Genomic DNA, 109,520 nt, shown 5'->3' on the forward strand with positions numbered 1-109,520 from the left:
GCCCGACGTGGTTCGTCGCGGGGAACAACGAGGACCTCGACGTGATCGACGCGCTCCGGGCGGGCGAGACGCCGCCGGGGGTTCGCAACGCCCGCCTGCTCGCCGGGACGGCCGCGGAGGTCTGCGGCCTCCGCGTCGCCGGGCTCTCGGGCAACTACGCACCGACGAAGTACGACCTGCCGAGGAGCGAACTCGTCGAGGACCGCCGGCGGCACTTCACCCGCGAGGACGTGGAGCGGGTCGCCGCCCTCGAAGACGTGGACGTGCTCCTGACCCACGAAGCGCCGCGGGGGCTCCTCTCCTACGGCTACGACCCCGGCTGCGAGCACGTCGATCGCCTGCTCGAGGCGACCGCCCCCGACCTCTGTCTCGTCGGGCACCACCACCGCCACCGCGAGGCGGAGATACGGGGGGCGCGCGTCGTCAGCCTCGCGCCCGTCTGGGAGCGCTACTACGTCCTCGACCCCGACGATCTGACGCTCGAAGCGCGCGAGACGCCCGCGTGAGGCTCGCGTGAGGCTCACGTCGGAGTACGTCCGACGGCCGAACGGCCGGACGAAGGGTCGCGACGGGCGCGACCGACAGTATAACCGGCTCCGCCGGCTATCGTCGTCGATGGTCAACGCGTTCTGGCTCGACCGCGACCTCGACCGGGCGGCCGCGTGGCTCGTCGACGCGCACGTGACCAGCAGCGTCTTCGAGTGCTCGATGGCGCTCACCACCGCGGTTCAGCTGAACGGGTACCCCCGCGACGACAACCTCTACTTCACGCACGCGAGCCACCCGCTCGTGCGCTGGGCGGCCGACGCGCGCGGGAACTGGCGCTACCTCCGCGCCTACGTCGCGGCGGCCCACGAGGAGTGGCGCTACCGCTGGGATCACGGACCCGAGGAGCGCCACGCCTGCTGGGCGACGGTCGAGTCGCTCGACGCCGAGGCCGTCCGCGCGCTCGACTGGCCGAGCGCGGACGCGAGCGACCCGCCGCAGTTGACCGGCGGGTGGACGGCGGACGACTACGTCGACGCCTACCGGTACTACTACGCCAACGAGAAGCGCCACCTGTTCGGGTGGTCGAAGGACCGCTCGGAGCCGCCGTGGATCGCGGAGTACACCGTCGATCCGGCGGACGGCGATCGCGACTACCCGAGCAGATAGCGCAACCGCGGGTAGCGCCGGACGAGCGACGACGACTCCAGGTAGCCGTCGAGGCCCGCGACGCGACCCGCGCCGAGCGCCGCCAGCCCGAACAGGACGAGGGCGTACACGACGTGCTGGTCGATCAGGATCGCGTGCTCGAGCGGCAGGCTACTCGCCCAGAACAGCAGCATCATCGTCGACGCCCAGAACGCGTTCCAGCGAACGAGCGCGCCGAGGACGAGCCCCAGCCCCGTCAGCGTCAGCCCCCACTGGACCAGGACGTCGACGAGGGGCATCCCCGCGAGGAGGGGCCAGAGCGCCACGAACGGGTTCCCGGGCGGGACGGCGTGTTCGAGATAGCCGGCCGCGGACCAGCTCGGGTCCAGGAGCTTCGTGACGCCGGAGTAGAAGAAGACCCACCCCAGGGCGATCCGAAGCGAGACGACGGCGTACGGGGCGAGGGGTCCGAGCCCCTCGGCGGTCGCTCCGTCGGTGAACCCCTCGGCGTCGCGGTACTCGTTCGACACGCGAATCACCGCACCCCGCGGTCGGCCGCGTCGTTCGTTCCGCTCGATTCGTCGTCGGTACTCGGTTCAGTGCGTGCGCTATCGGTTCCGTTCATGTCGTGTCTCACTCTCCGACCCCCGGACCGGCACCGGGGGTTCGAACGTCCCTTGTGCGGGCCGGTTTCTTACGTTCTCGGCGCGGAACGGACTCGGACTGCGACACGTGTCCGGCGGTTCCGGCCACGTCTCGCGGTCCCGGACGCGTCCGCCGGAGCGAGACGTACAGCGGAACGGTACAGTTCTCGTAACCCCCAATTACGCTTATTCCCGCCGGGTACAGAGGCCAGTCGAAAATGGACGGAACAGAGGAACGAACGGGTCCGTGGGGGGGCGTCGATGTCGGGGAGCGGACCGTGGGGGCGGGGGCCCGCGGCCCGGCCGACGGGCCGACGGATCCGACCGATCCGGGGGAGGCGATCGACACCGTGGCGCGGCGGTTCGACTTCCTCACGACGCTCACCGACGGCCCGAAACACAGGCCGGTCCTCCAGCACGAACTCGACGTCTCTCGCTCGACGGCGTACAAGGGCATCCGCGAGTTGGAGGAGCTGCGGCTCGTTGAACGGACGGATCAGGGGTACCGCCTCAGCCTCCTGGGGAAGCTGCTCCTCGCCCAGTACGACCAGTTCCGGGCGAACGTGGAGACCGTCTGTGCGAAGGGACCGCTGCTGGCGGAGCTATCGGCCGACTGCGGCGTGACCGTGGAGGTGTTGCGGGACGCGGAGGTCGTCTACGCCGAGAAACACGCCCCCCACCACCCGTTTCACGTCCTCGAGACGATGGTCGAGGAGGCGACGGCCCTCCGGGGGATGACGCCGGTGGTGCGCCACGGCTACGTCGAACTCTTCTACGAGCAGTTCGTCGCGGACACGCTCGAGACCGACCTGATCCTCGGCAGGCCCGTCGTCCAGTGGCTGGCGGAGTATCAGTGCGAGCCGTTCGTCGCCGCGCTCGAGACGGGGAACCTGGTCGTTCGGGAGATCGAGGAGTGGGTGCCGTTCGGGTTGATCCTCTCGGACGAGCCGACGACGCAGGTCGGGGCGTTCGTCCACGACGACAGGGGCGGCCTCCGGGGTGCCGTGGTGAACGACACCGACGACGCGCTCGCCTGGGGTGAACGGATCTGGGAACGCTACCGCGACCGCTCGACGGTCGTCACGACGGAGGTGATCGAGGCCGATGACCGCTGAGGACCCGACGGTCCTGGTCGTCGAGGATAACGAGCAACTCGCCGACATGTACGCCGAGTGGCTCGCCGAGACGACCACGGTGGTGACCGCGTACAGCGGGCGGGAGGCGCTCGCGCTGCTGACCGACCGAATCGACATCGTACTGCTCGACCGGCTCATGCCGGGGCTCTCGGGCGACGAGGTCCTCGGGAGGATACGCGAGCGCGGACTCGACTGCCGCGTCGCGCTGGTGACCGCGGTCGAACCCGACGTGGACATCGTCGAGATGGAGTTCGACGACTACCTGACGAAGCCGGTTCGGAAGCGCGACCTCTATCACCTGGTCGAGGCGCTGCTCACGCGCAGCGCGTACACGGAGCCCGTTCGAAAGGAACGCGCGCTCGCCGAGAAGCGCGCGCTCCTCGAGGAGGGACTGTCGGAGGATGAACTGCGGGCGAGCGCGGAGTACGACGACCTGCTCGGTGCCCTCGATTCCCTGCGGGAGGGGCCGCGCGACTCGGCTCCCCGGTGGCGCGCCGCGGAGCGCGGTGCGACCGTGTTCCGCCGCCTCTCGCACCACCTCCGGCGGGAGGAGGGCGATGAGTGATCGGACGCGGCCGCTCTCCGTCGACCGCGTCGGTCCGGCGGTCATCAGCGGGATCGGACTGATCCTCGCCGTCGTCGAACTGGAGCACGTCGTGAAGATGGACACGCCCCTCGGGGTCGTCCTCGAAGCGGGGTTCCCGCTCGCGCTGGCGTGCGCGCTCACGTACGCCGGCGTGTGGCTCGGTCGGAATCGCTTCGGGCGCGAGGAGACGCTGCGCGTCATCGCCTGGTTCGCGGTCGGAACGGTGGGTATGCTGCTCGTGACGGCCTGGGTGATCGTCCACCAGCTGATCCGCGGCGTCCCGTTCCACCACACGGCCTTCGTCCTCACGAACACCGCGATCGTCGGCGGCATCGGGGGGTTCGTGGTCGGCGCGTACGACGCCCGGAGCGAGCGACGACGACGCGCGCTCGCGGACGAGCGGCGCAACCTGGCGCGCGAGCGCGAGCGGACGGCGTTCCTGAACCACCTCCTCCGACACAACGTGCTCAACGCGATGAACGTCGTCCTCGGGCGGGCCGACTCGCTCTCCTCCCACGTCGACGACGACGGCCGCGACCACCTCGGCTCCATCACCCGCTGTAGCGAGGACGTCGTCACGCTCGTCCAGAACGTGAGCACGATCACGCGCGTCGTCTCGGAGGAGCGCGAGACGGCCCTCGAATCCGTCGACCTGTCCGAGACGCTCGAGCGGGGAGTCGAGAACCTCAGGCTCGCGTACGACGAGGCCGAGGTCGTCGCGCGCGTCCCGCCCGGAATCGAGGTCTGGGCCGACGGACTGCTCTCGGAGGTGTTCGAGAACCTCCTCCTGAACGCCGTCCAGCACAACGACGACTCCCCCCGGGTGACGGTGACGGCGTCGGTGGCCGAGGACGGCGGATCGGCCGTCGTCTCGATCGCGGACGACGGGCCCGGGATCCCCGACGACGCGAAGCGGAAGCTCTTTCGCGCCTCGCACGCCGAACTCTCCCGCTCCGGTCACGGCGTCGGTCTCGTCATCACTCGCGTCCTCGTGAGACGGTACGGCGGCGACATCCGGGTCGAGGACAACGAACCGACCGGCACCGTCTTCCACGTCGAACTGCGGACGACGCCGCCGACGCCGACGGCGCGCGACGGGGGAATCGCGGCGTCGCCGGAGGCGTAACCACCCGATCGAACCACGGCGTGGCCCCCGCCGTCCGTCCCGTTCTCGACGATCCACGGATACCGACGGCTGAACCGGCGAGTCCGGTTACGCGCGCGAGCCACCGACCCCCAGGTCCAGCGTTCCGGACGCGTCCGACGACGCCGGACGCGTCTCGACTCCCGAGACGGGCGTCGACGTGACGGATCGATCCGCGGCCCGAAACGGCGTTTCGGCGGCGAACGAGCGTGTTTTCGGGTAAATTGAACGCCCCGGGTCGCCCAGTACTCACCCACATGATACCCACACGAACGACGACGACGCTCGGCGGCGAGCGGCGGTCGAAGGCGGTTCGGTCCGGTCGCGCCGGTCGCGCTCACGAAAAGTCGACCGACGACGGGGAGGTGACTCGACGGTGACGCTACTGGTCGCGCTGCTCCGCGGCGTGCTGGTGACGGCGTTACTGCTGCTGATCGGTACGCCGCCGGCCTTCGCGCTCGTCGTCTTTCCCGAACTCGACCGGCGGGGGCTCGACGCGACGCGCGCGAGTCGGTTCGCCCGTCGGACGGTCGCGTGGACGGTCGCCGCCGCGCTCTGCTCCGCTATCGGACTGGCGGTCCTCCGCGCGGGCGGCGTCGGAGCGCTCGGCGGGTGGGCGGTCGGCACCGTCGAGGGGAGGGCCTGGCTCGTCCTCGCGGGAGGCGGATCCTGTCTCGCGGCGGCCACCGCGGTTCGATCCGTCAGGCCCGCGAATCTCTCGCGTGGGCGGTGGCTCGGCGTCGTGCTCGCCGGCGGGTCGGTCATGTTGCTCGCGTTCTGCCGGACGCGGTACTCGACGGCCGTCGACAGCGCCGCGCTGGCGATCGGCGTGAAGTTCTGGCACATGGCCGGCGCGGCCGCCTGGGTCGGGGGGCTCGCCGTGCTGGCGGCGCTGCCGCGATACCTCCCGGACGAGACCGGGACGGAGCCGGCGCGCGTGGCCGCCGCGCTGGTCCGCCGGTTCTCGATGGTCGCGGTCGCGGCGGTCACCGTCGCCTTCGTCACCGGCGTGATCATCGTCACCTGGCACGTCCCCTCGCTCGCGGCGCTGGCGACGACGCCGTACGGCCTCGCGCTCGCGCTCAAGGTCCTGCTCGTGTTCGCCGCGGCGGGTCTCGGCGGGTTCAACCGCCTCGTCGTCCACCAGCGCCTCCGGCGGGCCGGCGGCGACGCGCCGGCGGTTCCGGGGTTGCTGGTGCTCGGGCGTTCCGAGGGCGGCCCGGCGGACGCGGTCGCGTCGCTCGTCCGGGCGATCCGTCTCGAACTCGCGGTCCTGCTCGCCGTCGTCGCACTCTCCGTCGCGCTGACCTCGGCGCTGACGCCGTCGCACGCGGTCGCCGACCTTCCATCCACGTCCGGCGTCGCGGTCGACGCACGGCGAGCCGCCGGCGCGACCGTCGACGCCGCGTTCCGGTCGGCCCTCGAGTTCGGCGCGATCGGCGTCGCCCTGCTCGGTTCGCTGACGCTCGGGTACGAACTCGGGGAGTTCTCCGTTCGCCGACGATAACGGTGCAGGAAGCCGTAGGGGGGTTACGGCGGGCAGACGTCGGAGCGCGTCACGTCCCCTCCTCGCCGTTCTCGTCGTCGCCCTCGACGCCCTCCTCTCTCCTCTCCCTCCTCGCCCTCCTCGCCCTCCTCGCCCCCGACGCGTTCGGTCTGTTCGACCGCGTCGACGTCCTGCGTACTCCCGCCGTACTGGTTCTGTTCCTCTTCCTCCTCCCGCTCCGACTCCTCGCCCCGATCGGTGTCGGTCATGCGTCGTCGCCTTGCGTCGGCACCCGCTTAACGAACCGACCTGCAATTGCCGACGGTATCCGACGCCCTCGCTACTCCCCGTCGGACCCACTCGCGCTGGTGACGTACACCGCGGGCCGTCGGACGACGAACTCGTCGACGAACGCGGCGACCACCGCACCGGCCTGCAGGAGGAAGTACGGCCAGAGGAGGAGCGGCGCGACGTACTCCGATCGCTCGTGTCGGCGGCCGTCGCGGGCGTCGACGGCGAGCACGAGGTACGACGCGACGAGCGGAGTGGCGAGGACGAAACCCCCCGCGACGAGCGCGGCGAGGCCGAACGGCCGGCCGCCGGGGGTGAGACCCCACGCGACCGCCGCGAGCGGCGAGGCGAGCGCCAGGATCGGGAACGCGAGGAGCGCGCCGAGCGTCGCGGCGAAGTCCGCGCGGGCGAGGGACGAGGGCGGTCCGAAGAGGAGGTTCGCCCCGAGATACCGCCGGGCGACCTGCATGCCGCCGCGCGCCCACCGCTTGCGCTGGTGCCACCACGCCGCGATCGCGGCGGGGTTGGTCTCGTGGGTGACGATCCCCGGGTCGACGCGGATCTCGCCGCCGGCGCGCTGGAGGCGGTAGGCCATGTCGAGGTCCTCGAGGAGTATCGACTCGTCGAACGTCCCTTCGCGCGCGAGCGCGTCGGCGCGGAAGAACGCCTGACCGCCGGTGAAGAGGGCGAACCCGCCGAGGAGGTCGCGGGCGTAGAACTCCGCCCGCTCCGCGACGGCGCGCTCGACGGTGGCGCAGAGCGCCACCATCGACGCGTCGGGGTTCGTCCCGAAGCACCGACCCTTGACGCAGGCGACGTCGTCGTCCCGGAACCACCGAACCGCCCGGCGGAGCGCCCCCGGTTCGGGGCGCTGGTCCGCGTCGAGGACGGCGACGATCTCCCCCGACGCGCTCGCGAGCGCGTGGTTTGTCGCGCTCGCCTTCCCGCCCGGCGGTCGGTCGCGCTCGACGGCCACGACCCGCGGGTCGCGGTCGGCCGCCGCCTCGGCGACGGCGGCCGTCCCGTCGGTCGAGGCCGACTCGTAGCCGACGAGGATCTCCAGTCTGTCGTCGGGATAGTCGAGGGCGGCGCAGGCGTCGACGGTCGCGGGGAGGACCTCGGCCTCGTTGTACGCGGTCACGACGACGGTCGCTGCGGGCAGCGGCGGCTCCGGGGCGGTGGGCGGCGAGCGGCGGACGAAGGCGACGACCGCCGACGCCGTCGCCCGCACGGCCAGCACGACGCCGAACGCGACGAGCGCGGCCGACGCGACCCGAGCGTACGCGGGAACGACGATCCCGGGGGCGACGAGCGCGGTGGAGAGCGCCGCCGCGGCGAGGGCGGAGCCGACGCTCCGCCGGGAGAACGACGACTCGTCGGGCAGTCGTACCTCCACCCGCGACGCGACGGTCGCCGGTGGCAAAAACGGCGGGTCGGCGTACTCGACGGCCGGTCGTCGTGCGACAGTACCCACACCCCCGGAGAGTTGCCCGCGCCTCCCGTTTCGCCGCGATCCCGCGGCGAGGCCAGACCTTTACGCGTTCGGGCCGAACCCGTCGGCGTGCGAGTCGCCGTCGCCGGAACGTTCGGTCCGCTCCACGACGGACACAGGGCGCTCCTTCGAGCGGCGCTCGAACGGGGCGACGAGGGGGTCGTCGTGGGGATCACGAGCGACGCGTTCGCCGCCGCGTCGCGCCGCGACGACCCGCGTCCGATCCCGCCGTACGAGGAACGCGAGCACCGAGTGCGGGCGGAGATCGACGCCCTCGACGAGTGGAACCGCGATGTGGAGGTTCGAACGGTGACCGACGAGTACGGGTTCGCGGACGACGACCCCTCGCTCGACGCGCTGGTCGTCTCGCCCGAGACCGACGACGAGGTGGCGGAACTCGACCGCCGGCGGGCGGAGCGGGGGATGGACCCGCTCCGCCCGATCGTCGTTCCGGACGTGCTCGCGGCGGACGGCGAGCGGATCTCCTCGACGCGGATCGCCCGCGGGGAGATCGACGAACACGGGAACCTGCTGGAGTGACGAGGCGGTCCCCGATCGCGGCGAACGGTCCCGTGCGGCCGCCGAGCCGCCCGGTCGGACCGCCCGTTCCCGGTCGCCCCCCGAACGATCGCGAGGCGTGAGAGACCGCCGCCCTGTCATCCGCCCCCGCGCTTATCGTAGTCCGGACGGAAGGAACCGTATGGAACTCCGCGAGCCGACCCCGGACGACGCGGACCGTGTGCGAGAGGTCGTGCGGAGCGCGATGACGACGTCCTACGCGCTCAGCCCGGAACAGATCGAGACGATCGTCGAGGCGCAGTTCGGCGACGATCGTCCGACGCGGGACTTCGAGGGCTCCGACGCGGCCGTCATCGTCGCGGAGAGCGAGGTGAACGGCGGTCCGAGCACGATCGCGGGCGTCGTCGTCGGCGAACTCGACGGGGACGAGGGCGAAGTCCGGTGGCTGTTCGTCGACCCGGAGCACCGCGGCGCGGGGATCGGCACGGAGCTGTTCGAGACGATGGTCGGGGCGCTGCGCGACCAGGGCGCAGAGCGGGTGCGGGCGAGCACGCTCGAGGCGAACATGGAGGGCCACGGGTTCTTCGAGCGGTTCGAGTACGAGCGGCTCGGCGTCCGACAGGCCGAGTTCGGCGACGAGTCCCTCGAGGAGTACGTGTACGTCGAACCGTCGGCCGACGAGGAGACGGAAGCGGAAGCGGAAGCGGAGGCGGAAGCAGGGATAGACAGGAAGACGAAGGCGGAAGCGGACGGGGAGACGGGGACGGCGACGGAAGCGGACGCCGATGGAGAGACGGACGCGGACGAAGCCGAAGCCGAAGTCGACCTCCCGGGGACCGAACGCCGCGACGGCGTCCCGACCGCGACGACCGACGACGGCCGGCAGGTGTACGTCGACCGCGACGACGAGCTATCGGGCGAGGAGGCACCGTTCTTCGCGGCGTACCTCGACGAGGAGTTCACGGAGCGGTACGGCTACTACTGCGCGTACTGCGGCTCGCTCGACGTCACGGAGGACACGATGGGACGCGTCGAGTGCGACGAGTGCGGCAACACCCACGCGGCCCGCTCCGGCGAGGCGTACGACGACTCGTACCTCTGAGTCGGCCGTTCGCGGCCCCTCGCTACTCCGGGGACGGCGTCGGCAGGTCCGGGAGGCCGGCCTCGATCTCGGCTCGCCGGCTCTCCAGCCACTCGGGCAGCACCAGCCGTTCGCCCAGTTCGTCGACGTCCTCGTCGACCGCGTATCCCGGCGACTCCGTGGCGAACTCGAAGAGCACGCCGCCGTGCTCGCGGACGTAGACCGACTGGAACCACTTCCGGTCGATCACCTCCGTCGGCCTGAGCCCCCGCTCGAACAGGGCGTCGCGCCACGCCGGCTGGTCGGCCGCCGTCGTCCGGAACGCCACGTGGTGGACGGTGCCCGCGCCGGGCTGGCCGCGGGGTGCCTGGGGATCTTCGAGGAGGTCCACGACGTACCCCAGGTCGCCCGCGGCCTCGTAGCGCCGCCGGTCGCGCTCCGCGTCCGTCTCCCGATACCCCATCGTCCGCAGGAGGTCCGCGGTCGGTCCGGCGCTCTCGAGCGAGAGCGTCACGCCGAAGAAGCCGCGGATGGCGTGCTCGTCCGGAACGGGACCGTCCGGCGGGTCGCCGTCGGGCGCGTCCGGGCGAGCCACCAGTTCCATCGGGATCCCGTCGGGGTCGCGGAAGGCGAGGGCGGTGTCGCCGAAGCGCTCGCGGGGATCGTCGGCGTCGACGCCGCGCTCCGCGAACCGATCCCGCCAGAAGTCGATCGATCTCTCGGGGATCAGGAACGCGACCTCGCTCACCTGCCCGGTGCCCACGCGGCCGGGGCGGGCGTTCGGGTAGGGGAAGAACGTCATGCTCGTGCCGGGGGTCCCGCGCCGGTCGCCGTAGAACAGGTGGTACACCGACACGTCGTCCTGGTTCACGCTCCGCTTGACCAGGCGAAGCCCCAGCGTCCCCGTGTAGAATTCGAGGTTCCGTCCGGGGTCGCTCCCGACGGCCGTGACGTGGTGGATTCCGGGTACGTCTGCCGGCATGTGCGCCGGTAGGCGTTCGCACGGCATACGGCTGTTGCCTGTCTACCGACGGGCGACCGCCGGGGCCGAAGGGCGTCGGATCGGCGGAGCGCCCGGCGGTGTGGCCGTCGTCAGTCCTCGCCGGACTCGGTGAGGCTCCGGGCGTCGGCGGGCGTCCCGGCGGCCGGGGCGTCGAAGAGCGGGCTCTGCTCGCCGGGGGCGAACGTGTTGAGCAGCAGCGCCGTCAGCGCGGTCACGATGACCGGCTCCCCGAAGAAGGTCCGGGCGGCCCGCGGCAGTTCCTGGAGCGCTTCGGGTCGCGCGGCGACGCCGAGACCGAGGCCGAGGGCGACGGCGACGACGACCATGTTCCGGCGGTCGAGGTCGACGTGCAGGAAGAGCAGGCGCGCGCCGCTCGCGGCCACCATGCCGGCCATCAGCACGACCGCGCCGCCGAAGACGGCGCTCGGGATCGTCGCGACCGCCGCGCCCACCTTCGGGCTGAGTCCCAGCACGGTAAGGACGACGCCGGCGACGCCGACGACGTGGCGGCTCATCACGCCGGTGAAGTTGACGATGCCCACGTTCTGCGAGAACGACGTGACGGGGAACGCGCCGAACGCCGCGCCGATCGAACTCAGGAGGCCGTCGGTGAACAGCCCGCCGCGGAACTCCTCACCGGTGGGGTTCCGTCCCTCGGCGGCCGTGACGCCCGACATGTCGCCGACGGTCTCCATCGCGGACACCAGAAACAGGAACGCGAACGTGACGACGGCGACCGGTTCGAACTCGAATCCGAACGCGCCCGGCCGCGGGACGGCGAACGGGGCGGCCGACGCCACCGGACCGAAGTCGACGAGGCCGAGCGCGACGGCGGCCACGTAGCCGACGCCGATGCCGGCGAGCACGCTCAGCAGTCTCGCGACGCCGGTCGTGAACAGGTTGAGGACGACCGCGACGGACAGGACCAGCAGGGCGAGGCCGATGTTGTGCACCGCGCCGTAGTCCGCCGCGCCGACGCCGCCGGCCGCGTAGTCGACGCCGACCGGGACGAGGTAGAGCCCGATCACGATCACGACCAGCCCCGTCACGAGCGGCGGGAAGAACGGCCGGATGCGGTCGAACTGCCAGCCGATCACCCCCTCGACGACGAACCCGGTGACGAGTATCGCGCCGAAGACCGCTCCGAGCCCGTAGTCGACGCCGATGCTCGTCGCCGCCCCGACGAACGTGAAGCTCGTCCCCATCACGATCGGGAGCCGCGCCCCGATCGGGCCGACGGTGTACGCCTGGACGACCGTCGCCAGCCCCGAGAACAGGAGCACCATCTGGACGACGTACGCCGTGTCCGCCGCGCCGAGGCCGACCGCGCCCGCGACGATGAACGCCACCGCGGTCGCCGGAACGATCATCACCGCGACGTGCTGCACCCCGAGCAGGATCGACTTCGGCCACGGCGGCCGGTCGTCGAGTTCGTACTCGAGTTCGATCTCCCCGTCAGCGTCGGTCGACATGTATGGCGGTAGGTGCGATCCCCGACGGATAATCCTTCCGTGATCGAGCGCATATCTACCTCATCGAGGGGCGAATATGAGCACGTTCGTGTATTCTCCGTGAGGGAGGACGGAAGAGCGAGACGGAGAAACGAGACGGAAGAGCGACGTGGGAGAGACGGAAGAGCGACGTGGGGGACAGAGGAACGAGACGGACGATCGACGTGGGCGCGGGGTCGGCGTCGGCGGTCGCCCGGGGGTCGATCAGTGGATCGTGACCTCGCCGTCCTCGACGGTGACGTCGACGAGGCTCGTCGCCTCGTGGTCGGTGTCGTCGAGGGCCGACTCGCCCACCTTCCGGATCACGACCACGATGTCGACGATCTCCGCGCCGATGCCGTCGAGCGCGTCGCAGATGGCCGCGAGCGTCCCGCCGGTCGACAGCAGGTCGTCGACGATCAGCACGCGGTCGCCCGCCTCGACGTCGTTGATGTACATCTCCGACTCCGAGTAGCCGGTCGTCTGGTGGAGCGCCACCTCGCCGTCGAGGCCGTAGGATCGCTTGCGGATGACCACGAGCGGGACGTCCGTCTGGAGCGAGAGCGCCGTCGCGATGTGGATGCCCATCGCCTCCGGCGCGACGATCTTGTCGACGTCGAGGTCCGCCGCTCGCGTGACGCCGACGACCACCTCGCGCAACAGCTCGGGGTCGAGCATCGGCACGCCGTTGCTTATCGGGTGGACGAGGTACTCGTAGCCGTCCTTGTCGACGATCGGCGCGTCGTGCAACGACTCGTGGAGCCGGTTCATGCCGCTCGTTTTCGGAAACAGGGGAAAAACGGTTCGTTCTCCGGCAGCGCGGTCGGGCGTCGCCACGCGCTCGCCGTCCCAACGAGGGGTAGACGAACCCGAAAGTTACCCCCGTGGGTCGGTAAGCGGTCCCCCGGCGCGAGGGGGCCCGGCGTCTCGCTGAACGGTGTGAAGCGAGGCTCGGGAGACGCCAGGCGTCTCCCGGCGTGAACGCCGGAGAGGACGTCAGAGGAACCGAGTTCGCACGGCCGTCACGGATCGCGTCCAGTCGTCCTCGAGAAGCGGGAGGGCGGCCGCTATATCGCGCCGATGCTCTCGCATCCAGTCTTCCTCCTCGTCCATCTCGAGTTCCCACTCCTCGAGCGATTCGATGCCGAAGTCCTCCGCCGAGTATCGATCCCCGTCGACGGTCACGGTCCCGTGCAGTTCGTCGCACTCGGCGCACTTCGTCGACGAGACGACGAAGTAGCGCTCGAGACGCTCCACGACCGACTCGTCGACGTCGGCGACCTCCTCCGCGACCACTCCGGCCGACTCACACCCGTAACAGAGCGTCGTCCGCCCTCCGAGCGGCTTTCCACAGTTCAGACACGTTCCACCCATACCCCCGGTGGTGCCCCATCGGTCAAAAACGTTCACGCGGTCGGAGTCGAGGCGTCGAGGCGTCGAGCGGACCCGTCGCCGTCTTCATTTTCGTCCCCGTCTTCGTCTTCGTCTTCGTCTTCGTCGGTGCCCCTGTCCGGTCGACGGCACGGGTGAGCCGTGCGAGGCGAGCGGATCGGAGCGCGATTTCGGTCGGTGCGCGTGCCAAAACTGACTTGCCTCCGTCGCCCCGTGGTTTCGAACGAGCACTGCATGTATGTCGGTTGTCTTCGTCGGGGCGAATCCACCGGAGAACAGCGCGTCGCGTACGACTGGTGTCGAGGGACGTTCCCCGACGCGGCGACGGTGTCCTTCGACGCCGTCGCGTCGGGCGACGTCGACCTCGGCGCGTTCGACGCGCTCTGGTGGCACCGGGACGCCCCGCTCGACGACGCCGACTGGCTCGCCGACTGCGCGGAGGCGTTCCGGACCGCCGCCGACGAGGGGACCGGACTCCTCCTCTCGCTGCACGCCCTCTCCGCCGTCGAGGCGCTCGGTATCGACGCCGTCGCGCCCGACGCGACCGGGACCGACGACGTCGCGGAGCCGGCGGGACTGCTCTGCAAGACCGTCCACGCCGACCACCCGCTGTTCGCGGGCTTCGAGACCCTCCGCGTCCACACGCGAGGGGCCGGCGTCGCCCAGCCGTTCGCCCGCTACGAGGTCGTGCTCCCCGAGCGGGGCGAGACGCTCGCCTGCGGCCTCCGCGGCGACGAGGAGTGCTACCCGCACAAGACCGTCGTCGGGTGGGACTGGGGGGCGGGCGCGGTCGTGGGCGCGGGCGACGCCCTCGCCTTCGCCGAGCCGACCGACGAGGCGTGCGACCGCGCCCGCCGCCGGTTCGTCGAGGACGCCCTCCGGACGCTCGCCGACCGCCCCGAGACCGTCACCGACCGTCCCGCGACCGGCGAGGAGCTGCGCGCCCTCCGCGCGGCCGTCGAGGACCACAACCGACCGCGGTATCACGTCACGTCCCCCGCGAACTGGCTGAACGACCCGAACGGGCTCGTCCACTGGAACGGCCGCTACCACGTCTTCTACCAGTACAACCCCGCCGGACCGTTCCACGGGACGATCCACTGGGGGCACGCGGTGAGCGACGACCTCGTCCGCTGGGAGGACGAACCGGTCGCGCTCTCGCCGGATCCGGACGGACCGGACCGCGACGGCTGCTGGTCGGGGTGTACGGTCGTCCACGACGGGACCCCCACGTTCGTCTACACCGGCGGCCGCGGGGGGATTCAGCTCCCCTGTCTGGCGACGGCCGAGGACCCCGACCTCCGCCGGTGGCGGAAGGACCCGGACAACCCGGTCATCGAGGAGGCACCGGTCGAACTCGACGTGCTGAACTCCGACCACTGGCACGCGGAGTTCCGCGATCACTGCGTCTGGAGGGACGGGGAGTTCTGGTACCAGCTCATCGGCTCCGGCATCACAGACGTGGGCGGGACCGTCCTCCGCTACCGCTCGGCCGACCTCCGCGAGTGGACGTACCTCGGTCCCGTCCTGACCGGTACGTGGGAGGGTGCCGGCGCGATGTGGGAGTGCCCGGAACTGCTCGACCTGGGCGAGCGGGAACTGCTCCACGTCTCCAACTACGCTGACGTCTGGTACTTCCTCGGCGAACTCGACGACGGCCGCTTCCACGTCGACTCGCGGGGGAAGCTCGACTACGGCGACTTCTACGCGCCGCAGTCGCTGACCGACGAAACCGGTCGCGAACTCACCTTCGGGTGGCTCCCCGAGGCCCGCTCGGAGCGGGCGCAGTGGGACGCCGGCTGGTCGGGGGCCCTCTCGCTCCCCCGCGAACTGTCGCTCGCCGAGGACGGGGGGCTCCGCCAGCGTCCCGCGCCCGAGGTGACCGACCTGCGCCGCTCTCACGCCGCACTGACGGACCTCGTCGTCGACGGCGAGACGCCGCTCGACGCCTCCGGGACGGCGCTCGAACTCGCGCTGACGGTGCGCGTCGAGGACGCCGAGGCGTTCTCCCTCGTCGTCCGCGAGTCCGACGACGGGACGGAACGGACGCCCCTCCGCTACGCCGACGGCGAACTCGTGATCGATCGCTCGTCCGCGAGTCTCGACCCCGAGACGGCGAGCGACGACCAGCGGATGCCGGTCGGGACGCCCGACGGGACGCTCTCGCTGCGGGTGTTCGTCGACGGCTCCGTGATCGAGGCGTTCGCCAACGACCGGCGGTGTCTCACGAGTCGAGTCTACCCGACGCGAGCCGACAGCGACGGCGTCTCGCTCCGCGCCGAGGGCGGCGAGGCGGTCGTCGAGCGACTCGACGTCTGGGAGCTGGGCGACGCGTGGCCGGCGGCACCGAGCGCCGGGATGAGCGCGTCCTCGCCGACGCCGGAGTAGTCGAGCGGCGATCAGTCGACCCGTCGACCGATCTCTCGGTCGAGCCGTCGGGCCGTCGACCCGTCGGACGGTACGTCGCCCCGTCGGCGTCCCCGGCGGTCAGTACTCGCCCTCGCCGCCGAGCGGTCGTCGCCCCGCCAGCGGGTCGGCCGGCGGTAGCTCCTCGTCCTCCAGCGGCAGGTGACCGTGGTCGAGTTCGCCCCGGATGCGCGTCCGATCGCCCGCGAGTTCGAGCCGGAGCGTGGGGGCGAGCGTCCCGCCGAACTTCTCGCGCTGCTCGTCGGGGAGGAGGTGTCCCACCTCGTCGAGGTGGAGGCCGCCGAGGTCGTAGTAGTTGAAGAAGCTCGTCACCAGCAGTTCGTCGCGGTGGCCGTAGGCCAGCCAGGAGTACGCCTGGAACGGCGCGTTGTGCGGGTTCGCCACGACGAGCCCGGAGCCGTTGAGGGGGTCGTACTCGCCGCGGAGGGCGTCCGCGACGAACCCGTAGAGCCCGTCGAACCGCTCGAGCCCCGGCGCGAACGTGTGCTCGTGGCTCGACGTGAACAGGTAGTAGCGTCCGTCGCGGACGACGACGTGCGGGCGCTCGAGTTCCTGGTTGACGCAGGCCCCGTCGAGGATGGGCCGCCGCATCTCCCACTCCGTCGGGTCGCCGGCGTCGGAGACGGCGACGCCGACGCACCCGTTGAAGGCCCGCCGCCCGTCGTCGCCACCGCACCCGCACTCGGGGACGGGCGTGTTCGCCTCGAACAGCAGGCACGTCTCGCCCGTCCCCGGGTCCTCGAAGAACCACGGGTCGCGGAAGGTGTAGATGAGATCGCTCTCCCGGGCGGCCTGCTCCCGCGTCTCGTACCACTCGCCGTCGGCCGTCAGGAGCACCTCGTGGTCCCACGGGCCGGAGAGGCGCACGCCGTCGTCGTCGGTCGCGAGGTCGCCGCCGGTCGCGACGGCGATGCGCTGCTCGTAGGAGAGTTCGACCGCGTCGGCGCGACCGGCCGCGGTGTAGTAGAGGTAGAGTTCGTCGTCGGCCCGGTCGTACATCGCGGACCCGGCCCACTGCCGCGACCCGAGACTGCGCTCGGGGTCGAAGACCGGACCGCCGGTCGTCCACTCCCGCCCGTCCCGCGAGTAGAAGTAGCGGACGGTCGCCACGTCGTGGCGCTTGCCGGGGAGCATCTCGGCGGGCGCGGTCAGCGCGAAGACGACCCGCCAGCCGTCGACCTCGGCGAACGAGCCGTCGCGCTCCAGGAGCGGCCACGTGTCCCAGAGGTAGAGGTCGGAGTCGGTCGGTTCGTCCGGCGGGTAGACGATCGGAGCGGTCGTCTCCGCCGTCCGCCTGATGCGGGCGGCCTGCTCTCGCGTCCAGGTGGACGTCGCCCCCCACCGTCGATCCAGTTCGTACGTGCCGCTGGCCATACCGGGTAGAGACCCCTCCCCGGAATAATCTCTCCCTTCTCGACCACATCTGCGAGTCCCCGTCGGCGTCGAACGCGCCCGAACCCACGGACCGCGTACCGGGTCCACGAATCGGGCACGTCGCGCGATCCGAGAACCGCGAAGTCGAGCGATCGCCCGACGGTCGTCCCGCGGCCGTCCCGCGGCCATTCGGCGGCCGTCCGACCGGGCTATCGGCGTGCCAGGCGACGCGGCCGTATCCGTGAGTCGCCGTCCAGACTGCGGATCCAGCGGGGCACGGACCCGGTGATCGCGAGCCGGTCGCTGTAGCGGACCCGGGGGTCTCCCTCCGGCGTCGGGAGGCCCCCCGCCTCGAACATCGTATCCTCGCGGACGGTCACGTCTGCGGGCTGGAGCGGCCACGGATCGTGGGCGATCTCGGCGTACAGGACCTTCTCCCCCGCCGGGTCGTACATCCGCCGACGCTCTGCCAACCAGTAGTCGAGCGTCCCCGGTTCGGCGCGGAAGACATCGCCGTCGGGTCGGTACGACGCGTCGAGTCGTGCGCGGACGCCCCGTCCGCCGTCGGACGGCGTACTCGCGCGCCTGCGGACGCTCCGAAAGTCCACGCGGTCGCCCCGCGTGCGAACGTCCACGTCGGCGCGGTAACACGGCAAGCGGGTCCCGCGCCCCACGACCGCCGGGACGATCGGGTTCGCGACGTCGACGCTGAAGAAGTACAACCCCGGGACGCCGTCGAAGCGGACGTACGTGCGGACGTTGAGTTCGGGGAAGCTAAACCGGGTGAACGAGGGGGAGAAGCGGAGACCGGCCCGGGACAGGACGAACGGGAGGAGGCTGACCCACGCGCGGCCGTCGTAGGTGTCGAGTTCGAGGGGGGCGGGGACGTGCGGGCGGAGCCGCTCCGGGTCGAACGGCCAGTGGACGAACAGGCCGTCCGTCCACGTCATCGAGAACGCGTGGGGCGCGACGGGCCGGTTCACGCGCCCCGCTACGACGCCGGCCGGTTTGTAGCTGGTGCCGGCGAGTTCCGCGCCGACGCGGACGTCCCGCCACCTTTTGCGGACCGGGCGCGTACCGGGCGCATGGTCCGCTCTCGGACGGCCACCGCCGCGGTCGGCCTCGTCGCGAGCCTGCTCGTCAGCGCGCTCGTCTGGTGGTACTTCGACAGCTTCGTCTTCTTCCTGTTCGTCCCGTTCGTCCCCTTCCTGTTCCGACGGTCCGGACGGAAAGGGGAGGCGTCGCTCCGGCGGTGCCCGACCTGCGGGTTTCAGACGAGAGACGACGCCTACGAGTATTGTCCCCGGGACGGAACCCGGCTGGAGTAGACGACCCCTCGCGGATCACGGGAACGCCCACCTTCCGCCGCCCGCGCTCCGACACCGCGACCGCCGTAACCACCGCAACCCCACGATCGCCGCGACTGCCGCAACCGCCGCAACCGCTACAACTACCGCGATCGCCACGACCGTCACAGCTACCGCGACCGCCACCGTTCGGACACCGTCCCGATGGTGTCAATAAACGCTAACTTTTTCGGCGTCGTATCCGCGGGGGTGAACGGAACCGGTCGTCGGAACGAGGGGCGTCGAGGCCGAGCGGTCGTGGAGCGTCGGCGAGCGAGCGTCGGGTCGGCATCGGGCGTGATCGATCCGTGAGCCTGCTGGCGGTCGTCCCGATGGCGGTCGTGATGATCGCGGGGCCGCAGATCCTCAGCGCCATCTTCCTGGCCATGAGCGAGCCCTGGCGGCGTAACTCCGCCGCGTTCGTCGCCGGCGCGGCCCTCTCGATCACGCTCGTCGTCACGATCGCGTACCTCTCCGGCAACGGCGCGACCGACCAGGGCGCGTCGAACGACACCCTCCACCTCGTCGTCCTCGCGCTCCTCCTCGTCGCCATGGTGTACGTCTACGCGAGACGGAAGCAGTCGAAGCCGCCGAAGTGGATGGGCAGGCTACAGCGGGCGACCCCGAAGTTCTCGTTCGTCCTCGGCTTCCTCCTCCTTGGACTGTTCCCCAGCGACCTCCTCACCTCGATCGCCGTCGGTACCTACCTCGCGGCGCACGGCGAACCGTGGACGCACAGCCTCGGGTTCATCGCGCTCACGCTGCTGTTCCTGTCGCTCCCGGCGCTCGCGCTGCTCGCGTTCGGCCAGCGAGCCGAAGACCTCCTCCCGAAGGGACGCGACTGGATAAACACCCACTCGTGGGTCGTCAGCGAGGTCGTGATCCTCTTTTTCATCGGTATGAACGTCAACAGTCTGCTGGGGTAGGTCGGAGAGTGGTACTAATGGGCTTAGAAGTTTCGAGGTAGGAAGTCGGCCTCGACACTCACGGCCTGGGATCCATCCGCGTCTCCGTAGGCGAGTTCCATGACGACCGGTGGGGGAACGCGCTGCACGGTCTGCGCCTCAGAAAGCTCGATTCCTTTTCGAACGCACCGCGTCGGCCGTCGAAGAGGTCGATCAGGAACGAGGTGTCGAGGATCACTCGAATCGTCTCTGGAGTTCGCGCTTACCTTCGACGTCCGATTCCCGCTTCTCCTCCAGACGGTCCCGCATAAGCGCCGCCGTCTCGGACGATAGTATACCGGCGACGCCCTTCGGGTGCGGCCCTCCGATGAGGCGACGGAGCGTCTCCTCCATCGTCTCGTCCTCCCGTTTGTGTGCTTTCACGAACTCGTGGAACTCTTCGGAGACGCGAACCGATTTACCATATTACCGTATACTCGTGTATACGAGTTCAATCAACCTTCGGTCGCGGTTCGGATCGCTCGTTCCGTCGGCCGCCCGCGTCCGATTCGGCGTGACGATTGCGTGCGACGCGACCGGGGCCTATGGATACCGTGGCCATCGACAGATGCTCCGATTCTATTTTTACACTGGTTTTGCAGTTTGGGCAGGTGGCGTAGTACGTGGATTCTCTTTTGTACATCCATCCGCTGCCGCATTTTTAACATTCAAGTTGTTCTACTCATAACGTACTACAATTTACTACTATTTTTAAAGGTAATCCAAGATACATTCAGTACGAAGTTGGTAAGACACCCCTCAGACCAGTCATTCTACACTAATCTATTCTCGTAATGCTTATCTGCAAATCCTTTGATGGGTAGGTATGCCTGACACGGATGGAGACAATGATGACGAAGGATCCAGTTATGGCCCAATACGAACAGGAACTCTGAAAACCGAACTTAAGGCAGAGACCGCAGAGATGCATGACGGCGAAGAAATGTGGGTTGGCGACCCAGCAATGCAGTTCATGGAGAAACGGCTCATAGAAATCGCCCGATATGTGTGGATGGAAGCAGCGGTTCAAACACACAGGGATGATAGACGCATTGTCCAGCCAAGCGAAATTGACGATGCATTCTCGAATCTTCTGGAGCCCCATAATCTCTTAATGGAGGCAGCGAACGAAATGGAGCGATTGCGTTACGATTTCATAGATCTCGCGGAAGGATCACCGGCCATAGAGTTCAACGAGGAACGAGAGGAGCTAGAAGAACGGGAAGATGAGTAACCTGTTCTTCTTTCGGGATAGAGAAGGATATGATCCGGAGGACAAGTTTGACCGAATTAAAAGGCAATATTTCCAGATAGACAATGAAGTAATCTCGGACTACATCAAGGAGTACGAATTAGATACAGAGGACTTGGACGAACCTGGCAAGAACAAGCTGAGGCACTTCTTAGAAAGGAATCTGGATGACGACGTATTCGAGCAACTCCTTGACGAACTTTTTGAAAGCCAAGGTGAGGAAGGTGATTCATTCAATATCAAAGTATATGAGCTTGGAAATGGCGTCCACCAAACCAGCTTGCTTGATAAACTTGACTCGTTCAGCCAGCAAGATCTAATGAGCTCGGACGAAGGTGATGATTTCAGCTATGTTCTGGAGATTGCAGACTATGTCAACCGTGAAGAAGAAGGTGTGGTTGACATCTCCTTTCATGTTTCAGGGAAACGAGAACGTATGGATCCCTCTGATATCTGGTGGACCGAGGATGGGGAAAGAGTGTCAATCAGCGATGTGACTCAAGAACCGCCAGAGGAACTAAACAGAGATACGGACTACATTGTCGAAGCCCGAGTATACACCGATGCATGCCTGATAGCAATTTCTAATTCCGGAATAGACAAAACACTACAAGGAGAAATCCGAAGCGGAATACAGCGCTGGGGGTCCGAAGATGGTAGCAGGTGAAATCGAACTAAAAGAGACAGAGCTTCTGTTTCTACAGCATCTGCTCGGTGGGGATAACTTTGGAGCAGGATATGATGATTTCCGAAATAAGAACCTGAGTGCAGCTCAGTTTAAGGCCGAGCAACGGGGCAATATGTATCTAACAGATGTTGTTGGTCGAGCTCAAGAGGGGAGTCGGCTCGCTGAACTCCACTTCAGCATTACGCTCTTGCGTAGGAGATTGTTGATACTGCAGAGCGGTCGCTGCGGAGTCGAAGAGGACAAGGGCACCGCGTCAGCGGTGCCCGACACGAATGATTCCGCTAGATGTGTTTGGGTCGGAATCGGTCGCAGCGGACCTGTTGGCGCAGGTTCGCTGGCGTGACGGTGTTACCTGTCCTCGCTGCCGTTCTGACCGAACGGTCAGAAACGGCAGCTACAGAGAGTTTCAGCGGTATCTCTGTAAGAATTGTGACCGCACGTTCAACGACAAGACGGGCACAATCTTTGCTCACTCGAAGATCGCGCTCCGCCGGTGGTTGTTCTCGATCTACGCGTTTCTCCGGTTTAACACCAGTCTCCGCCAACTACAGTGCGAAATCGAGGTAACACACAAGACGATGCACCGGCGCATCGAGCGCTTCGCCAGAGCGCTCGATGCGCCTTCCCTCGATCTCGTTGGTCCGGTTGAAATCGACGAAGTGTACGTCAACGCGGGGAAGAAAGGCCGCGAGCGCGACCAGGAGTCGCGCTCGCGTGGCCTGTCCACGCGCGGGCGAGGTTCGTACGATGGCGACAAGCCACCCGTGTTCATAATCGCTGATCGCGGGACCGGACAGCGGTACGTGATTCCAGCGAAAGCCGCCGACGAATCGACGATTCGACTCCTCCTTGCTGACCGCAAAGAGGAGTCGCTCACGGTCTATACCGACGGCTTTCGAGCGTACGAACCGCTCGAAGACGACGACGCATTCGACCGCGAATACGTCGTCCACGGCGACGGCGAATACGCCGATGAGGAAGTTCACGTCAACACCTGCGAGAGCCACGCGTCGCTGACGCGACGGTGGCTCTCGCCCCATCGAGGCGTCTCGAAAGACAAGTTGACGCAGTATCTCAGAGCGTTCCAACTACGTCGGGAACTGTTTCGGAAACCCGGTCGAGACGCTCTCAAACACGCTGTTCGAGCGACGCTGTGAAATCAACAATGTGCTACGGATGAGCGATTTAGTATATTTAGTATGTATTAATATCGGGGAGACGGTTGACGACCGTTGTCACTGGGGTCGATTCTCCGGCGTCCGGTTCGGGGGCGAACGTCCGCTGCGCGGACCGCACGGCCCTCGCGCTGGCCCGTCGCTACCCCTCGAAGCCGTCCTCGAAGGCGAAGGTGCCGTCGCGCTGGACCACCTCACCGTCGAGTTCGATACGCGAGTCCTCGCTCATGTCGACGATCATGTCGACGTGGATCGCGGACGCGTTCGGCTCCCGTCCCTCGCCGACGGTGTCGTCGTAGGCGCGGCCGACCGCCATGTGTACGGTGTCGCCCATCTTCTCGTCGAAGAGCATGTTGTAGGTGAAGCGGTCGATCGCGCGGTTCATGCCGATGCCGAGTTCGCCGAGCCGCCGCGCCCCCTCGTCGGTGTTCAGGATCTCCTTCAGGACCTCCTCGTTCTTGTCGGCCCCGTGCTCGACCACCTCGCCGCCCTCGAAGACGAGGCGCGCGCCGGTCACCTCACGGCCCTGCTGGTAGACCGGCTTGTCGAACAGGACCTCGCCCTCGACGCTGTCGGGGACGGGCGCGGTGAACACCTCCCCGCCGGGGAGGTTGTACTCGCCGTAGTCGTTCTGCGTGCGCATCCCGTCCACGCTCATGGAGAGGTCGGTCGTCTCGCCCGAGACGATCCGCACCTCGCTCGCGGCGTCGAGGCGCTCGACCATGTTCGCCTGGAACTCCCGCTGGGCGTCCCAGTCCCGGTTGATGGCGTCCCAGACGAAGTTCTCGTACGCCGCCGTGCTCGTCTCGGCCAGTTGCGCCCCCGCGGGGGTGGGAAACTGCGTGAGACACCAGCGCTTGCCGAGGACGGTCTCCTGGACGGGCTGGTAGGCGCGCGAGTGGGCGGCGTTCGTCTCGGTGGGCACGTCGCTCGTCTCGGTGGCGTTCTCCTTCGCCCGGACGCGAATCACGCGGTCCGCGCGCTCGTAGAGCGCCTGCAGGTGCTCCGGCGTCCGCAGGTCGTCCTCGTCGACGGCGCGGAGGTACGCGCGCTCTGCCCGGTCGCTCTTCCCGAGGAAGACGGGCGTCGCGCCGACGTCGCCGATGGCCTCGTGGAGCGCGACGACGAGGTCCTCCGCGACGGCGGGGGCGGCGACGACCACGAGGTCGCCCGGCTGTACGTCCGTCGAGTGCGAAACGACGATCTCCGCGTGCTCCCTGATCCGTGGGTCCATGCGTCGACCTCCCGCCGCGTCGCCGATACCCCTTTCGGAGTCGCGGACGGACCACGGCGTATTTGACGCCGGGCGGGCTACGAGCGGCCATGATCGACCTCCGAAGCGACACCGTCACCCGGCCGAGCGACGCGATGCGCGAGGCCGCCCGCGACGCCGAGGTGGGCGACGACGTCCACCGCGACGACCCCACGGTGGCCGAACTCGAGGCGCGCGCGGCCGACCTGCTGGGCAAGGAGGCGGCGCTCTACGTCCCCAGCGGCACCATGGGCAACCAGATCGCCGTCCGCGTCCACGCCGACCGCGGCGAGGAGCTGATCTGCGAGCGCGAGTGCCACGTCTACAAGTGGGAACTCGGGGGCGTCGCCCAGCTCTCGGGCGTCCAGCCCCGCCCGGTCGACGGCGGCGAGCGCGGCGCGCTCACCCCCGGGCAGATCGAGGAGGCGTACGTCGAGGCGAGCAGCCACCGGCCGGGGACGGGCCTCGTCGCGCTCGAGAACACCCACAACAGCAAGGGCGGCGTCGCGCTCGCGCCGGAGGTGCTCGACGCGGCGGCCGAGACCGCCCACGACCTCGGCGTCCCCCTCCACCTCGACGGCGCGCGCGTCGCCAACGCCGCCGTCGCACGCGGCGTCCCCCTCGATCGCGTGGTCCGCGAGGTGGACTCCGTGATGACCTGCCTCTCGAAGGGCCTCGGCGCGCCCGTCGGGTCGATGCTCGCGGGCGACGCCGAGTTCGTCGAGCACGCCCGCCGCGTGCGGAAGCTCTTCGGCGGCGGGATGCGCCAGGCGGGGATGATCGCCGCACCCGGCCTGCTCGCGCTCGAGAACGTCGACCGACTCGCCGAGGACCACGAGAACGCCCGGGCGCTCGCGGAAGGGCTCTCCGACCTCCCCGGCCTCGTCGTTCAGGACCCCGAGACGAACATCGTCCTCGTCGAGACCGAGGAGCCCGCGAGCGCGTTCCTCGACCGGATCGGCGAGGTCGGCGTCGCCGGCTCCGAGTTCGGCGAGCACACCGTCCGGTTCGTCACCCACTGGGACGTCTCGCGCGACGACGTGGAGACCGCCGTCGAGCGCATCGCCGAGATCCGCTGATCGGCGCACGCAGTGCGCCCGCTCGCGGCCCACACTCCCGTGCTCGCCGACTCCTCACGCCCGTCGACGTTCCGCGTTCCGCCACCGGCGCTCACCGCCGTCCGTCGTACCCCTCCCGGAACGCGAGCATCGTCCGGCGGAACATGAGGTAGAGCGCGACGAGTATCGCGACGACGGTGCCGATGATGACGACGAGAACGGGGTCGAGACCGAAGACCATGCCTGACGTGACGGCTCGCCGAGCAAAGCCGTTTCGGGCCGGATCGCTCAAACGGTCGTTTGAGCCATCCGCGGGTATATGCTACGTGCTCACGTAGTTGCTCCCGTCGCTTCGGCCCTCCCCGTCTCGACCGCCCTCCTTCTCGTTTCGACTCGGCAAGAGAGCTACCCGAACTCGGTGAGACCACACAACCACACATGTGCCATGCCAGGTGCGGCTTCAACCCCACAGGGGTTCGTCTGAACCGTTCTCCCGCACGCGGGACGGCGAGTCGAGCGCCGTCCGCCGTCGCTCACACCTCGAACTCGTCGATGGTGCTCCCGTCCGGTCTGACGAGTCGCCCCCGGAGGGGGTCGAGTTGGAGTTCCGCGTGCGCGGGTTCGTACCACCGCGGGTCCGCGTGGCTGCCGGGGTTCAGGACGGGGACGGACCCGAGGGAGTCGAACTCGGGTCGGTGGGAGTGGCCGACCACGACGAGGTCGGCGTTCTCCTGGCGACCGAGCATGGCGAGCGCCGTCTCCGTGTGCTCGTGCCCGTGGGCCATCGCGATGCGGACGCCGCCGAACTCGACCGTGCGGGTCCTCGGGAGGCGCTCGCGAACGGCGGGGGTGTCGTTGTTCCCGACGACGCCGACGAACGCGGCGCTCTCGGACTCGAAGGCGTCGAGCACGGATTCGGTGAGGAAGTCGCCGGCGTGACAGACGAGGTCGGCCTCCCGAACCGCCTCCAGGGCGCGCCCGTCGAGGCGGTGGCCCTCGCGACCGTGCGTATCGGAGATCACCGTGATCATGGATCCGATCACGACGCCGAGCCTCGAATCGCTGGCGGTCTCCCCGGCGGTAGCTCTTTGGCGGATGCTCGTCTGTCGGTAGGTAATGGCCAGCAGTAAGTCCGTCGTCCTCGCCGCTCTCTTCGCGAACGCGGCGATCGCGGTCCTGAAGTTCGTCGGCTATCTCCTCACGCGCAGTCCCTCGATGCTCGCAGAGACCTATCACTCCATCTCCGACACCGGCAACCAGATCTTCCTCCTGTTCGGCATCCGCTACAGCGGCAAGGAGGCCAGCCGCGAACACCCGTTCGGGTACGGGAAGGCGCAGTTCTTCTACTCCTTTCTGGTCGCAGTCCTCCTCTTCGGCATCGCGGGGTGGGAGAGCGCCAGCCACGGGTACGAGGCGATCGTGCACCCCCACCCGATCAGCCCGGGGACGACGACGGTCGCGGGCGTCACGTTTCCGAACGTCTGGGTGAACTACGCCGTCCTGCTCAGCGCGATCGCCTTCGAGAGCTACGCGCTTCGAAAGGCGTTCCAGGGCCTCAGCGCGCAGATGCGCGAGCACGGCTGGTCGACCATCCGAGAGGCGTTCCGCAAGACCAGCGACGTGACGACGCTGACGGCGTTCACGGAGGACTCGATCGCCATCGGCGGTGCGGCGCTCGCGCTCGTCGGCATCTTCCTCTCGCGGTGGACCGGAAACCCCATCTACGACGCCGTAGCGTCCTTCCTCATCGGGCTCCTGTTGATGGGCTTCGCGCTCGCGCTCGCGTGGGAGAACAAGCGCCTGCTCATCGGCGAGAGCCTCCCGAGCGACGAGGAACAGGCCCTCAAGGGCATCGTCGCCCGATGGGACGGCGTCCGCCACATCGACGACTTCCGGACGGTGTTCTTCGGCCCCGAACGACTCGTCGTGACTGCCGACGTCAGCTTCGAGGACGGCCTGGAGACGGAGCAGATCGACGACCGCATCACCGCCATCGAACGCGCGCTCATCGAGCACGAACCGCAGATCCGGAAGGTGTACATCGAACCCGAGCGGTGAACGACCACCACCACCACCTTTTGCTGCGCGGGGGTCCTTCGGACCCCCCGCTGGCAAAATCTGGACCAAAAGCCTGCGTCACCCCCTCGCTTCGCTCGGGGATTCCTTGGCCCGCTCGCTCGGCTTCGCCTCGCTCGCGGATATCGTGCCGGACGGTAGCGCGGAAGGTCAGGGGCCGCCGTCGCGACCGTTTCCACCATCGTGCTTCGATTCCCCCGCGACTGAGCGAACGCAGTGAGCGAAGGAGCGGACGGGTCGAACCCACCCTGTGAGCCGAGAGGACGTGGAAGCATGCCGGACTCACGGTGCTCGTCCGGCGGAGGAGGTGAGATGCGGTTTCTGTGGACGTTTCGAGACCGCACCTTCGGCGTACACAGCAGGGCACCTTGGCGAGCAGACGACGCCGCGGCGAGGGTGGTTCGCGGGGCGTGGCGTCGCGCAACCGCGAGCGCCCCGCGACGATTCTCACGTCACACGGACGCTGGTCCCCCTCTTGGATATAAAGATACGGACAGATCAAACGATCCGACCGACTCGACCGCCACCGCCGACGCCAGCGCGACACCCGCGAGCGACCGAAGGGAGCGAGCGGGCCAAGGAACCCCCGAGCGCAGCGAGGGGGTGATGCCGGCTTTTGCTCCAGCTTTTACCAGCGAGGCGACTTCGCCGCCGAGCGTGGTTCGAGAGACGCCAGAGGCGTCTCTCGTCATCTCGGAGCAGCAAAGCTGCTCCGACGAGTCATCGGAAGACCGGAGGTCTTCCGAGATCTCGAAAGGCGCGGAGCGCCTTTCGGCGACAGCAAAAGGTGGGTGTGAGGATTTTTAACCGATCGCGGACAATCCGCTGACAGTGACCGAGGTGAGCGAGCCGGCGTACCTGCGCTTCTTCCCGTACGGCGAGCCGTACGACCACCAGCGCGAGGCCATGGCGACCATCTCGTCGGCGTTCGAGGACGGCCGGGACGTCCTCTTCGAGGGAGCCTGCGGGACCGGGAAGACCCTCGCGGCGCTGGTCCCGGCGCTCGAGCACGCCCGCCGGACGGGGAAGACGGTCGTCATCACGACGAACGTCCACCAGCAGACCCGGCAGTTCATCGAGGAGGCGCGCGCGATCACCCGCCAGGAGGCGATCCGCGCGGTCGTCTTCCGCGGGAAGGGGTCGATGTGCCACATCGACGTCGGCTACGAGGAGTGCCAGGCGCTCCGCGACACGACGCGCTCGCTGGTGGAGGCAGAGCGCGACCGAGACGATCTGGGCGACCGCGGCGACGAACTCCTGGCGGAGGCCCGGCGGGGCGAGTCTGGGGCAGCCGAGGGGCGACAGGCGGTGATGGACGAACTCGCCGCGCTCGACGACGAACTCGAGGAGCTGCGGGAGGCGGCCACCTGCGAGCACTACTACGAGAACCTCACCGGCGACACGGACGAGTTCTACGGCTGGCTGTTCGAGGACGTGCGCACCCCGGAGGAGATCTACGAGCGCGCCGGACAGCTGGGATTCTGCGGCTACGAACTGCTGAAGGAGGGGATGGAGGGCGTCGACCTCGTGGTCTGCAACTACCACCACCTGCTCGATCCGACGATCAGAGAGCAGTTCTTCCGGTGGATCGGCCGCGATCCGGAGGACGTCATCGTCGTCTTCGACGAGGCGCACAACGTCGAGGACGCCGCGCGCGACCACGCGACCCGAACGCTCGCGGAGCCGACGCTCGACGGCGCGCTCGCGGAGCTGGAGGAGGTGACGGACCCGCGGGAGGCCGCCGCGCGGAACGTCGTCCGCGCGTTCCGGGAGGCGCTCGTCCGGACCTACGACGACGCGCTGGCGTTCGGCGAGCGCGAGTCGGTGGGCGACTCGTGGTACGACCTCTCGATCACGAACGAGCGGGGGCGCGACGACCTCACGCTCGCCTTCCTCGACGCCTACACCGGCCGGGGAATCCACGAGGACCTGGACGAGGCGCTCGAACTCGGCGCGGCGCTCGATCGGCGGTACCACGAGGCGTACAAGGAGGGCGAGACGCGTACGAGAAAGGAGTGTCGCGTCCTCCAGGCCGCCACGTTCGTCGACGACTGGCTGCGCGACTCGGACCAGGAGGGTCAGTACCCGGTCGTCTCCGTCCGGCGCGACGGTGGCTCGGAGGAGGTGTACGGACGGGCGGAGCTGTACACCTGCATCCCGCGGCAGGTGACCGAGCCGCTGTTCGACGAACTCGCCGCGAGCGTGCTGATGAGCGCGACGCTCCGACCGTTCGACGTGCTGGGCGACGTGCTCGGGCTGGGTGGCGCGGACGGATCGGACGGACAGGGTTCGCGGAACGGCGGCGGAGGCGGGGGAAACGAGGGGGACGGCGGTCCCGTCACCATGGCCTACGGGGAGCAGTTCCCCGAGGAGCGCCGTCGCACCTACGCCGTGGACGTTCCCGCGCTGTTCGCCAGCCGGCGGGACGACCCCGCGACCCAGCGTGAGGTGACGGGCGCGCTGGAGGACGCGATCGAATTCACGCCGGGCAACGCGCTCCTGTTCTTCCCGAGCTATCGCGAGGCCGAGCGCTACCACGACCTGCTCTCGGTGGACGCGACGCTCTACCTCGACGAGCCGGGCACGCCGGTCGAGGACCTGCGCCGGCGGTTCGTCGAGGACGGTAACGGCGCGCTGCTCACCTCGCTCTGGGGGACGCTCGCGGAGGGGGTGAGCTTCGACGACGACGACGCCCGCACGGTCGTGGTCGTCGGGATCCCGTACCCGCACCTCGACGACCGGATGGAGGCGGTCCAGGACGCCTACGCGACGGCGTTCGCGGACGCTGGCCGCGAGGACCCGGGCTGGGAGTACGCCGTCGAGGTGCCCACCATCCGGAAGACCCGGCAGGCGCTCGGGCGGGTCGTCCGCTCGCCCGAGGACTTCGGCGTCCGGATCCTCCTGGACGAGCGCTACACCCGCCGCGCGCGGCGGGAGATGCGCAAGTACAGCGTCCTGGAGGCGTTCCCGCCCGAGGAGCGCGTCGAGACCATCGACGTCGATCCCGGAAAGCTCCGCTTTGCCATGCTCAACTTCTACTCCGACATGGACGCGTGGGCGGGCGCACCTCCGAGGCCCTGACCGACCGCGCACGCGGCGCGCTTTCGTCCGCCGACCTCCGCATCCACACCGCCTCGCGGTTCACTATCGGCCGAGGGGAATCGACTCGACCCGCTCGCGGTGGTCGCCGTCCCACAGCCAGAGTTCGTCGATCGTCCACTCGACGGGCGATACGTCCCGTTCGCGGAGCCGCGCGACCGCCCCCGGATCGCCGCCGCGACCGAGCGTGACGTGCGGGACGTAGTCCGCCCCCTCGATGCCGGCCACGGGGTCGAACGCCGCACAGAGCCGGTCGTGCAGGAGGCGCAGACCGGGGCTCTCGACCGCGAGATAGAGGATCGGGCCGGTGGGACCGTGGAAGGTTTCGAGGCCGTCGGTGCGGGCCGCACAGGCGGGGGCGTCGGAGAGCGCGCCCCGGCTCCGGGCGGCGACGCGGCGGTGGTCGCCCCCGCCGAGGCGCTTCACGACGAGCGTCGGGCGGTGACGGCGGCGGACGCCCGCGGGGAGGTCGCCTTGGAGGTCCGCGACGAGGGCGTCCGCGGCCGGCGAGGTCGGGGCGTTGAGGCTGTACACCGTCTATTCCGTGATCCCCCGTTCGGATATACTGTCGGCTATCCCCCGGCGAAGCGAGCGGACGATCCCGATGCGCCCCGTCTCGGATCGCGATTCCGTGCGTTTGCGTCGCAGACGCATATCGGCGGCGCTTGCCGTCCGGGTCAGGTTTATGTGGCCGGGGACGTACGGACTCGATAATGACACGGACCCGCCTCGGCGCTGGTGGCCCCTTCGCCAGCGGCGGGTGCCGACTCGTTCTCGTGCGACCGCGACCGGGCCGTTAGGCCCTACTCTACTCACCCCCACCGTCCCGGTCCGCACCGCTTTCGAACACGACACACGCACGAGATTCAACCACGATGACACAGAAGACGGTCGCGCTCGCCTTCTCCGGCGGGCTCGACACCACGGTCTGCGTACCGCTGCTGAAAGAGGAGTACGGCTACGACGACGTGATCGGCGTCACGGTCGACGTCGGCCAACCCGAAGAGGAGTTCGACGAAGCCGAGGAGACGGCCGAGGCGCTCGACCTGGAGCACTACGTCGTCGACGCGACGGCGGCGTTCGCCGACCTCTGTCTCCGCTCGGTCCGCGCCAACGCCGACTACCAGGGCTACCCCCTCGGGACGGCCCTCGCGCGCCCGGTCATCGCCGAGGCGATCCTGGAGGTCGCGGAGGAGCAGGGCTGCGACGCCGTCGCCCACGGCTGCACGGGGAAGGGCAACGACCAGCTCCGCTTCGAGGCGGTCTGGCGCGACTCCGACCTGGAGGTGATCGCGCCGGTGCGCGAACTCGGCCTCACCCGCGAGTGGGAGATCGAGTACGCCGCCGGGAAGGACCTGCCCGTCGAGGGCGGCAACGAGGGCGCGTGGAGCATCGACACGAACCTCTGGAGTCGCTCGGTCGAGGGCGACGACCTGGAAGATCCGAGTTACGTCCCGCCGGAGGACATCTACGAGTGGACCGAGACGCCCGGGAGCGCCGACCCCGAACTCGTCGAGATCGGGTTCGAGGACGGCTACGCGCGCTCGCTGAACGGCGAGGAACTCGACTCGGTGGCCCTCATCGAGCAGCTCAACGACCTTGCCGGCGCGCACGGCGTCGGCCGCACCGACCTGATGGAAGATCGCATGCTCGGGCTGAAGGTGCGCGAGAACTACGAGCACCCGGCGGCAACGGCCCTGCTGACCGCCCACGAGGCGCTCGAGGGGCTCGTCCTGACGCAGGAGGAGCGCGCGTTCAAGGAGCGGGTGGACCAGGAGTGGGGCGAGAAGGCCTACCAGGGGTTGCTCGCCGCGCCGCTCGTGACCGCCCTCGACGGGTTCGTCGACGCGACCCAGAAGCGCGTGACGGGCACCGTCACCCTGAAGCTGGAGGGCGGGCAGTGTCGCGCCGTCGCCCGCGAGAGCGACTACGCGGTCTACTCCGAGTCGGCGGCCTCGTTCAACACCGAGACGGTCGACGGCATCGCGCAGGCCGACGCGACGGGCGTGGCGAAGTACCACGGCTTCCAGGCTCGCCTCGCCAACTCCATCCTGGAGGGGACGGCCGTCGAGGGTGCCGAGGAGGCGCTGCTGACCGACGGCGGCGACGGGGACTGAACCGATGACCGGCGAGGGCGACCAGGACGGGAGCGACGTCGTCCGCCGCGGCCGCTTCAGCGGCGGCCCCGCACGGGGCTTCCTCTCGTCGCTCGCGGCCGACGAGCGCATCTTCGCCGCCGACCTCGCGGTCGACCGCGCGCACGTCGTCATGCTCGCCGAGCGGGGGATCGTCGGGGACGACGAGGCCGGGCGGATCCTCACGGCGCTCAACATCGTCGAGGTGAACGGCCATGGGTCGCTCCCCGACGGCGAGGACGTCCACGCGGCCATCGAGACGGCCGTCATCGACGAGATCGGCCCCGTCGGCGGGAAGATGCACACCGCCCGTTCGCGCAACGACGAGGTGGCCGCGTGCATCCGCCACCGCCTGCGCGAGGACCTGCTCTCCGCCGTCGAGGCGACGCTCCTCCTGCGCGAGTCGCTCGTCGGGGTGGCCGAGGAGCACGTCGAAACCGTGATGCCCGGCTTCACGCACCTCCAGCCCGCCCAGCCGACGACCGTCGCCCACTGGGCGCTCTCCTACGAGCAGGCGCTCCGCCGGGACACCGCCCGCCTGCTCGACGCCTACGGGCGGGTGAACCGGTCGCCGCTCGGCGCGGCGGCGTTCGCGGGGACGACCTTCGACGTCGACCGCGAGCGCACGGCCGACCTCCTCGGCTTCGACGGGGTCATCGAGAACGCGATGGACGCCGCCGCGGCCCGCGACTTCCTCGCGGAGTCGGCGGGCGCGCTCGCGGTGCTGGCGACGACCCTCTCCGGGCTGGCGGAGGACCTCGTCCTCTTCGCGAACAGGGGGTACGTCGACCTCTCGGACGACTACTCCTCGACCTCCTCGATCATGCCCCAGAAGAAGAACCCGGACACGCTCGAACTCGTCCGCGCCTGCGCGGGGGACGCGAGCGCCGGGCTCACCGGCCTGCTCACGACGCTGAAGGGGCTTCCGCGGGCGTACAACCGCGACCTCCAGCGCGCGACGCCCCACGCCTGGCGCGCCGTCGACGCCGCGACGGAGGCGACGGAGGTCGCGGCGGGCGCGGTGGCGACCGCGACGTGGCCCGAGGGGACGCTCGCGGCGGCCGCCGGCGAGGGCTTCTCGACGGCGACGGGCGTCGCCGACCTGCTCGCCCGGCACGGCCTGCCCTTCCGGACGGCCCACGAGATGGTGGCCGTCGCGGCGGAGCGCGCCGCGGAACGGACGGGCGGAGCCGCCGGGAGTCGCGCGGCGCAACGTGCCGGGGAGCGGGGTGCCGACGTCGCCGCCGTCGAGGCCGCCGCGGAGGAGGTGCTCGGCGAACCGCTCTCGACCTACGTCGATCCCGCCGCCGTCGAGGCGGCGCTCGACCCCGCGCGGAGCGTCGAGAGCCGCGACTCCGTCGGGGGACCCGCCCCCGAGGCGGTCGCCTCCCAGCTCGACGCCGCCGCGTCGGCGCTCGCGGCGGACGAGTCGACGCTCGCCGACCGTCGCGCGTCGCTCGAGGCGGCCGCGGACGAACTCGCCGCGGAGGTGTCGTCCTATGTGTGAGCCGACGCTCCCGCCAGCGCGACCGCCGCACCGGGGGCGGTCGCTCCCGGCGCGACGCCCGGCACCACCGCTCCCGGCACCGCGACCGCGACCGGTGCCGCCGTCCCCTCGGGGACGAGCACACACATACAATTTGCGGAACTTCCGCAAACGCGTCAAACTCGCCTGAAACGCGCGTAGAGGGGTCTGCGACTATGTAAATTTTATGATAAGTTCGACGGATTTAAGTATCCCTGCGTGGGAGAGGGAAGTACAATGGCAAGCTGTCCCGAGTGCGGGTCCGACGTGACCCTGTACGACGACATCGAAGTGGGAGAGATCATCGACTGCGACACCTGCGGTGCGGAACTCGAGGTCATCGAGGTCGACCCCGTGACGCTCGAGACCGCGCCCGAACTCGAAGAAGACTGGGGGGAGTGAGGATGCGGAGGGTCGGCGCGGACGCGAACGGGCGGGCGGGCGTGGGGGTGGGTCGATGAGGATCGGCGTGCTCTACTCCCGGATCCGGCGGGACGAGAAGCTCCTGCTCAACGAACTCCGCGAGCGCGACCACGAGGTCGAGAAGGTGGACGTGCGTTCCCAGCGCTTCGGCCTGCGCGAGCCGCCGGCGTCGCTCGCGGACTGCGATCTCGTCCTCGACCGGTGTCTCGCCACCAGCCGCAGCATCTACGCGACGCAGTTCGTCGAGAGTTACGGGATCCCGGTGGTGAACGCCCCGGAGACGGCGACGATCTGCGCCGACAAGGTGCGTACCAGTCTCGCGCTCGCCGACGCGGGCGTTCCGACCCCCGAGACGGAAGTCGCGTTCACCGCCGACGCGGCGCTCGAGACCATCGAGTCGTTCGGCTACCCCTGCGTCCTCAAGCCCGTCGTCGGGTCGTGGGGTCGGCTGATGGCGAAGATCGACTCCCGGAGCGCGGCCGAGGCGATCCTCGAACACAAGGAGACGCTCGGCCACTACGAACACAAGGTGTTCTACGTCCAGGAGTTCGTCGAGAAGCCCGACCGCGACCTCCGCGTGCTGGCCGTCGACGGCGAGCCGATCGCCGGGATGGCCCGCTCCTCCGACCACTGGCTGACCAACGCCGCGAAGGGTGCGACGACCGAGACGTTCGCGGTCGACGACGAGGTCCGCGACCTCGTCGCCCGCGCGAGCGAGGCCGTCGGCGGCGGCCTTCTCGGGGTGGACCTGATGGAGACCGCCTCGGGCTATACGATCCACGAGGTGAACCACACCGTCGAGTTCAAGGCGCTCACCGAGGCCACCGACGTGGACGTGCCCGCCCGCGTCGCCGACTGGCTGGAGTCGAAGGCCGCGCGGGCGGCGGAGGTGTCCGCGTGAGCCGAACGACCGCGGCGGTCGTCGGCGCGTCCGGCTTCACCGGCGGGGAACTCCTCCGCCTGCTCGCCGGCCACCCCGAGTTCGAGGTGGTCCAGGCGACCAGCCGGAAGTACACCCGGAAGACGATGGGTTACGCCCACCCGAACCTCCGGGAACTCGACCTGCGCTTCACCGACCCCGAGGACCTCGAGTCGGTGGACGTGCTGTTCGCGGCGACGCCCCACGGCGTCTCGATGCAGCACGTGGACGCCTTTCGCGACGCCGCGGACACCGTGGTCGACCTGTCCGCGGACTTCCGCCTGCCCAGCGCCGACCTCTACGACGAGTGGTACGACGGCCACGAGCGCCCCGAGCTGCTGGCGGAGGCGACCTACGCGCTCCCCGAGCTGAACCGCGAGGCGCTGCCCGGCGCGGACCTCATCGCCGCCGGGGGGTGTAACGCGACGGCGACCGTCCTCGGACTGCTCCCGCTCGTCGAGGCGGGGATGATCGACGGCGCGGTGCGCACCACCGCGAAGCGGTCGAGCGGGGAGGGGAGCGACCCGCGAGGCGGCGACCAGCGGATCGTCGTGGACGTGAAGGTCGGCTCCTCGGAGGGCGGCGCGGGCGGCGGCGAGGCCTCCAGCCACGCCGAGCGCTCGGGCGTCGTCCGCCCCTACGCGCCGACGGGCCACCGCCACGAGGCGGAGATCGAGGCGTACCTCGGCACGCGCGTGGCCTTCACCGTCCACGCGGTGGACATGGTGCGCGGCGCGAGCGCGACCTGCCACGTCTTCCCGGACGACCCCGTCACCAAGGGCGACCTCTGGGGGGCGTACCGCGAGACCTACGAGGACGAGCCGTTCGTCCGGACGGTCGCCGGCGGCGGCGGGGTCTACCGCTACCCCGAGCCGAAGGCGGTCGCCGGAACCAACGTCGCCGAGGTGGGCTTCGAACTCGACCCGCGCAACGGTCGCGTGGTCGTCTTCTCGGCGATCGACAACATGATGAAGGGCTCCGCGGGGCAGGCCGTCCACGCGGCGAACGTCGCCCTCGGGTTCGAGGAGACCGCCGGACTGGAGTTCGCGGGGCTGCATCCCGTGGGGGCACCCTAGATGGACGTGATACTCCCCTCTCGTCAGTGCGGGTTATCGGGGATCGCGACGGAGACGGGAACCGCGACAGGAACGGAAACCACGACGGAGACTGTAACTCGGAAGCCCCCACGCGCTGGACTCGCGCAGACCACGCTGCGCTCCTCGCTCACTCCGTTCGCTTCGGTGCTTGCGGGTCCGTGCTTCGTCCAGCGCGCGGCCCCTTCCATTCCCGCCCTACGTGGCGGATCGACCGATCGTCGGAGGTGGCTCGCGTGACGGTCGTCGTCAAGATCGGCGGCGCGCGCGCCGTCGATCCGAAGGGCGCGCTCGCCGACATCGCCTCGCTCGCGGCGGAGGGCGAGCGCGTCGTCGTCGTCCACGGCGGTTCGACGGCGGTGGACGACACGCTCGAGGCGATGGGCGAGGAACCGGAGTACGTCGAGACGCCCGCCGGGGTCGTCGGGCGGTTCACCGACGAGCGCACGATGGAGGTGTTCTCGATGGTGCTGCCCGGGAAGCTGAACACCGACCTCGTCGTCGGCCTGCAGAACGCGGGCGCGGACGCGGTCGGCCTCTCGGGCGTCGACGGCGGCCTCCTCACCGGCCCGCGCAAGGGGGCGATCCGCGTCGTCGAGGACGGCCGGAAGAAGATCCGCCGCGGGGACCACTCCGGGCGCATCGCGGAGGTGAACGGCGACCTGCTGGAGACGCTGCTCGACGGCGGGTACACGCCCGTCGTCACCGTCCCCATGCTGGCGAAGGACGGAGAGGAGTGGCTCGCGGTCAACTCCGACGCCGACCGCGCGGCGGCCGCGATCGCGGGCGCGCTCGGCGCGGACCTCGTCCTCCTGACGGACGTGCCGGGCGTCCTCGCCGACGTGGACGACCCCGACTCGGTCATCGAGCGCGTGGACTCGCCCGCGGCCTACGAGCGCCTCGACGAGGCCGCTGAGGGGTTCATGACGCGGAAGGTGATGGCCGCGACCGAGGCGCTCGAGGGCGGCGCGAGCAGCGTCGTCGTCGCCAGCGCGAACGCCGACGCGCCCGTCTCCGCCGCGCTCTCCGGGACGGGCACCACGATCACGCCGGAGGCTCTGACATGACCGGATTCGTCTTCTCCGAGAAACCCATTCGCATCGCTCGCGGCGCGGGGCCCCACCTCTACGACGGGTCGGGCACGCGCTACCTCGACTTCGGCGCGTCCTACGCCGTGACGCCGACCGGCCACTGCCACCCGGACGTGGTGTCGGCCGCGACGGACCAGCTCGAGCGGCTGCTGTACGTCCAGGGGTCGTACCCGGTGGACGTGCGCGACGAGCTGTACGCGCGCCTCGCCGACTGCGCGCCGGGCGACCTCGATTACGCGTGGCTCTGCAACTCCGGCACCGAGGCCAACGAGGCGGCGCTGAAGTTCGCCCGCCACGCGACCGGCCGCTCGAAGATCGTCGCGACCACGGGGAGCTTCCACGGGCGCACGATGGGGTCGCTCGCCGCGACGTGGAAGGGGAAGTACAAGGCCGGATTCGAACCGCTCGCGGGCGACTTCGAGTTCGTCGAGTACGGCGACGCGGCGGCGGTGGCGGACGCGGTCGACGACGACACCGCCGCGGTCGTCCTCGAACCCGTCCAGGGCGAGGGCGGCGTCAACCCCGCGCCCGACGGCTACCTGCGGGCGGTCCGGGAGGCCTGCGACGACCACGGCGCGGCGATGGTGCTCGACGAGATCCAGACCGGCCTCGGGCGCACCGGGACGACGTGGGCCTGCGAGGCGCGCGACGTGGTGCCGGACGTGCTCACGACGGCGAAGGGCCTCGCCAGCGGCCTGCCCGTCGGTGCGACGCTCTGCCGCGAGTGGATCGCGACGGACGCGGGGGACCACGGCTCGACGTTCAGCGGCGGGCCCGTCGTCTGCGCGGCGGCCGTCGCCACGCTCGACGTGATCGAGGGCGAGGACCTCGCGGGGAACGCCGCCGCGATGGGCGACTACCTCACGGGCGAACTCGACGCCGCCGTGGGCGACGCCGTGCGCGACATCCGCGGCGAGGGCCTGATGCTGGGCGTCGAGGTGAAGCGCGGGGCGAACCGCCTGCTGCCGAAGCTGGCGATGGACCACCACGTGCTCGCGCTCCCGGCCGGGAGAACCGTCCTCCGACTGCTCCCGCCGCTGATCGTCGAGCGCGAGCACTGCGACGCGGTCGTGGACGCGATCGCGGAGGTGGTGGGATGAGGACGAACCCGTCGGTAGCGACGGACTCGCCCGCCCCCGTTCGCCGCCGGAGGTGGTTCGCGTGAGCGCGAGCGAGTCCGTGAGCGTCGGTCGGCAGGAGGCGCGCGACCTGCTCCGGACGCTCGTCGCCACGCCGTCCGTGAGCGGTAACGAGCGCGCCTGCGCCGATCACCTCGTCGCCTTCTTCGAGCGCCACGGCCGGGAGGCGTGGACCGACGAGGTCGGCAACGTCCACGCGCCGGCGGACGACAGCGCGCTCCTCACGTCGCACATCGACACGGTCCCCGGCGAGATCCCCGTCGAGATCGCCCCCGGCGAGGAGCGCGGCGAACCCTCTCTCTGGGGTCGCGGGAGCGTGGACGCGAAGGGCCCGCTCGCGGCGATGGCGGTCGCGGCGGTCCGCGAGGGCGTGAGCTTCGTCGGCGTCGTGGAGGAGGAGCGCGAGTCGGCGGGCGCTCGCCACCTCATCGAGTCGGGCCGTGAGGAACCGGGCGCGGTGGTGAACGGCGAACCCTCCGGCTGGAACGGCATCACGCTCGGCTACCGCGGCCTGCTCTCGGGGACGTACGTCGCCACGAGCGAGTCGGGGCACTCCTCGCGCCCGGAGAACAACGCCATCCAGGACGCCTTCGACTGGTGGGGGCGCGTCACCGACGCCTTCGCCGAGGACGAGTGGACGCCCGTCTTCGAGCGCGTCACCCCCAAGCCCGTCGCCGTCGAGGGGGGCGTCAGCGACGACGGCCTCTCCGTGGAGGCGACGATGGAGGTGCAGTTCCGCGTCCCGCCCGCGTACTCCGTGGAGGAGGTGCGCGAGCGCGCCGACGGCGAGTTGAACGGCGGCACCGTCCGCTGGCACGACTTCGTCCCGCCGGTGATGATGAGCCCCCGGACGGAGGTCGCCCGCGCCTTCCGGGTCGCGATCCGGGATCACGACGGCGACCCCCGCCTGCTGCGCAAGACCGGAACGAGCGACATGAACCTCTTCGCGCGGGTCTGGGACTGCCCTATGGTCACCTACGGCCCCGGGAACTCCGATCTCGATCACGCGCCGAACGAGCACCTCCCGCTCGCGGAGTTCGACCGCTCCGTCGAGGTGCTCTCCGACGTGGCGGCGACGCTCCGGGGTGGGTCGTGATGGTCCGGCACTTCCTCGACGTGGACGACCTGACGGCGGAGGAACTGCTGGCCGTCCTCGACCGCGCGGCGACGACGAAGGCGGCCCTCGCCGACGGCACGACGGAGCGGCCGCTCGCCGACCGGACGCTCGCGATGGTGTTCGAGAAGCCGAGCACGCGCACCCGCGTCTCCTTCGAGACGGGGATGACGCAGCTCGGCGGCCACGCGATGTTCCTCGGCCCGGAGGACATCCAGTTGGGACACGGCGAACCCCTCAGGGACACCGCGCGGGTGCTCTCGCGGTACGTCGACGTCGTCATGGCGCGGCTGTTCGACCACGCCGACCTGGAGGAACTCGCCGCTCACGCGACCGTCCCCGTCGTCAACGGCCTCACGGACGACGCCCACCCCTGCCAGACGCTCGCCGATCTCCTCACGATCCGGGAGGCGTTCGGCGGCTTCGACGTCGACGTGACCTGGGTCGGCGACGGGAACAACGTCGCCCAGTCGTTCGTCCTCGGCTGTGCGATGGCCGGGGTCGACCTCACCGTCGTCACGCCGGCGGGGTACGCGATCGACGACGACGTGCTCGACCGGGCGGGCGAGCTGGGGACGGCCCCGACGCTGGCGGACGACCCGGCCGACGCCGCGTCGGACGCCGACGTGGTCTACACCGACGTCTGGGTGAGCATGGGCCAGGAGGACCAGCGCGCGGAGAAGCTAGCGGCCTTCGAGGGGTTCCAGGTGAACGAGGAGCTGCTCGCCGGGACGGACGCGCGGGTGATGCACTGCCTGCCCGCCCACCGCGGCGAGGAGATAACCGACGGCGTGCTCGAGAGCGAGCGCGCGCTCGTCTGGGACCAGGCGGAGAACCGCATGCACGCTCAGAAGGCGCTGCTGGTGACGCTGCTGGAGTGATCGGACGAACCGACGCCCGGGACGGCGGACAGGTGACGCCGCGGGCGGTGTTCGCGGAGTTCGGCGTTGAGCAACCGCGAGCGAGGCCGACGGCCAAGCGAGCGGACGCGCCGAATCCCCGAGCGCAGCGAGGGGATGAGATGCGGCGGTGGTCCAGGTTTTGCCAGGGAGCGAGCGCAGCGAGCGACCGCGGCAAAACGTGGGCGTGCAGGCGACGCCGCGGCGGGGGCGGGATCGCGGGACGTGGCGTCGCACAACCGCGAAGCGCCCCGCGACGGGAGTCAGCGCACGGGGACACTGGTTCCGTTTTCTGTTATAAAGATACGGCCCGAGTAAACGATCCGACAGCCCCGACCGGATCATCGGCATCAGCGCGCACCCGTGAGCGAGTGCAACGAGCGAGCGGACCGACGGAACCCCCGAGGAGCGCCGGAGGCGCGACGAGGGGGTGGAGGAGGGTTTTGATCCAGCTTTTGCCAGCGAGCCGCCAGCGACACGCTCCGCGGTCGCTGGCGAGCGAGCGCAGGAAAAGGTGGCGCTGCAAAACGTGGTGGTTACTAGTACCGCTTCGCCCACGGGTACAGCGCGCCGAGCACGATGCCGTAGACGAGGTGGGTGATCAGGCTCGCGCCGCTGAACGTCGGGACGGCCATGGGGACGCCGACCGCGCTGAGCCACGCGGGCAGGACGAAGCTCCCGGTGACGATCCAGAGGGCGACGCCGTAGGCCGCCCCGAGGAGCGCGCTCCGGGTGACGCTGTCGGTGTACTCGGTCAGCCCGCCGAAGCGGACGATCGCGGCGAAGACGAGGCCGAGCACCGCCCCGTGGGCGAGGTGAGCGGTCAGGCCGAACGCGCCGCCGGTCTGTCCGTAGAGCGCCGGGATCGCCTGTTCGAGCGCTCCCGGCATGAGGACGGCCATCGCGACCGCCATGGCGACCGCCGCGACGACGCCGTCGAGTACCGCGCCGATCCACGCTCCGGGCGGCGTCTCCATCGCGGGCGGTGTCTCTGCTGCCTCCGGGGTTCGAGTTGCGGAACTCATACCCTAGAGGTCGGACGGCCGCGGGCATCGGCGTTCCTCGTTCTGGCGCGCGCCGTGTCATACCCTGACACTGCCGGGTGACCCCGCCGGCCCCTCTCCCGGGATGTGGTCGGCCTACCGCGACAGGGAGGGGAACGTCCCGCCGAGGACCGCACCGTAGGCGACGTGACCGATCAGGCTTTTAACGTTCACGTTCGGGAGCGGTGGGTTCGCGGGGGAGCCGACGGCGCTCAACCACACGGGCATGACGAGCACCGCGAGCAGCGCCCAGACGACGACGCCGTAGGCGACCCCGAGCGCGAGCGATCGGCCGGTGGATCGGGCGACGCCGAGCGGTCCGGCGACGGCGGCGAAGACGAGGCCGAGCACCGCCCCGTGGACGAGGTGGACGACCCACCCCGCGAGCAGCCCCCGCAGTCCGTACATCGAGGGAATAGCGACCCCGATGGTGTCGGGCATCTGTATCGTGAGGAGCACGCCCATGACGGCCGCGGCGAGGAGTCCGGCGACGACGCCGGCGCGCCACTCAGTGTCGTTCGAGTGCTGTACTGTCGTTTCGGTCCGAACCTCCTGGTTCATCGCACGCGGCGGTTCACGGAGCGCGTAAAAAGTCGGATCCCGAGCGTGTGTCGATGTGGCACGCTCGCACATCCGAGGCATCATTATACGGGGGCGTCTACCGTCCGTCGGTGACACGGAGTGAGTAGCGTGACTATCGCGGCCGGCGAGTGGACGGCAGACGAGGTACTGGAGGCCCTCTCGGCGGGAAAGCGGGTCGTCGTCGAGACGGAGTTCCTGGGGGAGGTTCACGAGGTGACCCTCAGGTGGGACGGCGAGACGTACTACTGCGACACGCCGACGCGGCTGCACAAGCACGCGACGGCCGAGGAGATGCGGGGGTGCCTGCGGAAGATGGGGTACGCCGCCGACGCCTGACTCGGCTCCTTCGGCCCGCGTCCCTCTCGACGAGCGCGATACGGCGGGATTTATCCGGCGTTCGACCCTAGGGGGCGCATGGACGCCGAGCCGAGTCCGGACCGCTTTCGCGAGTTGATGCTCGACGAGGAACCCCAGTTCGCCGACGTCCTCTCGTGCGTCTTCGGGATCCAGCGCCACGAGAGCAACACCTACCTCGCCCTGCTCGACAACCCCGGCAGCACCGTCGCGGAACTCGCGGAGGTCGTCGACCGCGACCGCTCGAACGTCAACCGCTCGCTCTCGACGCTCCGCGAGAAGGGCCTCGCCGAGCGCCAGCGCCGCCTGCTCGACGGCGGCGGCCACGTCTATCAGTACACCGCGACGCCGCTTCCCGAGGCGAAGGAACTGCTCCACGAGACGCTCGACGAGTGGGCGGCGTACGTCCACGACCGCATCGACGAGTACGGCGACGGGGCGACGGCGGAGTAGTCAGTAGTCAGTAGTCCCGCTCAGCGCCGCGCGCCGAACGCGAGCAGTCCGGGGTAGTCGGCGATGAGTCCGTCGACGCCGGCGGCGGCGAGTTCCTGGGCCTGGTACCAGGTGCCGAGCGTGTAGACGTTCACCTCGCGGCCCTCCTCGTGGGCGACGGCGAGCAGGTCCACGTCCTCCCACGGCCCCTCCGTGTAGTAGGGGTCGGCGAAAAAGGGCGTGTCGCGGATCATGTTGTACGGCGGGTGGACCGCCTCGGCGTCGTAGCGCCGGGCGATGTCGAGGCCGTCCTCGATGGAGTCCCACAGCAGCGGCGCGACGGGCACCTCGGGAGCCACCTCGCGGACCGTCGCGAGTGCCGCCTCGTAGAACGAGGAGACGAGGATCTCGTTGTCGTAGTCGGCGGCGATCGCCATCGCGCGCTCGGTGAGCGGCCGCCAGAGTTCCTTCTGCCGCGCCAGTTCGTCCTCGTCGAGCTTCTCGGCGAAGCGCACGTCGAACGAGCCGGGGTTCTTGAACTCGATGTTGACGCCGACGCGGGTCGGGATGGCGTCCATCACGTCGGTCAGCAGGGGAACCGTCTCGCCGCTCCCGAGCACCTCGGCGTCGAGCACCTCCTCGGTGGGCGTCTCCCAGACGACGCCGTCGGCGTCGGTGAGGCCGCGCTCGCCACCGTCGCGCTCGCTCAGGCGGTCGTCGTGGAAGACGACGACGTCGCCGTCGGCGGTGGGCATGATGTCGATCTCGATCATGTCCGCGCCCCGCCGCGCCGCCGCCGGACCGAGCCCGCCGCGAGCGGCGAGTTCGACCGCGCCGACCGTGTTCTCGGGGTACTGTCCGGCGAACCCGCGGTGGGCGACGATAGCCGGTTCCTCCTCGGATCGCTTCCGCGACTTCCGTCCCCGGTTGCGCTCCTCCTCCTCCTCCTTTTCCTCCTTCTCCGCGGTCGCAGTCCCGACACCGAGCGCCGCGCCCGCCGCCGTCGCTCCCGCGCCCTTCACGAACGTCCGTCGATCGAGACCGTCTCTCATTGCGAGTGGAGGCGACCCGGCGGCGGTATTGTACGTTTCTATTTCTACTATTGTTATGTTGATTTTTCTCCCTCGCATCGGGTCGAATCAGTACGTCACAGCGTGCCTCGGGACACCGGCAGAACGCGCGTGGACCGCCACACGTTTGCCTCCCTGCGCCGACCCCTCGGCAATGGCCACGCTGGAACTCTCGACGCGCGTCCCGGAGGCGGCCGACGACGGCGTCTGGCTCGCCTGCATCGAGTGCGGCGCGACGCTCGCCCCCTTCGACGACGTCGTCTACACCTGCCCCGAGTGCGACGGACTGCTCGAGGTGCGCTACGACCGCTACCCCGCGTTCGAGGAGTTCTCCGGCCGCGGCGTCTGGCGCTACGCGGCCGCCCTCCCGTTCGAGTCGGGCGTCTCGCTCCCCGAGGGCGACACCCCGCTGCACGAGGTCCCCCGCCTGCGCGAGGACGTGGGCGTTCGGACCCTCCGGGTGAAGCACGAGGGGATGAACCCGACCGGGAGCTTCAAGGATCGCGGGATGACCGTCGGCGTGCGGGTCGCCCGGGAGCTGGGCGTCGAGCGCCTCGCCTGCGCCTCGACGGGCAACACGAGCGCCGCGCTCGCCGCCTACGGCGCGCGCGCCGGGATGGAGACGCTCGTGCTCCTCCCGGCGGGGAAGGTCGCGGCCGGGAAGATCGCGCAGGCGAGCCTCCACGGCGCGCGCATCCTCGAGGTGGACGGCAACTTCGACGACTGCCTCGACGTCGTCCAGGCGCTCGCCGAGCGCGGGGAGGTCTACCTGCTCAACTCGCTCAACCCCTTCCGCCTGGAGGGCCAGAAGACCATCTTCTTCGAACTCCTGGAGGAGTTCCACGCCGACGAGGGACGCTACCCCGACCGCGTCGTCCTCCCCGCCGGGAACGCGGGCAACACGGCGGCGCTCTACAAGGCGCTGCGCGAACTCGTCCACGCGGGGTCGCTCACCGACGACGACGTGCCGAAGATCACCGCCGTGCAGGCCGAGGGCTCTGCACCCCTGGTGGAGGCGATCGAGGAGGGCCGCGAGGCGGTCGAGCGCTGGGACGACGTGGAGACGCGCGCGACGGCCATCCGCATCGGTTACCCCGTCAACGCGCCGAAGGCCCTGCCCGGCATCCGCGCCACGGGCGGGACCGCCGTCGCCGTGAGCGACGAGGCGATCACCGACGCCCAGCGCGACCTCGCCCGCGAGGGGGTGGGCGTCGAACCCGCCTCCGCCGCGAGCGTCGCCGGCCTCCGGACGCTCCGCGAGTCGGGCGTCGTCGACGCGGACGAGGACGTGGTCTGTCTCACGACCGGCCACCTGCTGAAGGACCCCGACGCCGCCGCGGCCGCCGGGACGGAGCCCGAACCCGTGCCGAACGACGTCGACGCGGTGCTCGACCACCTCGGGTGACGACGGCGCTGGAGCGGGGCGACGACGGGCTGAGCGCGGCGGCGGAGGAAGAAGACGACGAGAGGGAGGACGACGGAACCGACGGAGAGTAGCGACGGCGGACCGGACGTTCCGCCCCCTGGCGGGCTGAAAGGGCGAAGGCTCTCCGGAGAGCACGAGGACGTTCGCGGTATTGCTTACCGGCCTGCTGAACGCTGAGTCTCGTTCAACGGGGTGTCAAATGCAGCTACCGAGCCGGCGGGCGCACCCGTGACGCGACTCAGTGATCCGCCTCGTGGGGGTTCACCTCCGTCCCGTACCGCTCGGCGTGGTCGGTGTACTCGATGAACCGCGGCGCGTCGGGGTCGAAGGGTCGCTCAAGCGCCTCGAACGCCCGCTTCTTGTCCCAGCTCTGTAGCTTGCCGATCGCGCTCCGGTCCTCCAAGTCGTGGTAGTCGAGGTCGCCTTTCGTCAGGTTCCACGCCTTCAGGCCGCGCTCGGTGCGGACGATGACGCTCGAGTACTCGTCGCTCGATCCCACGGAGCCCACGGTGAGGTCGGCGCAGTAGCCCGTGAAGTCGGCACACTCGCTGCACCCCTTGAGGGCGGCGTCGTGGAAGTTCTCCACGTCCTCAGAGAGGAGGAGGTCGCCGTCGCGGTCGTAGGCCATCATCTTCCCGTGGAGCACGTCGAGCTTGCCGATCTCCTCGGGGGCGATGCCCCGGCGCTCAGAGAGCAGGTCCCCGATCAGCCGGTAGTAGTTGAAGTTCTTCGTGCACATCAGCGCGATCGTGTACTCGACGGCGCGGACCATCGCCTCCTGGGAGCCGTACTCCCAGTCGAAGTCACGGAGGGCGCGGATGCCCTCGATCTCGCAGGGCGTCCCGACGAGCGCGAGCGACAGCTCCTCGGGCGGCTTGTCGGGGAGCTTGTGCGCCCACCGGTCGAGCGACAGGTTGCCGAGCGCCATCGTCTGGTTGTAGAAGCTCCCCGCGTTGGCGATCAGCTCCTCGGGCGTGGTGGCGAGGAACGCCTCGCCCTTCCACGGCTCGTCCTCGCTCTCGGCGGCGACGAGCGCGCCGTCGATCTCGCCGGCCTCGAGCAGGTGGCTCAGGACGCTCGTGACGACGCCGCCGTCCTGCGCGCCGCGCCGCCACGACTCCGTGACCCGGGCGGAGAACTCCGTGATGGGGTCGCCCGCGCCGGTCACGTTGTCCTCGCCGCCCGTGATGACCCACTGGCGCTCGTACCGCAGGCCGCCGCGCGGGCAGAAGTCCCAGCACAGCGAGCAGCCGGTGCACATCTTCACGAGTTCGGGGAGGTCGTCGTCCCCGATACCGATCGAGTCGGAGGGGCACGCGGCGACGCACGTCCCGCACTGGATGCACCGCCCGGCGTCGATCACGGCGTGGTCGAGTTCCATGAACCACGTCTTCTCGTCGGGCGTCTCGATGTCGTTCATCTCTCGGCGGATCGAGTACCCCGGCGTGTCGAGGTCGACGCCCTCCGGGAGGCCGACGCGCTCGGTCGGGTCGGAGCCGTCCTCCAGGTCCCGGCTCACCCCCGCCGCCGGGGGCGTGAACGCGACGTCGCCGAGTCGCCCCTCGGCGTCGACGTTCGCGGCCAGGGAGCCGCCGTCCGCGACGGCGCTGTCGTCTCTCTCGTCGCCGGCGGTCGCCCCGCCGCAGGTGCACCGCCCGTCCGCGCAGCCACCGCCGTCTCGATCCCCCGTCCCGGGGACGCGCGGTAACGGCTCGCCGCGACCGCCTGCGGTGGGAAGATCGTCCTCCGCGGGTTCCTCACCCGTCATGGGCGACACCCCCCGCGACGGTCGCGTCGGCGCGGCGCATGACGGTCCGGAGGCGATCGTTCTCCACCCGCCGGCACCACTCGTAGAAGCGCTCGCCGTCGGCCCGCTCCTCGACGTAGACCGCGAAGAGCTGTTCGAGGGCGGGGATCACCGATCCGGCGGGGACCGCCGTCTCCACCCAGTCGACGAAGTCGTTGTCGAGGCCGAGGCTCCCCCCGAGCCCGAAGTCCACCCCCTCGACGATGGCGTCGCCCTCGGCGTTCGTGCTCCCCTCGCCCTCGACCTTCACCGTCTCGCCGCGGAAGCCGACGTCCGCGATCTGGGGCTGTGCGCACGACGCCGAGCAGCCGCTCAGGTGCATCCGAACCACGTCGAGGTCGTCCGGCGTCTCGACGCGGTCGTCGAGCGCCCGCGCCCAGCGCTTGACGCGCTTCTTGGTCTCGATGACCCCGTAGTTGCAGAACTCGCTGCCCGTGCAGCCGACCGCGCCCCGCGAGAAGGGACCGGGATCGGGACGGTAGTCCGCCGCGAAGGGCTCCGCGAGGAGATCCTCGACCTCGCCCTCGGGGACGTGCGTGACGAGGAAGTTCTGGTCGGTCGCGAGCCGGATCGAGGTCTCCTCGGTGCCGTAGCGCCGGGCGGCGCGGGCGGCCTCGACGAACTCCTCGCCGCCCATCCGGCCCGCGACGACGTTGAACCCGACGTACCTCAGTCCCCCGTGCTTCTGGTCGTGGACCCCGACGTGGTCGCCGGTGTACCCCTCCGTGAGGTCCGTCCCGCGCTCGCGGAGGTCGACCGTACAGCGGTCGCGGACCGCCGCCTCGAACCGCTCGGGACCCAGCTGTTCGACCAGGTAGCGCATCCGGCAGACGCCCCGGTTGTGGCGATCGCCCAGTTCCTTGAACACCTGCGCGACCGCGCGGCAGAACTCGACTGCGTCCTCGGGGCGGACGAACACGTCGAGATCGGAGGCCATCCGCGGGCCGTCCGAGAGCCCGCCGCCGACGCGGGCGTGGAAGCCGTAGTATCGCTCCCCGTCGATCTCCTTCGCCGCGGGCGTCAGCCCCACGTCGTTGATCTGGGACTGCGCGCAGTCCTCGCGGCAGCCAGTGATCGTCAGCTTGAACTTCCGGGGGAGGTTCGCGTACTCCCGGTTCCCCGTGAAGAAGTCGGAGACCGCCTCGACGACCGGCTGGGCGTCGAACGCCTCGTGGTCGTCCAGCCCGGCCGCGGGGCAGCCGAGCACGTTGCGCGCGCCGTCGCCGCAGCCCTGGACCGTCGTCAGCCCGACCTCGTCGTAGCGGTCCCAGATCTCGGGGACGTCCTCCAGCCTGATCCAGTGCATCTGGACGTCCTGCCTCGTCGTGATGTCGAGGAACGCGTCGCCCCAGAGTTCGTTCTGCTCGGCACCGCCGTGCTCCTCGGGGGCCGTCGCGTACTCGGTGGCGACCCGCCCGATCACCTCGGCCTGCTCGGGCGTGAGGTAGCCCCCGGGCACCTTCGTCCGGAGCATGAAGTACCCCGACTGTCTCCCGTGGGTGTACATCCCCGCCCACTTCAGGCGTTCCCACTCGCCGGACCCGGCCCGCTCCTCGATCTCGTCGAAGGCGAGCCCCTCGGCGGCGTACTCACGCACGTCCTCGACGACGTCGAGCGGGTGCTTCTCCTGCTTCCACCGCTCAACCGTATTCATGGCGATCACCCCCCTCAGTCAGCGTCCGTCCGTGTCGAATCGCGCGCCGTCTGCGTTCCATGTGCCCACTGAACAAGGGATGGCGTTATACCCCGTCATTCCGGCGAGGACTGACGTCGCTGGGCGATCTCGTCAAGTGTTACCGGAACACGTGTCACCCCGTCCTCCGGTGCGGGCATCGGTAACCGGAAGACCGCGATCCGATTCGGGCGTACGCCCTCGCCGGGCGGTGTCACCGACTCGAACGACGCCCGGTGCGGTCAGAACCCCCGGACGGGGCGCGCATCGGCGTCGTTCGCGTCGAACCGGATACCGGTGAATGTCACCGGTTGGTGGGTGGAGGGGCAGGGTGGAAACGCCGGGGACGGCTGACGCGCGATACGCGGCCGTGCGCGCCGACCCGGGGCTACGCCTCGTCGGTCCCGAGCAGGCGGTCGACGATGCGCTCGGGGTCGAACCGTTCGAGGTCGTCGTAGCCCTGGCCGGTTCCCAGAAAGAGGATGGGCTTTCCGGTGACGTGGGCGATGGAGATGGCCGCGCCGCCCTGGGAGTCGGCGTCGGCCTTCGTGAGGATCGCGCCGTCGATGGCGGCCGCCTCGTTGAACTGGCGGGCGCGCTGGGTCGCGTCCTGGCCGGCGACCGCCTCGTCGACGAACAGCGTCATGTCGGGGTCGACGACGCGATCGATCTTCTCCAGTTGCGCCATCAGGTCGTTGGAGGTGTGCAGGCGGCCCGCCGTGTCCCCGAGCACCACGTCGACGTCGTGGGCCCGGGCGTACTCGACGGCGTCGTAGATGACCGCCGCCGGGTCGCCGCCCTGCTCGTGGGAGATGAACTTCTTGTCGAGCGCCTCGGCGTGCTCGCGCAGTTGCTCGTTGGCCCCGGCGCGGTAGGTGTCGCCGTTGGCGAGCACCGTCGAGGTCCCGCGCTCCTCGAAGTACCGCGAGAGCTTGGCGATCGAGGTCGTCTTGCCGACGCCGTTGACGCCCGTGAAGATGATGACCATCGGCTTGTCCGCCTCGGCGACGCGCCGGTCGAAGTCGAACTGCCCGACGCTGATGACGTCCACCAGCGCCTCGCGCAGCGCCATCTCGACGACCTGTCCGGTGGACTGCACCTGCGCGCGGGTCGTCCCCTCGACCTCCTCGCGGATGTTCCGGAGGATCTCCTGGGCGACGCCCATCTCCACGTCGCTCGACAGCAGCGCGAGTTCGAGGTCGTCGAGCGGTTCGTCGAGGTGCTCGGGACGGATGACGACGCCGCCGGTGGCGAACGCCTTCGCCCGCGCGCCGAAGCTCGCCTTGAATTCCTCCTCGTCCTCCCCCTCGGACTCCGAGCGCGACAGGCCGAGGCCGGAGGACGACTCCCCCTCGCCCTCGTCCGCGGCCTCGTCGGCGTCGGTCGCCGGTGGGGCGGCCGGTTCCGCGCCCGTCTCGGGCTGGGCGTCGGCGTCGGGTTCCGCCGGCGGGGCCGCCGGCTCGGCGGGCGTCGCGCCGTCTCCCGGTTCGACGTCGGACGCTCCGGACGCCTCCGCGTCGGCCGGGCGTTCCTCGGCCTCGGATTCGGGTTCGGGTTCGACCCCGCCGGTCCTCCCCGCCTCCCCCGCGGCGGCCTCCTCCTCGGCCGCTTCCTCCGCCGCCTCCTCGGCGTCCTCCCGGAACCGGTCGAGCTTCTTCCGCAGTCCGTCGAACATCGCTTACTCGTCGTCCCGATCGCCCTGTTGCTGTTGCTGCATCTGCTGTTGCATCTGCTGGAGCTGTTGCTGCTGCATCTGCTGGGCGCGCTGCTCGAGCTTATCGCCCTCCTCTTCGAGGTCCTCGATGTCCTGGCGGACCTCCTCGATGCGCTCGTCGAGCAGCTCCTTCTTGCGCTTCAGGCTGTCCTTCGCGCCGTCCTCGTCGCGTTCGGCCGCGAAGCCGCCGCCGAGACCGACGACGATGCGCTCCATGTCCTGCACCTCGGCGTGGACGTACGCGTCGCCGCCGAGGGGGACCTGCACCGTGTCGCCGTCGTCGAGCGCCTCGATGGCCTCGACCGCCTCGTCGACCTCGGTCTTCTCGTCCTGGAACCCCTGGATCTCCTCGCGGAGCGCCTCGATCTCCTGGTCGATGAGCTGGAGCTGCTGTTGCAGTTCCTGCATCTGGCCGCCGCCGCCACCGACGCTCATCGGTCGACCCCCTCGATCTCGAGCTGCGTGCGCTTGAGGCCGTGTTTCGACCCGAACTCGGCGTACGTGTGCTCGACGGCGACGTCCTCGTTCGGCGCGTCGACCGTCTTCGAGAACTCCCGCCACCCGTCGCGGTTCTGGAACCGACCGGTCACCGTATACTGACTCATAGGAGAACCTGCGGGGGCGAGCGGGAAGAAAGTTCCCTTTCAATCGATGTAGCCGAGCGCGTCCTCGATGCGCCCCAGTTCCGGCCCGGTGGTCTCGCGGCCGACGACGTAGCCGTGGTCGTTGGCGACGAGCCCGGAGCCGACCAGCGGCGCGCCGTAGTTGATCGTCCCGATGTCTGCCGGCACGCCGAGGAGGTCCTCGAGGAAGTCGAGTTCGGCGTCGGTCGCCTTCGGATGGCAGAGGACCCCCGAGTTGGTGGCGACGGCGGCCGTCCCGACGGTTCGGACGCCCGCGAGGTCGCCGCGCTCGACGGGCACGCCGAGGCCGTCGCGAACCGCCTCGACCGCTTCCTCCGAGAGGTCGGGGTGGACGTACGCGCCCGTGTCGTTCGCGAGGACGACGTTGCCGGCGGCGTTGATGCGCCCCGGGAGTTCCGTCACCTCGACGCCGGTCGCGTCCTCGATGGCGGTTCGTTCGGCCTCGTCGAGGCGGCTGCTGGCGAGGAGACCGTTGCCGTTGCCGGCGACGAGCGCGCCCACGGTCGAGGAACCGCCGACGGTCGTCGCGACGGCGGGCACGTCGAGTTCGTCCCCGAACTGCTCGACGAGGTCGTCGTCCGCGTCCCGCCTGATGAGCAGGCAATCGTCCGTCGCGCGGGCGAAGACGCCGACGTAGGCGGAGCCGGAGAGGGCCGTGCGAAGCACCCTTATGCGGTCTCGGCTTCGACGACCGCCTCGCCCTCCTCCTCGAAGCGGGCGGCGCGGACGCGGAGTCTCCGCGGGGGTCGCTTTCGCCCGCGGGCCCAGACGGCCTCGTTGATCGAGGGGTCGAGGCGTACGTCGTCCTCGTCGACCTTGAAGTGCTTCGCGAGGTGCGCGCGGACGACGCTCATCGCCTTGCCGGCGCGCTTGTGCTTCGCCTCCGCGTGGACGTCGCGCAGGGGGACGGTCACCACCCGCTCCTCGAAGTCGCTCGCGCTCATTCGTCCGTGTCCCCCCGCCGCCAGCTACGCCGCTTCGGGTTCATCATCACGTCGCGGTCCGTCTTCATGATGACCCACGCCGGGATGCGCCGGTTCTGCTTCTGGAGCTTGCCCAGCCGCTTCTTCTGCGCCTTCGATTTCTTGCCCATAGTACGCCCGAGTACCGTGCCGGGCTTAAAATCGTTGTTCCTTCCGTCTCCCCGATCTCCCCGATCGGAAACGCCCTTCGAGCGCCTCACACGAACGCGAGCGGCACCATCAACAGGACGCCCGCGGCCACTCCAACGACGAGTTCCGGAACCCCGCGTCGGGGGAGCGTCACGCCGACGTCGATCGCCTCGGGGATGAACTCAGAGAGCACCAGGTAGATCATCGCCCCGGCGGCGAAGCCGAAGCCCACGGGGAGAAACGCCTTCGCCAGCGTGACGAAGTAGAACGCGAGCACCGCGCCGATCGGCTGCGGGAGGCTGGAGAAGACCGCCCACCAGACCATCCGCCAGCGCGGGACGTCCATCGCCCGCAGGGGGATGGCGACGGCGAGCCCCTCCGGGACGTTGTGGATCGAGATGGCGACCGTCATGAACACCGCGAGCAGGGGGACGGAGAACCCGAGCAGAGCGAGGGCGTCCGCCCCGCCGACGTTCAGGTCGGCGAACGAGACGCCGATGGCGACGCCCTCCGGGAAGCTGTGGACGGTGAGGACGCCCAGGATGAGCACGAGCTTCCGGAAGCTCGCCTCCTCGTACTGGTGGGGATCGACCTTCCGACCCTCGATGACCTCGTGGGCGACGACCACGAGGAGGACGCCCGCCGCGAGACCGACGGCGAGACTGAGGGGACCGCCGGCGGCCAGCCCCTCCGCGACGAGCCCGAACACCGACGCCGAGAGCATAATACCCGACGCCAGTCCCCACAGCGCGACGTTCCACCGGTCCGACACCTCCTCGACGAGGAAGAAGGGGAGCGCGCCGAGGCCCGTCGCCAGCGCGGTGACGAGCCCGGCGACGAAGACGAGGGCGAAATCCGCGGACGAGGCCATGCGTGAGATACGGCTCCCGGGCGTTTAAACCTATCACCATTCGGATATTTTTGGATCGCCTAAACCGACAGAGGGAACGCGGCGACCGTCTCGTACCGGGGCCCGTCGGGCGTGAGGGTGCTCTCGGTGAGGCGCACCTCGTCGATGCGCATCGCGCCCACGTCGGGGTCGCGTTCGTCGAGCACGCGCAGGACGCGCTCCTTCCCGCCGGCGTGATCCATCCGCGCGATCGTGGCATGCGGGGTGAAGTCGTGGCGTTCGGGGTCGAACCCCAGCGCGACGGTGCGCTCCTCGCACGCCTCGTGGAGGCGCGTCAGGTCCGTCGCCCCCTCGCGGACGCCGAGCCAGACGACGCTTACGTACGAGCGCGACGGGAAGACGCCGTAGCCGCCGACGTGCGCCTCGAACGGGGCGACGCCCGCCTCCTCGACGGCCGCTGCGAGCGCGTCCTCGACGGCGGGGACGCGCGACTCGGACACCTCCCCCAGGAACTTGAGCGTGACGTGGACCCCCTCGGGATCCGTGAGTCTGAGGCCGTCGACGTCCGCGAACGGTTCCTGCGCCGCGCGGATCGCGTCGGCGAGCGGATCCAGGTCGACGCTGACGAACAGTCGCATGGTCGAGAGGGCGAGGGCGTAGCCCTTAACCATGCCAGTCGCCAAGCCGGAGGCATGACAGACGAGAGGGACGGCCATCGCTTCTCCGAGGGCCAGGGGTTCGGCGACTCCTTCGAGGGGTTCGACCTCGACCCGCCGGAACTCGAGGTCGATCCGAGCATGGTCGATCCGGTGGACTCCCGGGCGCTCGCCGACATCCTCGACCGGCGGCAGATCCCGAAGGGACAGGTGGACGTCGAGGCGCTCGTCGACGTGGGCATCTCCTACATGCAGATCAACCGCTTCGAGCAGGCGACCGATGCGCTCGAGCGGGCCGCGCGCCTCGCCGACGACCCTGCGCTCGAACAGGAGGCGTGGGTCAACAAGGGCGCGGCGCACGCCCAGCTCGAGGAGTACGACGACGCCATCGGCGCGTACCGCGAGGCGCTCTCGATCGACGACGACAGCGAGCACGCGGCCACCGCCGAGACGAACCTCGCCTACGCCCTCTGGGAGGACGGCCGCACGGAACAGGCGCTCGAGCACGCCGAGCGCGCAGTCGAGATCGACCCGCGCTTCGGGCAGGCGTGGTACAACCGCGGCTTCTTCCTCTCCGAGCGCGGCCTCCACGAGGACGCGGTTCGCTGCTTCGACAACGCGACACGGCTGAACTTCCGCACGCCCGAACTCCTGGAGGAGAAGGCCGCCTCGCTCGAGCACCTCGGCGAGGACGAGGAGGCCGAACGCCTCGCGGAGGAGGCCGACGAACTCCGACAGCGCGCCGAACAACGACTGGTAGAGTGAGATGCTCCTGACCGAACGCGAAACCGAAGAGGGCCTGCTCGTCTCCGTCTGCGACCCCGACATCCTCGGTCGAACGTTCGAGAACGGCCACGTGTCGCTCACTGTCGAACCTGACTTCTACGACGGCGAGCGGGTCGAGGAGGAGCGCGTCGTGAGCGCGCTCGCCCGCGCCAGCGTCGCCAACATCGTCGGGACGCGCGCGGTCGCCCTCGCGATCGAACACGGCTTCGTCGACGAGGCAACCGTGCTGGAGATCGACGGCACCCGCCACGCGCAGCTACTCCGGTTCTGATCTCTCGATTCTGCCCCCGTCGAACGCGTCGTACCGGTCGCTGACCCAACCGAAGGAGTGTTTTGTTCGCGCGTCCTTCACTCCGGTAATGAGCACGCAAGAGATCGAGCCGCTCGACGTCGAGCGCATCCGGGAGGACTTCCCCATCCTCGCGCGGAGGGTCGGCGGCGACGTGACCGTCCCCGGCGAGGGACCGGGCGACGACACGCCGCTCGTCTACCTCGACAACGCCGCCACGAGCCAGACCCCCGAGCAGGTCGTCGAGGTCATCGCCGACTACTACCGGAGCTACAACGCCAACGTCCACCGCGGCATCCACAGCCTCAGCCAGGAGGCCAGCGTCGCCTACGAGGAGGCCCACGACCGCGTCGCGGAGTTCGTCGGCGCGGACGGCCGCGAGGAGGTCGTCTTCACGAAGAACACCACCGAGGCGATGAACACCGTCGCCTACGCGTGGGGGCTCGCCGAACTCGGCCCCGGCGACGAGGTGATCCTCACGGAGATGGAGCACCACGCCTCGCTCGTCACGTGGCAGCAGATCGGGAAGAAGACCGGCGCGGACGTGCGGTACGTCCGGGTCGACGAGGAGGGCCGCCTCGACATGGACCACGCCCGCGAACTCGTGACTGACGACACGCGCATGGTCAGCGCCGTCCACGTCTCCAACACCCTCGGGACGGTCAACCCGATCGAGGAGCTGGCCGACCTCGCGCACGACCACGGCGCGCTGATCTTCGTCGACGGCGCGCAGTCGGTCCCTAACCGCCCCGTGGACGTGAAGCGACTTGACGCCGACTTCTTCGCCTTCTCCGGGCACAAGATGTGCGGTCCGACCGGCGTCGGCGTCCTCTACGGCAAGCGCCACCTGCTGGAGGAGATGCAGCCGTACCTCTACGGCGGCGAGATGATCCGCAAGGTCACCTACGAGGACGCGACCTGGGAGGACCTCCCGTGGAAGTTCGAGGCCGGCACGCCCGTCATCTGCCAGGGCATCGCGCTCGCGGCGGCCTGCGACTACCTGGACGACATCGGCTTGGAGCGCATCCAGGCCCACGAGGAGGGGCTGGCCGAGTACGCCTACGACCGCCTGACCGAGTACGACGACGTGGAGATCTACGGCCCGCCGGGCGACGACCGCGGCGGCCTCGTCGCGTTCAACCTCGACGGCGTCCACGCCCACGACCTCTCGAGCATCCTCAACGACTACGGCGTGGCGATCCGCGCGGGCGACCACTGCACCCAGCCGCTGCACGACACGCTCGGCGTGGCCGCCTCCGCCCGGGCGTCGTTCTACCTCTACAACACCAGGGAGGAGGTCGACACGCTGGTCGAGGCGGTGGACGCGGCGCGCGACCTCTTCGCGTAGCCGCCGTCCCACCCGCCACTCGCGTCGGCGCGCCGTACCGCAAGCGACCAACGGGAGCGAGCGGGCCGAGGAGCGACCAGAGGGAGCGACGAGGCTTTTGGTCCAGCTTTTGCCAGGGAGCGAGCGAAGCGAGCGACCGCAGCAAAAGGTGGGCGAACAGGCGACGCCGCGGCAGAGTTCGCAGGGCGTGGCGTCGCGCAACCGCGGGCACCCTGCGACGAGAGTCAGCGCACGGGGGCCTCTGGTCCCGCTCTCAGTTATAAAAGTACGGACGGATCGAACGATTCGAACGGTCGAGCACCACCGATAGTACCAGCGGAGCACCCGCGAGCGAGTGCAACGAGCGAGCGGACGCGCCGAACCCCCCGAGCGCAGCGAGGGGGTGAGGTGCGGTTTTGGTCCAGATTTTGCCAGCGGGCGGCGAAGCCGCCCGCACAGCAAAAGGTGGGAGAGCAACCCTTTTCCCCCGCACTACCGTACCGACGACAACAATGGGACTCGGCTCGGACATGTACCGGCAGCAGATCCTCGATCACTACAAGAACCCGCGCAACCGCGGGACGATCGAGGACGCGACCTTCTCGCACGTCGGCGAGAACCCCTCCTGCGGCGACACCATCCGGATGGACGTGAAGCTGGCCGACGACGGGGAGACCATCGAGTATGTCGCGTTCACGGGCGACGGCTGCGCCATCAGCCAGGCCAGCGCGTCGATGCTCACCCAACGGTTGCCGGGCACGACCCTCGACGAACTCGACGCGATGGACCGCGACGACGTCACCGACATGCTCGGCGTCGACATCAGCCCGATGCGTATCAAGTGCGCCGTGCTCGCGGAGAAGGTCGCCCAGGACGGCGCGAAGATCCACACCGGCGAGATCGAGATCGAGAAGACCCAGACTGAGTGACTTCTCCCCGCCTTAAACGGCGGGGCTTCCTGTTTCAACGACGCGCTTTGCAGACACAGGTGTATCCACAGGGAGCGCAGTCTCCGCAGGCGTTGATTCGGGACAGCCCGTCCCTATCTGGTCGAGAGCACGACCAAGAACCGTCCACGCCGCATTCGCATCCCTGTCCGCCTCGAAGCCGCACGACGGACAGGAGTGTTCACGCACCCACAACGGTTTGTCGGTCTCGACCCCACAGACCGCGCATTCTTTGGTCGTTCCTCTCGGATTCACGGCGACGAAGTGCGTGCCTTCGCGTTCACACTTGTATTCGAGCATCCGCAGGAATGTTCCCCATGCCGCACCCGCTCGGTTCCGCGAGTTGCCCGGTAGCTCGATTAAGCCCTTCGTGTTCAAGTCCTCGACCGCCACGAGGTCGTACTCCCGCGCGTAGTAGTTCGAGAGTTTGTGCAAGAAGTCGCGGCGTTTCCGTTTCAGGTCGGCGTACCGCCGGGCCACGACCATCCGCTGTTTCTCCCAGTTTGCAGAGCCGTGCTCTTTCCGCGAGAGGTCGCGCTGTGCGCGTTCCAAGCGGTCGCGCTCGGCGGAGAGGTCGAGTGACCCCACGGCGGTCCCCTCCGTGTCGTGCGCGTACTTGCAAATCCCCACGTCGATTCCCACGACGTCAGTGAGTGTCTCAGGCTTCTCGGGCGGATCGTCGGGTGTTTCGATGCCGAAGATGGCGAACCACTCGCCGGTCGGTTCTTTCTTCACCGTCACTTGCTTGAGGTTCGCACCCTCCGGGATGTCCCGGTGCAGTCGGAGGGGTATCTCACCGATTTTTGAGAGTCGGAGCACAGGCCGGCCACTCGTGTTCTTGAGTTCGAAGCCAGACTGTCGATACGTGAACGACCGGTACTCGGGTAGTGCTTTCCACTTCAGTCGACCGACCTTCCGCCCAGCATCTTTCGCGTCTTTCAGCCGTGAGAGGTTGTCGTACAACCGCTCAACGACGTTCTGAAGCGTGCGAGAATAGAGGTCGGAGAGTTCAGTCCACCACGTCTTGAGTGACGGGAGCTGATTGATTTCACCGTACTTCGTCGTCCCGTCGATACGGTTGAGTCGGTGGAGGAAGTGGTTGTACACTTGCCGATACAGGTTGCGGTGTCGGTCCAACGTCTCTCGGTGAGTGTCGGACGGGTTGAGCCGGTACCGGTAGTTGTAGCGCATAGCCTACTCGTTGTTGGATGGATCGGGGTCCGAAACGCGGACGACTTTGACCTCAGCCCCGATCCACCGCTTCGGAACGGTGATGTGGGCACCACCACTCCCGAAGGGCTTCACGGTTCGGTCGAGGATCTCTTCGGCATCGTCGGTTTCGTACCGATTCATTGTCACCCTATATGGTAACCATATAATTAAGCTTACTGATAGCGTGGGCCTACGAGACGGTAGTCTCACGCGCAAGTAAGACGATGACGGCGTTGACGAGACGTGAATCGTCTCGTTCACACACCAGAAATCTCCGATTTCCGGGGACGCTGTATCCCCGCCCTAAAGGACGGGTTTTAGCGCCTGCAATCAGATAATCACGACCTTTTACTGCGGTCACTCGTGGGCGACACGCATTCGCGGTCGCCCGCTGGCTCCCTGGCAAAAGCTGGATCAAAACCGCGCCTCACCCCCTCAGTCGCTGCGCTCCTTCGAGGATTCGGCGCGCTCGCTCCGCTCGCTCAGTCACGGCGGGAATCGGAGTGCGACGACGAAAATCTCGCAGAGCGTCGGCCCCTGCTTTTCACCGTTATCACCAGCGCACTCACCGTGAGCGAGGCCGAAGGCCGAGCGAGCGGGCCAAGGAGCCTTCGAGGGCGCGAGCGCAGCGAGCGCCCGAGGAGGTAACGCAGGCTTTTGATCGAGCTTTTGCCAGGGAGCCACGGCCGACCGCGAAGCGTGTCGGCCGTCGGCGACCGCAGTAAAAGGTCGTGGTTACTCCGGTTTCAGCCCCGCGCCCTCGACGCGCATGACCGCCTCGCCGTCGGGGAGGTTGGGCGCGTCGACGAGCTTCACGATGCGCTTGTTGCCCTTCGACTTGCGGAGGTACATCCGGAAGGTGGACTTGTGGCCGAGGATGTTCCCGCCGATGGGCTTGGTCGGGTCGCCGAAGAAGGCGTCCGGGTTGGACTGCACCTGGTTCGTGACGAGCACGGCGGCGTTGTAGAGGTTGCCGACGCGGTCGATGTCGTGGAGGTGCTTGTTGAGCTTCTGCTGACGGGAGGCGAGCTGGCCGCGCCCGACGTACTCCGCGCGGAAGTGCGCCGTGAGCGAGTCCACGCAGAGCAGCCGGACGGGGAACTCAGAGTCCTCGTGCTCCTTCGCGATCTCCTTCGCCTTCTCGGCGAGGAGGATCTGGTGGTTGGAGTTGAACGCCTTCGCGACGTGGATCTTGTCGAGGAACGACGCGATGAGTTCCTCCATCGCCGCCTCGTCGTCGGGCGATCCCTCGATCTCGCGGTGGTCCATCGTCGCCTGGAGGAGTTCGTCGTCGAGCCCGCGGATCATCTCCTCGATGCGCTCCGGGCGGAACGTGTCCTCGGAGTCGATGAAGATGACGCTGCCGCCGAGCCCGCCGACCTCCTGGGGAAGCTGGACGTTGACCGAGAGCTGGTGGGTGATCTGGGACTTGCCGGCCCCGAACTCGCCGTAGACCTCGGTGATCGACTGCGTCTCGACGCCGCCGCCGAGCATGTCGTCGATCTCGGGGACGAGCATCCGGAGCTTCCCGATGCGCTCGCGGCGCTCGAGCACCTGCGAACCCGTCTCGAACCCGCCGATGTCGGCGGCCTTGCGGGCGGCCTGGATGATGTCGTGGGCGGTGCTCTCGCCGACGTCCGCGGTGTTCGACAGTTCGCCGGGGGACGCGACCGCGATGGATTGGTACGAGTCGTAACCGTTCTCCTGCAGTTTCTCCGCGGTCGCCGGCCCGACGCCGGGGAGGTCTTCGAGGTCTGCTGCCATGGACGTGGCTTGCGCCGGTTCGGGTATAAACCCTCGTTAACAGGGGAGTGAAAGTGAAACCGACGGACGGCGAGGGAATGGACGATCAGGTAGTGGGGACAGTTATCCGGGAAGGAGACTCACTCCCAGGGGTGGCGGCCGCGGTCGGGCCAGAGGGGGTACCAGTACTCCTTGTCCTCCTCGACCGTGAGTTCGCCGTCGAGGACGCTCTGGAGTTTGAACTCAGCACTCGAGTCACGTTCGTGGCCGGGCCGCGGGGCGAAGGGATAGTACGCGCCGCGGCGGAACGAGTAGATCCAGTAGACGGGCTTCCCGCCTTCGACGGTCGCACCGTCGCCGATCCGGCGGCCCTTCGGCCCGTCGCGCTTTTCGAAGGCGAATAGCGCCGCGAGCAGGCGGTCCCCGAACCCCTCCTCGATGAACGTGTCGGCGGCGAAGTGGATGCTCGTCACGAGGTCCTCGAAGTCCGGATCTTCGAGGACGACCCACTGGTAGCCGTGGGAGTCAGTCTCGAAGCGCGCCGTCGTCCCCGTCTCGACCTCGCCGGCCTCGAGGATGCGCTCGACCTCCCGCTCGGTCCGCTCGAAGTCGGTGCTGTCCACGCCCGCGAAGCAGAGCGCCGCCGCGCCGGCGGGGTCGTAGCCCAGGTCCGCCTCCATCGTCATGTAGGCGGTGCTCATGCCGAAGAGGTCCTCGGGGCTGGCCGGACGGGTCGCGTCCGCCTCGGCGCTCATGCCGAGGGCCTGTCGGAGGGAGTCGAGGATGCCCATGCCCCGGGTACGGAGGCCGACGGCTTATACTGACGGCCGTGCGCGGTCGACGCGGTTCGACGTTCTGAGGGACCGGGCCGGTTCGCGGCGGCGCTAATCGTCAGTTCACGCGCTTGCGTGATCTACGACCCACCGAGTGACAACCGCCGGAAAGTACTTACCCTCCTACAATTGAGATAGATCATGGTGAACGTAGCACACATTCGTCGCCGACTGGTCTCCCGTCCGGTCCTCCTCCTGTTCGGCGTGTTCGTCGTCACCTCCCTCCTCCCGGGTACGCTGGCGCTGCCGGCGTATCTCGTGGGTATGTTCCTGTACGACAGCGCGTTCGGGCTGGAAAACGTCGTGTACGCGCTCGTGGAGACGCTCGGCGTCCCGGAAGGGGGACAGTTCGCGTCCCTCCTCTGGGAGGCCGGCCTGATCGTCACCTACTACCTCGCCGCCGTCGCGCTGGTGTGGCTCTTCGACCGGTACCGACCTCGGTTCCGTCGGGGTAACGCGGTCGAGGCCTAGTCCGTCTCACGCTCTCGGTCCACGAAACGGAGTGCGGCCGTGGGTACCGGGTCGTGATCGGAGGTCACGGTCTGAGAGCCTCGAAAACCTCTCCGGGATGGCCTCCACGAAATCGGAGGTAGCGTCCCCACGTTCCCCACAGGTAGGCGGTTTGGGAACCCGACCGGAGAGAACGCTGCACGTCTTCTCCTACTGTCCATGGCCGCGAGCGCGTCCCGAGCGGTAGCGAGGGCGCGCGACCCGGGGGAAGGAAGGCGTACAGGGTGCGGTACGGTGCAGTGCGGTGCGGTGCTGTCTCCTGGCGTCTCCGTGAGCGAGCCGTCAGGCGAGTGAACGGGGGCGCAGGAGCCGCACCCTGTACGCCCGCCTTCTGGAGGGCTTGCGAGGTTCTCGAATCGTCCACGTCGCGTTTCTCGCCCCTGAAAACTGAAACCCCGAAAGATTCACCCCCGTCCCGACGGAACCGGAGACGTTCGACGCCCTTACGCCTCGAGTTCGCGCTCCATCGCGCGGAGGCGCTCGACGCGCTTCTCGGTGCTCGGGTGCGTGCTGAACAGCCGCCCGACGATCCCGCTCTTGATGGGGATGATGAAGAAGGCGTTCATCTCCGCCTCCTCGCGCAGGTCGTTCTTCGGCACGCGGTCCATCTCGCCGGAGATCTTGAGCAGGGCGCTGGCGAGCGCGCTCGGCCTGCCCGTGATGATCGCCCCGCCGCGGTCGGCGGCGAACTCGCGGTAGCGCGAGAGCGTCCGGATCAGGAGGAACGAGACGATCCAGACGACCAGCGAGGCGACGATGGCGACGACCACGCCGCCGTTGTTTCGGTCGCGCCCGCCGGTGAACAGCCAGCCCCACCGCACGACGAGGAACGCGAGCGTCGAGAGGAACGACGCGATCGTCATCACCATCACGTCGCGGTTCTTCACGTGCGCGAGTTCGTGCGCGAGCACGCCCTCCAACTCGTCGCGGTCGAGCGTCCGCATGATCCCGGTCGTGACGCAGACCGCGGAGTTCTTCTGCGAGCGCCCGGTCGCGAAGGCGTTCGGCACGCGCGTGTCGGCGACCGCGACCTTCGGCTTCGGGAGGTCCGCCTGCTGGCTCAGCCGCCCGACCATCGCGTGAAGCTCGGGGTACTCGTCCTCGTCGACGACCTTCGCGCCCATGCTGTAGAGCGCGAGCCTGTCGCTGAAGAAGAACTGTCCGAGCGAGAACAGTCCCATGACGATGACGACGCTCAGGATATTGAGGAACTGGGACAGCACCCCGATGAACACGATGTAGAGGGCGAAGAGCAGGAACATCGTGAGCGCCATCCGCCCACGCAGTCCCCAGTCTGGTTTCCACTGCATACCCCTACTATGCCGTCTGTGGATTAAATATCTCCTCCTCGTGGGAGACCGGCGGTGTTCGGATACGCGACTGCCGGACGAGCGTCCACGAGGGGTGGGATTGAACGGGGCCGACCGCTCGGCGAGCGAGAACCCGCAAGCACGCCGGAGGCGCGCGCAGCGCGGTTCGCAGTCGGCGAGCGGGAGGGGGCGTTCGAGGCGGTCACGTCGGGAACCCCGACTCGGTCCCTCCTATCTGAACGATGTCCATGAACCTCGCCGTCGTACGGGCGAGGGACGAACGGGACGGCGACCGAGTTCGACCGACCGTTTCACTTTCACTCTCGTGTTTCCGGGACCGGATCGGGCCGCGTTCGGACGCGAATGGGGCGTTCAGCGCGCGTATCGCCCCCGACATCCGACGCCCCGTTCGTCCCCGGAATTCCGCCGCCCTCGGTCACTTTCGCCGCGTCGTTCAGTTTCACCCCGCCCGTGAATCCCGATTAATATCCCGAACGGCTTTTGTGAACTCAACATGCCCGCACTCGTAGCGCGTGCAGACGGGAGCAGCGAGGCCGACGCGATGGGTCGCGTGGTCATCGACCGCGCCGACCCGCTGGTCCGCTGGCGGTTCGTCTGCCCGAACGGCCACGTCGACTGGGACCCGACGAACAACCACATCTGGTGCGCCGCCTGCGCGCAACTGCACGGCGTCCAGCCGGAGTACTGGGAGCTGTTCGACAAGAAGACCGGCGAGACGGTCCCCTGGGCGGCCGTCGAACTCCGGTAACCGCGAGCCCGGGAACACGATCACCACTGCCATGCCGACGACCTCAGAGCCGCGGCCCTCGACCGCGCGCGACGCCGAGCCGAACCGCCCGCCGACCGACGCCGAGAGGAGCGACGAAGCCGTCGCGAGCGACGGAAGCGACGGAAGCGACGGAAGCGACGGAAGCGAGGGGAACGGACGGGAATCGTACCCCTCCCCCTGGACGCCGGTCCACCGGCTGCTCGCGGCGACGACGCTCCGGGCGCTGACGGTGCTGTTCGAGAGCGCCGTCCCGCTCGTGACGCTCGCCCTGCTCGTCGGCGTCGAGGCGCTGGTTACGGGGGGACCGCGCCTCTCCGTCTCGACGCCCGGCGGCGGGCTGTCGCTCCCGCTGACGGAGGCGCTCGTCGCCCTGGCGCTCCTCGAACTCGCCCGGCGGCTCTACGCGCTGAACGCACCTTGAGGAGCGACACGCGCGATCGATCCGCCGCGGGAAACACGCCGAACTTAAACGCGCGAGGGCGGTACTACCGCCAATGAGTTCATCGGGCGAGTTCTGCCCGCGCTGCGGGAAGCCGGTCGAGTCGCGGGAGGGACCGCGGGTCGGCGACCCCCACGGCCGACGGGCGCACCTGTGCGACGCGTGTTACTTTGAGGACTTCGACCTCGTGGACGCCCCCGAGGAGCTGACGGTGCGCATCTGTCCGCGCTGCGGTGCCGTCTACCGGGGCAACCGCTGGATCGACGTCGGCGCGGAGGACTACACCGACGTCGCGGTCGAGGAGGTGACCGAGGCGCTCTCGGTCCACGTCGACGCCGACGAGTTCACCTGGCTGGTCGACCCCGAACAGGTGGACCAGAACACGATCCTCATGCACTGTCACTTCTCCGGCGTCGTCCGCGAGACACCCGTGGAGGCCGACCGCGACGTGCGCGTCCGCTTCAGCCGCGAGACGTGTACCCGGTGCTCTCGCATCGCCGGCGACTACTACGCCTCGATCGTCCAGGTGCGCGCCGAGGGGCGCACGCCCACCGACGCGGAGCGCGAGGGCGCAGTCGAGATCGCGGAGGAGTACGTCGAGAACCGGGACGCGAAGGGCGACCGCAACGCCTTCGTCTCCGAGGTGAAGGAGACTCGCGACGGCGTCGACGTCAAGCTCTCGACCACGCAGATGGGCCGCGCCGTCGCCCAGCGCGTCCGGCGGCGGTTCGGCGGGACGATCACCGACTCGCGGACGCTCGTCACCGAGGACAGCGACGGTAACGAGGTCTACCGCGTCACCTACGCGGTGCGCCTCCCGCCGTACCCCGCCGGGACGGTCATCGAACCCGAGGACGACGACCCGGTGCTCGTCCGCAGCGCCCACGGCAACCTGAAGGGCGACTACCTCACGACCGGCGCGCACTACGAGGCCGACAGCGAGGACGGGGTCGCCCCCGAGGCCCGCCGCCTGGGGAGCGTCGACGACGCGCGGGAGACGACCCTCGTCGCCGTCGAGGACGAGCGCGCGGTGCAGGTGCTCGACCCCGACACCTTCGAGACGAAGACCATCGCCCGGCCGAGCTACCTCGATCCCGGCGCGGAGACGGTCCACGTCCTCAAGAGCCGGGCGGGACTGCACGTGCTGCCCGAGGACGCCGTCGAGGGGTAACACTCTCGGTGCGTCGCGCCGCGCCGCAATCCGAGCGCACCACCGCCGAAACCCGTATCCCCGCTGACACTCTGTGGGGACCTATGACCGCAAGGCAGTGGCTGGTGCTCCTGTTCGTCCTCCTCCTCGTCACCTCGACGGCGGCCTACGGCATCGCGTCGGTGTTCCTCTAGCGCCGCGCGTCGGAGAGCGGGTGGTATTCCGACGATCAGGGGCACGCCCACCGGACACCCGTCGGCACTCCTTCCAGCGTCCAGAATCGAACTGCGGTCGATTATCTAAATCTAGATTTTACTACTCACGATTTTACTATCGCCGGTCAGACGATCTCGTCCGTCGGACGCGAGGTTACGTGAAGGACCCATATCGCTCACGACGGGCGAAGGAGAGGTCCGAAGGTGCGCTCTACCGAAGTAACACGTGGAGGAGCGCGGGAGAGATCGAACGGAGCGCGATCGACCGTACTCGCTCACCGCCACACGTCGGAGAGCGGGTGGTCGTCGAGCGAGCGTGGGCGCGGCCGACGCCTGCTCGACGATCCGTCGCCCCCGCCGCCGCCGAGCGCCGCGCCGGGGTCGAACGCCGGGAGGTCCGGCTCGGTCATCCGGTCGACCTGCGCGGCGAACCAGTCGGGCATATCGCCCCTCGCGCGCTCGAAGAGGTCGAGCAGGCTGGAGTCGGCGAGGTAGGTCGCGCCGTGGTCGTCCGGAGCGCGCACGACCCGCCCGCAGGCCTGGATCACCGTCCGGAGCGCGGCGCGGTAGTACCACGCCCACTGCCCGTCCTCGAGTCGCCGGGCGACCCGGGAGTCGCGCGTGTTCGGATAGGGGGCCTTGCAGAGCACCTGCCAGCGACAGAGGTCGCCCTTCAGGTCGAGCGCCTCCTCCATCTTGACGGCGACGAACACGTCCGCCCCGTCGCTCCGCTTCCACGAGTCGAGCGCGGCGTCGCGGTTCGCCCGGTCGTGCGTCCGGACCCGGTCCGCGACGCCGAACTCGGAGAGGCGGGCGACGAGTCGCTCCGCGATGGCGTAGGAGTGGGCGTGGATCAGCCCCTTCTCGTCGGGGTGTCGTCGCATGAGCCGGACGATCAGGCGGGCGATCCGCGGGAGCGTCTCGTCGCGGTGGTCGTAGGTCATCTTCCCCTGGGCCACGTCGTACAGCGGACGGTTCTCGACGGGGAAGGTGTGAGCCACGTCCACGAGCGCGACGCGGGCGGGATCGAGGCCGGAACTCCGGCAGAACGCCTCCTTGTCGAGGATCGTGGCCGAGAGGAGCGCGAACTTCTGTCCGCGGTCCCAGATAGTGTAGCGGAGGTACCGCTCGGGGTCCATCGGTTTGATCACCACCCGCGACCCCTCGCCGTCGGGCTGATCGACCACCCACGTCGTCGCGCTCTCGGGGTCCCGGGCGTCCTCGACGAACCACCCCAGCTCGCGGACGAGTTCCGCGAGGCGGTCGCGCTCCCCGGCCTCCTCCGGGGTGAGTTCCTCCTTCCCGCGCAGCTCCGTCTGGCGGCGCGAGCACACCGTCTTCAGCCCCTCCGCGTACCGGATCGCGTCCTCGGTATCGCTCACGGCGGGCGCGGGCTTCGCCTCCCACATCGGCACCGTGTCCGGGCCGAGTTCGATCGTCGCGTACATCTCCGCCCACTCCGCGAGGCCGTGGGCCTCGTCGATCACCACGACGTTCCGCTGGCCGAACACCTCCGACCCGGCCATCTGCATGAAGTACGCGAGCGTCATCGCCGCGATCGGCCGGTTGGCCGCGACGTCGCGGTCCGCGAAGTACGGACAGCGGTGTCGAACCGGGCAGTCGAACCCCCGCTCGCGGGCGCAGGGCGCGCGGTCGACGGGCGTCGTCGTCTCGCCCGGCAGGATGCAGGAGTAGTTTCCCTTTCCCCGGATCACCGCGAGGTCGGAGAGCAGGTCGTCGCCCGCCACGTCGTCGAGCTGTGACACCTGCGGCGTCGTGTAGTACGCGCCGATCGGCTCCTCGGGGCGGGCCTCGCCGGGGCGGCGGGCGCAGCCGGCGATGGCGCGCGCGAGCAGCGACTTGCCGCTCCCGGTCGGCGCGCGCACCAGCACCACGTCGTTGCCGGCCTCGAACGCGGCGCGGATGTCCCGCAACGCGCCCTCCTGCGCCCCGCGGTAGGAGGGCGCGGGGAACTCCTCGTCGATTCGCGCGGGGTTCACACTCGGGACAACGACGCCGTCGGGGTAAACTCACCGGTCGTCTGGACTCTCCGACGATCGGGACTCACCGCCGACCGGACCCACCGATCACCGGGACTCACCGATCGTTGAAACTCACCGATCGTCGAGCGCGGCGACGTCGTCCGCCGTCGGGTCGTCCGGGAGGCGCTCGATGCAGTCGAAACAGAGGAAGTACTCGGTGCCGTCCGCGAACTCGAGCGTCATCCCGCCGCTGGGCCCGCCCTCGAACGACCAGAGGTCCCCGATCCCGCCCGCGATCCGGACGCGCTCGCCGCACCCGTCGCACCGCTTTCTCGCCATGTTCGGGGTTGGGGAACGAGCGGGATAGCCCTTCCGCGCGGCGGGTACCGTCCCCGGGGCGGTGACCCACGGTAATATGCGCCCGGCGCTCCTCTCTCCACCATGCGCGTTCTCGTCACCGGCGCGACGGGGTTTATCGGCGGACGACTGGCCCCCGCCCTGCTCTCGGCAGGGAACTACGACGTTCGGGCGCTCGTTCGCGACGCGGAGCGGTACGACGCGCCGCCGGGCGTGACGGCGTTCGAGGGCGACCTGCTCGACCCGGGGAGCTTCGAGGCCGCGTTCGAGGGCGTCGACGCCGCCTACTACCTCGTCCACTCGATGCGATCGGGCGGCGAGTTCGAGGCGCGCGACCGACGGGCGGCGCGCAACTTCGTCCGCGCGGCGGACGTCGCGGGCGTCGGGCGGGTGATCTACCTCGGCGGCCTCGGCGAGGAGCGCGACCGCCTCTCCAAGCACCTCCGCTCGCGCCGCGAGGTGGAACACGTCCTCGGCGAGGGCGACTTCGACCTCACGACGCTCCGCGCGGCGATCGTCGTCGGCGACGGGAGCACGAGCTTCGAACTGATCCGACAGCTCGTCGATCGCCTCCCCGTCATGGTGACGCCCGAGTGGGTGCGCACGCGCTGTCAACCCATCGCCGTGGACGACGTGATCGCCTACCTCGTGGGCGTCCTCGACGCGCCCGAGACGGCCGGCGGGACGTTCGAGATCGGCGGCCCCGAGGTGCTCACCTACCAGGAGATCATCGAGCGGACCGCCCGCATCGAGAAGGGCCGCGCGCCGGTGATCGTGCCGGTGCCGGTGCTCTCGCCGGAACTCTCGGCGTACTGGCTCCGCCTCGTCAGCGACCTCCCGCGGAGCGTCGCCCGGCCGCTCATCGAGGGGCTTCGCAACCCCGTCGTCGCGAACGACTCGCGGATCGAGTCGCTCGTTCCCGTCGAGCTGACGCCGTTCGACGCGGCCGTCCGGCGGGCGCTCGGGACCGACGAGGCGGGGGCGGACGAACCAGGAGTCGAGGGGGAGACGACCGACGATCGATCGCACGGAGAGACGTAGATGGCGCGCGTCGAGTACGGCGAGACGTGGGTCTACGAGAGCATCGTCAGCGCGCTCCCGGGCATCGACGTCTCGCGGCGCGCCGCCATCGCCATCCAGCTCTGCGTCTTCGAGGGGGCGGTCCTCCTCGCCGCGTGGTACTACGACCTCTGGGCGGCGGCGCTCGCGGGGACGGCCGCCGTGTTCGTCGCGGCGCTCGGAAGCGCCGAGATGCTCCGCATCTCAGCCATGATACGCTCCGAACCGCTCCCGGAGGCCTACCGCCGGCTCCTGTTCGGATCGAGCATCGAAGTCGTCCTCGGCGTGCTGGCCTACGTCGCGCTGATCACGCAGCTGTTCGTCTTCGCTCCGCAGCGCGGCGGCGGGTCGCTGGTCGACGAACTGCTGGGTCCCGAACCGCCGGTGCTCGTCGCCTACGTCACGCTCCTCGTCCTCTGGGACGTCTGCTATCGCATCGGGACGGCGTGGTGGGCGAGCGTCGTCTCGCTGTGGCGCTCCGTGCGCTACCGCTTCGACTCGCGAACGGCAGGCGTCCTCAGACGGTCGGACCTCGAGATACTCGCGTTCGCCGCCGCGCAGCTCGTGCTCTACCCGTTCGTGTCCGGCCAGCCGGTGATCCAGGCGGTCATCCTCGGCCACGTCGCGGCCGTCTGGCTGGTGACCGGGCTGTCCGCGCTGCTGGTCACGGTCCGTTCGTACGACGAGCGAGAAATCGTCACGAAGTGAGGTGGGGTCGCCGCGACCCGACGGCGATCACTGCGACTTGATCCGCTTGAACTGATCGAGGAGCGCCTCGGCGGAATCGCCCGAGTCGAACGTCAGCTTCCCGTGGTACTGGGTCCGCTCGTCGTCGAAGTCCGTGTCGACGGCCGTGGCCTTCGCCTCTCGGCGCTCGTGCTCGTCCTCGTCATAGGCTCCCATTGACATGGTATACTGTACCTTACGAACTCCCGATTATCAATGTAACGGTGATCCGTCCGTATTGCCGTTAACTGTTAAGCCGAATTGTCCGGATCGCAAACCTGCTGCGGGACCGCCGACGCGGTTCGAGTCGCCGGGGAGATTGGGCCGTCCGGTCGTTCGGTCGTCCGGTCGCCGGTCGCAACGCATAACCGGGCGCGCGCGAAGTGTTACTCGTGGCAGGTCCCCTCCGATTTCGCCGGTCGAACGCACGTTGGACGGAGGATCGCGTCCGCCGCGACCTCCTCGCGCCGCTTGACGATTCGTTCGGCGCGTCGATCGGGACGGGGCGGTTCGCGTCCCCGAAGGGCTACCGGGCGCGCCGCATCGACATGGACAACGGCGACGTCGCGCTGTTCGCGTGGCGTCGCGATTCCCGATCGGCGTACTGGCTGGGTAACACGACGACGCCCGAACCGCTCTGGCGCACCGACAAGTGCGACCTCGACGACGCGCCGTACGCCGTCTCGCGGTGGGTGCAACGCGAACTCCTCGCCGACCTCGAAGCGCAGTCCCCCGAACTCGCCGCTCGCTCGTACGTGAGCTGGTTCTTCCTCCCGGTCTTCTTCTCGAAGGACGGCCGGACGAGCACGCGACGGTTCTTCCTCGAACACGCCGCGGGCTTCCCCGACGCCAACCCCCAGATCGCCCTCCGCTTCTACGACGATTTCCTGCGTTCGGGCGTGCTCGATCCGTACCGCGAGACGATGGCCGGCAAGCTCGGCACCAGCCCGCACGTCGATCACGTCCGGATGGACGCCGCGATGGGCGAGTTGAACGCCGCGAAGCTCCTCCACGACGCGGGCTACGAGTTCGTCCCCGAGATCGCGCTCGACAGCGGCCACGCGCTCGACTTCGCCGTCGGCGAGGGCGTGCGCGCGGTGCGCGCCGACGGCGGCGGCTACCGCACCTCCGACGCGCTCGTCGAGGTGACGCGCCCGCTGCCGCCCTCCCGCCGCACCGCCGACACGCCCGTCGCGGCGGTGCGCGCGACGGCCAACGCGAAGACCGACGACCAGCTCGACGCCCACCCCGACGCCCTCCTGCTCGTCGACTGCTCGTCCTTCCACGACGACGACTGGAACGCGGTCCGCGCCGAACAGCCGCCCGTCAAGCACACCCCCGCGGTCGTCTACCGCATGCGCCCGAACGGCTCCGCCGAGGCGTACGCCCACGGCAGTCCGAGGATCGACCTCGGGGACGCCGTGCGGTGGGTCTGAGGCGGCGAGACGCGACGCTCTGCGAGTTCGCGGCGACGGGAACGCGACGCTCCTCACGTTCGTTCGTCGCAGCAGAGTGGGACCGCGCGGATTTGAACCACGGTCGTTCCGCTCACTTCGTTCGCTTCACTCCCTGATTCGAATCCTCGCTCCGTCCGGTTCAGACCCTTCGCTGTCGCTCAGGGTCCTGAACGTGGGACCGCGCGGATTTGAACCGCGGTTACAGCGTCCCAAACGCTGAAGGATACCAAGCTACCCCACGGTCCCGCGTGTCCACAGAGGGCGAAGCATCACGAAAGTGTTTCGTTCTGGACGACCCCGCCGCGGGCGACCACCGTCCCGACCGCGACGAGGCCGAAGCCCACGACGACGCCGACGATCGCCTGCCCGGCGATGACCGCGGCGACGACGACGAGGACCGCGGAGAGGAAGCACCCTCCCACGACGAGCCGTTCGGATCGCCGATCGAAGCGCTCGCCGCGCCGGTCGTGGTAGTCCGCGGTTCCGAGGAGCGCGAGGACCGCCCCGACCGCCCCCGCGAGACCGTCGCCGGTGCCGAGACCGACCGCGAGGGCGACCGCGGCGACGACCCCGCCGAGCGCGAGCGTCTGCGGGGGCGCGAGCGGATCGACCGACGCGCCGTACCGGACGTGGTAGGCCACCGTCGGGACGACGGCGAGCAGCCCCACGGCCAGGCCGGTCGCCGGCCGCCCGACGAGGAGGCCGACAATCGCGAGGAGCGCCGCGACGACGGCGCCCGCCGCCAGCACGGGGTTCGGGCGGAGGACGCTCGCGGGATCGTCGGAGAACGCGACCGCGTAGGCGGCGAAGGGGTAGAACAGCGCGAGCGCGAGCGCCGCCGCGGACAGGGGGTCGCCCTCCACGAGCGCGACGAACAGCCCCAGCGGCACCGCGAGGACGACGCCGACGGCGAGGGCGATCTCGGGGACGCGCCGGTCCGACGGGTTCGACGGATCCGGAGGACTCGGCCGGCTCACACCGCCCGAACGACGCCGACGCCCCAAAACGTTGCGGTGAGCGTCTCCGTGGCCGATTCGCCAAGGCGCAAGCGTTTAGAACGCACACCCTGTTTCCACACTCATGCCCGACTGTCCACTCGCGGACCAGTGTCCCAAGTACTCGGAACGGATCTCCGGGATGGGATGTCAACACTACGGCGACCGCGGTGGGGCCGAGTGGTGCGATCACTACAGCATGCCCATCCGCGAACTGAAACAGCAACCCGTCCAGCCGGGCGAGGAGGTCGTCGTCGAAGTCACCGACATCCACCGGAGCGGGGCGGGCGTCGGGCGCACCGAGGACGGCTTCATCGTCCTCGTCGACGGCGTCCTCCCGGACGCCAGGGCGCGGGTGAAGGTCACGAAAGTCCGCTCGAACCACGCCATCGCGGACGAACTCGAGCGCCTCCCGCTGGCGGAGGACGAGGAGAGCGAGGAGGACGAGGGGGGCGAGAAGGACGACGGTTCCGGGGCGGGGAGTGCCGACGACGATCGATCCAGCCGCCGGCGTCCCCGCCGCGAGCGACTGGGCAGTCGCGACAACTTTTGGGGCGGATGACCGACCCCGCCGACGCCGCGACGATCCTCGAGCGCGTCGGTTTCGATCCCGAGCGGAGCGTTCTCACGCGCCGTCAGGCGGAAGTGCTGTGTCTCCGCGAGCGCGGGCTCCCGCAGGCGGAGATCGCCGAGTGGCTCGGCACCTCCCGGGCGAACGTCTCCAGCATCGAGGCGAGCGCCCGCGAGAACATCGCCAAGGCGGGCGAGACGGTCGCCTTCGCGGAGGCGCTCCGCGCGCCCGTACAGGTCGCGATCGAGTCGGGCACCGACCTCTACGACGTTCCCTCGCGCGTCTACTCCGCCTGCGACGAGGTGGGGGTGAAGGTGAGCTACGCCGCCCCCGAACTCATGAAACTCGTCTCCGACGCGGCGGGCGACGCCGTCCGGGGCCGGGAGGTGCGCCGGGACATCCTCGTCGGCGTCACCAGCGACGGGACGGTGCGCGTGCGGACTCCCTGAGAGAGGGGGACGCTGGCGACGAGAGGGCAGCTATTTCTCGGGTCCGTGCGACGGCCCGTCATGGACTTCGGACTCGACGGCGACAGCGCGCTCGTGACGGCCGGTAGTAGCGGCCTCGGGCTGGCGTGCGCGGAGGCGCTCGCCCGCGAGGGCGCGGACGTGGCGGTCTGTGGCACCACGCCGGAGCACCTCGCGGAGGCGGAGGCGACGCTCTCCGACGCGGGCGACGGCGACGTGTTCGCGACGGAGGCCGACATCACCGACCGCGAGCAGGTCGAGGCGTTCGTCGACGACACGGTCGAGCGGTTCGGCGGCCTCGATCACGTCGTCACGAGCGCGGGCGGCCCGCCGAGCGGGCCGTTCCTCGAGACGGACGACGGCGACTGGTACGACGCCTACGACCTGCTCGTGATGAGCGTCGTCTGGACCACTCGACGGGCCTACCCGCACCTCGCCGACGGCGGCGGGACGATCGTGAACGTCACCTCGCGGAGCGTCGCGGAGGTGATCGACGGCCTCGTGCTCTCGAACTCGGTCCGGCGGGCGGTCATCGGTCTGATGAAGACCCAGTCGCGGGAGTTCGCCCCCGACGTGCGCGTCAACGCGGTGCTCCCGGGAAGCCACGAGACCTCCCGGATCCGGGACCTCATCAAGCAGGGCGTCGAGCGCGGCGAGTTCGACGACTACGAGGAGGGGCTGGCGGAGTGGGGGTCGGGGATCCCGCTCGGCCGCATCGGCGACGCGCGCGAACTCGGCGAGGCGGTGGCCTACCTGTCGAGCGACCGCTCGAGCTACGTCACCGGCGTCGCGCTCCCGATCGACGGCGGATCGATGCGGAGCGCGTAGGCGGATCGCCCCCGTTTGACGGGGCGCACGCACGACTGAGGATAATTTTCTAATATTTCGATCAGAAACGAACTGATAGACGACGCAAACAGTTAACAACGTACCCGAATCAATCACGCGTAGGATCCACGAGGTACCATGTTACCAGCAGAGCGAAAGCGGAAGATCGTCGAACTGGTCTCGGACGCGGGCGGGCGGTCCGTGGAGGCGCTGGCCGAGGACCTGGAGTACTCGAAGGCGACCATCCGCCGGGACCTGCGAGAACTCGAGGACGAGAACCTGATCGAGCGGTCTCACGGCGGCGCGGTACCGGTCACCGCCGTCGGCCGCGAGCAGACCTACGGGCAGCGGGAGGTGCAGAACCTCGACGCGAAGCGCGCCATCGCCGCCCGCGCCGTGGAGGAACTCGCCGAGGGGCAGGTCGTCTTCTTCGACTCCGGCACGACGACGATGGAGGTCGCAAAGCGCGTGCCGAAGGACGGATCGCTGCTGGCGGTCACCAACTCGATTCAGCTCGCCTCGGAACTCGGCGGGGAGTACAGCGAGGTGAAGCTCACGGGCGGGACGCTCCGCCACCGCACGCGGGCGCTGGTCGGTCCCACCGCCGAGGCGTTCATGGAGCGGATGAGCTTCGACGTGCTCTTTCTCGGGACGAACGCCGTCACCGCCGAGTCCGGGCTGGCGACGCCCAACGAGGACGAGGCGCGGATGAAGGAGCTGATGGTCGAGAAGTCGGCCACGGTCGTCCTCGTCGCGGACAGCTCGAAGGTGGGCGAGCGGAGCTTCGTCCGGTTCGCCGACCCGGAGGACGTGGACGCGTTCGTCACCGACGACGGCATCGACCGGACCGCCCGCGAGTCGTTCGAGCGCGCCGGCGTCCGCGTGGCCGAGGTGACCGTCGAGTGATCCTCACGGTCACGCTCAACCCGGCGCTCGATCACACCCTCCGCCTCGACGAACCGCTCGTCGAGGGAGCCGTCGCCCGCACCGACCGGGTACAGTTCGACCCCGGCGGCAAGGGCATCAACGTCTCGAAGTACCTCGCGTCGCTCGACGCTCCCACGGTCGCGACCGGGTTCCTCGGCGATCCCTTCGGCCGCCTCGTCCGCGACCGCCTCCGCGAGGCCGGGATCGAGAGCGACTTCGCGACCATCGACGAGCCGACCCGCCTCAACACGACCGTCCTCGCGCCCGACGGCGAGTACAAGATCAACCATCACGGCCCGCGGGTCGACTCGGCGGCCGTCGATCGCGTCCTCGACGCCGTCCGGCGTCACGAGCCGGAGACGGTGGTCGTCGCGGGGAGCCTCCCGCCCGGCCTCGCGCCCGACGCGATCGACCGGATCGCCCGCGCCGGCGACTGGGAGACCGCCGTGGACGTGGGCGGCGACGTCCTGCGCGACCTCGACGCCCCGTTCTCGCTCTGCAAACCCAACCGCGAGGAACTCGCGGCGGCCACCGACGCGCCCGTCGAAACCCTCGAGGAGTGTCTCGCCGCCGCCGAGGCGCTTCGCCAGGGGGGCTTCGACCGCGTCGTCGCCTCGCTCGGTCCGGACGGGGCGGCGCTGGTGACCGACGACGGTACCTTCCACGCGCCCGCCCTCGAGACGACGGTGGTGGACACCGTCGGCGCGGGCGACGCCCTCCTCGCGGGCGTCCTCGCCGCCCTCGCGCGCGGCGAGTCGGGCGGTGCCGCCCTCCGCTTCGGGGTCGCCGTCGCCTCCCGCGTCGTCGCCGTCCCCGGAACGGGAGTCCCCGACTTCGGCGGCGTCCGCGCCGCGGTCGAGGAAGTCTCCGTCGCGACGTACTGACCGGGATCGAGGCGGTTTTCGCTTCGTAGTTTTATCAGGAACTAACGGACAGAAACGATCACATTCGAAAGCGTTTTTGAACCGTTCGGTGAACAACCGTGAGGGTGCGAATCAATGGCAACGCAAGACTCGGCCGAACGCGCGCTTCGCTCGCACGTCTCCTCCGTGAAGGAGGACGTGATGACCGGCGTGTCGTTCATGATTCCGTTCGTCACCATCGGGGGTATCTTCCTGGCGCTTGGGTACGCGGTCGCGTCGCTCCCGCCGATCGAACTCCTCGGCGTCACCGTCTGGCCCGGCGGGACGACCGTCGAGAAGGTGTTCGAGGCGACGGGCACCCTCGAGTGGTTCCTGACGCAGATCGGCGGTGCCGGACTGACGTTCATGGTGCCGATCCTCGGCGCGTACATCGCGTACGCCATCGCCGACCGCCCGGGGCTCGCCCCGGGCTTTCTCCTCTCGTACGTCATCCAGCAGGGAGCGGTCCTCAAGGCGGCGGGCGACGTCATCGGGCTGAGCGGCGGGAACGCGGGTGCGGGCTACCTGGGCGCGCTCGTCGCCGGCCTGCTCGCCGGCTACGTCGCGCGGTGGTTCAAGCGCCGCTCGGTGCCGGAGGTCGTCAAACCGATGATGCCCGTGTTGATCGTGCCGGTGCTGACGATGGTCGTCCTCTCGCCGGTCGTCATCCTCTTTCTGGGGGTGCCCGTCGCCATCGCGAACGCGTGGCTGACCGACTTCCTTCGGACCGCCCAGGGGGGGCAGGCCGTCCTCGTCGGCGCGCTGCTCGGCGCGATGATGGCGTTCGACATGGGCGGGCCCGTCAACAAGGTCGCCTACGTGTTCGCCGTCGGCCTGCTCTCCGAACAGCTCTACGAGCCGATGGCGGCCGTGATGATCGCGGGGATGATCCCGCCGATCGGCATGGCGCTGTCGAACTTCGTCGCCCCGCAGAAGTACACGGCCGAGATGTACGAGAACGCGAAGAGCGCGGTCCCTCTCGGCCTCTCGTTCATCACCGAGGGGGCGATCCCCTACGCCGCGGCCGACCCGCTTCGGGTCATCCCGAGCATCGTGGTCGGGAGCGCCGTCGGGGCGGCCGCCTCGATGGCGCTCGACGTCACGATGCCCGCCCCGCACGGCGGTATCTTCGTCGTCGTGCTGTCGAACCGACCGCTCCTGTTCCTCGGGTGCATCGCGCTCGGGTCGCTCGTGACGGCGGCCGTCGCGACGGCCGTGAAACCCGACTTCGAGGTCACCGTCGCCGACCTCGAGGAGCGCGACGCGGACGCGAGCGCACAGGGGTCAGACTGAACCTCTCCGGAGTAGACTATCCACCAGACAATGACCGAGACCGAGATGGACCGAGACGACGTGACGCGGCTCGTACCGACCGAGGCGATCTCCCTCGACGAACCGCCCGAGGGGAAGGACGCCTGCATCGAGTTCCTGCTCGACCTCGCCGTCGAGGCGGGTCGGGTCGAGGACCGCGAGACGGCGCTCGACGCGCTGCTCGCCCGCGAGGAGGAGACCACCACCGGCGTCGGGAAGGGCATCGCCATCCCGCACGCCCAGACCGACGCCGTGACCCGGCCGTCGGTCGCGTTCGCCCGCTCCGCGGCCGGCGTCGACTTCGACTCGATGGACGGGGAGCCGGCGCACCTGCTGTTCGCGATCCTGGCCCCCGCCGGTGGGAGCGACGACCACCTCGCCATCCTGAGCGCGCTCTCGCGCTCGCTCATGCACGAGGAAGTGCGGGAGGGACTGTACGAGGCCGACTCGCCGGCGGACGTGCAGGCGGTGCTCGCGGAGGCGATGACCTGATGGAGCGGGTCGTCGCCGTCGTGCCGGAGGCGGGCCTGCACGCCCGCCCCGCCGCGACGTTCGTCGAGACCGCGAACCGGTACGACGCCGAGATCACCGTCGCGCCCGCCGAGGACGGCGACCCCGTCGACGCCCGCAGCATGCTCGCCGTGACGAGCCTCGGGGTCGGACACGACGACCGGGTCCGGCTCGTCGCCGAGGGCGACGACGCCGAGGCCGCCCTCGACGCGCTCGAGGCCGTCCTCTCGACGCCGGAGGCGGGGGAGGACGGTGGAGACGGAGGGAACGGGGGGAACCGGGGGGACGGCGAGTCGGGATGACCCGCACGCTCGACGGAGTCGGCGCGACACCCCGGGCCGGGGTCGGCCGCGCGGTCTGGTACCGCCCCGACGCGGACCTCGACCTGCCCGACCCGCCGGACCCGGCGGCCGTCGATCCGACGGCGGAGCGCGAGCGGTTCGAGCGCGCCCGCGACGAGGCACGCGAGGCGCTGCGCGCCGAGCGCGACCGGGCCGCAGAGCGCGTCGGCGAGGAGGAGGCCGCCGTCTTCGACGCCCACGTGCAGTTCCTCGACGACCCGCAGATCGAGGCGGGCGTCGAGGGAGAGATCGACGACGGACTCCCCGCCGAGCACGCCGTCCGAGCGGCGTTCGCCGGCCCCATCGAGCAGTTCGAGGGGATGGACGGCCGCATGGCCGAGCGCGCCGACGACCTCCGGGACGTCCGGGATCGGCTGCTCCGCCTCCTGCTCGGCGGCGAGGGGACGGACCTCGCCGCGCTCCCCGAGGGGTCGGTCGTCCTCGCCGAGCGGCTCACGCCGAGCGACACGGCCCGCCTCGATCCCGAGCGGGTCGCCGGCTTCGCCACCGTCACGGGCGGGCGGACCTCCCACGCGGCCATCTTCGCGCGGTCGCTCGCCCTCCCGGCGGTCGTCGGCGTCGGCGACGCGCTTCGAGGGATCGAGGAGGGGACCGAGGTCGTCGTCGACGGCGAGGCCGGCGAGGTCGTGACCGATCCGGACGCCGACCGTCGCGCCACGGCCGAGCGCGAAGACGCCGCCGAGGTGCGCGCCGGGGCGGTGACGACCGCCGACGGCGTCCCGATCGAGGTGGCCGCGAACGTCGGCCACCCGAGCGAACTGGCGGGGGCCGTCGACCGGGGCGCGGACGGGATCGGCCTCTTTCGCACGGAGTTCCTCTTTCTCGATCGCGAGGCCCCGCCCGACGAGAACGAGCAGTACGAGACCTACCGCGAGGCGCTCCGCGCCTTCCCCGACGGTCGGGTGATCGTCCGCACGCTCGACGTCGGCGGGGACAAGCCGATCCCCTACCTCGACCTGCCCGAGGAGGAGAACCCCTTCCTCGGCGAGCGGGGGATCCGCCGGTCGCTCGGGGCCGACGCCGACCTCTTCGAGACGCAACTGCGCGCGCTCCTCCGCGCGGCGGGCGACGCCGAGGGCGACCTCGCCGTGATGCTCCCCCTCGTCGCCACCGTCGAGGAGTTCGAGGCGGCCGCCGACCGAGTCGAGGCGGTCGCCGCGGACCTCGACGCGGAGGGGATCGAGCGCGGCTCCCCCGACCTCGGGGTGATGGTGGAGACGCCCGCCGCGGTCCTCCTCGCGTCCGAACTGGCCGAGCGCGCCGACTTCCTCTCGATCGGGACGAACGACCTCACCCAGTACGTCAACGCCGCGGCGCGGGGCAACGAGCGGGTCGCGGACCTGCACGACCCGCGCCACCCGGCCGTCCTGCGGGCCGTCGCGCGCACCGTCGAGGCCGCCCGGGGGACCGACGCCTGGGTCGGGATGTGCGGCGAGATGGCCGGCGACCCCGACCTGACCGAACTGCTCGTCGGCCTCGGCCTCGACGAACTCAGCATGAGCGCCGTGACGATCCCCGCGGTCAAGGCGCGCGTCGAGCGGACGAACGCGGCTGACGCCCGCGAACTCGCGGAGCGCGCGCTCCGCGCGCACACGAAACGCGAAGTGATCGACCTGCTCTCTCAACAACCCGACCAGCCATGAAACTCGTCGCAGTCACGTCCTGTCCGACCGGTATCGCACACAGCCAGATGGCCGCGGAGAACTTAGAGCAGACCGCCGCGCGGCTCGGCCACGAGATCCACGTCGAGATCCAGGGGGCCATGGGCGCGGAGAACGAACTCTCCGCGGAACGGATCGCGGACGCCGACGCGGCCATCATCGCCGCCGACACGGCCGTCAGCCGCGACCGATTCGAGAACCTCCCCCTCGTCAAGGCACCCGTCAAGGACGCGGTCAACGACCCGGAGGACCTCATCGAGCGGGCCGAGGCGGCCGCGGAGGGCGGGCGCGCCCCCGACTCCGCGAACGCCGACGCGGTCACCACCGACGTGCAACCGGAGTCCGAGGTTGCGGAACCGCCCGAGTCCGAACGGATCGGCGGCGACCCGCGGAAGGGTCTGTTCGCCCGGCTCAGGCGGTTGCTGTCGTAGCGCTCGCTCGCCTCACTTCGGCCGCCCTCTCATATGGCACCCCGTCCAGTCGCGCCTCACTCCTCTCACTCCCCCCCGTCCTCCAGTCGCGCGACCACCTCGCGCACCCGCTGGGCGTCCTCGGTGGGCACGACGAGCACGCGGCCGTCGTAGGCCGCGACGGTGAGCCCCTCCACGCCGACGACGCTCACGTGGCTCCCCTCGTCGGTGGCGATCACGCAGTCCTCGGCGTCCAGCGTCAGGGCGTTCCCCGCGACGACGTTGCCCGCGGCGTCGGGGTCGCCGACGCGGGCGAGCGCGTCCCACGCGCCGAGGTCGTCCCACTCGACGTCCGCGGGGACGACCGCGGCGTTCGAACAGCCCTCGAGGATCGCGTAGTCGACGCTCACGGGCTCGACGAGGCGGAACCCGCGCTCGGGCTGGCCGGCGTCGAGGCTCTCGACCAGCGGGGCGAGGTCGGAGCGCCGGGCTTCGCCGAGGAGCGCCTCGGGCGTCCACGCGAAGACCCCCGCGTTCCAGAGGAAGCCGTCGTAGACGTAGCGCTCCGCGGCGTCCGCGTCCGGCTTCTCGAAGAAGCCCGCCACGTCGAAGTAGTCGCCGCGGTCGGTCCCCGGTTTAATGTACCCGTAGCCGGTCGCCGGTCGGTCGGGTTCGACGCCCAGCGTGACGAGCTTCCCCGTCTCGCGCGCCGCGCGCAGGGCGCGCTCGGCGGGGTCCGCGAAGCCGTCCCCGACGCGGTGGTCGCTCGGGAGGTTGAGCAGGACGCACTCGCCCGCCTCCTCGCGGACGCGGTGGGCGGCGTAGACGAGCGCCGGGCCGGTGTCGCGCCCGGCGGGCTCGACCAGCACCTCCGCGTCGGGCGCGTGGTCGGGGACGAGGTCGGCGTACTCCGGCCTCGTGAGGACGTACGTCGCGTCGGCGAGCGGTTCGACGCGCTCGACGGTGCGGGCGAGGAGGGAGCGCTCCCCGTCGAGCGCGAGGAACTGCTTGGGTCGCTCGCGGGAACTCGCCGGGTAGAGGCGCGTGCCGACGCCGCCCGCGAGGACGACGGCTATCGTGTCCATGTCCGGGGGGTTCGGCGGCGGATCACAAAGGTCACTCGGCGGGCGCGCACGCTTCGGACGGATCGCCGCCCGCCCTCACCACGTCTCGATGCGCCCGTCGCGGATGTCCTCGACGCACCCTCGACAGTCCTGGTGGTCCGCGTCGTAGCAGTCGGGCCGCAGGCCGGCGTCGAGTTCGACGCTCCGCTTCTCGGCGTACCGGCGGCAGACGATCCGGGCGTTGCCCTCCTCGTCGATCGGGAGGTCGGCCTCGCTCGCGGCCCGCGCCGCCCGGTAGGCCTCCTTCGCCTCGCCGTATTGCCGCCCGGCCGCCCGGAGCTTCGAGCGCAGGACGAACTCCAGTCGCCGCCTGTTGCTCATGCGTGCGGATTCGTGCGCGGGTGACAAAATATCGTCGTCCGCGGGGGAATCCGCCACGGACGGGTTCGGTGGACGAGCGCGGACGGGGTGTCCGTTCGCTCGTCACTCCTGCCGTTCGTGGAGCGGGTGCCGTTTAATCCACCGGAGCGTCGACGTCTCGACGTCCCGCAGCACGTCGTAGGCGTGATCCGCGTGTTCGTGCGGCGTCGGATCACCCGCGTCGGGTGGCGGGTGGACGTGGTCGCGCACGGGTCGACCGTCGAAGGTATGCCCGTCGTGGCGATGCCAGGCGCGCGTCCACCCGCCCGTGACTCCACGAACGTCCTCGTGGTACACCACGGCGAACTCCCCCGGCTCGCGCCAGTCGATCTCGTAATAGGCGGCGGTCACGTCGAGCGGGTAGTACGCGAGGTCGAACGCGGCGCGGGGACGTACCATCCCAGTCCGCGTGTTGATCGGTAGCGACGTCCGTTCGACGTGGTCTGCTCCCTGTAATCGCCGTTTTAGATCGAGGAGAAGTCCGCGGTTCACGCGCCCACGGAGACGATGGGCGGCGCGGCGGTGGGGAGCCGTACGGCTACCTCGACGCGGTGTGACCGGCCGACCGAGACGCCCGCTATCGACCGAGTGAGGCGCTCCCGTTCACTTTCACTCCGCTAGCGCAGGTTTTTATACCATCAGGAACCAAGCGACGTACGTCTCCCACTGAAAACACGCGGAGACGGCAACCATGACGGAACTTCGACAACACGCCGAATCGATACAGGCGCAGTTCTCCGACCAACTGGATATAACGGTAGAGGAGGTGCAGACCCGCCTCGAGACGCTGGTGAACGACTACAAGGTCCCCGCCGAGGAGGCCCGCCGCTCCATCGTGAGCAGCTACCTCGACGAGGCCGGGATGGACCGCGATCAGCTCGGCGGCGGCGGCAACGACCTCGTGCAGGTCGCCGACGTCGACCAGGACGAGCAGTGGATCGACGTGCGCGCGAAGGTGGTCGACCTGTGGGAGCCCCGCAGCGACGCCATCTCGCAGGTGGGCCTGCTCGGCGACGAGTCGGGCACCATCAAGTTCGTCTCGTTCACGACGAGCGACCTCCCCGAACTGGAGGAGGGCGCGGTCTACCGCCTCGGGAACGTCGTCACCGACGAGTACCAGGGCCGGTACTCGGTGAAGCTCAACCGGACGACGAGCATCGAGCGCCTCGAGGAGGACATCGAGGTGGGCGACGACGCGACCGAGGTCGAGGGCGCGCTGGTCGACATCCAGCGCGGCAGCGGCCTCATCAAGCGCTGTCCCGAGGAGGGGTGTACCCGCGTGCTCCAGAACGGTCGGTGTAGCGAACACGGCGAGGTCGAAGGCGAGTTCGATCTCCGCATCAAGGGCGTCCTCGACGACGGGACGGACGTCCACGAGGTCATCTTCAACCAGGAGATGACCGAGGAACTCACCGGCATCGCGCTGGAGGAGGCGAAGCAGATGGCGATGGACGCGCTCGACACGTCCGTCGTCGCCGACGAGATGAAGGCGGACGTGCTGGGGGTCTACTACCGCGTGCGCGGGCCGACGCTCGGCCGCTACGTCCTGGCGAACGAGTTCGAACGCCTCGGGCCGGTCGATCCCGAGGCGGCGCTCATCAAGGCGAGGTCGATGTAAATGTCCGGAGCACCCACCCGCGAGGTCGCCCGCCGCGTCTTCGCAACCGAGTTCAACGACGCAGTGTACACGTTCAAGGAGTCCGACGAGGAGCGCGCCCCGGTCTACGCGCTGCTTCCCACCGGCGAGCGCGCCAACCGCGTGTTCATCGTCGGCACCCTCACCGAGACGGAGGACGTCGGTAGCGACAGCGAGTACTGGCAGGGACGGGTCGTCGATCCGACGGGCACGTTCTTCATGTACGCCGGCCAGTACCAGCCCGACGCCGCGAGCCACCTCCGCGAGGCGGAACCGCCGGAGTACGTCGCCGTCGTCGGCAAGCCCCGCACCTACGAGACGGACGAGGGCGAGGTCAACGTCTCCGTCCGTCCCGAGTCCATCACGACGGTGGGCGCGGACACCCGCGACCGCTGGGTCGTCGAGACCGCGACGCGCACCCTCGAGCGCGTCGGGGCGTTCGACGACGGCGGCGAGTACGCTGAGATGGTCCGCGAGCACTACGGCGAGGACGGCGAGTTCGACGTCGAGCGCTACCGCCGCGCGGCGCTGAGCGCGCTGGAGGACCTCGATTCGGACGGTGAGGAGTCGGAGGCGGAACCCGAAGCCTCCGTCTGAGCGGCGCGCACCGCCGTCTCGATCACTCCCCGAGCGCCGCGGCGAAGCACCTTCCGACCGTCGGTGTACCCTCTAGAGGTTCTCCCGCTTCCGATCGATCGCCATCGCTATCTCGGGGTCGTCGACGGGGCCGATGATCCACGCGAGCGGTATCGGCTTCCGTTGGGTCCCGAGGTCCAACTTCGCGCGTTCGCCGAACTCGCCGCTCGTCGGCCGACGCTCGTTCGACGGGACGTCGACGACGATTCCCTCGGTGATGTAGCCGTAGATCGAACTTCGCGGGCCGCCGGCGTAGTACGCGACCCGATCGCCCGGCCGCAGTTCGGCGGCGTCCACGCCCGGCTCCGGGCCGTCGATGGACCACTCTCGCCCTTCTGCCTCGGGCGAGAGGTCGGCGACGTGTTTCCCCCGTCGGCACTCGACTCTGGCGTAGACCTCGTACCTCGCGATCTTCGCCCTCGGGTGGTCGTTCCTCCACCCGTCGAGCGCCTCCTCGACCGCGTCCCTCGTCACTTCCTGCCGCGACGCGGCGTCGATCGTCGTCTCGCCGACGTGCGTCTCCTCGCCATCCGTCCGGTACGTGACGGCGAGGACGTACCACTGGCGGGCGTCCGCCTCCGCGACCTGTTCGAACGAGAGGCGCTGGTCGCCGACCTCGATCTCACCCATTGTGTTCCCCTCCATTCACGACAAAATGTGTGAACATATTACTCGAATAGAGAGGTGGGCGTACAAGTCTTCAACGGTTCTTCCCGACCGTCCGCGTCGATCAGCCGCTCACCCGTCGAGCGGTTCGCCGAGCGCTCCGGCGATCACGTCGTCCAGCGCCCCGCTCGCGACGAGCGCGTCGCAGGCGGCGACGTCCGGCCGGAGCGGGCGGTCGTCGTCGAGCGGCGGGACGACCTCGCGGACCGCCCGGTAGGTCGCGCCCGTCCCGACGCCGTGTTCGAGCGCGGGGTCGACGAACTCGGCGGCCTGCGCGCCGCACAGCAGTTCGATGCCGACGACGGTGCGGGCGGCGTCGAGCGCGCGACGGGCGGCGAACGCCGCCGTCGCGCTCATGCTGACGTGGTCCTCCTGGTTCCCGCTGACCGGCGTGTTGTCGGTCGACGCGCGGCCGATCGCGCGGCACTCCGCGACGTGCGCCGCGGCGGTGTACTGGGCGATCATCAGCCCCGACCTGAGCCCGCTCTCGGTCGTGAGAAACGGCGGGAGGTGCGGCTCCTGGACGTGCGGGTTGAGCGTCCGGTCGACGCGGCGCTCCGAGATGGCGGCGAGTTCGGTGAGCGCGCCCGTCACGTAGTCGAGCCGGAGCGCGAGCGGTTCGCCGTGGAAGTTACCCCCGGAGACGACGTCGGCGACGTCGGTGCCGCTGGTGCGCCGGTCCACGCGGCCCGCCGGGAAGACGAGCGGGTTGTCCGTCGCGCTGTTGAGTTCGACCTCGACCGCCCCGCGGAGGTGGGCGACGGCGTCGCGGACCGCGCCGTGGACCTGCGGCAGGCAGCGGATCGAGTAGGCGTCCTGCACGCGGTCGCAGTTGCGGTGGGACTCGACGATCTCGGAATCGGCACAGAGGCGCTTTACGTTCGCCGCGCTGACCGCCTGTCCGGCGTGCGGGCGGACCGCCTGAACGGCCGCCTCGGCGGCCGCCGTCGTCCCCATCGTCACCTCGGTCGTGAGCGCGCCCGCCGCGTCCGCCGCGCGACAGAGGCGTTCCGCGTCGTGGACGAGCAGCGCCGCGATCCCCACCGTCAGTTGCGTCCCGTTGATGAGCGCGAGGCCCTCCTTCGCGCGGAGCGTGAGCGGTTCGAGGCCGACCGCCGCGAGCGCCTCGTCGCCCGGCAGGCGCTCGCCGTCCACGTCGCCTCGTGGGTCCTCGCGCCGCTCCTCCCCGCTCGACCGTTCGGTCGGACGCCGTTCGACCCGCGCCGCACCCTCCCCGAGGAGCACGAGCGACATCTCCGCCAGCGGGGCGAGGTCGCCGCTCGCGCCGAGGCTCCCCCGCGAGCGGACGACCGGGTGGACGCGCTCGTTGACGAGCGTCACGAGGTGGTCGACGACGACCTCGCGGACGCCGGAGTAACCCTTCGCGAGCGCGTTGATCCGCGCGAGGGTCATCGCGCGGACCTCCTCCGTTGTCAGTTCGCGCCCCGCGCCCGAGGCGTGGCTCCGGACGAGGTTCGTCTGGAGGCGATCGATCTCCTCCGGTGGGATGCGCTCGTCAACGAGGTCGCCGAAGCCGGTGTTGATGCCGTAGACGGCCTCGCCGCTCTCGATCACGCTCTCGACGCGCTCGCGGGACGCCCTGATCGCCTCGCGCGCCTCGTCGGCGACGACGACGCGGGCGTCACCCCGCGCGACCGCGACCACCTCCTCGGGGGTGAGCGACGCGCCGTCGAGTTCGACCTCACCGACCACGCGCCACCTCCCCGTCCTTCAGGACGGTCTCGACGGGGATCGTGTCGAAGACGTACGGCACGTGGACGTGCGAGGGGGCGTCCACGACCGCGACGTCGGCGCGAGCGCCCTCGCGGAGCGTCCCGCGGTCGTCGCGGTTCAGCGCCCGCGCGCCGCCGTCGGTGGCCGCGGCGACCGCCTCGGCCGGGTCGAGCCCCATCCCGACGCAGGCCAGCGTGGTCGCGAACCCCATGCTCCGGGCGTAGCAGTTCGGGTTGAAGTCGGAGGCGACGGCGACCGTCGCGCCCGCCGCCAGGAACGGCGCGGGGTCCGCGTACGCCGCGCCGAGGCCGAAGGCGGTGCCGGGGAGGAAGACGGCCGTCACGCCCGCCTCGGCCAGCGCGCGGGCGTCCTCGCGGGTGGCGTGCAGGAGATGATCGGCGCTGGCCGCGCCGACCGACGCGGCCAGCTTCGTCCCGCCGAGGTGCGAGAGTTCCTCCGCGTGGACCTTCGGAGTCAGGTCGTGCTCGATGCCCGCCTCGAGCACGCGCCGGGACTGCTCGACCGAGAATACGCCCTCCTCGCAGAACACGTCGCAGAACTCGGCGATCCCCTGCTCGGCGACGGCGGGCACCTGCTCCTCGGCGACCTCGGCGGCGTACTCGTCCGCGTCGTACCCCTCGGGGACGGCGTGCGCGCCCATGAACGTCGGGACGACGTCGACCGGGTGCTCGGCGTCCGCCCGCGCGATGGCTTCGAGCATGCGAAGCTCCGTCTCGGCGTCCAGCCCGTAGCCCGACTTCACCTCGACGGTCGTCGTCCCGTGGGCGAGCATCGCGTCGAGGTGGCCGAGGAGGTTCGCCAGTAACGCCTCGTCGCTCGCCTCGCGGACGGCCCGGACGGTGCGGAGGATGCCGCCGCCCGCGGCGAGGATCTCCCCGTAGGTCTTCCCGCGCAGCTTCGCCGCGAACTCGTCCGACCGGTCGCCCGCGAACAGCGCGTGCGTGTGGGCGTCGACGAACCCCGGGAGCAGGGTCTTCCCGGTCGCGTCGATGGCGGTGTCGGCGTTCTCGGGGGGGTGCTCGCGCGTCACCGCCGCCGAGGGGCCGACGGCGACGACCCGCCCCTCCTCGATCGCGACCGCGCCGTCCTCGATCCGCTCGTCGGGGCCGACGAACACCTCGCTCGCGCCGTGGAGCACGGTCTGCGTCATGCTCCCCCTCTCGACGCGACGGTACTTAGCACGTGGGCGACGGCGCGGGCGGCGGCGGCGACCGTCCGGCCGTCCCGGTCGAGCGGCGGCGCGCACTCGACGACCTCGAACCCGCGGACCCGCTCGTCCGCGACGACGCGCCGGAGGACCCGGAACAGCTCCCGGGTGGTGAGGCCGCCGGGGGTGGGCGCGCTCACGCCCGGCCCGGCGGTCGCGTCAAGCACGTCGAGGTCGACGCTCACGTACACCTGCTCGACGTCGCCCAGCGCGTCGAGCGCGCGCTCTGCGGCACTCTCCACGCCGTCGCCCACCGCCTCGGCCGTGACGACGGCCCCCCCGCGCTCGGCGACGTACTCCGCGTAGGCGGTCGAGGTCTCGAAGTGGCGCGCCCCGACGCAGGCGTAGGCGTCGAGGCCCGCCTCGAACAGCTGTCGGTAGGGAGTACCGCTGGTCGGCCCGTCGCGCGCCTCGCGCACGTCCAGGTGGGCGTCGAGGTTGACGACGCCCAGGCTCCCCCGGTCGAGCAGGGGACGGGCGTTCGCGTAGGTGAGGGAGTTGTCCCCGCCGAGGAAGACGGGGAACGCGCCCGACTCGTGGAGGCGGCGGGCGACCGCCGCGACGGTCCCCTGGGCGTCGGCGACCGGCTCGCGCCCGTCGAGCGACACGTCGCCGCAGTCGCCGACCGACGGGGCGGCCCCCGATCCGAAGCGGTGGGTCTTCACCCCCGCGAGGGCCCGTCGGATCGCGGCCGGTCCCTCCCGCGCGCCGGGGCGACCGATCACCGCGCCGTCGTACGGTTCGCCGAGCAGGACGGCGTCCGCGTCGATCGTTCCCTCGGCGCTCACCGGCCGGACGACGTGGCCGAACTGCTCGTCGTTCGGGTCGTCGGATGTCGGCTCCCACGCGGCGGGCGGATCGAGGCGGGACACGTCACCGCTCCCCGCGCTCGTCGCGCATCGGGATACGGACGCCCGAGCGCTCGGCCTCCTCCAGCGCCTCCTCGTAGCCCGCGTCGGCGTGGCGGATCACGCCCGTGCCGGGGTCCGTCGTGAAGACCGCCCGGGCCTTCTCGGCGGCGAGGTCGGAGCCGTCGAGGACGACGTGGTTGTTCGCGTGCAGCGCGTTGCCGATGCCGACGCCCCCGCCGTCGTGGACGCTCACGACGTCCGCGCCCGCCGCGCAGTTGAGCAGCGCGTTGAGGATCGGCCAGTCGGCGATCGCGTCCGATCCGTCCCTCATGGCTTCGGTCTCGCGGTGCGGGCTGGCGACGCTCCCCGCGTCGAGGTGATCGCGCGTGACGACGATCGGCGCGCCGATCTCGCCCTCGCGCACGAGGTCGTTGATCCGCAGCGCGAACCGCGCGCGCTCGGTGAGCCCCCGTTCGTCAGTCCGGTAGCCAAGCCAGCACACCCGCGAGGGGAGCCCCTGGAAGTGCACCTCCTCCGACGCGAGGTCGATCCAGCGGCGGAGCGCCTCGTCCTCGGGGAAGAGTTCGAGGACCGCCTCGTCGGTGCGGCGGATGTCCGCCGGGTCGCCCGAGAGCGCCACCCAGCGGAACGGCCCCTTCCCGCGACAGAACAGCGGGCGGACGTAGGCGGGCACGAAGCCGGGGAAGTCGAACGCAGTCGGTAGATCCCGGTGCTCTGCGACCTGTCCACGGATGTTGTTGCCGTACTCGAAGGCGACCGCACCCCGGTCCTGTAGATCGAGGATGGCGCGGACGTGGCGGGCCATCGTGTCGAGGCTCTCCTCGACGTACCGCTCCGGGTCCGCCTCGCGCAGCGCGTCGGCCTCGGCGACGGCGTAGCCCGACGGGACGTACCCCTCCAGTTCGTCGTGGGCGCTCGTCTGGTCGGTCACCACGTCGGGGACGAAGCCGCGCTCCAGCATCCCCTCCAACATATCGGCTGCGTTCGCCACGACCCCGACGGAGTACGGCTCGCCCGCCGCGGCGGCCTCGCGGGCCGCCTCGATCGCCTCGTCTACGTCGTCGGTCTTCGCCTCGCAGTAGCCCGTCTCGATCCGGCGGTCGATCCGCGCCTCGTCCACCTCGGCCGCGATGCAGACCCCGCCGTTCATCGTCACGGCGAGCGGCTGCGCGCCGCCCATCCCGCCGAGGCCGCCGGTGGCGACGATCCGCCCCCGAAGGCTCTCGCCCTCGGGCCAGTGCTGGCGGGCGCACTCGGCGAGCGTCTCGTAGGTACCCTGGATAATGCCCTGCGTGCCGATGTAGGCCCACGAGCCGGCGGTCATCTGTCCGTACATGATCAGGCCCTTCGCCTCCAGTTCGTGGAAGTGCTCCCAGTCGTCCCACTTGCCGACGAGGTTGGAGTTGGCGATGAGCACCCGCGGGGCGCGCTCGTGGGTGCGGAACCGCCCGACGGGCTTCCCGGACTGGACGAGAAGCGTCTCCTCGTCCCCGAGCGTCCGGAGTTCGTCCACGATCGCGTCGTAGGCGTCCCAGGACCGCGCCGCCCGTCCCGTCCCGCCGTAGACGACCAGCCGCTCCGCGTCCTCGGCAACCTCGGGGTCGAGGTTGTTGTTCAGCATGCGGAGGGCGGCCTCCTGTCGCCATCCCTGGCACTCGATCTCCGTACCGGTTCGCGCCCCCCGGTACCCGCGCCACGTCTCGCTCGGTTCGCCGACCTCGAAGTCGGCGTCGGCGTCGGCGTCGATCTCACGCTGCGCTGACTCGTCCATACTGTAGAATCGTTACGTTTCGCAAATACCTTCGACCCCGCGTGCGGCGGGGGGTTTATATCGATGCTCCGTCGACCCCGTCCATGTACGAAGCGATCTTCCGCATCCGGGGGGCGGAGGGGTACGCCGCGGCGACGGCGGGCACCGACGCGCGCATCGAACTGTGGTGCAACGACCACTGCGACCTGTTGCACGTCACCGACGGGGCGGCCGAGGAGACGCTCGCCCGCGTCGAGGCGTCGCTCGGCGTCCGGGAGTCCCTCCGCCGGGAGGGCGAACTCGTCGTGGTGACCGAGCGCTGTCTCAAGGAGCGCGATCCGACGCACGTAGAGCGGTACCTCGCGGAGCACGACTGCCTGCTGGTGCCGCCGCTGCGCTACGCCGAGGGGGCGAAGTTCTGCCGCCTGCTCGCGCTCGACCCGGCGGCGCTCACCGCCTGCTACCGCGACCTGATCGACGACGGGTTCGACGTCTCGGTGGAGGCGAAGCGCGAGATCGAGTCCGTCCGCCCCGACGCCCCGCTGCTGACGATCGAGGAGGTGCTCCCGACGCTCACCGCGCGCCAGCGCGAGGCGTTCACGACGGCCTACGAGCAGGGGTACTACGCCATCCCGCGGGAGACCTCGACCGCGGCCATCGCGGAGGCGGTGGGCGTCGAGCGGCGCACCGCCGAGGAGCACCTGCGCCGGGCGGAGAACAAGCTAGTGGCGGCGCTCGTGCCGTACCTCTAGACGGTATTCGATGCGGCTCACGAGCGGGGATGCCACGACCCGTGGGGATACGTCGTCCGTGGCCCCACTCCCGGAAACCGTCGGTTAGCGCCGTGCGGGACGTGTTAATCGCTAACCCTGTTCAGTGTCGTTTATCACTCGGTTCGCCCGATTTCGCTACCATGGCTCCCGCTTATCCGCGGCTGAGGACACATCTCGACGAGGCAGGAACCGACGGGTACCTGATCAACGCCGACGGCGAGGACAGCAACCAGTACTACCTCTCGGGGTTCTACGCCATGAGTAACTTCGTTACACTGTACACCGACGGAGAGGTTCGGCTTCTCATCAACGATCTCGAATACCCCCGAGCGAGCACCGGCAGCGACGGCGACTGCGTCCGTCGGCTCTCGGAGTTCGACTACGGGAGTAGGGTCGTCGAACACGGGCCGACGAAAGCCGGGCCCCTCGCGACCGCGGCCTTCCTCTCCGAGTACGGAATCGACTCGGTGTCGGTACCCCCGTCCTTTCCGAACGGAACCGCGGACGTCCTGCACGACCGGGGCGTCGAGGTCGTCACGGATTACGACGACGCCGTGGCCAGTATCCGTGCGGTGAAGACCGACGAGGAGATCGAACGCATCGAGGAGACACAGCGGGCGAACGAGCGGGCGATGGCCGTCGCGGAGGGGATGCTCGAACGCGCGACGGTCGACGCGGGCGTCTTGGCCCTCGACGGGGAGGTCCTGACGAGCGAGCGGGTCCGTCGGGCGATCGAGGTCACGCTCCTGGAGGAGGAGTGTGGACTGAGCGACTGCATCGTCGCCTCGGGCGCGGAGGGCGCTCGGGCCCACGCAGTCGGATCGGGACCGATCGAGGCGGGTAAGCCGGTCATCGTCGACATCTTCCCGCGCAACAGGGAGTCGCGGTACTTCGCGGACATGACCCGGACGTTCGTGAAGGGCGAACCGGAGGCGAAGATCCCGGAGTGGTACGACGTGACCCTCGAAGCCTACGAGACGGCACTGGAGACGATCCGACCCGGCGTGACCGGCGAGGCGGTGAACGAGGCGGTCTGTGACGTCTTCGAACGCGAGGGCTATCCGACACTCCGGACCGACGAGTCCACCGAGGACGGCTTCACGAGCAGCACCGGTCACGGTGTCGGCCTCGACATTCACGAACGGCCAAAGCTCAGCTGGGGTGGCGGGGAGCTACGCCCGGGTCACGTCGTGACGGTCGAACCTGGGCTGTACGAACAGGGAACCGGCGGCGTTCGCCTCGAAGATCTCGTCGTGGTGACTGAGACGGGCTACGAGAACGTGACCGACTATCCCCGGGAACTCGGCGTACTGTAGCGTCCTCTGTTCAGCACGCCGCTTCTCACGGTCCGCGGACAGCGCGCAGGCCGGCCGCGTTGGATCCCTCCGCCGTGCCCGTCCGCGTTCCGCTCACAGCAACCCCAGCGCGGCGACGAGGTGGGTCATCGCCGCGACGAGCGGGACGAGGATGGCCGTCCGCATGACGAACAGCGCCACGAGGTCGCGGAATCGGATCGGCACGTCGGCGAACATGTCCATGGTCATCGGGCCGACGCTGGAGAAGAAGATGAGCTGCGAGACGGCGAGGACGGCGACGAAGAAGCGGGCCATCGGCGCGGCCTCCGCGACGAGCAGGACGGGCACGTACATCTCCGTGATGCCGACGATGGTGGCGGGCGCGACGACCTCGGGGTTCGGGATGCCGAGCAGGTCGATCACCGGGACGAGCGGCGCGCCCAGGATCTCGAACGTGGGCGTGTACGCCGAGAGCACGACGGCGGCGAGCCCCACGAGGAGGATGGTGCCGAGGATGAGACTCGTCAGGCGCAGGCCGTCGACGAACCCGCGGCGGGCGGCTTCGAGGAACGTCTCGCCCCGCTCGGCCTTCCCGACGGCCTCGCTGAGCGCGAATCTGACGTAGTCGCCCCCGGACCCGCGAAACGGCACCTCGGGATCGGGCTCGGCGACGTACGCCTCGGGCACGGTGCTGATCGGCGGGACGCGGACGAGGATCGCCGCGCAGACGACCACGCAGACGAAGTACGCGAGGAAGATGACCGGGAAGAGGTCGAGCATCTCCACCGTCGCGGCGACCACGCCGACGAAGCCGATGCTCACCGTCGAGAAGCACGTGGCGATAGTGAACACGTCGCGCTTGTCGTAGCCGCCGCGATCGAAGACGTTGCGGGTGACGTACAGCCCCACCGAGTAGGAGCCGACCCACGAGGCGAGGCTGTCGAGGGCGGCCCGTCCGGGCAGGCGAAACAGCGGCTTCATCACCGGGCGCGAGAGCGTCCCGACGAACTCCAACCCCCCGAGTTCGACGAAGATCGTGATGAAGACCGCCCCGACGGGGATGATCACGCCGACGCTGTAGATCAGCGTCCCCCACATGAACCCGCCGACCCCGGGGGCCCACAGCCAGCCGAGGTCGTATCCGGCAAGCGAGTCGAGGTGCAGGAACAGGACGGGGGCGACGAGCGCCCCTCCGACGCGGAGCGCCCAGAAGCCGGTCGAGGTCTCGAAGTACGAGAGGTCGTAGGCGAGCGAGAGCACGCCCCGGGCGTCGAGTTCCGCCAGGGTGGTCAGCGCGCCGCCGGCGACGACGATCGCGAGGCAGTACACCCCCACCGCGTCCGGGAACGCCGTCGTGATCCCGTCGACGGCGACGTCGAACGGAACCGTCAACTCGCCGTTCCAGGGGACGGGAACGAGGAAGAAGACCGCGCCGATGGCGAACGCCGCGACGAACTTCGCGACCGCCCGCGGATCGAACTCGTTCAGGTCCACGTCGTCGATGCTCCGCGCGTCGGGTTCGGTCTCGACCGTCCAGATCGGGTCTCGCGCTTCGGTAGCCATGTCCATATCGTGAATGAGGAACCGTGATAGTGTGTCCTGCCCCGCCGTGTGCGGGTGGGTTCAAGTAGGAGTGCGGATACCCCCTCGTCTCGCGCGCGGTTTCGACGGGAGCGTAGGCGGACGCGGTGAGCGTCGAGCGACGACCGCCGCGGACCCTTCGAGCGCGTCGGACGAGTCTCTACGTCTCTCTATTGCCCGATCCGGTGGTTTGAAATCCGGCGAGGGTGATCCCGCGATCGTGCGCGTATGGGAGTCGGCCGATGGGGAGAGAACGACGGGGCAGGGCATCCCCTACGGTTTCACGAAGGGTGAGCTATCCTCCGAGGACACCTTCGTCACCGAGGACGGCGACCTCGTGCTGAATGGTAAGCGCTACCAGCGAGTGGGGTGATCCTCCGGTTCCTATCGTACGGCCCTCACGCTCTCCCCGTGCGCTCCGAAGAACTCCCGAGGGAGGGGGAGGAGAGAACGCCCCACGACGGAAATCGCGTCCCCGTCCTGGATCACGCCTCTCGTACCTTCGGGGTGCCCCGGACCGAGCGACGTGTAACGAGATCCACCGAGCGTTTCTCACGTGTCTCCACTGAATTGACAGTAACGTTCCCCGGGTAATGAACACGTAACTTGAACAAGCCGAACGCTTTCGTACCTTCACTCGGATCGTCACACCACAGGTGGAATAAATGTCGGCGTGGGACCCGACAACGGCTCCGGATACGGCACTCGGGATATTATCCCATACACGCCGTCGGGCCGTTGTCAATACGATCGTGGGGAACGGTGGAGAGACTACTCGGCAGGCGCTCGTCAGAGCGGTGGTGGAGGAAGAGAGTGGACAACCGATAGGCGACGTAGAGACGGGGCGCATCCGGGACGTGCACATCTCGTTGTATCACAACCACCTCCCGAAGCTGAGTCAGCACGGCATCCTGGATCACGACCAGGAGACCGGGGAAGTGACGCTCTTAGACGTTGAGGCGCTCAAGGCCACCGTGGGGACCGCCGAGGAGACGCTACGTACCTCTCGGGAGATCATCGAAAACTTCTGTCGATAGGGTCTCCCGAGGTGCTGTCGCCGCGTGATCGAGACGGTCGGGGGAGACGACTCCCCTCACAGCGTCGTTCACGGCATCTCTTGACGACGCGACGATCGTAGAGTAGCGAGCGCGCGACGTCAGCAGTGCTGACGGTGGAGGTACCGACCCGTCTGACGAACCGTTAAGTAGGCGGACCTGTTAGTGTCGCTATCGCATGGGCAACAAGAACAAGACGATCTCCTTTCGCGTCAACGAGGACGCGTTCGAGAGCCTGCGGGACATCGCGGAGGAGCGCGACATCTCGCTGTCGGCGGTGTTCCGCGACTACGTGGACCAGCTCGTTGCCCACGACGGCCAGGTGCGCGTCGTCCCGGAGCACGAGGTTAGCGACGACGGGTCGAGTTCCACCGAGTTCCCGCCGAAGGTCGAGGTGCCGAAGAGCTTCATCCGCGAGCACGAGCGCCTCGAACTCGAGACCGACCACCTCCGCGAGCAACTCGACGAGTACAAGCGCTACGTCACGCAGCTCACCCAGGAGCTAGAACAGTACGACGAGGAGGAGGTCATTCTCCTCGAAGACCTCGACGACGAGACCGAGGCGGACGAACCGTTCCGCCTCGGGTAGCCCGTCGGCTCCCCACCTTATTCCCTGCACTCGAACGAGACGACCAGGTCGTCCAGTTCGGTCCCCGACTCGTCGTACGCCACGACCCGGTACCGCCCGCGCTTCGGGCCGTCTACCACACGGCCGTACGTCCGCTCGGAGAGCTTGAATTCCTCACCGACGGGGATCACGGCCACCTCCTCCCCGTCGTCGTACAGCGCGAACCGGGCGGGAGCGGGGCCGTCAGAGTCGTTCCGCACCGTCACGCGGAACTCGACGCCGCTCGAATCGGCGGGCGCGGCGACGGCCTGCTGGATCACGCCCTCGTCGGCACCGCTGACCGCCTCCGTCGTACAGTCCGCCTCGGAACTCGCGTTCGATCCCTGAAACCCGACGCATCCGCCGGTGAGCGTTCCGCCGGCAGCGATGACACCTGCGAGGACCTCGCGTCGCGTTGGACTCATCTCCGACGCATCTCCTTCTCGCGACGTGATAAGTCTTCTCGGGGGAAAGCGTGTGCCGATCCCCGCGGTACGCCGCCTCGACTCGATCAGGACAGCCGTCGCTTTCGCTCGCGCGCTTCGGTCGCCACCGACTCGTTCCCCTCGACGGCCGCCAGTTCCTCGACCGCCTCCAGCGTCCGCACCGCGTCGTCGAGGAAGGAGAGCACGTCGCCGGGGTAGGCGTAGAGCATGTAGTCGTCGCCCATCACGTCCACGATGGCGTCCGGCCCGAGTCCCCCCTCGCGCAGTTCCAGCAGGTATCGGACGAACTTCTCCTCGGGGTGGCCGCAGTGGGGGTTCGACTCGCAGTCGCAGTCGAGGAAGTCCGCGGCGAAGTCGAGCGCGCGCTCCCGCGTCGCGTCGTCGAGCTTCGCCAGCCCGTCGCCCTGAAAGAGGATGTCGAGGGTCGCCCCCGAGAACGCGCTCTTGGGGATGTTCGTCTCCAGCTGCGAGCTGATCTGCCGGTGGTTCTTCAGGTAGATCTTGTCCGTGATGGCCACGCTTGACGGGGGAAGGCGTTCGGGGCGTAAAACTCCCTCGGGCGGGTGAGTGCCGAAGTCGGTGAACGACCCGACACCCGACTCGGTCCAGCGCCGCCTCGAACGTGCGGACGGTCTCCGGTTCCGTGCTCGTACCGAATCGTACGCGGTCGGGAGTATCAACGGTGATCACCGGCCGTTCGAGCGGGAACTGCCGCCGTTTATACCAGTGGAACCGTAAGTCGGGTCATGGCGACCGATCCGGGCGCGCGAGGCGACCCCGCGAGCGACGCGCGAAGCGACTACGACTACGTCAGCGACGAGGTCGACCGGCCGGGACTCGTCGAGGACCTCGAACGCCGCGTGGGCGACGTGCGCTTCGACGACTACTCCCGACAGCTCTACGCGACCGACGCCAGCGCGTACGAGCGACTCCCCGTCGGCGTCGTCTTCCCGGAGTCGACCGAGGAGGTGGTCGCAGCCGTCGAATACTGCGCGCTCCGGGGGATCCCCGTCCTCCCGCGCGGGGGCGGGACGAGCCTCGCCGGCCAGGCGGTCAACGAGGCGGTCGTCCTCGACTTCTCGCGGCACATGGACGGGGTGCTCGACGTGGACCCCGAGGGCCGCACGGCGACCGCGCAGGCCGGCGTCTACCTGGGGGACCTCAACGAGCGCCTCGCCCCCCACGGGCTGAAGTTCGCGCCCGATCCGGCGTGGGGCGACAAGAGCGCCCTCGGCGGCGCGATCGGCAACAACTCGACCGGCGCACACTCGCTCAAGTACGGCAAGACAGACTACTACATAGAGGAGGTCGAGGCGGTCCTCGCCGACGGCACCGTGACGCGGTTCGGCGAGATCGCGATCGAGGAACTGCGCGAGAAGGCGGATCCCGACGCCGACGCGTGGGGACCGGACGGGCCGGAGAGCGACCTCCTGCCGCGGATCTACGCCGAGGTCGTCCGGATTATCGACGAGGAGCGCGAGGAGATCCGGGCGCGCTACCCCGATCTCAAGCGCAACGTCTCCGGGTACGACCTCGACATGCTCGTCGCCGAGGCGGAGGGCGAGCGCCGCCTCCCCGACGACTCGGGCGTCGATCCCGAGTGCGAACCCGGGACGGTGAACCTCGCGCGCCTGCTCGCGGGCAGCGAGGGGACGCTCGCGGTCGTCACCGAGGCGACCGTCTCGCTCGAACCCGTCCCGGAGACGAAGTCCGTCGCCCTCCTGACCTACGACTCGGTCATCGACGCGATGGAGGACGTGGCACCCATCCTCGAACACGGCCCCGCCGCGGTCGAGGTGATGGACGACGTGCTGCTCGACCTCGCGCGGGACACCACCGAGTTCCGTGACGTGGTGAACCTCCTGCCCGAGGGGACCGACTCCGTCCTCCTCGTGGAGTTCTACGCCGAGGACGACGAGGACGGGCGACGGCGGGTGGCCGACCTCATCGCGGACCGCGTCCCCGACGGGACGAGCCTGACCGAGCCGAGCGAGGATCGCGTTCGAACGGAGAAGGAACGCTACGCGCGGCGGGCGCTCGAAGCCCACGACGACGAGACGCGCGCGAAGTTCTGGAAGATGCGCAAGTCCGGCCTCCCGATCCTGCTGTCGCGCACCTCGGACGCGAAGCACATCGCCTACATCGAGGACACCGCCGTCCCCGCCGAGAACCTCCCGGCGTACGTCGCGGACTTCCAGGCGGTCCTCGAGGAGCACGACACGTTCGCCTCCTACTACGCCCACGCCGGGCCGGGCGTGCTCCACATCCGCCCGCTGGTGAACACGAAGACCGTCGAGGGGCTCGCGACGTTCGAGGCCATCGCCGACGAGGCGACCGACCTCGTCGTGAAGTACGGCGGGTCGGTCTCCGGCGAGCACGGCGACGGCCGCGCGCGCACCCAGTGGAACCGCAAGCTGTACGGCGACCGCCTCTGGAACGCCTTCCGCGACCTGAAGACCGCCTACGACCCCGACTGGCTGCTCAACCCCGGAAACGTCTGCGGCGACTACGACATGACCGAGCACCTGCGGTTCTCGCCCGACTACGAGTTCGACGTGGGGTTCGAGCCGACGCTCTCCTGGGAGAACGAGAACGGCTTCCAGGGGATGGTCGAACTCTGCCACGGCTGTGCGGGCTGTCGCGGTCCGCAGTCGACCACCGGCGGGGTGATGTGCCCGACGTTCCGCGCCGCCGAGGAGGAGATCCAGGCCACGCGCGGCCGGGCGAACATGCTCCGGGCCGCGATGAGCGGCGCGTTCGACGAGGACGAGGCGTTCACCGACGAGTTCGTCGAGGAGGTGCTCGACCTCTGCATCGGCTGTAAGGGCTGCGCGAGGGACTGCCCGAGCGAGGTCGACATGGCGAAGCTCAAGGCGGAGGTCACCCACGAGTACAAGCGGCGAAACGGCGCGAGCCTCCGCGACCGCGTGTTCGCCAACATCGATCGGCTCTCCGCGCTCGGTAGCGCGTTCGCGCCGCTGTCGAACTGGACGACGAGGCTCCCCTACGCCCGCGCCGCGATGGAGCGCACCCTCGGCATCGCCCGAGAGCGCGAACTCCCCGAGTTCCGCCGCGAGACGTTCGAGGACTGGTTCGAGGCCCGCGGCGGCGCGGCGGTCGCCGAGGCCGACGCCGACCGGCGGGTGCTGCTCTTCCCGGACACCTACACGAACTTCAACCACCCGGAGGCGGGGAAGGCCGCGGTGCGCGTGCTCGAAGCCGCCGACGTCCACGTGCGCTTGCCGGAGGGGACGACGGGGAGCGGCCGCCCGCCCCACTCGAAGGGGTTCCTCGGGAAGGCCCGCGAGCAGGCCCGCCGGAACGTCGACGCCCTCGCGCCGATGGTCCGCGACGGCTGGGAGGTCGTGGTCGTCGAACCCTCCGACGCCGTCATGTTCCAGTCGGACTACCTCGACCTGCTCTCGGGGCCGGACGTCGAGGCCGTCGCCGAGCACACCTACGGCGCGATGGAGTACGTCGACGCCCACCGCCTGGACGAGGCGATGGCCTTCGACGCGCCCGCCGAGCACCTGACCTACCACGGCCACTGCCACCAGAAGGCCACCCTGAAGGACCACCACGCGGTGGGCGTGCTCCGCCGGGCGGGCTACGAGGTCGACCCCCTCGACTCCACCTGCTGTGGCATGGCCGGGAGCTTCGGCTACGAGGCCGAACACTACTCGATGAGCAAGGCCATCGCGGGCATCCTCTACGACCAGGTGGACGCGAGCCCGGGGGAGACGGTCGTCGCGCCGGGTGCCTCCTGCCGGTCGCAACTGGGCGACCACGAGGGCGAGGAGCCGCCGCACCCGGTCGAGAAACTGGCCGCGGCGCTCGCCTGAGACGGAGTCGTAACCTATATCAGATCCCGGGCGGGTAGTTTGTGATGTGTCCGGGTTGGGGTAGTGGACTATCCTTCAGCCTTGTGGAGGCTGAGACGCGGGTTCGATTCTCGCACCTGGACTGTATCAAAATTCTTACATATTCGTGGGGACGGCGAGGTAGTGGTACCGTCAATTCTCTCCTCCCCTCCGATTATTCATAAGCGAAAGCGAATGTAGTCGGTATATGGGAACGTATCCGTGTCCGACCTGTTCGTCGGAATTCGACAGTAGACGTGGTCTCGGCGTTCATCACGCTCGTACGCACGGCGAACGTCTGCCGAACAGGGAGTGTGCGAGATGCGGGCGGGAGTTCTACTGTGGATACGAGAAGAAGTACTGTTCCGAGGACTGTCGTCGAGAATCTATCTCGTTCGAAGCGACGGCGAATCCGAACTATCGAGCGAAGAAAGAGACCACCGAGTGCGTTCTCTGCGGCTGTGAGTTCGAGTACTATCCGTCGGAAAAGGACGGGTTGTACTGTTCCGAGTGCGTGAAGAGCGAATCCTGGAGGACACTTCCTGACGTGCGAGGACGTCGAAATCCTCGGTGGAAGGGTGGGAAGGTCAAGACGGAGTGCGTTGTTTGCGGCGAGACAGTCGAACGGTATCCGAGTGGGATCACCAGCGACGCGGTCGTGTGCGGTGACGAGTGCCGGCGAACGTGGTTGTCCGAGACGTTTAGCGGTTCCGGACACCCGAACTGGAAGGGTGGTGGGAACGAGTCGTACGGGAAGGGGTGGAGTCGCATTCGTCGTCGGGCCTTGGAACGCGATGGCTACGCGTGCGTCGTCTGTTCGAAAACCAAGCGGGAGATCGGTCGTAATCCTGACGTGCATCACATCGTCCCCGTACGAGCGCTAGCCGAGTCCGAGGAGTTCGACAGAACGGACGCCCATTGCCTCGAAAACGTCGTTTCACTCTGCGTTCGTTGTCATCGGAGGGCCGATTTCGGAGCGATATCGAGGGCCGAACTCCGGTCGTTGATAAGAACGGGTGAAAACGAGTAGCGCTGAGGTGGCGGGGAAACGGCTAACCCCCGGTCACCCCACGAGCGGGTATGGAGGCGGCCCTGCTCACAATCGGCGACGAGTTGCTCGCGGGCGACGTGGAGAACACTAACGCGACGTGGCTCGCGCGCCAGCTCTCGGCGCGGGGCGTCGCGGTCCGGCGCATCGCGGTCGTCCCCGACGTCGTCGAGGTGATCGCCGACCACGTCCGCGCGTATGGCGACGCCTTCGACGCCGTCGTCTGCACGGGCGGGCTGGGCGGGACGCCCGACGACCTGACGATGGAGTCGGTCGCGGCGGCGTTCGGCCGTCCGCTCGTCGTGAACGAGGCCGCCCGCGAGGACGTAGAGCGTACGCTGGCGGCCATCGCGAGGGAGTACCCCGACCTGGACGTGAACGTCGAGCGCCACGCCTCGCTGCCGGAGGGCGCGCGCCCGCTTCTCAACCCGGACGGCCTCTCGCCGGGATGCGTGATCGAGAACGTCTACGTCCTCCCGGGCATCCCCCGCGAGATGAGGGCGATGTTCGGGCTGATCGCGGAGGAGTTCGCGGGCGACCTGCGCTCGCGGCTGCTCCGGACGCCGCTGCCCGAGTCGGACGTGACCCCGACGCTCGAGGCCGCCCGCGAGGAACTCCCCGAGGTCATCCTCGGATCGTACCCGAGTCGCGGCGACGACCCGAACCGCGTCAAGATCACCGGCGAGACGGGGGCGGCGCTCGACCGCGCCGAGGCGTGGCTACGCGAGCGGATCGAGATAGAGGACTGACGGCGACGCCGGCGATCAGCGCAGTTCGTTGGGACGCGATCCGCGACCGTCACCGCCGCGGCCGCCGTCGGCCGCCGCGCCGGTCGCGCCCGGTCGGTTGTCCAGCGACCCGCTGGAGCGGATGATGGTGAGCGCGGTCATGAGGTCGGTCCGCGAGACCAGCCCGACGAGTTCGTCGCCGTCCATGACGAGCAGGCGACCCACGCCGGACTCCTGCATCCGGGTGAGGGCGGTCATCGCGTCGTCGTCCGGGCCGATGGTGATGAGGTCGGTCGACATCACCTCCTCGACGCGGTAGGCGTCGCGCTCGACCTCGTTGACGGCCTTCGCGTCCTCGAGGGTGACGAGACCGACGACGCGTCCGTCGCGCATCACCGGGTAGCCGGTGTGACGCTCGCGGAACATGCGATCGATGAGGGTGGCGACGCTGTCGTCCGCGTCGATGGTGTGCAGGCGCTCGCGGGGCGTCATGATGTCGCGCACCCTGACGCCCTCGAAGGCGGCCTTCATCAGCGTCTGCTGGGCCTCCGATGACGCGCCGATGTAGATGAAGAAGGCGACGCCCACGAGGAAGATGTTGAACCCGGCGAACAGGCCGAACAGGCCGAGCAGGATGGCGAAGGTCTTGCCCACCTCCGCCGCGATCTGCGTCGCCCGCGCGTACGAGCGCGTTCGCGCCAAGAGCGCGCGGAGGACGCGCCCGCCGTCCATCGGGAACCCCGGCAGGAGGTTGAACGCCGCCAGCGCGAGGTTCGTGATCGCGAGGTAGCCGACGACGAACAGCAGGGCGCTCACCACCGCGCCGCCGGGTGGGATGACCGCGAACAGCAGGTAGAGACCGACGCCGAGGGCGATGCTTACGATGGGCCCCGCGACGGCGATGTAGAGTTCCTGCTTCCAGTCCTCTGGCATCTCGCTCAGTTGGGCGATACCGCCGAACAGCCACAGTGTGATGGAGGCGATGGGGAAGCCGAAGCGACGAGCGACGAGCGAGTGTCCCAGCTCGTGCAGGAGGACGCTCGCGAACAGACCGACGGCCGCCACGGTACCGAGGGCGTACGGCATCAGCCCTGCGGCCATCCCGTCGAGCGCGATCCCCGCGCCGAACAGGTTGTTGAGCGTCTCGACCCACGTCCCCACTTCCCTGCCGATGATGTAGGCGAACAGCGGCAACACGAGCAGGAACGTCAGATCGAGCTTGATGGGGATGCCGAACGCGCTCCCGATACGGAAGCTTCGCATACCTCTACTCCGCGCCCCACGCTATTAAGTCACAACACCGCCCTTCGCCGCGGTCGCGTGGCGACGCGCTTGGCGGCCACCGCCGTCGCCCTGGCGAGAACTGGGTCGCCGCCGCTCCGTACGTTTATATCCGAGAACGGGGCCAGAGGCCCCATGACGTGACTTCCGTCGTGGGGCGCTCCGCGGTTGTGCGACGCCACGCCTCACGAACGCGGCCGCGGCGTCGCCTGTCCGCCAGGACGGTTTGCTGCACTCGCTCGGCAGTCGCGTCGGCGACCGCCTCACTCGCTGGCAAAACCTCCGCTGGAATCGCGTCCCGTCCCCTCGCTCCGCTCGGGGATTCGGCGCGTCCGTCGGATGGCCCGGACGCGCCCGGATGGGAACCGGACGGGCTTTCGTTCTCCGGCGACCACCCCTCGACTATGACCGATCCGCTCGTCCGCCGCGCGGCGGAGATCGACTACGAGGACGTGAGCGCCGCCGAGGGACTCAGAAAGGGCGTGCTCGTCGGCGAGGAGCACGGCGCGCCGAACCTGGCGCTCCGGCGGTTCACGCTCGCTCCCGGCGCGGAGGTACCCCCGCACACGAACGAGGTCGAACACGAGCAGTACGTCCTCGACGGCGAGTACGTCGTCGGCCTGGACGACGAGGAGGTCACCGTGAGCGCGGGCGACTCGCTGTTCGTCCCCGCCGGGACGGTCCACTGGTACCGAAACGAGGGCGACGAGGAGGGGGCGTTCATCTGCGCCGTCCCGACCGGCGACGACGAGATCGAGGTCGTCGACGAGTAGCGGTGGCGCTGTGAGTCGAGTCCGCTCCGTCCGTCCACCGTGCTCCCTGTTGGCACGGATTCCGGACGAACCAAATACCGTGACTGCATAGAACCGTCAGACGTGTCACAGCAGGTCGCGCGGGTGGACACGCTGTTCCTCCACGAACGGGACAGGCACTACTCCGTCGTCGTCCAGCGGGGTGGCGAGCGGGCGCTCCACGCCGTCCTCGAACTGAAGGAGACGAGTGCGGGTCCCCGCCCCGCCCGCTTTCGGGTCAAGAACGGCTCGGACGAGGACCTCCGGAGCCCCGATCAGTTCGTCGAGCTGGCGCGGCGGGCCGAGCGCATCCGCATCTCCGAGCAGACCTCCCGCGAGGGGCGCGAGGAGCTGCGCGACCTGCTCGACGGCTTCCAGCTCGACGCGAAGGTCGTCCGCACCTGTCGTTACTGTGCGAGCGCGGGACGGTACTCGCCGCTCACGAGCGAGACGGCCATCAGGGCGGACGACGAGTTCGTCTGTCCGGACTGCGCCAAGCGCGAACTGGAGCGGGAACTCAACTACCGCAACCTCCGGTCGGGCGCGCGCGACCGGCTCGAAGAACTCCTGGTCGAGGTCGGTGACCTCGAACGCATCGTCAACCTGCTCCAGGGGCGGCTCGATCCCGAACTGACGAAGTTCGACGAGATCAGCGCGACAGTCGACGAGGTCGACCCCGTCCGGACGGACTCGCTCGACCTCCACCCGGAACTCAAGTCGCTCGTCGCGGGGAAGTTCGACACCCTGTTGCCCGTCCAGAGCCTCGCGGTCGAGAACGGCCTGCTCGACGGGCGCGACCAGCTCGTCGTGAGCGCGACCGCGACCGGCAAGACGCTCGTCGGCGAACTCGCCGGAATCGACCGCGTGCTGAAGGGCGAGGGGAAGATGCTCTTTCTCGTCCCGCTCGTCGCCCTCGCGAACCAGAAGCACGAGGACTTCGAGGAGCGTTACGGTCACCTCGGGGAGGTGACCATCCGCGTGGGAGCGTCGCGCATCCGCGACGACGGCGCGCGCTTCGACCCGAACGCGGACGTCATCGTCGGCACCTACGAGGGGATCGACCACGCGCTGCGAACGGGCAAGGACCTCGGCGACGTCGGAACGGTCGTCATCGACGAAGTGCACACCCTCGGCGAGCAGGAGCGCGGCCACCGCCTCGACGGCCTCGTCTCCCGGCTGAAACACTACTCGGAGACGAACGGCTGCGACACCCAGTGGATCTACCTCTCGGCGACGGTCGGCAACCCCGAGCAGCTCGCGGCGGGCCTCGACGCGACCCTCATTGAGTTCGAGGAGCGTCCGGTCCCCATCGAGCGCCACGTCACCTTCGCCGACGGCCACGAGAAGGTGGACATCGAGAACAAGCTCGTGACGCGCGCGTTCGACGCGAAGTCCTCGAAGGGCTACCGCGGTCAGACCATCATCTTCACCAACTCGCGGCGGCGCTGTCACGAGATCTCCCGCAGGCTCCGGTACGACTCCGCCCCGTACCACGCCGGGCTGGACTACAAGCGGCGCAAGCGGGTCGAACGCATGTTCGCGGACCAGGAACTCGCCGCCGTCGTCACCACCGCCGCGCTCGCCGCCGGGGTGGACTTCCCGGCCTCGCAGGTGATCTTCGACTCGCTGGCGATGGGCATCGAGTGGCTCTCGGTCCAGGAGTTCCACCAGATGCTCGGGCGCGCCGGACGGCCGGACTACCACGATCAGGGGACCGTCTACGTGCTCGTCGAACCCGACGGCTCGTACCACAACTCGATGGAGGCCACCGAGGACGAGGTCGCGTTCCGGCTCCTCAAGGGCGAGATGGAGTCGGTCGTCACGCGCTACGACGAGGCCGCGGCCGTCGAGGAGACGCTCGCCAACATCGTCGTCGCCGGGCGGGGCGCGAAGCGCCTCAATGACCGGATGATCGGCGAGGTGCCGACGAAGCACGCGCTCGGCAAGCTCCTCCAGTACGAGTTCATCGACGGGGCGCGACCCACCCGCCTCGGCCGCGTCGTCTGCCGACACTTCCTCTCGCCGAAGCGGGCGTTCGTCATGCTCGACGGCATCCGCAACGGGCGCGATCCCTACGACGTCGTGGCCGATCTCGAACTGCTCGAAGAAGTGTAACTGGCGGACTGCACGCCGGCACGACGCCGGCGTCGGTCGCGCGTCGCCGCCGGTCCGCGTCGCTCCTCCCGTCAGAAGGACTGGAGGCGGATCTCGTCGTCGTCGACCTCGGCGACCGACGCCTTCTGGAGCGGGTAGGTGTCCTCGTCGCGGTCGGCCCACCCGAGCTTCGACATCACCGTCTCCGTGATCCCCGGGTCGGGGTCCACGTAGGCGGTCCCGTGATCGACCTCGACGACGCGGCCGACCGTGTCGCCGTCGGCGTTTACCACTTTCTTCCCCTCGTCGTCGTCGGTGAAGTCAGTCGCTGCCATCGCACGAGTGGATGGACGCCGAACGCGCTTGGGTGGCCTCCCTGCGTCCGCCGGCCGTTAATTTCCCCCGACGAGATTGTTGCCTATCTATCACTTTTCGCCGCGCTCTCGCCGGCGAGTCCGGACTGAAACGACCGCTCGCTCGTTTCACTCGCTCGCGGCGACCGCCTCACGCGAGCGGCGTTCGCTCTACCACCGTCCCGTCGTAGGTCGGGTACTGCTCGACGATCTCGCCCCGTTCGGCGTCGCCGGCCTCGACCATCTCCTCGAGCAGCCACCACGCCATCTCGACGTGGGTGTCCTTCACGACGTAGAACTCCTCGGGGACGCCGAGCGCCGCCAGTTCGTCGGGCGTGAGCCACGTCTTGCCGTAGACGAGCGTGCCGTCGTCGGTCACGTCGTCGAACTCGCGGCCGACGTTCCTGGCCATGCGCTTCAGGCGATTTCGGTGCTGGGCCGCGTCCTTGAAGACGCTCGTGCAGAAGTAGACGCGCGGGTGATCGCCCATCTCGTCGAGGATGGCCGCTTTCGATCCGTCGACGGCGCTCATGTGGCCCTCCTGGAGCTCGTATCCCTGCTCACGCATCCGGCGGTAGTTCCCGTCGCTCATCTCGAACTCGTTCACGTTGCAGAACTCCGCCGCGCCCTCGTCGAGGAAGTCGAGGAACTCCCGTTCGGCGCGGATGCCGGGGATCTCGAAGGCGGGCGTGATCCCCTCATCGCGGGCGACGTAGAGGATCTCCTCCCACTCGGTTCCGTGGAGGTCGCCCCACTGCTCGTAGGGCGGGTGAAAGCGGATCTCGTCGAGTCCGGCCTCGGCGAGGCGACGCATGTTCTCGCGTCCGCCGGTGATCCCCGTGTAGAGGTGGGTGTGGTGGTCCTCCCCGAACTCCTCCTTGAGCAGCGAGAGGTACCGGCAGGTCCGTTCGAGGGCCTCCTGCGGTTCGCCGCCGGTGATGGAGGTGCCGAGTGCGTCCATGCGCTTCGCTTCCTCGATCACGTCGTCGTCGGACTCGACGAGGCGCTCGTTCGCGTACACGTCAGTGACGTTCTTGCGGTTCTCGCCGAGCGGGCAGTAGAAACAGTCGCGCTGGTCACAGTAACCGTAGACGAACAGCACCATCTTGCCGCCCATCGCGCACTGCTCACAGCCCTTCGAGATCATTCGTGCCCCCGTTCGCCGCGGACGGGCAAAAGCGACACGTTCCGGGCCGCCGTCCCCGCGTCTCCGCGTCTCCGTGCGGGCGATCACCCGCGGCCGGTCACCGCTTTCCCCTGACGCCGTAGACGGTCGTCGAGAGCACGGTGCCCTCGATCGCCCGCATGAGTTCGTCGTACGTCGCTCCCGGCTCCGCGTCGGCCGGTTCGCTGAGGCCGTACATCCGGAGCAGGTAGGTGTGGGGTTCGTCACCCTTCGGGGGGCACGGCCCGGCGTAGCCGACGAACCCCGCGCTGTTCGTCCCCTGCGTGACGACGATCGTCTCGGGGAGGCCCTCCGCGTCGGTCTCCAGTTCGGGCCGCGGGCGGGGCGGAACGCCCGCGGGGACCGTCGAGACGTACGCCGGGAGGTCCCACAGCAGCCAGTGGACGTACGGCTCCGGCGTCGAGGCGTCGACGAACGTGACGGCCAGCGAGTCGATGGCGTCGGAGACGGTCGTCACGAGCAACTCGGGGGAGATGTCCGCCCCGTCGCAGGTGTGGCGGGGCGGGAGGGTCATGTCGAACTTGAGCGCCGTGATCTCGAACGAGAGGTCGGGCGGGACGGTGTCGTTCCCTCGCGGTCCCCGTCTCGTGTTGTTACCGGGGACGGCGGCCGCGTCGCGGTCGTCCGTGCAACCGGCTAGCAGGCTCGCCAACGCGCCGACGCCGACGAGAAACCCCCGTCTGTCCATATGGGCCCAGGTACGCCCGCCCGTAACTTGAACCCCGATGGCCGGCGCTCGGCCACGAAGCTTATACCGCCGTTCGTTCCTGAATTCGTGTATGACGATGTCACGTCGTCGCTTCGTGGCTGGAGCGGCGGGAACCGGTGGGAGCCTCGCGCTCGCCGGCTGTCTCGGGGTACTCACGGGCGAGAAGGCGCTACGGTTCGAGGCGAACGCCGCCGTCGTCCCGCCGTCGGTTCGCGAATCCGCCGGCTACGAGGAGTACCGGACGACCGAACCCGAGGTCACCCGGGAGTTCACGGTAGCCGGGCAGACCCGCGAGGTGACGGTGAAGAACGTCATGGCGCAGTACGACCGGGGGGTCGAACTCCCCGTCGTCGGTCGCGCTCGCGCCGCGGTGTTCACGGTCCTGAGCACCCCGCAGGTGAAGGTCCTCGGGAAGACGTTCAACCCGGTGAAGGACATGTCGACCGACGAGATCGCGGAGATGGTCCAGCAGCGATACGAGCGCGTCGAGAACGTCAGACGCGCCGACTCGCGGAGCGTCGCGATCCTGGACACCGAGACGACGGCCGTCCGCTACACGGGCGACGCGACACTCGCGGGCGGCGGCGCGAGCGTCGAGGTCTACCTCACCGTGACCGAACCGGTCGCGGACGACGACGACTTCGTGCTCTGTTTCGCCGGCTATCCGCGGGCGCTCGACGAGCGGGAGACGGTGACGTCGCTCGTGAACGGCGTCCAGCACCGACCGTAGGGGACCGATCTCCATCCGGGACCGTCCGATAGCCCGTACCGTCTACTCCCCGTGTCTGTATACGTGCGGAGAAAAACAATCCTGAATTAGAATTAGATATTATAACAAATTAGATATATCCCGAAACCGTACACCACCGTATGGTGAATCGACGGCGGTTTCTCGCCGGGCTCGCCGCCGGTGTCGTCGGTGCGACGTCGGGTTGCGTGAGCGGGAGCTGGAGTCACCAGCTCGCGCGGCCGGCGACGGTGCCGCTGGACGTGCTCCGTTCGACCGGCTACCGAAGGCGTCGGCTCCGTCGCGAGTCGTTCACGCGGACGCTGAAGGTCTTCGACGTCGAGCGGACCGTCGGGGTGACGGTCCTCGTCGCCGAGTACGAACGGATGGCCGAACTCCCGACGTTCGACGAGCCGGTTCGCCTCGGCCTGTTCGCGACGGTCAGCGCGCCGCAGGTCGAGATCCTCGGCCAGAGCCTCAATCCGATCGACAACATGCCCCCGTCGGCGGTCGCCGGACTCATCGACAAGGGCCAGCAGATGGTCGGCGACCTGGAGGAGTACGACGTGCACTCGACGACGCTACTTGACACGGACGTGGCGGTCTCCCGCTACACCGCCGTCGCCGACGAACCGACCCGCGACCGCCGGATACCGATCTACTTCACCGTGAGTCAGACGGTTCCGTCCCGCTCCGACTTCGTGCTCGCGACCAGCCTGTACCCTCGGCGGTTCGCGAGCGAGCGCGAGCGGATCCACGCGCTGACGCGGGCGGCCGAACACCCCGGAACGTGGAACGGCCCGGAGTGAACTCCGAAGAGAAATTACCCACGGGGGGCATACCCACGGCCAATGCTGCTGGTGCTGTGTGTCGATCTCGACGACGACCTCGGTCGGAAGACCGGCCTCGAGACGCCGGTCGTGGGACGGGACGCCGTCGAGTCGGCGGCAGTCGCGCTCGCCACGGCCGACCCCGAGGACAGCGACGTGAACGTCCTGTTCGAGGGGATCCACCTCTACGACGGTATCGAGGACGTCGAGCGCGAGGTCGCGGTCGTCACGGGCACCAACGGGAACGACGTGGCCGCGAACCGGAAGGTCGGCGAGGAGGTCGA

Annotated in this window: 118 protein-coding genes and 2 tRNA genes (2 of these 120 running past the window's edge); 67 read left to right on the top strand and 53 right to left on the bottom strand. The window is 69.4% G+C overall.

Annotation, left to right across the window (positions count from 1 at the left end; translation table 11 throughout):
• Together NKI68_RS03820 and NKI68_RS03825 are read left to right on the top strand one after the other, a co-directional pair.
• Window positions 1-506, top strand: the 3' portion of a protein-coding gene (locus NKI68_RS03820) for a metallophosphoesterase family protein (RefSeq protein ID WP_254545366.1). 127 nt of this gene lie to the left of the window's left edge; only the last 506 of its 633 coding nucleotides appear in the window; its start codon lies beyond the left edge, outside the window; its stop codon occupies window positions 504-506.
• A gap of 109 nt (window positions 507-615) precedes the next feature.
• Window positions 616-1,155: a hypothetical protein gene (locus tag NKI68_RS03825; protein WP_254545367.1), complete on the top strand. Its 540-nt coding sequence runs from the start codon at window positions 616-618 to the stop codon at window positions 1,153-1,155.
• On the opposite strand, the gene NKI68_RS03830 is transcribed toward NKI68_RS03825, so the two are convergent.
• Window positions 1,140-1,664: a DoxX family membrane protein gene (locus NKI68_RS03830; RefSeq protein WP_254545368.1), complete on the bottom strand. Its 525-nt coding sequence runs from the start codon at window positions 1,662-1,664 to the stop codon at window positions 1,140-1,142. The genes NKI68_RS03825 and NKI68_RS03830 overlap by 16 nt on opposite strands.
• A gap of 332 nt (window positions 1,665-1,996) precedes the next feature.
• Between NKI68_RS03830 and NKI68_RS03835 the strand changes: the two genes are divergently transcribed.
• The 4 genes from NKI68_RS03835 (at window position 1,997) to NKI68_RS03850 (ending at window position 6,151) form a co-directional block, all read left to right on the top strand.
• Window positions 1,997-2,893 carry a helix-turn-helix transcriptional regulator gene (locus NKI68_RS03835; protein WP_254545369.1) on the top strand — a complete coding sequence of 299 codons (897 nt, stop codon included), beginning with the start codon at window positions 1,997-1,999 and terminating at the stop codon, window positions 2,891-2,893.
• The gene (locus tag NKI68_RS03840) at window positions 2,883-3,479 is read left to right on the top strand and encodes a response regulator (RefSeq protein ID WP_254545370.1); all 597 of its coding nucleotides are present in this window, start codon (window positions 2,883-2,885) and stop codon (window positions 3,477-3,479) included. Before NKI68_RS03835 ends, NKI68_RS03840 begins: the two co-directional genes overlap by 11 nt.
• Window positions 3,472-4,626, top strand: coding sequence for a sensor histidine kinase (locus NKI68_RS03845; RefSeq protein WP_254545371.1), 1,155 nt, complete (start codon window positions 3,472-3,474; stop codon window positions 4,624-4,626). Before NKI68_RS03840 ends, NKI68_RS03845 begins: the two co-directional genes overlap by 8 nt.
• A 394-nt stretch (window positions 4,627-5,020) precedes the next feature.
• Window positions 5,021-6,151 carry a CopD family protein gene (locus tag NKI68_RS03850; protein WP_254545372.1) on the top strand — a complete coding sequence of 377 codons (1,131 nt, stop codon included), beginning with the start codon at window positions 5,021-5,023 and terminating at the stop codon, window positions 6,149-6,151.
• A gap of 23 nt (window positions 6,152-6,174) precedes the next feature.
• Here NKI68_RS03850 and NKI68_RS03855 read toward each other — a convergent pair whose 3' ends face one another.
• Both NKI68_RS03855 and NKI68_RS03860 read right to left on the bottom strand, forming a co-directional pair.
• A complete protein-coding gene (locus NKI68_RS03855) occupies window positions 6,175-6,399 on the bottom strand; it encodes a hypothetical protein (protein ID WP_254545373.1) in 225 nt (74 codons plus the stop codon).
• A gap of 71 nt (window positions 6,400-6,470) precedes the next feature.
• Entirely contained in the window at window positions 6,471-7,817 is a 1,347-nt protein-coding gene (locus NKI68_RS03860; RefSeq protein WP_254545374.1) for a glycosyltransferase family 2 protein, read from the bottom strand.
• 165 nt (window positions 7,818-7,982) lie between these two features.
• Between NKI68_RS03860 and NKI68_RS03865 the strand changes: the two genes are divergently transcribed.
• Window positions 7,983-8,453, top strand: coding sequence for a phosphopantetheine adenylyltransferase (locus NKI68_RS03865; RefSeq protein ID WP_254545375.1), 471 nt, complete (start codon window positions 7,983-7,985; stop codon window positions 8,451-8,453).
• 160 nt (window positions 8,454-8,613) lie between these two features.
• The gene (locus NKI68_RS03870; RefSeq protein ID WP_254545376.1) at window positions 8,614-9,534 is read left to right on the top strand and encodes a GNAT family N-acetyltransferase; all 921 of its coding nucleotides are present in this window, start codon (window positions 8,614-8,616) and stop codon (window positions 9,532-9,534) included.
• 22 nt (window positions 9,535-9,556) lie between these two features.
• Here NKI68_RS03870 and NKI68_RS03875 read toward each other — a convergent pair whose 3' ends face one another.
• The 4 genes from NKI68_RS03875 to NKI68_RS03890 form a co-directional block, all read right to left on the bottom strand.
• On the bottom strand, window positions 9,557-10,495 hold the full coding sequence (locus NKI68_RS03875; RefSeq protein ID WP_254545377.1) for a ring-cleaving dioxygenase: 939 nt from the start codon (window positions 10,493-10,495) through the stop codon (window positions 9,557-9,559).
• Window positions 10,496-10,605: 110 nt separating this feature from the next.
• Window positions 10,606-11,988, bottom strand: a complete 1,383-nt coding sequence (locus NKI68_RS03880) for a uracil-xanthine permease family protein (RefSeq protein WP_254545378.1) — start codon at window positions 11,986-11,988, stop codon at window positions 10,606-10,608.
• 243 nt (window positions 11,989-12,231) lie between these two features.
• Window positions 12,232-12,777, bottom strand: a complete 546-nt coding sequence (gene hpt / locus NKI68_RS03885) for a hypoxanthine/guanine phosphoribosyltransferase (protein WP_254545379.1) — start codon at window positions 12,775-12,777, stop codon at window positions 12,232-12,234.
• A gap of 225 nt (window positions 12,778-13,002) precedes the next feature.
• On the bottom strand, window positions 13,003-13,380 hold the full coding sequence (locus NKI68_RS03890; RefSeq protein ID WP_254545380.1) for a hypothetical protein: 378 nt from the start codon (window positions 13,378-13,380) through the stop codon (window positions 13,003-13,005).
• Between the two features lie 252 nt (window positions 13,381-13,632).
• On the opposite strand from NKI68_RS03890, the gene NKI68_RS03895 reads away from it, so the two are divergent.
• Complete coding sequence (locus NKI68_RS03895) at window positions 13,633-15,786, top strand: GH32 C-terminal domain-containing protein (protein WP_254545381.1); 2,154 nt, start codon at window positions 13,633-13,635, stop codon at window positions 15,784-15,786.
• Window positions 15,787-15,885: 99 nt separating this feature from the next.
• On the opposite strand, the gene NKI68_RS03900 is transcribed toward NKI68_RS03895, so the two are convergent.
• Both NKI68_RS03900 and NKI68_RS03905 read right to left on the bottom strand, forming a co-directional pair.
• Window positions 15,886-17,199, bottom strand: a complete 1,314-nt coding sequence (locus tag NKI68_RS03900; RefSeq protein ID WP_254545382.1) for a glycoside hydrolase family 68 protein — start codon at window positions 17,197-17,199, stop codon at window positions 15,886-15,888.
• Window positions 17,200-17,408: 209 nt separating this feature from the next.
• Window positions 17,409-18,149: a YqjF family protein gene (locus tag NKI68_RS03905; RefSeq protein ID WP_368410969.1), complete on the bottom strand. Its 741-nt coding sequence runs from the start codon at window positions 18,147-18,149 to the stop codon at window positions 17,409-17,411.
• Window positions 18,150-18,284: 135 nt separating this feature from the next.
• On the opposite strand from NKI68_RS03905, the gene NKI68_RS03910 reads away from it, so the two are divergent.
• Both NKI68_RS03910 and NKI68_RS03915 read left to right on the top strand, forming a co-directional pair.
• Window positions 18,285-18,527 carry a hypothetical protein gene (locus NKI68_RS03910; protein WP_254545384.1) on the top strand — a complete coding sequence of 81 codons (243 nt, stop codon included), beginning with the start codon at window positions 18,285-18,287 and terminating at the stop codon, window positions 18,525-18,527.
• Window positions 18,528-18,853: 326 nt separating this feature from the next.
• Window positions 18,854-19,471 (top strand): GAP family protein, encoded by a 618-nt coding sequence (locus tag NKI68_RS03915; protein WP_254545385.1) that lies wholly within the window; start codon window positions 18,854-18,856, stop codon window positions 19,469-19,471.
• Between the two features lie 213 nt (window positions 19,472-19,684).
• Here NKI68_RS03915 and NKI68_RS03920 read toward each other — a convergent pair whose 3' ends face one another.
• Complete coding sequence (locus NKI68_RS03920; protein WP_254545386.1) at window positions 19,685-19,843, bottom strand: hypothetical protein; 159 nt, start codon at window positions 19,841-19,843, stop codon at window positions 19,685-19,687.
• 472 nt (window positions 19,844-20,315) lie between these two features.
• Here NKI68_RS03920 and NKI68_RS03925 point away from each other — a divergent pair, with 472 nt between their 5' ends.
• From NKI68_RS03925 to NKI68_RS03940, 4 genes are read left to right on the top strand one after another with little or no spacing between them, the layout of a single operon-like run.
• Window positions 20,316-20,723 carry a hypothetical protein gene (locus tag NKI68_RS03925; protein ID WP_254545387.1) on the top strand — a complete coding sequence of 136 codons (408 nt, stop codon included), beginning with the start codon at window positions 20,316-20,318 and terminating at the stop codon, window positions 20,721-20,723.
• Complete coding sequence (locus NKI68_RS03930; protein ID WP_254545388.1) at window positions 20,716-21,408, top strand: hypothetical protein; 693 nt, start codon at window positions 20,716-20,718, stop codon at window positions 21,406-21,408. The genes NKI68_RS03925 and NKI68_RS03930 overlap by 8 nt, the downstream gene beginning before the upstream one ends.
• Window positions 21,395-21,772, top strand: a complete 378-nt coding sequence (locus NKI68_RS03935; protein ID WP_254546514.1) for a hypothetical protein — start codon at window positions 21,395-21,397, stop codon at window positions 21,770-21,772. The genes NKI68_RS03930 and NKI68_RS03935 overlap by 14 nt, the downstream gene beginning before the upstream one ends.
• Window positions 21,702-22,586: an IS1595 family transposase gene (locus NKI68_RS03940; protein ID WP_254545389.1), complete on the top strand. Its 885-nt coding sequence runs from the start codon at window positions 21,702-21,704 to the stop codon at window positions 22,584-22,586. Before NKI68_RS03935 ends, NKI68_RS03940 begins: the two co-directional genes overlap by 71 nt.
• Window positions 22,587-22,746: 160 nt before the next feature.
• On the opposite strand, the gene NKI68_RS03945 is transcribed toward NKI68_RS03940, so the two are convergent.
• Entirely contained in the window at window positions 22,747-23,838 is a 1,092-nt protein-coding gene (locus NKI68_RS03945; RefSeq protein ID WP_254545390.1) for an aminopeptidase, read from the bottom strand.
• A gap of 89 nt (window positions 23,839-23,927) precedes the next feature.
• Between NKI68_RS03945 and ltaE the strand changes: the two genes are divergently transcribed.
• Window positions 23,928-24,935, top strand: a complete 1,008-nt coding sequence (ltaE, locus tag NKI68_RS03950; protein WP_254545391.1) for a low-specificity L-threonine aldolase — start codon at window positions 23,928-23,930, stop codon at window positions 24,933-24,935.
• A gap of 91 nt (window positions 24,936-25,026) precedes the next feature.
• On the opposite strand, the gene NKI68_RS23510 is transcribed toward ltaE, so the two are convergent.
• The gene (locus NKI68_RS23510) at window positions 25,027-25,155 is read right to left on the bottom strand and encodes a DUF7859 family protein (protein WP_256562669.1); all 129 of its coding nucleotides are present in this window, start codon (window positions 25,153-25,155) and stop codon (window positions 25,027-25,029) included.
• A gap of 292 nt (window positions 25,156-25,447) precedes the next feature.
• Window positions 25,448-25,945: a metallophosphoesterase gene (locus tag NKI68_RS03955; RefSeq protein ID WP_254545392.1), complete on the bottom strand. Its 498-nt coding sequence runs from the start codon at window positions 25,943-25,945 to the stop codon at window positions 25,448-25,450.
• Between the two features lie 85 nt (window positions 25,946-26,030).
• On the opposite strand from NKI68_RS03955, the gene NKI68_RS03960 reads away from it, so the two are divergent.
• Window positions 26,031-26,972 (top strand): cation diffusion facilitator family transporter, encoded by a 942-nt coding sequence (locus tag NKI68_RS03960; RefSeq protein ID WP_254545393.1) that lies wholly within the window; start codon window positions 26,031-26,033, stop codon window positions 26,970-26,972.
• Between the two features lie 849 nt (window positions 26,973-27,821).
• Window positions 27,822-30,071: an ATP-dependent DNA helicase gene (locus NKI68_RS03965; RefSeq protein ID WP_256562670.1), complete on the top strand. Its 2,250-nt coding sequence runs from the start codon at window positions 27,822-27,824 to the stop codon at window positions 30,069-30,071.
• 63 nt (window positions 30,072-30,134) lie between these two features.
• Here the strand turns inward: NKI68_RS03965 and NKI68_RS03970 are convergent, their stop codons facing one another.
• Window positions 30,135-30,623: a 2'-5' RNA ligase family protein gene (locus NKI68_RS03970; protein WP_254545394.1), complete on the bottom strand. Its 489-nt coding sequence runs from the start codon at window positions 30,621-30,623 to the stop codon at window positions 30,135-30,137.
• Between the two features lie 341 nt (window positions 30,624-30,964).
• Between NKI68_RS03970 and NKI68_RS03975 the strand changes: the two genes are divergently transcribed.
• Together NKI68_RS03975 and argH are read left to right on the top strand one after the other, a co-directional pair.
• Window positions 30,965-32,206, top strand: a complete 1,242-nt coding sequence (locus NKI68_RS03975) for an argininosuccinate synthase (protein ID WP_254545395.1) — start codon at window positions 30,965-30,967, stop codon at window positions 32,204-32,206.
• 4 nt (window positions 32,207-32,210) lie between these two features.
• On the top strand, window positions 32,211-33,731 hold the full coding sequence (gene argH, locus NKI68_RS03980) for an argininosuccinate lyase (RefSeq protein WP_254545396.1): 1,521 nt from the start codon (window positions 32,211-32,213) through the stop codon (window positions 33,729-33,731).
• Here the strand turns inward: argH and NKI68_RS03985 are convergent.
• Window positions 33,722-33,859 carry a hypothetical protein gene (locus NKI68_RS03985; protein ID WP_254545397.1) on the bottom strand — a complete coding sequence of 46 codons (138 nt, stop codon included), beginning with the start codon at window positions 33,857-33,859 and terminating at the stop codon, window positions 33,722-33,724. The genes argH and NKI68_RS03985 overlap by 10 nt on opposite strands.
• A 127-nt stretch (window positions 33,860-33,986) precedes the next feature.
• Here NKI68_RS03985 and lysW point away from each other — a divergent pair, with 127 nt between their 5' ends.
• The 7 genes from lysW to argF all read left to right on the top strand — a co-directional run bounded on the left by lysW (window position 33,987) and on the right by argF (window position 40,410).
• Window positions 33,987-34,151: a lysine biosynthesis protein LysW gene (lysW, locus tag NKI68_RS03990; RefSeq protein ID WP_254545398.1), complete on the top strand. Its 165-nt coding sequence runs from the start codon at window positions 33,987-33,989 to the stop codon at window positions 34,149-34,151.
• A gap of 55 nt (window positions 34,152-34,206) precedes the next feature.
• Window positions 34,207-35,073 (top strand): lysine biosynthesis protein LysX, encoded by an 867-nt coding sequence (lysX, locus tag NKI68_RS03995; RefSeq protein WP_254545399.1) that lies wholly within the window; start codon window positions 34,207-34,209, stop codon window positions 35,071-35,073.
• Window positions 35,070-36,167 (top strand): N-acetyl-gamma-glutamyl-phosphate reductase, encoded by a 1,098-nt coding sequence (locus NKI68_RS04000; RefSeq protein WP_254545400.1) that lies wholly within the window; start codon window positions 35,070-35,072, stop codon window positions 36,165-36,167. Before lysX ends, NKI68_RS04000 begins: the two co-directional genes overlap by 4 nt.
• Before the next feature lie 254 nt (window positions 36,168-36,421).
• Window positions 36,422-37,252 carry an acetylglutamate/acetylaminoadipate kinase gene (locus NKI68_RS04005; protein WP_254545401.1) on the top strand — a complete coding sequence of 277 codons (831 nt, stop codon included), beginning with the start codon at window positions 36,422-36,424 and terminating at the stop codon, window positions 37,250-37,252.
• On the top strand, window positions 37,249-38,376 hold the full coding sequence (locus tag NKI68_RS04010) for an aspartate aminotransferase family protein (RefSeq protein WP_254545402.1): 1,128 nt from the start codon (window positions 37,249-37,251) through the stop codon (window positions 38,374-38,376). Before NKI68_RS04005 ends, NKI68_RS04010 begins: the two co-directional genes overlap by 4 nt.
• Window positions 38,377-38,428: 52 nt before the next feature.
• Window positions 38,429-39,511, top strand: coding sequence for a [LysW]-lysine hydrolase (locus NKI68_RS04015; RefSeq protein ID WP_438267798.1), 1,083 nt, complete (start codon window positions 38,429-38,431; stop codon window positions 39,509-39,511).
• Window positions 39,511-40,410 carry an ornithine carbamoyltransferase gene (argF, locus tag NKI68_RS04020; RefSeq protein ID WP_254545404.1) on the top strand — a complete coding sequence of 300 codons (900 nt, stop codon included), beginning with the start codon at window positions 39,511-39,513 and terminating at the stop codon, window positions 40,408-40,410. The genes NKI68_RS04015 and argF overlap by 1 nt, the downstream gene beginning before the upstream one ends.
• Before the next feature lie 557 nt (window positions 40,411-40,967).
• Here the strand turns inward: argF and NKI68_RS04025 are convergent.
• The gene (locus tag NKI68_RS04025) at window positions 40,968-41,453 is read right to left on the bottom strand and encodes a histidine kinase (RefSeq protein ID WP_254545405.1); all 486 of its coding nucleotides are present in this window, start codon (window positions 41,451-41,453) and stop codon (window positions 40,968-40,970) included.
• Window positions 41,454-41,567: 114 nt separating this feature from the next.
• The gene (locus NKI68_RS04030) at window positions 41,568-42,032 is read right to left on the bottom strand and encodes a DUF6789 family protein (protein WP_254545406.1); all 465 of its coding nucleotides are present in this window, start codon (window positions 42,030-42,032) and stop codon (window positions 41,568-41,570) included.
• A 120-nt stretch (window positions 42,033-42,152) separates the two neighbouring features.
• Between NKI68_RS04030 and NKI68_RS04035 the strand changes: the two genes are divergently transcribed.
• Together NKI68_RS04035 and NKI68_RS04040 are read left to right on the top strand one after the other, a co-directional pair.
• Entirely contained in the window at window positions 42,153-42,389 is a 237-nt protein-coding gene (locus NKI68_RS04035; RefSeq protein WP_254545407.1) for a DUF8001 family protein, read from the top strand.
• 78 nt (window positions 42,390-42,467) lie between these two features.
• Entirely contained in the window at window positions 42,468-42,860 is a 393-nt protein-coding gene (locus NKI68_RS04040; protein WP_254545408.1) for a helix-turn-helix domain-containing protein, read from the top strand.
• Window positions 42,861-42,880: 20 nt separating this feature from the next.
• On the opposite strand, the gene NKI68_RS04045 is transcribed toward NKI68_RS04040, so the two are convergent.
• Window positions 42,881-43,891: a glycerophosphodiester phosphodiesterase gene (locus NKI68_RS04045; protein ID WP_254545409.1), complete on the bottom strand. Its 1,011-nt coding sequence runs from the start codon at window positions 43,889-43,891 to the stop codon at window positions 42,881-42,883.
• A 172-nt stretch (window positions 43,892-44,063) separates the two neighbouring features.
• Here NKI68_RS04045 and thrC point away from each other — a divergent pair, with 172 nt between their 5' ends.
• Window positions 44,064-45,314: a threonine synthase gene (thrC, locus tag NKI68_RS04050; RefSeq protein ID WP_254545410.1), complete on the top strand. Its 1,251-nt coding sequence runs from the start codon at window positions 44,064-44,066 to the stop codon at window positions 45,312-45,314.
• A 259-nt stretch (window positions 45,315-45,573) separates the two neighbouring features.
• Here the strand turns inward: thrC and NKI68_RS04055 are convergent, their stop codons facing one another.
• From NKI68_RS04055 to thpR, 10 genes are all read right to left on the bottom strand, one after another.
• Entirely contained in the window at window positions 45,574-47,103 is a 1,530-nt protein-coding gene (locus tag NKI68_RS04055) for a Coenzyme F420 hydrogenase/dehydrogenase, beta subunit C-terminal domain (RefSeq protein WP_254545411.1), read from the bottom strand.
• Window positions 47,093-48,796: a nitrite/sulfite reductase gene (locus NKI68_RS04060; protein WP_254545412.1), complete on the bottom strand. Its 1,704-nt coding sequence runs from the start codon at window positions 48,794-48,796 to the stop codon at window positions 47,093-47,095. Before NKI68_RS04060 ends, NKI68_RS04055 begins: the two co-directional genes overlap by 11 nt.
• Window positions 48,797-49,202: 406 nt before the next feature.
• Window positions 49,203-50,489: a signal recognition particle-docking protein FtsY gene (ftsY, locus tag NKI68_RS04065; RefSeq protein ID WP_254545413.1), complete on the bottom strand. Its 1,287-nt coding sequence runs from the start codon at window positions 50,487-50,489 to the stop codon at window positions 49,203-49,205.
• Window positions 50,490-50,492: 3 nt separating this feature from the next.
• On the bottom strand, window positions 50,493-50,963 hold the full coding sequence (pfdA, locus tag NKI68_RS04070; protein ID WP_254545414.1) for a prefoldin subunit alpha: 471 nt from the start codon (window positions 50,961-50,963) through the stop codon (window positions 50,493-50,495).
• A complete protein-coding gene (gene rpl18a, locus NKI68_RS04075) occupies window positions 50,960-51,133 on the bottom strand; it encodes a 50S ribosomal protein L18Ae (RefSeq protein WP_254545415.1) in 174 nt (57 codons plus the stop codon). Before rpl18a ends, pfdA begins: the two co-directional genes overlap by 4 nt.
• A gap of 39 nt (window positions 51,134-51,172) precedes the next feature.
• A complete protein-coding gene (locus NKI68_RS04080) occupies window positions 51,173-51,838 on the bottom strand; it encodes a translation initiation factor IF-6 (RefSeq protein WP_254545416.1) in 666 nt (221 codons plus the stop codon).
• Between the two features lie 2 nt (window positions 51,839-51,840).
• Window positions 51,841-52,116 (bottom strand): 50S ribosomal protein L31e, encoded by a 276-nt coding sequence (locus tag NKI68_RS04085; protein WP_254545417.1) that lies wholly within the window; start codon window positions 52,114-52,116, stop codon window positions 51,841-51,843.
• Complete coding sequence (locus NKI68_RS04090; protein WP_254545418.1) at window positions 52,113-52,265, bottom strand: 50S ribosomal protein L39e; 153 nt, start codon at window positions 52,263-52,265, stop codon at window positions 52,113-52,115. The genes NKI68_RS04085 and NKI68_RS04090 overlap by 4 nt, the downstream gene beginning before the upstream one ends.
• A gap of 86 nt (window positions 52,266-52,351) precedes the next feature.
• Window positions 52,352-53,155 carry a ZIP family metal transporter gene (locus NKI68_RS04095; RefSeq protein ID WP_254545419.1) on the bottom strand — a complete coding sequence of 268 codons (804 nt, stop codon included), beginning with the start codon at window positions 53,153-53,155 and terminating at the stop codon, window positions 52,352-52,354.
• A gap of 59 nt (window positions 53,156-53,214) precedes the next feature.
• A complete protein-coding gene (gene thpR, locus NKI68_RS04100; RefSeq protein ID WP_254545420.1) occupies window positions 53,215-53,772 on the bottom strand; it encodes an RNA 2',3'-cyclic phosphodiesterase in 558 nt (185 codons plus the stop codon).
• A gap of 54 nt (window positions 53,773-53,826) precedes the next feature.
• Here thpR and NKI68_RS04105 point away from each other — a divergent pair, with 54 nt between their 5' ends.
• The 4 genes from NKI68_RS04105 (at window position 53,827) to sufU (ending at window position 57,121) form a co-directional block, all read left to right on the top strand.
• Window positions 53,827-54,555 (top strand): tetratricopeptide repeat protein, encoded by a 729-nt coding sequence (locus NKI68_RS04105; RefSeq protein ID WP_254545421.1) that lies wholly within the window; start codon window positions 53,827-53,829, stop codon window positions 54,553-54,555.
• Window position 54,556: 1 nt separating this feature from the next.
• A complete protein-coding gene (locus tag NKI68_RS04110; protein WP_254545422.1) occupies window positions 54,557-54,847 on the top strand; it encodes a DUF424 domain-containing protein in 291 nt (96 codons plus the stop codon).
• Between the two features lie 88 nt (window positions 54,848-54,935).
• The gene (locus NKI68_RS04115) at window positions 54,936-56,213 is read left to right on the top strand and encodes an aminotransferase class V-fold PLP-dependent enzyme (RefSeq protein ID WP_254545423.1); all 1,278 of its coding nucleotides are present in this window, start codon (window positions 54,936-54,938) and stop codon (window positions 56,211-56,213) included.
• Between the two features lie 491 nt (window positions 56,214-56,704).
• Window positions 56,705-57,121, top strand: a complete 417-nt coding sequence (gene sufU, locus NKI68_RS04120) for a Fe-S cluster assembly sulfur transfer protein SufU (RefSeq protein WP_254545424.1) — start codon at window positions 56,705-56,707, stop codon at window positions 57,119-57,121.
• 12 nt (window positions 57,122-57,133) lie between these two features.
• Here sufU and NKI68_RS04125 read toward each other — a convergent pair whose 3' ends face one another.
• The 4 genes from NKI68_RS04125 to pspAB form a co-directional block, all read right to left on the bottom strand.
• Entirely contained in the window at window positions 57,134-58,330 is a 1,197-nt protein-coding gene (locus tag NKI68_RS04125; RefSeq protein WP_254545425.1) for an RNA-guided endonuclease InsQ/TnpB family protein, read from the bottom strand.
• 3 nt (window positions 58,331-58,333) lie between these two features.
• On the bottom strand, window positions 58,334-58,492 hold the full coding sequence (locus NKI68_RS04130; RefSeq protein WP_254545426.1) for a DUF2080 family transposase-associated protein: 159 nt from the start codon (window positions 58,490-58,492) through the stop codon (window positions 58,334-58,336).
• A 594-nt stretch (window positions 58,493-59,086) separates the two neighbouring features.
• Window positions 59,087-60,115 carry a DNA repair and recombination protein RadA gene (gene radA, locus NKI68_RS04135; protein ID WP_254545427.1) on the bottom strand — a complete coding sequence of 343 codons (1,029 nt, stop codon included), beginning with the start codon at window positions 60,113-60,115 and terminating at the stop codon, window positions 59,087-59,089.
• A 119-nt stretch (window positions 60,116-60,234) separates the two neighbouring features.
• Window positions 60,235-60,885 (bottom strand): PspA-associated protein PspAB, encoded by a 651-nt coding sequence (gene pspAB, locus NKI68_RS04140; RefSeq protein ID WP_254545428.1) that lies wholly within the window; start codon window positions 60,883-60,885, stop codon window positions 60,235-60,237.
• A 183-nt stretch (window positions 60,886-61,068) separates the two neighbouring features.
• Between pspAB and NKI68_RS04145 the strand changes: the two genes are divergently transcribed.
• The gene (locus tag NKI68_RS04145) at window positions 61,069-61,398 is read left to right on the top strand and encodes a hypothetical protein (protein ID WP_254545429.1); all 330 of its coding nucleotides are present in this window, start codon (window positions 61,069-61,071) and stop codon (window positions 61,396-61,398) included.
• Between the two features lie 482 nt (window positions 61,399-61,880).
• Here the strand turns inward: NKI68_RS04145 and htpX are convergent, their stop codons facing one another.
• Entirely contained in the window at window positions 61,881-62,747 is an 867-nt protein-coding gene (gene htpX, locus NKI68_RS04150) for a zinc metalloprotease HtpX (protein ID WP_254545430.1), read from the bottom strand.
• 514 nt (window positions 62,748-63,261) lie between these two features.
• Here htpX and NKI68_RS04155 point away from each other — a divergent pair.
• From NKI68_RS04155 to NKI68_RS04165, 3 genes are all read left to right on the top strand, one after another.
• Window positions 63,262-63,516 carry a hypothetical protein gene (locus NKI68_RS04155; protein ID WP_254545431.1) on the top strand — a complete coding sequence of 85 codons (255 nt, stop codon included), beginning with the start codon at window positions 63,262-63,264 and terminating at the stop codon, window positions 63,514-63,516.
• 31 nt (window positions 63,517-63,547) lie between these two features.
• Window positions 63,548-63,958: a hypothetical protein gene (locus tag NKI68_RS04160; RefSeq protein WP_254545432.1), complete on the top strand. Its 411-nt coding sequence runs from the start codon at window positions 63,548-63,550 to the stop codon at window positions 63,956-63,958.
• Window positions 63,959-64,031: 73 nt separating this feature from the next.
• Complete coding sequence (locus NKI68_RS04165) at window positions 64,032-65,147, top strand: 60S ribosomal export protein NMD3 (RefSeq protein WP_254545433.1); 1,116 nt, start codon at window positions 64,032-64,034, stop codon at window positions 65,145-65,147.
• Window positions 65,148-65,616: 469 nt separating this feature from the next.
• Here NKI68_RS04165 and NKI68_RS04170 read toward each other — a convergent pair whose 3' ends face one another.
• A complete protein-coding gene (locus tag NKI68_RS04170) occupies window positions 65,617-67,341 on the bottom strand; it encodes a helicase C-terminal domain-containing protein (protein WP_254545434.1) in 1,725 nt (574 codons plus the stop codon).
• 114 nt (window positions 67,342-67,455) lie between these two features.
• Entirely contained in the window at window positions 67,456-67,662 is a 207-nt protein-coding gene (locus tag NKI68_RS04175; RefSeq protein ID WP_254545435.1) for a DUF7561 family protein, read from the bottom strand.
• Between the two features lie 102 nt (window positions 67,663-67,764).
• Here NKI68_RS04175 and NKI68_RS04180 point away from each other — a divergent pair, with 102 nt between their 5' ends.
• Window positions 67,765-68,721 (top strand): NAD(P)H-binding protein, encoded by a 957-nt coding sequence (locus tag NKI68_RS04180; RefSeq protein ID WP_254545436.1) that lies wholly within the window; start codon window positions 67,765-67,767, stop codon window positions 68,719-68,721.
• Window positions 68,722-69,447: a DUF7530 family protein gene (locus NKI68_RS04185; RefSeq protein ID WP_254545437.1), complete on the top strand. Its 726-nt coding sequence runs from the start codon at window positions 68,722-68,724 to the stop codon at window positions 69,445-69,447.
• A gap of 27 nt (window positions 69,448-69,474) precedes the next feature.
• Here NKI68_RS04185 and NKI68_RS04190 read toward each other — a convergent pair whose 3' ends face one another.
• Window positions 69,475-69,648 (bottom strand): DUF5786 family protein, encoded by a 174-nt coding sequence (locus tag NKI68_RS04190; RefSeq protein ID WP_254545438.1) that lies wholly within the window; start codon window positions 69,646-69,648, stop codon window positions 69,475-69,477.
• A gap of 209 nt (window positions 69,649-69,857) precedes the next feature.
• Between NKI68_RS04190 and NKI68_RS04195 the strand changes: the two genes are divergently transcribed.
• Complete coding sequence (locus NKI68_RS04195) at window positions 69,858-70,901, top strand: DUF5784 family protein (RefSeq protein WP_254545439.1); 1,044 nt, start codon at window positions 69,858-69,860, stop codon at window positions 70,899-70,901.
• A 194-nt stretch (window positions 70,902-71,095) separates the two neighbouring features.
• On the opposite strand, the gene NKI68_RS04200 is transcribed toward NKI68_RS04195, so the two are convergent.
• Window positions 71,096-71,168 (bottom strand) — tRNA-Pro (locus NKI68_RS04200).
• 23 nt (window positions 71,169-71,191) lie between these two features.
• Window positions 71,192-71,899, bottom strand: a complete 708-nt coding sequence (locus tag NKI68_RS04205) for a hypothetical protein (RefSeq protein WP_254545440.1) — start codon at window positions 71,897-71,899, stop codon at window positions 71,192-71,194.
• Between the two features lie 103 nt (window positions 71,900-72,002).
• Here NKI68_RS04205 and NKI68_RS04210 point away from each other — a divergent pair, with 103 nt between their 5' ends.
• The 10 genes from NKI68_RS04210 (at window position 72,003) to NKI68_RS04255 (ending at window position 79,887) form a co-directional block, all read left to right on the top strand.
• Entirely contained in the window at window positions 72,003-72,479 is a 477-nt protein-coding gene (locus tag NKI68_RS04210) for a TRAM domain-containing protein (protein ID WP_254545441.1), read from the top strand.
• A complete protein-coding gene (locus NKI68_RS04215) occupies window positions 72,476-72,937 on the top strand; it encodes a Tfx family DNA-binding protein (RefSeq protein ID WP_254545442.1) in 462 nt (153 codons plus the stop codon). Before NKI68_RS04210 ends, NKI68_RS04215 begins: the two co-directional genes overlap by 4 nt.
• Window positions 72,938-72,997: 60 nt before the next feature.
• Window positions 72,998-73,783, top strand: a complete 786-nt coding sequence (locus NKI68_RS04220) for an SDR family oxidoreductase (RefSeq protein ID WP_254545443.1) — start codon at window positions 72,998-73,000, stop codon at window positions 73,781-73,783.
• 138 nt (window positions 73,784-73,921) lie between these two features.
• The gene (glpR, locus tag NKI68_RS04225) at window positions 73,922-74,689 is read left to right on the top strand and encodes an HTH-type transcriptional regulator GlpR (protein ID WP_254545444.1); all 768 of its coding nucleotides are present in this window, start codon (window positions 73,922-73,924) and stop codon (window positions 74,687-74,689) included.
• On the top strand, window positions 74,686-75,594 hold the full coding sequence (pfkB, locus tag NKI68_RS04230) for a 1-phosphofructokinase (RefSeq protein WP_254545445.1): 909 nt from the start codon (window positions 74,686-74,688) through the stop codon (window positions 75,592-75,594). Before glpR ends, pfkB begins: the two co-directional genes overlap by 4 nt.
• Before the next feature lie 114 nt (window positions 75,595-75,708).
• Window positions 75,709-76,905, top strand: coding sequence for a PTS fructose transporter subunit IIC (locus NKI68_RS04235; protein WP_254545446.1), 1,197 nt, complete (start codon window positions 75,709-75,711; stop codon window positions 76,903-76,905).
• Window positions 76,906-76,935: 30 nt separating this feature from the next.
• On the top strand, window positions 76,936-77,415 hold the full coding sequence (locus NKI68_RS04240; protein ID WP_303657483.1) for a PTS sugar transporter subunit IIA: 480 nt from the start codon (window positions 76,936-76,938) through the stop codon (window positions 77,413-77,415).
• Window positions 77,415-77,735 carry a phosphocarrier protein HPr gene (gene ptsH1, locus NKI68_RS04245; RefSeq protein WP_254545447.1) on the top strand — a complete coding sequence of 107 codons (321 nt, stop codon included), beginning with the start codon at window positions 77,415-77,417 and terminating at the stop codon, window positions 77,733-77,735. Before NKI68_RS04240 ends, ptsH1 begins: the two co-directional genes overlap by 1 nt.
• Complete coding sequence (gene ptsP / locus NKI68_RS04250; protein ID WP_254545448.1) at window positions 77,732-79,438, top strand: phosphoenolpyruvate--protein phosphotransferase; 1,707 nt, start codon at window positions 77,732-77,734, stop codon at window positions 79,436-79,438. Before ptsH1 ends, ptsP begins: the two co-directional genes overlap by 4 nt.
• On the top strand, window positions 79,435-79,887 hold the full coding sequence (locus NKI68_RS04255) for a PTS fructose transporter subunit IIB (RefSeq protein ID WP_254545449.1): 453 nt from the start codon (window positions 79,435-79,437) through the stop codon (window positions 79,885-79,887). The genes ptsP and NKI68_RS04255 overlap by 4 nt, the downstream gene beginning before the upstream one ends.
• A 65-nt stretch (window positions 79,888-79,952) precedes the next feature.
• On the opposite strand, the gene NKI68_RS04260 is transcribed toward NKI68_RS04255, so the two are convergent.
• The 3 genes from NKI68_RS04260 to NKI68_RS04270 form a co-directional block, all read right to left on the bottom strand.
• Window positions 79,953-80,951 (bottom strand): mannose-1-phosphate guanylyltransferase, encoded by a 999-nt coding sequence (locus NKI68_RS04260; protein ID WP_254545450.1) that lies wholly within the window; start codon window positions 80,949-80,951, stop codon window positions 79,953-79,955.
• Between the two features lie 75 nt (window positions 80,952-81,026).
• Window positions 81,027-81,311 carry a DUF7091 family protein gene (locus NKI68_RS04265; RefSeq protein WP_254545451.1) on the bottom strand — a complete coding sequence of 95 codons (285 nt, stop codon included), beginning with the start codon at window positions 81,309-81,311 and terminating at the stop codon, window positions 81,027-81,029.
• Window positions 81,312-81,413: 102 nt separating this feature from the next.
• Window positions 81,414-81,749, bottom strand: coding sequence for a toxin-antitoxin system TumE family protein (locus NKI68_RS04270; protein WP_254545452.1), 336 nt, complete (start codon window positions 81,747-81,749; stop codon window positions 81,414-81,416).
• A 292-nt stretch (window positions 81,750-82,041) separates the two neighbouring features.
• Here NKI68_RS04270 and NKI68_RS04275 point away from each other — a divergent pair, with 292 nt between their 5' ends.
• Window positions 82,042-82,968 (top strand): replication factor A, encoded by a 927-nt coding sequence (locus tag NKI68_RS04275; protein ID WP_254545453.1) that lies wholly within the window; start codon window positions 82,042-82,044, stop codon window positions 82,966-82,968.
• Window positions 82,969-83,583, top strand: coding sequence for an RPA family protein (locus NKI68_RS04280; protein WP_254545454.1), 615 nt, complete (start codon window positions 82,969-82,971; stop codon window positions 83,581-83,583). It begins immediately after the preceding gene.
• Between the two features lie 72 nt (window positions 83,584-83,655).
• Here the strand turns inward: NKI68_RS04280 and NKI68_RS04285 are convergent, their stop codons facing one another.
• The 5 genes from NKI68_RS04285 to hutU all read right to left on the bottom strand — a co-directional run bounded on the left by NKI68_RS04285 (window position 83,656) and on the right by hutU (window position 89,893).
• Window positions 83,656-84,252: a hypothetical protein gene (locus tag NKI68_RS04285; protein WP_254545455.1), complete on the bottom strand. Its 597-nt coding sequence runs from the start codon at window positions 84,250-84,252 to the stop codon at window positions 83,656-83,658.
• A 108-nt stretch (window positions 84,253-84,360) separates the two neighbouring features.
• Complete coding sequence (locus tag NKI68_RS04290; protein WP_254545456.1) at window positions 84,361-86,001, bottom strand: HAL/PAL/TAL family ammonia-lyase; 1,641 nt, start codon at window positions 85,999-86,001, stop codon at window positions 84,361-84,363.
• Window positions 85,991-87,193, bottom strand: a complete 1,203-nt coding sequence (hutI, locus tag NKI68_RS04295) for an imidazolonepropionase (protein ID WP_254545457.1) — start codon at window positions 87,191-87,193, stop codon at window positions 85,991-85,993. The genes NKI68_RS04290 and hutI overlap by 11 nt, the downstream gene beginning before the upstream one ends.
• Window positions 87,190-88,122 (bottom strand): formimidoylglutamase, encoded by a 933-nt coding sequence (hutG, locus tag NKI68_RS04300; protein ID WP_254545458.1) that lies wholly within the window; start codon window positions 88,120-88,122, stop codon window positions 87,190-87,192. Before hutG ends, hutI begins: the two co-directional genes overlap by 4 nt.
• A 1-nt stretch (window position 88,123) precedes the next feature.
• Entirely contained in the window at window positions 88,124-89,893 is a 1,770-nt protein-coding gene (gene hutU / locus NKI68_RS04305; RefSeq protein WP_254545459.1) for a urocanate hydratase, read from the bottom strand.
• 83 nt (window positions 89,894-89,976) lie between these two features.
• Between hutU and NKI68_RS04310 the strand changes: the two genes are divergently transcribed.
• Entirely contained in the window at window positions 89,977-90,624 is a 648-nt protein-coding gene (locus NKI68_RS04310; RefSeq protein WP_254545460.1) for a helix-turn-helix domain-containing protein, read from the top strand.
• A gap of 161 nt (window positions 90,625-90,785) precedes the next feature.
• A complete protein-coding gene (locus tag NKI68_RS04315; RefSeq protein ID WP_254545461.1) occupies window positions 90,786-91,961 on the top strand; it encodes a M24 family metallopeptidase in 1,176 nt (391 codons plus the stop codon).
• Between the two features lie 93 nt (window positions 91,962-92,054).
• Here NKI68_RS04315 and NKI68_RS04320 read toward each other — a convergent pair whose 3' ends face one another.
• Window positions 92,055-93,503, bottom strand: coding sequence for a YjiH family protein (locus tag NKI68_RS04320; RefSeq protein WP_254545462.1), 1,449 nt, complete (start codon window positions 93,501-93,503; stop codon window positions 92,055-92,057).
• Window positions 93,504-93,741: 238 nt separating this feature from the next.
• Between NKI68_RS04320 and NKI68_RS04325 the strand changes: the two genes are divergently transcribed.
• From NKI68_RS04325 to NKI68_RS04335, 3 genes are all read left to right on the top strand, one after another.
• Complete coding sequence (locus NKI68_RS04325; RefSeq protein ID WP_254545463.1) at window positions 93,742-93,894, top strand: hypothetical protein; 153 nt, start codon at window positions 93,742-93,744, stop codon at window positions 93,892-93,894.
• 292 nt (window positions 93,895-94,186) lie between these two features.
• Window positions 94,187-94,558 carry a DUF7344 domain-containing protein gene (locus NKI68_RS04330; RefSeq protein WP_254545464.1) on the top strand — a complete coding sequence of 124 codons (372 nt, stop codon included), beginning with the start codon at window positions 94,187-94,189 and terminating at the stop codon, window positions 94,556-94,558.
• Window positions 94,559-94,754: 196 nt separating this feature from the next.
• On the top strand, window positions 94,755-95,165 hold the full coding sequence (locus NKI68_RS04335) for a DUF8146 domain-containing protein (protein ID WP_254545465.1): 411 nt from the start codon (window positions 94,755-94,757) through the stop codon (window positions 95,163-95,165).
• Window positions 95,166-95,182: 17 nt separating this feature from the next.
• Here NKI68_RS04335 and NKI68_RS04340 read toward each other — a convergent pair whose 3' ends face one another.
• On the bottom strand, window positions 95,183-95,608 hold the full coding sequence (locus tag NKI68_RS04340) for a hypothetical protein (RefSeq protein WP_254545466.1): 426 nt from the start codon (window positions 95,606-95,608) through the stop codon (window positions 95,183-95,185).
• 86 nt (window positions 95,609-95,694) lie between these two features.
• Window positions 95,695-96,147 (bottom strand): DUF5814 domain-containing protein, encoded by a 453-nt coding sequence (locus NKI68_RS04345; RefSeq protein ID WP_254545467.1) that lies wholly within the window; start codon window positions 96,145-96,147, stop codon window positions 95,695-95,697.
• Window positions 96,148-96,375: 228 nt separating this feature from the next.
• Between NKI68_RS04345 and NKI68_RS04350 the strand changes: the two genes are divergently transcribed.
• From NKI68_RS04350 to NKI68_RS04365, 4 genes are all read left to right on the top strand, one after another.
• Complete coding sequence (locus NKI68_RS04350) at window positions 96,376-99,471, top strand: FAD-binding and (Fe-S)-binding domain-containing protein (protein WP_254545468.1); 3,096 nt, start codon at window positions 96,376-96,378, stop codon at window positions 99,469-99,471.
• A 49-nt stretch (window positions 99,472-99,520) separates the two neighbouring features.
• A tRNA-His gene (locus NKI68_RS04355) sits at window positions 99,521-99,593 on the top strand.
• Window positions 99,594-99,697: 104 nt separating this feature from the next.
• On the top strand, window positions 99,698-100,519 hold the full coding sequence (locus tag NKI68_RS04360) for an HNH endonuclease (RefSeq protein ID WP_254545469.1): 822 nt from the start codon (window positions 99,698-99,700) through the stop codon (window positions 100,517-100,519).
• 50 nt (window positions 100,520-100,569) lie between these two features.
• On the top strand, window positions 100,570-101,286 hold the full coding sequence (locus tag NKI68_RS04365; protein ID WP_254545470.1) for a competence/damage-inducible protein A: 717 nt from the start codon (window positions 100,570-100,572) through the stop codon (window positions 101,284-101,286).
• Window positions 101,287-101,301: 15 nt separating this feature from the next.
• On the opposite strand, the gene NKI68_RS04370 is transcribed toward NKI68_RS04365, so the two are convergent.
• Window positions 101,302-102,528, bottom strand: a complete 1,227-nt coding sequence (locus tag NKI68_RS04370) for a site-2 protease family protein (protein ID WP_254545471.1) — start codon at window positions 102,526-102,528, stop codon at window positions 101,302-101,304.
• A gap of 422 nt (window positions 102,529-102,950) precedes the next feature.
• Here NKI68_RS04370 and NKI68_RS04375 point away from each other — a divergent pair, with 422 nt between their 5' ends.
• The gene (locus NKI68_RS04375; protein ID WP_254545472.1) at window positions 102,951-103,319 is read left to right on the top strand and encodes a cupin domain-containing protein; all 369 of its coding nucleotides are present in this window, start codon (window positions 102,951-102,953) and stop codon (window positions 103,317-103,319) included.
• Window positions 103,320-103,421: 102 nt separating this feature from the next.
• Window positions 103,422-105,452, top strand: a complete 2,031-nt coding sequence (locus NKI68_RS04380; protein ID WP_254545473.1) for a DEAD/DEAH box helicase — start codon at window positions 103,422-103,424, stop codon at window positions 105,450-105,452.
• Window positions 105,453-105,523: 71 nt separating this feature from the next.
• Here NKI68_RS04380 and NKI68_RS04385 read toward each other — a convergent pair whose 3' ends face one another.
• The 3 genes from NKI68_RS04385 to NKI68_RS04395 all read right to left on the bottom strand — a co-directional run bounded on the left by NKI68_RS04385 (window position 105,524) and on the right by NKI68_RS04395 (window position 107,658).
• Window positions 105,524-105,766: a DUF8593 domain-containing protein gene (locus NKI68_RS04385; protein ID WP_254545474.1), complete on the bottom strand. Its 243-nt coding sequence runs from the start codon at window positions 105,764-105,766 to the stop codon at window positions 105,524-105,526.
• 169 nt (window positions 105,767-105,935) lie between these two features.
• The gene (locus NKI68_RS04390; protein WP_254545475.1) at window positions 105,936-106,931 is read right to left on the bottom strand and encodes a radical SAM protein; all 996 of its coding nucleotides are present in this window, start codon (window positions 106,929-106,931) and stop codon (window positions 105,936-105,938) included.
• A gap of 97 nt (window positions 106,932-107,028) precedes the next feature.
• Window positions 107,029-107,658, bottom strand: coding sequence for a YbhB/YbcL family Raf kinase inhibitor-like protein (locus NKI68_RS04395; RefSeq protein ID WP_254545476.1), 630 nt, complete (start codon window positions 107,656-107,658; stop codon window positions 107,029-107,031).
• A 91-nt stretch (window positions 107,659-107,749) separates the two neighbouring features.
• On the opposite strand from NKI68_RS04395, the gene NKI68_RS04400 reads away from it, so the two are divergent.
• The 3 genes from NKI68_RS04400 to NKI68_RS04410 all read left to right on the top strand — a co-directional run.
• The gene (locus tag NKI68_RS04400) at window positions 107,750-108,409 is read left to right on the top strand and encodes a DUF6517 family protein (protein WP_254545477.1); all 660 of its coding nucleotides are present in this window, start codon (window positions 107,750-107,752) and stop codon (window positions 108,407-108,409) included.
• A gap of 140 nt (window positions 108,410-108,549) precedes the next feature.
• Window positions 108,550-109,215, top strand: coding sequence for a DUF6517 family protein (locus NKI68_RS04405; RefSeq protein ID WP_254545478.1), 666 nt, complete (start codon window positions 108,550-108,552; stop codon window positions 109,213-109,215).
• A gap of 42 nt (window positions 109,216-109,257) precedes the next feature.
• Window positions 109,258-109,520, top strand: the 5' portion of a protein-coding gene (locus tag NKI68_RS04410; RefSeq protein WP_254545479.1) for a DUF373 family protein. Its footprint extends 832 nt past the window's final position; only the first 263 of its 1,095 coding nucleotides appear in the window; it begins with the start codon at window positions 109,258-109,260; the stop codon falls past the right edge of the window.

Origin of the sequence: Halomarina pelagica (assembly GCF_024228315.1) — an archaeon.
GTDB classification, from domain to species: Archaea; Halobacteriota; Halobacteria; order Halobacteriales; family Haloarculaceae; genus Halomarina; species Halomarina pelagica.

Coding starts and splice junctions, on each gene's coding strand:
- NKI68_RS04310 (WP_254545460.1), top strand. CDS start 89,977: ATGTACGAAGCGATCTTCCGCATCCGGGGGGCGGAGGGGTACGCCGCG.
- NKI68_RS04330 (WP_254545464.1), top strand. CDS start 94,187: ATGTCGGCGTGGGACCCGACAACGGCTCCGGATACGGCACTCGGGATA.
- NKI68_RS03935 (WP_254546514.1), top strand. CDS start 21,395: ATGGTAGCAGGTGAAATCGAACTAAAAGAGACAGAGCTTCTGTTTCTA.
- pspAB (WP_254545428.1), bottom strand. CDS start 60,885: ATGGGCATCCTCGACTCCCTCCGACAGGCCCTCGGCATGAGCGCCGAG.
- argH (WP_254545396.1), top strand. CDS start 32,211: ATGACCGGCGAGGGCGACCAGGACGGGAGCGACGTCGTCCGCCGCGGC.
- NKI68_RS04385 (WP_254545474.1), bottom strand. CDS start 105,766: ATGGCAGCGACTGACTTCACCGACGACGACGAGGGGAAGAAAGTGGTA.
- NKI68_RS04315 (WP_254545461.1), top strand. CDS start 90,786: ATGGCTCCCGCTTATCCGCGGCTGAGGACACATCTCGACGAGGCAGGA.
- NKI68_RS04405 (WP_254545478.1), top strand. CDS start 108,550: ATGGTGAATCGACGGCGGTTTCTCGCCGGGCTCGCCGCCGGTGTCGTC.
- NKI68_RS04215 (WP_254545442.1), top strand. CDS start 72,476: ATGACCGACCCCGCCGACGCCGCGACGATCCTCGAGCGCGTCGGTTTC.
- NKI68_RS04390 (WP_254545475.1), bottom strand. CDS start 106,931: ATGATCTCGAAGGGCTGTGAGCAGTGCGCGATGGGCGGCAAGATGGTG.
- NKI68_RS04285 (WP_254545455.1), bottom strand. CDS start 84,252: ATGGGTGAGATCGAGGTCGGCGACCAGCGCCTCTCGTTCGAACAGGTC.
- NKI68_RS04375 (WP_254545472.1), top strand. CDS start 102,951: ATGACCGATCCGCTCGTCCGCCGCGCGGCGGAGATCGACTACGAGGAC.
- NKI68_RS04270 (WP_254545452.1), bottom strand. CDS start 81,749: ATGGTACGTCCCCGCGCCGCGTTCGACCTCGCGTACTACCCGCTCGAC.
- NKI68_RS03955 (WP_254545392.1), bottom strand. CDS start 25,945: ATGATCACGGTGATCTCCGATACGCACGGTCGCGAGGGCCACCGCCTC.
- lysX (WP_254545399.1), top strand. CDS start 34,207: ATGAGGATCGGCGTGCTCTACTCCCGGATCCGGCGGGACGAGAAGCTC.
- NKI68_RS03880 (WP_254545378.1), bottom strand. CDS start 11,988: ATGTCGACCGACGCTGACGGGGAGATCGAACTCGAGTACGAACTCGAC.
- NKI68_RS04105 (WP_254545421.1), top strand. CDS start 53,827: ATGACAGACGAGAGGGACGGCCATCGCTTCTCCGAGGGCCAGGGGTTC.
- ptsP (WP_254545448.1), top strand. CDS start 77,732: ATGACCCGCACGCTCGACGGAGTCGGCGCGACACCCCGGGCCGGGGTC.
- NKI68_RS04220 (WP_254545443.1), top strand. CDS start 72,998: ATGGACTTCGGACTCGACGGCGACAGCGCGCTCGTGACGGCCGGTAGT.
- NKI68_RS04055 (WP_254545411.1), bottom strand. CDS start 47,103: ATGACGGGTGAGGAACCCGCGGAGGACGATCTTCCCACCGCAGGCGGT.
- NKI68_RS03945 (WP_254545390.1), bottom strand. CDS start 23,838: ATGGACCCACGGATCAGGGAGCACGCGGAGATCGTCGTTTCGCACTCG.
- thrC (WP_254545410.1), top strand. CDS start 44,064: ATGGCCACGCTGGAACTCTCGACGCGCGTCCCGGAGGCGGCCGACGAC.
- NKI68_RS04350 (WP_254545468.1), top strand. CDS start 96,376: ATGGCGACCGATCCGGGCGCGCGAGGCGACCCCGCGAGCGACGCGCGA.
- NKI68_RS03875 (WP_254545377.1), bottom strand. CDS start 10,495: ATGCCGGCAGACGTACCCGGAATCCACCACGTCACGGCCGTCGGGAGC.
- NKI68_RS04190 (WP_254545438.1), bottom strand. CDS start 69,648: ATGTCAATGGGAGCCTATGACGAGGACGAGCACGAGCGCCGAGAGGCG.
- NKI68_RS03960 (WP_254545393.1), top strand. CDS start 26,031: ATGGCCAGCAGTAAGTCCGTCGTCCTCGCCGCTCTCTTCGCGAACGCG.
- NKI68_RS04235 (WP_254545446.1), top strand. CDS start 75,709: ATGGCAACGCAAGACTCGGCCGAACGCGCGCTTCGCTCGCACGTCTCC.
- NKI68_RS03840 (WP_254545370.1), top strand. CDS start 2,883: ATGACCGCTGAGGACCCGACGGTCCTGGTCGTCGAGGATAACGAGCAA.
- NKI68_RS04130 (WP_254545426.1), bottom strand. CDS start 58,492: ATGAATCGGTACGAAACCGACGATGCCGAAGAGATCCTCGACCGAACC.
- NKI68_RS04095 (WP_254545419.1), bottom strand. CDS start 53,155: ATGGCCTCGTCCGCGGATTTCGCCCTCGTCTTCGTCGCCGGGCTCGTC.
- hutU (WP_254545459.1), bottom strand. CDS start 89,893: ATGGACGAGTCAGCGCAGCGTGAGATCGACGCCGACGCCGACGCCGAC.
- sufU (WP_254545424.1), top strand. CDS start 56,705: ATGGGACTCGGCTCGGACATGTACCGGCAGCAGATCCTCGATCACTAC.
- ftsY (WP_254545413.1), bottom strand. CDS start 50,489: ATGTTCGACGGACTGCGGAAGAAGCTCGACCGGTTCCGGGAGGACGCC.
- NKI68_RS04125 (WP_254545425.1), bottom strand. CDS start 58,330: ATGCGCTACAACTACCGGTACCGGCTCAACCCGTCCGACACTCACCGA.
- argF (WP_254545404.1), top strand. CDS start 39,511: ATGGTCCGGCACTTCCTCGACGTGGACGACCTGACGGCGGAGGAACTG.
- NKI68_RS04045 (WP_254545409.1), bottom strand. CDS start 43,891: ATGAGAGACGGTCTCGATCGACGGACGTTCGTGAAGGGCGCGGGAGCG.
- hpt (WP_254545379.1), bottom strand. CDS start 12,777: ATGAACCGGCTCCACGAGTCGTTGCACGACGCGCCGATCGTCGACAAG.
- NKI68_RS04340 (WP_254545466.1), bottom strand. CDS start 95,608: ATGAGTCCAACGCGACGCGAGGTCCTCGCAGGTGTCATCGCTGCCGGC.
- NKI68_RS04025 (WP_254545405.1), bottom strand. CDS start 41,453: ATGAGTTCCGCAACTCGAACCCCGGAGGCAGCAGAGACACCGCCCGCG.
- NKI68_RS03920 (WP_254545386.1), bottom strand. CDS start 19,843: ATGGAGGAGACGCTCCGTCGCCTCATCGGAGGGCCGCACCCGAAGGGC.
- NKI68_RS04185 (WP_254545437.1), top strand. CDS start 68,722: ATGGCGCGCGTCGAGTACGGCGAGACGTGGGTCTACGAGAGCATCGTC.
- NKI68_RS04160 (WP_254545432.1), top strand. CDS start 63,548: ATGCCGACGACCTCAGAGCCGCGGCCCTCGACCGCGCGCGACGCCGAG.
- NKI68_RS03985 (WP_254545397.1), bottom strand. CDS start 33,859: ATGTGTGTGCTCGTCCCCGAGGGGACGGCGGCACCGGTCGCGGTCGCG.
- NKI68_RS03900 (WP_254545382.1), bottom strand. CDS start 17,199: ATGGCCAGCGGCACGTACGAACTGGATCGACGGTGGGGGGCGACGTCC.
- NKI68_RS04110 (WP_254545422.1), top strand. CDS start 54,557: ATGCTCCTGACCGAACGCGAAACCGAAGAGGGCCTGCTCGTCTCCGTC.
- NKI68_RS03975 (WP_254545395.1), top strand. CDS start 30,965: ATGACACAGAAGACGGTCGCGCTCGCCTTCTCCGGCGGGCTCGACACC.
- htpX (WP_254545430.1), bottom strand. CDS start 62,747: ATGCAGTGGAAACCAGACTGGGGACTGCGTGGGCGGATGGCGCTCACG.
- thpR (WP_254545420.1), bottom strand. CDS start 53,772: ATGCGACTGTTCGTCAGCGTCGACCTGGATCCGCTCGCCGACGCGATC.
- NKI68_RS04040 (WP_254545408.1), top strand. CDS start 42,468: ATGGACGCCGAGCCGAGTCCGGACCGCTTTCGCGAGTTGATGCTCGAC.
- NKI68_RS04165 (WP_254545433.1), top strand. CDS start 64,032: ATGAGTTCATCGGGCGAGTTCTGCCCGCGCTGCGGGAAGCCGGTCGAG.
- lysW (WP_254545398.1), top strand. CDS start 33,987: ATGGCAAGCTGTCCCGAGTGCGGGTCCGACGTGACCCTGTACGACGAC.
- NKI68_RS03940 (WP_254545389.1), top strand. CDS start 21,702: ATGATTCCGCTAGATGTGTTTGGGTCGGAATCGGTCGCAGCGGACCTG.
- NKI68_RS04280 (WP_254545454.1), top strand. CDS start 82,969: ATGTCCGGAGCACCCACCCGCGAGGTCGCCCGCCGCGTCTTCGCAACC.
- NKI68_RS03870 (WP_254545376.1), top strand. CDS start 8,614: ATGGAACTCCGCGAGCCGACCCCGGACGACGCGGACCGTGTGCGAGAG.
- hutI (WP_254545457.1), bottom strand. CDS start 87,193: ATGACGCAGACCGTGCTCCACGGCGCGAGCGAGGTGTTCGTCGGCCCC.
- pfdA (WP_254545414.1), bottom strand. CDS start 50,963: ATGAGCGTCGGTGGCGGCGGCGGCCAGATGCAGGAACTGCAACAGCAG.
- NKI68_RS04085 (WP_254545417.1), bottom strand. CDS start 52,116: ATGAGCGCGAGCGACTTCGAGGAGCGGGTGGTGACCGTCCCCCTGCGC.
- NKI68_RS04090 (WP_254545418.1), bottom strand. CDS start 52,265: ATGGGCAAGAAATCGAAGGCGCAGAAGAAGCGGCTGGGCAAGCTCCAG.
- NKI68_RS04180 (WP_254545436.1), top strand. CDS start 67,765: ATGCGCGTTCTCGTCACCGGCGCGACGGGGTTTATCGGCGGACGACTG.
- NKI68_RS03855 (WP_254545373.1), bottom strand. CDS start 6,399: ATGACCGACACCGATCGGGGCGAGGAGTCGGAGCGGGAGGAGGAAGAG.
- NKI68_RS03895 (WP_254545381.1), top strand. CDS start 13,633: ATGTATGTCGGTTGTCTTCGTCGGGGCGAATCCACCGGAGAACAGCGC.
- NKI68_RS04030 (WP_254545406.1), bottom strand. CDS start 42,032: ATGAACCAGGAGGTTCGGACCGAAACGACAGTACAGCACTCGAACGAC.
- NKI68_RS04210 (WP_254545441.1), top strand. CDS start 72,003: ATGCCCGACTGTCCACTCGCGGACCAGTGTCCCAAGTACTCGGAACGG.
- ltaE (WP_254545391.1), top strand. CDS start 23,928: ATGATCGACCTCCGAAGCGACACCGTCACCCGGCCGAGCGACGCGATG.
- NKI68_RS04240 (WP_303657483.1), top strand. CDS start 76,936: ATGACCGAGACCGAGATGGACCGAGACGACGTGACGCGGCTCGTACCG.
- NKI68_RS04145 (WP_254545429.1), top strand. CDS start 61,069: ATGGTGAACGTAGCACACATTCGTCGCCGACTGGTCTCCCGTCCGGTC.
- NKI68_RS23510 (WP_256562669.1), bottom strand. CDS start 25,155: ATGGTCTTCGGTCTCGACCCCGTTCTCGTCGTCATCATCGGCACCGTC.
- NKI68_RS04010 (WP_254545402.1), top strand. CDS start 37,249: ATGACCGGATTCGTCTTCTCCGAGAAACCCATTCGCATCGCTCGCGGC.
- NKI68_RS03905 (WP_368410969.1), bottom strand. CDS start 18,149: ATGACGTGGACGGACGGCCTGTTCGTCCACTGGCCGTTCGACCCGGAG.
- rpl18a (WP_254545415.1), bottom strand. CDS start 51,133: ATGAGTCAGTATACGGTGACCGGTCGGTTCCAGAACCGCGACGGGTGG.
- NKI68_RS04275 (WP_254545453.1), top strand. CDS start 82,042: ATGACGGAACTTCGACAACACGCCGAATCGATACAGGCGCAGTTCTCC.
- NKI68_RS03910 (WP_254545384.1), top strand. CDS start 18,285: ATGGTCCGCTCTCGGACGGCCACCGCCGCGGTCGGCCTCGTCGCGAGC.
- NKI68_RS03845 (WP_254545371.1), top strand. CDS start 3,472: ATGAGTGATCGGACGCGGCCGCTCTCCGTCGACCGCGTCGGTCCGGCG.
- NKI68_RS04395 (WP_254545476.1), bottom strand. CDS start 107,658: ATGGACAGACGGGGGTTTCTCGTCGGCGTCGGCGCGTTGGCGAGCCTG.
- ptsH1 (WP_254545447.1), top strand. CDS start 77,415: ATGGAGCGGGTCGTCGCCGTCGTGCCGGAGGCGGGCCTGCACGCCCGC.
- glpR (WP_254545444.1), top strand. CDS start 73,922: ATGTTACCAGCAGAGCGAAAGCGGAAGATCGTCGAACTGGTCTCGGAC.
- NKI68_RS04175 (WP_254545435.1), bottom strand. CDS start 67,662: ATGGCGAGAAAGCGGTGCGACGGGTGCGGCGAGCGCGTCCGGATCGCG.
- NKI68_RS04320 (WP_254545462.1), bottom strand. CDS start 93,503: ATGGCTACCGAAGCGCGAGACCCGATCTGGACGGTCGAGACCGAACCC.
- NKI68_RS04370 (WP_254545471.1), bottom strand. CDS start 102,528: ATGCGAAGCTTCCGTATCGGGAGCGCGTTCGGCATCCCCATCAAGCTC.
- NKI68_RS04115 (WP_254545423.1), top strand. CDS start 54,936: ATGAGCACGCAAGAGATCGAGCCGCTCGACGTCGAGCGCATCCGGGAG.
- NKI68_RS03890 (WP_254545380.1), bottom strand. CDS start 13,380: ATGGGTGGAACGTGTCTGAACTGTGGAAAGCCGCTCGGAGGGCGGACG.
- NKI68_RS04335 (WP_254545465.1), top strand. CDS start 94,755: ATGGGCAACAAGAACAAGACGATCTCCTTTCGCGTCAACGAGGACGCG.
- NKI68_RS03925 (WP_254545387.1), top strand. CDS start 20,316: ATGCCTGACACGGATGGAGACAATGATGACGAAGGATCCAGTTATGGC.
- NKI68_RS04365 (WP_254545470.1), top strand. CDS start 100,570: ATGGAGGCGGCCCTGCTCACAATCGGCGACGAGTTGCTCGCGGGCGAC.
- NKI68_RS03835 (WP_254545369.1), top strand. CDS start 1,997: ATGGACGGAACAGAGGAACGAACGGGTCCGTGGGGGGGCGTCGATGTC.
- NKI68_RS03930 (WP_254545388.1), top strand. CDS start 20,716: ATGAGTAACCTGTTCTTCTTTCGGGATAGAGAAGGATATGATCCGGAG.
- radA (WP_254545427.1), bottom strand. CDS start 60,115: ATGGCAGCAGACCTCGAAGACCTCCCCGGCGTCGGGCCGGCGACCGCG.
- NKI68_RS04400 (WP_254545477.1), top strand. CDS start 107,750: ATGACGATGTCACGTCGTCGCTTCGTGGCTGGAGCGGCGGGAACCGGT.
- NKI68_RS03825 (WP_254545367.1), top strand. CDS start 616: ATGGTCAACGCGTTCTGGCTCGACCGCGACCTCGACCGGGCGGCCGCG.
- NKI68_RS04360 (WP_254545469.1), top strand. CDS start 99,698: ATGGGAACGTATCCGTGTCCGACCTGTTCGTCGGAATTCGACAGTAGA.
- NKI68_RS04060 (WP_254545412.1), bottom strand. CDS start 48,796: ATGAATACGGTTGAGCGGTGGAAGCAGGAGAAGCACCCGCTCGACGTC.
- NKI68_RS04255 (WP_254545449.1), top strand. CDS start 79,435: ATGAAACTCGTCGCAGTCACGTCCTGTCCGACCGGTATCGCACACAGC.
- NKI68_RS04265 (WP_254545451.1), bottom strand. CDS start 81,311: ATGAGCAACAGGCGGCGACTGGAGTTCGTCCTGCGCTCGAAGCTCCGG.
- NKI68_RS04260 (WP_254545450.1), bottom strand. CDS start 80,951: ATGGACACGATAGCCGTCGTCCTCGCGGGCGGCGTCGGCACGCGCCTC.
- NKI68_RS04155 (WP_254545431.1), top strand. CDS start 63,262: ATGCCCGCACTCGTAGCGCGTGCAGACGGGAGCAGCGAGGCCGACGCG.